This window comes from Oenococcus kitaharae (assembly GCF_025758695.1).
Lineage (GTDB): Bacteria > Bacillota > Bacilli > Lactobacillales > Lactobacillaceae > Oenococcus > Oenococcus kitaharae_A.
In genome coordinates this window covers 1-115,343 of sequence record NZ_JANJQP010000003.1, presented here as the reverse complement: position 1 = coordinate 115,343, position 115,343 = coordinate 1, and the positions used below count along the sequence as shown (strand labels likewise).

The following is a 115,343-nucleotide window of genomic DNA, read 5'->3' as shown; positions in this document are numbered from 1 at the left end:
GCGGGTCAAGATGCTGGTCAGTCTGACTGCCACCTTGTTGCCAATCAAGCCACCAAAAATCAACGCCTTGTTCCTCTAAGGGATGATGCACGTCGTCAAAGTAACTTTTCCTAAACTTAGCATTTTCTAAATCAAAGTCCGCTATTTCTTCTTTTTTCGCATCGAGGCCTAAGTTTTTGGCTACTTTTGGATAGCAGTCTTCAAAAGCACGAATTCCTGCGGCTGGATGAACATTTAAAGAGACCTTTTTGCCATCTTCGTGAAGCCAGGTCAACAGCTTCTCGGGTTGAGGAAACAAGCTTTTATTCCAGGTATAACCAGTCCAACCAGACCCATATTTGCGCGGTACATCAACTTGATGCCAATCCATGTCCAGTACAGAAACACTGATCGGAATTTTTTTCTCGTCAAAACATGCCATTAAACGCTGGTAACCGGTCTGAGTATAGGGATAATAGCGGCTCCACCAGTTACCTAAAGCAAATCTTGGAATCAAAGGCACTGGCCCGGTCAGCCGATAGAAATCGGTTAAGGCCGCCTGGTAATCTCGGCCATAAGCGAAAAAGTAGCCATCAATAATTCCCTTAGGCCTAGTCTGATAAGAATCAGTTTCCGATAAATAACTGGCAGACTCAGAATCGTCTAGATAGCTAAAACCGTCTTTGGACATAATGCCGTCGGCTAAAGGAATCGGACCATCGGCAGAATCCAGTGTGCGTGCCGTTCCTTTTAAATTATTGTTGTTATTCACGCCGAAAAACCAGCGATTTTGAAACAAAGAATGTGCTTTAGCAACATCAATGAACAACGTGTCTGGCGCAAAACGGCCGCCATTGTAGTAAAGATGGCAGCCAGGAGTGACAATTTCTAAGACGTGCCCATTTTGGTTGTGGATCACGTCTATTTTCGGATGACCGAAATTACGGTCCACAACTGTTTGTGTGGGCCGATCCTCAAAGTGACCGAGCGGATCTTCTTCAATTCTAATCAGAAAATCAGTGATCACAGTAAAGCGATAGGTCTCTCCGACTATTTTTTTATCCATTACTCATCATCCTCATCTACATTTTGTTTCAAATCATTTATATACTTCAATTCATTTTTTTCTATCCAACTACTTATGTATTCAGACTGATACATGTATGCGTTTACATATTTATTCTATCAAAATGAGATCAACAAAAACACTCAGTTAGATAATGAGTGTTCATGAGACTTGAGGCGAGATTATGAGCCGTTTGACCTCAAAGCTTCAGACTGAAATCACCTTGTTTCAATCGTTTCCAAGTCTTCGTCCTTAGTTCCTCCGGCATCAACAAGAACACAGCTAAAGTCGCCGATAAGCGACTGCATCGGTGGCAAAAAGCAGATCAAAATCGCTAGAACTTGTTTCTTTATTAGAGTTTTCCATTATATTTTTCAATAGTCTAACAGCTTTGTGGACACAAGCTAAATTGTGACTAAGCCAATACGCGTCACAGTAAAAATACCCCAAATATAAAACAAATAGACGCGATTATTTGAATAGTACAATCACACCTTCAGTTTTCCGAGCTAGACGATTTTCTGGCAAAAGCTTGAAGGAAGAATCTAATTTTGAAACTTTGAATTTTAACAATTTTTTAGAAAAAAGTCGTTTGAAATAAATCAAATTGTCACCTGAAACATCACTGATATAGTAATGCATAGCATCAAAATCCCGATAAAAAAAACCGCGGTGCTGCTCGCGATAAGTTAAATTGACAAAGTCATCGTCAAAATGTGCTTTTGCGATAGTTGAATATTTCGAAGATCGGCAGTACCAAAAAGTACTTCTTTGCAGATCGGAAACTAGACCAGATTGAAAAAAAGAAATGGATAAGCATCCTGCTGCGATACAGGCAATTAAAATTAGGATCATGAGATCAAATGCGTGTTTTTTTAGCATAAGCAAAAAGCCAAATGGACAAATTCTAATCTCTTGGATAATTCTTTTAAAATAGCAGTTCTGGTTTGCGACAATTGACTGCTGTCAATGAATACTTTCCCAGCATCTAAAAAAACATAAATTTTAATAGACATACCCACTTTATATACGAGATATTTTTTAATCCTAACGCCTTCTAAAGGGTGCTTTTTCAAACAGATGTCAATCCAGCGATGTATCTCTGGATTCAATAATAATTTGCCAGATATCTCGCCAAAAGCACTCCTAATTACCTGCAAAGGCATTTTAATGGTTAAAATTACGAGTAATAACGTAATGAAAAAGTCACCAGTATAGCGTAAAAAACCCAATGAAGAATTTGGTCGGATAAAAAATAAAGTCAAAGCAGCAGCACCGATTCCTAAAGACATCGTGCCATCCACAAAAGTCCCTTGTGTTTCTGAGAAAAGCATTGTGCTCAAATTGTGAATTTTATGATTCTCCTTTTTATAATAATAGGAAAGACTCCAAGATAGCAGAATCATAATCATTTCATAGGGCACCACCGGAGCAACATCCAGTACACTTCCTTCTCCATGAACGAAATAGGCATAAGCTTTTAAGCCGACCGCCATCAGAGACATTGACAATAAGACCACGGTCAACACAGATTGAAATAACGAATATAGTGGTTCCAAGACAAAGAAACCACCAGGAAACATCTTACTGCGATGACTGCTGAGTCTTGACACCACTAAAGAAACAATCGCTGAGAAAAAAGTGATCACTGAAAAATAAGCATCAACAAACAAGGCTTCAATATGAGTGGTGCGATAGACAAGGATGCCGGCACAAGACATAAGCAAATTCACAAATATGCCGGCTAACAGCGATTTTTGTTCAATCTTTTTGGCGGTCATATTTTCTCATTGACCTTGTTCATTAAATATTCAAGCTGAGCCCGTTCTGCTGGCGACAAGACGGAAATAGCCTGGAGAAATACCCGGTCGAACAAACGATAACTATTTTGGCAGTAAGCAAGCAGCCGTTGGCTTAAATGCAGATAAGAAACTCTTTTGTCTTTAGGCGACGGTTGTTTGGTTAAATATCCTTTTTTTAAAAATCGTTGAATGATTCTTGTAGCGGCCGGTTTGGATATCTGGGACTTTTCCGCAAAACTTGTCAAAGTCGGTTGATCAAGTTCGTACAAAAAATTAATGTATTGTTCATCGCTAGCTGAAAGGTCAGGTATTTGCCGACTACGTTCACTATTGTTTTGATAACGAATTAAGATTTTGTCATACAGTTCGGAAAAAGTTTGACTAATTGTTTCCATGAGATATTCCTTTATATAGTTAACAAAACTAATTACTTTTGTTAACTATATAAGAGAAACTATTTTTCGTCAAGAAATAAAGAGTACTTTTTAGGAAAAGTTCATTCATAGTGACAAATGTCATGAAATCGCAGACAAAAAACACACCTTCGTGTATCATGCGTGTTTTTGTTATTTTAAATTATGCCTATTCTGCTTCTATTGCTTCTAAGTCTTCACCCTTAGTTTCGGGAATTAAAAGGAGCATCGCTAACGCAGCTAAGATATAAATACCGGAAATCATACCTAAAGCAGCCGATAGAGAACCGTGCAAAGCTAGCAGGCCAATGAAGAGCGGGCTAAAGCCGCCGATAAAACGGCCCAGGTTAAAGATCAAGTTTTCCGCAGTCGAGCGTACGGCTGTCGGATAATGTTCGGACAGCAAGGCACCATAGCCGCCCATCATGCCATTCACGAAAAATCCTAAAACCGATCCTAATGCTACAAGCAATAGCGGGCTGCTGATTTGGAAATAAATCCAAACAATAATCGCCGCAGAAATCTGGAAAGTGATAAAAGCCGGTTTGCGTCCGAATTTATCAGCTGCCCAAGCAAAGACGATAATACCGATAACCATGCCGCTCAAAGTCGACAAGGTCCAAAAAATCGTCCCACTAATCGTTGCATGGCGTTGAGTTGCCAACATGGTTGGCATCCAGTTCATGATGCCAAAATAGCCCAAGTTCTGCACCGAAGTTAAAATGATTAAGCCAATCGTTGTCAAAGTAACCCTTCTGTTGGCAAACAGAGCTTTCATTGGAAAGCCCTTGTGAGTCATACGCCTGTTTTCTACCCACATAGCAGGTTCTTCCAGATTCCGGCGGGTCCACCAAGCCAGCAATGCCGGCAGAATACCAATCGCAAAAACACCGCGCCAGCCAAAATGGCCAGACACATAACTTGCTAGCAAGGTAGCTAACAATGTGCCGCCTTGGTAACCCAGGGCGACCCAAGAAGTAGCTTTCGTGCGTAATTTCGTTGGCCAGCTTTCTGAAACCAATGTCATACCGATACCAAATTCACCTCCCAGACCCAGTCCGGCCAGAAAACGCATACCGACAAAAATCTGATCAGAAGGTGCCAGCGCTGATAGGCCGGTGAAAAGCGAAAAAATTAAAATGGTCCAGGTAAAAACTTTCACGCGGCCGCAACGATCTGCCAATATGCCAAATGTAATGCCGCCAATCACGACACCGAACATCGTAATGGTTGAAATGCCGCCAGCTGCAGCGGTCGTTAAATGAAAATCGCCAATAATTAATGGCAGGACAAATGCTAACAGCATCATATCCAGGCCGTCCATGGCATAGCCAATCACGGATGACCATAAAGTCTGTCTTTGATAAGCACCGACTTTCTCAGGTTGAATCACGTTTCCACTTGCACTAGAAGTAACTGTCTTTTCCATCACTCTGCTATCCCCTTTTATTATTCTGCTTCGTCCAAACGCTTCAATTTGCCGCGGACTTGGTCTAAACTCTCGATATGCTTTTCAGCAAAAATAGCTTCTAATTCGTCTTCCAAACGCTGAAAAATACTTGGCCCTTCGATGGCCAATTGTGATCCGACCGAGACCAGATCAGCACCGCACAAAAGATGGTCATAAACATCGCGCCCGGTCGTCACACCGCCAGTCCCGATGATCTTAATTTCCGGCTTCAAACGCAGACGAAGTGCGCGGACATTTGCTAGGGCCGTCGCCTTAATCTGAGCACCACCCAGTCCGCCGAATCCGCCTTTTGCCATGAGAACAACACGATCAGTCTCAGGGTCAATCACGAGACCATTTCCGACTGAGTTAACAGCATTGACATATGCTAATGGATATTGATTCAGGATTTTTGCGATCCGATCAAAATGCGCCATGTCAAAATATGGCGGCAGTTTCACACCTAAATGCCCCGTAAAAAAGCTGTAAATACGATCCAGCAGATGATCAGTCGTGTCAAAATCATAGGCAATCTGCGGCTTACCTGGCACGTTCGGGCAGGAAAGATTTAATTCAATCAGACCGTCGTAGCCGCTAGCTTGAATCTTTTTTAAATTAGCCAGAATTTCCTCTTCAGAAAGGCCGACGACTGAAAGAATCGTCGGCAGTGTCAGCTGGTGATGCAGCACGTAGTCCAAATAATAATCAATTCCTAAATTGGGAAGGCCCATAGCATTAATCGTGTTGTGATGATCAGGATATGTAAAGTAGCGTGGGTTGGGGTTCCCGGCCCGTTTTTCAGCCGTAGCTGACTTGGTCATAACAGCACCCGCACCTGGAGCATGCTGAATTTTTTCCAGCTGGTCGACTGTCTCACAAAAAATGCCACCGGCGTTTAACAGTAAATGATCAAAATGTTCGTTTGCAATTGTTGTTGAATAATTCATGTGTTTTCTCTCCTATTTCCGCCAGTGTTTTGGATCTTGATGCCAATCTTTTAAAGTCTCAATTTGCGATGCGTCAAGATCACCACGCGCCACAGCTGCCTGGGCTAATTGCGTGTAATTGGTCAGAGCAGCATAATCCAGCCCGGCCGCCGCAAAATTCTCCGAAAGTGCTTTTAATTCATAGGAGAAAATCGCCAGCAGGCCGACAACGCGGCCCCCAGCAGCTTGAACAGCCGTTCCCGCTCCCAGCACTGATCCGCCAGTCGAGAATAAATCATCGATTAATAAGACACTTTTGTTGGCGACATCGGCGCCTTCAATCTGTTTGCCGCGGCCGTGATCTTTAGGCTTGGCGCGGACGTAAATCATCGGTTTGGCTAAACGGTCAGCAACCAAAGCCGCATGCGGGATACCAGCCGTTGCCACGCCGCCGATAATATCAGCTTTGGGAAAGCGCTCAGCGGCCAATTCAGCTAGACCAGCTGCGATTAAGTCGCGTACTTTTGGAAACGCGATCGTCAGCCGATTATCCGTATAAATCGGGCTGACAATGCCGGAAGCCCAAGTGAAAGGATCTTCGGGCACAAATTTAACAGCCTGGATAGTCAATAAATCTTCAGCGACCTCTTTTGAATAGTTGTGCGTCATGTAAAATCCTCCATTATTTTTTTATAAACAGATACAGGGCCTGCAGCCTGGATAATTGGACGCCCGACTACCAAGGCATCGGCACCAAGCTGTTTTGCTTTGGCCGGGGTGGCAATCCGGCTTTGATCGTCTGTTCCGCTATCAGGCAAACGAATTCCTGGCGTGACTTTCAAAAATCCCGGCTTAGTGGCTTGTCGGATCAGATCTGCTTCCAATGGCGATGAAATCGTGCCGGACATCCCTGCCCTTTCAGCAATCCTAGCCAGATGCTGGACTGATTGTTCGACAGAGGCTGCCGTCATTTGCGTCTGCTGCATCTGTGTTTCCGAGAAGGAAGTCAACTGCGTCACCGCCAGCAGTTTTAAGCCATCAGCTTTTTCTTGGACCGCAGCTGCCAGCATTTTTTCACCGCCCAAAGCATGCAAGGTCAGATATTGGACATTCATCTTGTTAATTGAGGCCATGCTGGCTGCGACCGTATTCGGGATATCGAAAAGTTTTAAATCCAGGAAAACAGGATAGCCAGCTTGTCTCAGTTCGTGAATAAAATCGGCACCAGTCGCGTAAAACAAGGCCATACCCACTTTGACAGCCGGCCGGATATCCTGATCTTCGAAAGGTTTCAAAAAAGCCAAAGCCTGGCTGCCATCCGTGAAATCCAAAGCGATAAATAATTTATCAGTCGTGCCTGTCATAGCTGCAGCTGCCTTTCTTCGATCGCGTCCACTTCAAAGGAGCGGCTTTCCAAAACCTGCAAGAAGGCTGCGACCGTATCCAGCGACGTGAACAAAGGGACGGCGTTTTCAATCGCGGCCGAGCGAATTTGACGGCCATCCGGTTCCAGCAATTCATCTGTCTCCAAAGTATTGACGACTAACTGCAATTGGCCGCTGCGCATAGCTGCCACCGGATTATCGGCTTGATCGGAAATTTTACCCAATTCTTTGACACGCAGCTGATGGCTTCTCAGATAAGCAGCCGTGCCAGCTGTTGCCCACAGCATATAGCCAAGACGACTAAAGCGTTCCGCCAAGGACAAAGCCTCTTTTTTGTCGCGGTCGGCAATCGTGAAGAGCACATTACCATGACTAGGCAGATGAAATCCCGAAGCAACGAAGGCTTTATAGAGGGCTTTTGACAACGTACGGTCAGTTCCCATCACTTCACCAGTCGACTTCATTTCCGGTCCCAGTGACGAGTCGACTTTTGGCAGTTTGGAAAATGAGAAAATCGGTGCTTTGACATGGACAAGATGACTTTTTTCTGCCAGGCCTTCATGGAAACCTAATTTTTTCAACGAAGCACCCAAAATCACACTCGTGGCTAACTGTGCCAGCGGGATCTGAGTCACTTTGGAGATAAAAGGCACCGTACGTGACGCGCGCGGATTGGCTTCGATAATATAGGCTTTTTCATCATGAATCACAAATTGGACGTTCATCAATCCGACTGTTTTTAGAGACTTAGCTATTTCAATCGAGGCTTTGACGATTTGGTCTTGGACATTTTGGCTGAGATATTGCGGCGGATAAACAGACATGGAATCACCAGAATGAACACCAGCCCGCTCAATGTGTTCCATAATCCCCGGAATTACAACGGTCTGGCCGTCACTAATCACATCGACTTCAGCTTCTTTACCAGTCAGATAGGAATCAATCAACACCGGATGGTCGTGGGAAACTTTCACGGCACGATGCATATATTTAGCCAGTTCATCGGCGTTAGCAACGATTTCCATCGCACGTCCGCCTAGAACATAAGAAGGCCTGATCAAAATCGGATAACCAACTTGTTTAGCAGCAGTCAAGGCTTCCGCAACTGAACTGGCCGTTTTCCCAACCGGCTGAGGCAACTGTAATTGTTGAATAACCTCGCCAAAATCCTCACGGTCTTCAGCACGATTAATATCGGAAACAGCTGTCCCTAAAATCCTAACGCCAGCTGCCTGCAAAGGTGCTGCTAAATTAATCGCGGTCTGGCCGCCGAATTGGACAATCACACCGAGCGGTTTTTCCAGATCCACAATATTCAAGACATCTTCTAATGTGATCGGTTCAAAATACAACTTGTCGGAGATGGAAAAATCAGTCGACACGGTCTCAGGATTTGAGTTGATGACAATTGCTTTGTAGCCGGCTTTTTGAATCGCTTTGACAGAATGAACCGTCGCGTAATCAAATTCCACGCCTTGTCCGATACGAATCGGCCCGGAACCCAAGACAAGTACGCTTTTAGGCCCGATAGATTTGGATTCGTTTTCGCGTTCATAGGTCGAATAATAGTAAGGCGTTTTAGAAACGAACTCGCCGGCTGCGGTATCGACCATTTTATAAGTAGGCAATAAATGCTGCTGTTCTCGCAAAGTACGGATTTTTTGTTCGTCGCTGTGCCAGTAACGCGCGATGGCGGCGTCCGGAAAACCGTTTTCCTTAGCCATTTTCAAATAATCCTGGTCGAAAGGATGCTGTTTTAAAGCTTCTTCGATCTCGACTAGATGCGCAATTTTGTCCAAGAAGAAATAATCAATACCGCTTTTTTCATGAATTGCTTCGGCACTCACACCGCGGCGCAATAAGTCGGCAATCATGAATAGGCGATCATCGCGTGCCGGCCAGAGAGCATCCAATAGTTTTTCCGTCGGCCATTCTGGAAAACGCACGTCATCTAAAGCTAAAGCACCGATCTCCAAAGAACGAACAGCCTTCATCAAAGCCATTTCAATATTGCGGCCGATAGCCATGACTTCACCAGTGGCTTTCATCTGTGTACCCAAACGGCGATCAGCGGTCGTGAATTTGTCAAAAGGCCAGCGCGGAATTTTCACCACGACATAATCCAAGGCCGGCTCAAAAGCCGCTTTGCTGCTACCGGTGACAGGATTGATAATTTCATCTAAGGTCAGGCCAACTGCAATCTTGGCAGCCATTTTTGCGATCGGATCACCCGTGGCTTTAGAGGCCAGAGCTGATGACCTAGAAACACGCGGGTTCACTTCGATCACATCGTATGCAAAACTATTCGGGTTCAAAGCCAGCTGGACGTTGGCACCACCCTGAATCTTCAAGGCTCTAATAATTTTCAATGACGCATCACGCAGCATTTGATATTCTTTGTCCGACAAAGTCTGCACTGGCGCTAGGACAATCGAGTCACCTGTATGAATGCCGACGGGATCCAGGTTTTCCATGGAAGCCACGGCCAAGGCATTATCATTAGCATCGCGCATCACTTCGAATTCGATTTCTTTATAGCCTGCGATCGATTCTTCAACGAGGATCTGTGTCACTGGCGATAATTCCAGCCCATTTTCAGCAATCTGGCGAAGTTCCATTTCATTGTTAGCGATGCCGCCGCCAGTACCACCCAAGGTATAAGCCGGGCGGACAATGACCGGATAACCCTGGCGTTCAGCAAAATTCAAAGCTTCAGTCAATGTCGTCGCTGTCTGTGATTTTGGAATCGGCTCATGCAGTTCTTCCATGAGTTCCTTGAACTTTTCTCGGTCTTCAGCCTGCTCAATCGCTGACAATTTCGTGCCCAGCAATTCGATATGCAATTCGTCTAAGATACCATCTTCGGATAAATCTTTAGCCAGATTCAAGCCAGTCTGACCGCCAAGTGTCGCTAAAATGGCATCCGGTCGTTCCTTTCTCAAGACGTTTTCGACAAATTCCAGTGTCAGGGGCTCAATATAAACCTTGTCCGCCGTTTCAGCATCAGTCATAATCGTGGCCGGATTTGAATTGACCAGTACCACGGAATAACCTTCTTCACGCAAAGACAGACTGGCTTGCGTGCCCGAATAATCAAATTCAGCCGCTTGGCCAATCACAATCGGTCCGGAACCGATGACCAGTATTTTATGAATATCAGACCGTTTGGGCATTTTTCCTCCTTTTGTCAGCTGCGATCAGCCGCAAGAAATCATCAAAAATCGTATCCGCATCATGCGGGCCAGGCGCAGCGTCTGGATGGAATTGGACTGAGAAAGCCGGATAAACAGTCGACTTCAGCCCTTCCACAGTCCCATCATTGACTTCACGGTAAGTCACGATCAAGTCAGTTCCAGCCAGCGAGGCCTCATCAACTGCATAACCATGATTCTGTGAAGTGAAGGCCAGTCTCGGGCTGTCGATTGATCGCACAGCATGGTTAAAACCGCGATGGCCGAATTTCATTTTGAAAGTTTTTGCGCCGTTAGCCATGGCAAACAATTGGTGTCCTAGGCAAATACCGAAAAGTGGTTTCACTTTTTGCAAGGCCTGAATGGTTGGAATGGCGTAACTGACCGATTGCGGATCACCAGGGCCGTTTGACAGCATAATACCGTCAGGATCCACTTCTAGTACTGTCATAGCATCAACATCGGCCGGGAAAACAACCACATTGCACTGCCGCGCTGCTAGAGAACGCAGAATGGAATTTTTCAAACCGAAATCAATCAGTGCAATCGTGACCCCAACATTCGGATTTTGGTAACCGCTGCGAACAGTCACCTGTTGAACCTGATCTGTCGGCAGTGCTTGCCCACGCAGCCATGTCACCGTGTCAGGCGTTACTTGATCGACTAAAGCCGCTTTCATCACCCCCTGGTCACGTAATTCTCTTGTGAGCGCTCGCGTATCGACACCCGTAATTCCCGGCAGACGCATCTTTTCAGCCCATTCGGTCAGCGAAATCTGCATGCGCCAATTACTGGGACGGCGGGCAATTTCATGCACAACAATCGCTGCAGCAGCCGGGCGCAGGCTTTCTGAATCGTCACGGTTAACGCCATAATTACCGATCAAAGGATAAGTAAAGACAATCATCTGATTGGCATAAGACAAATCCGTGATCGTTTCCTGATAGCCGGTCATGCCCGTATTGAAAACCAATTCGCCGACTGAAGTGCCACTCGCACCAAAGGCTTCGCCCTCATAAATTGATCCGTTTTCCAAAACTAAATAGCGTTTTGTCATGCTTGACTCCTTTCTGCCGCATACACCTGCTGGCCGTTAACCCAAGTTGCCTGTGTCTGCCCATAAATTTCCCAGCCAATAAAGGGGCTGTTACTGGCTTTTGAAGCAAATTCGTCTTTAGAAATGACATGGGGATGATCAATATCAAACAAAGCCAGATCTGCTTTTTGCCCCGCTGCCACTTTCACAGCCGCATCAGACAAAGAAAAAGCTGCTGCGGGTGCCTGATTCATCACTTGTAATAAACGCCGTAGAGACATGACACCGCTTTTGACAAAATGCGTGTATAAAAGCTGAAAACTCGTCTCAATTCCAGTCACGCCATTCGGTGCCTTTAACATCCCCTGTGCTTTTTCGGCAGCCGTATGCGGTGCGTGATCTGTTGCGACCATGTCGATTGTGCCGTCTAACAAGCCAGCAATCAAAGCAGCCCTATCATGTGGCGAACGCAGCGGTGGATTCATTTTCATCATGGCATCGTCTTTTGTGATCATGCCGTCGTCTAAAAGCAGATGATGTGGGGAAACTTCGGCCGTCACATGAACACCTTCTTTTTTTGCAATCCGAATCAATGCGACACTCTCAGCTGTCGAGACATGCGCCACGTGATAACGCACGCCAGTCGCCTGAGCAATCACAAGATCACGCGCCAACTGAGAACTCTCGCTTAACTTATTAGCACCCGTCAATCCTAAAGCATCGGCTGCTGGACCAGCGTTCATGACACCGCCGTGAATCAGAGAATCGTCTTCGACATGCGCCACAAGCACTTTACCCAACCGAGCCGCAGCTTTCATCGCTTCATACATTGTATCGGCCGTCTGCACTCCCTTACCGTCATTTGTAAAGGCGACGGCGCCAGCTTGGGCTAAAGCATCTAAATCATCCACATGATCTGAATCCAGTCCAGCGGAGATGGCCGCATACTGATGGATTTTCGCAATCCCGTCACGCTGGTTTAAAGCCAGCATTTGGCGCAAAACATCAGGATTATCAACGACTGGATTAACATTCGGCATGGCTAAAACCGTTGTAAAACCGCCTCTCGCGGCTGCTTTCGAGCCGCTGGCGACTGTTTCTTTTTCAGAAAAACCAGGTTCTCTAAAATGCACATGCACATCAATCAGTCCCGGCAGCAACAAAGCATTTTCAGCATCTATCACTTGATCAGCGGAAACGGTAATCATATCTGCGACCTGTTTGATATAAGTATTTTCGATCAGCACATCCTGTTTGATCAGCTGATTTTCGCCAGCCAGCACACGCGCGTTTTTGATTAAAATCGTCGGCATATTAGACCAGCTCCCTTGTCGTTAATGGGCTATTCAAGTAATTGAGGATGGCCATGCGGGCGAAAACACCGTTTGCCATCTGCTGGAAAATGCGTGACTTAGGTGCCTCGACCAAATCGCTATCGATTTCCACGCCGCGATTGACTGGTGCCGGATGCATAATAATCGCATCGTTTTTCAAACAGTCATAACGTGCCTGTGTGAGGCCGAACTGCACATGATAAGCTGCCGGCGTAAAAGTCGAATTCTCATCAGCGGACAGACGCTCGTGCTGGACACGCAACAGCATCACAACATCCTGTTGTCCAAGCCCATCGTCCAAATCGACGTACTGTCCGTATTGTGTTAATGACACATCACACCAATCACGCGGGCCGGAAAAAGTGACCTCAGCACCGAGCCGCTTTAAAATTTCGGCATTGGAGCGAGCGACACGAGAGTGATAAATATCACCGATAATTCGAATCTTCAAGCCGGCGAAACGTCCGAAATGTTCGCTGATCGTCATTAAATCAAGCAGACTCTGCGATGGGTGCTGACCGTTGCCATCACCAGCATTCACAAGCTTGGGCAGTGTTTTACCAGCCGATTCGTAAAAAGGTTCATACCAGCCGCGCAGACTATGCCTGATCACGACAATGCCGACGCCAATCGCTTTTAAAGTCTTTAAAGTATCTGAAAGGCTTTCGCCTTTTGCTGCCGAAGAACGGCTAGGGTCAATCACAATTCGTGGAAAACCTAATTTGATTTCTGCCATTTGAAAGCTGCTGGCTGTGCGGGTCGAGTTTTCAAAAAAAATATTAGCCACGACTCGTTTTTCGGCCGCGGGAATTAAGTCGCCGTGCTTGAATAACAAAGCCTGATGGATCATCGCTAAGAGATCCTGATTGGATAAATCATTGATGTTTACAAAAAGATTAGCCATGTTCTCCTCCGAATTTTGGCAAAAAAAATACCTCAATTAGAAATAATTGAGGTATTAATCACTGAATAATGATTAAAAATTAAATTATCAACAGAAACATGAAAAGCAAAAGTGAGCCTGCAAACACTGATCTTTGCATAGAATTGTGCGTGAACACTGTTCATCTGCTCCTGCTCCTTCGCCTGTGACTTTTAAAAATTCACATTGCCAAATATGATAGCAGGATAAAAATACTTTGTCTAGCTTTTTCCGGTAGAAAAAATATTACATTATATCCAAAAGGACGATCACAACACCGATCAAAGTGATCGCAGCCATTAGGACGGCCATCGTAATCGTCAAATAATCAAAACGGCTCTTTTTACCATTTTTCGCGTTTTCGTCATCAATCCGCTGACGCGCAATTCGTGAACGGGCCTCGATGACTTCCTCTGGACTGGGCTTGCGCTGCTCTTTACGGATTTGTTTTCTAATTTCTTGCTGTCGGGATCTTTTCATCAAGTCTATTTTAGAGGAAAAACTCGCCCCTGCAGCATCTTTAAACGCTCATTAATCGAAAAACACAATTAAAACAGTCCAACAGCGATTAAACTTCCCGCTCTTGCCCATTGACACTCAAAGCAATGGGCTCGCCGAGCATTCTGTCAATTTGGGCGCCATGTGCATCGACCGAAATTTTTAACAGTCGACCTCTAAAGTTGATCCTAAAACTATATGAATGCCATAATTTAGGCAAAAATGGTTTGAATGATAATCGGCCTTGGTCGCTCACACGCATACCAGCAAAACCTTGTACAATGGCAAGCCAAGAACCTGACATAGAGGTAATGTGCAGGCCGTCAACGGTGTCGTTATTGTAATTATCCAAGTCCAATCTAGAAGTCCGTTGATACATCTCGACAGCCTTGTCTTCAAGGCCGATATCTGCCGCGATGATGGCATGAATGGATGGGCTCAAGGAAGATTCGTGAACAGTTAAGGGTTCATAAAAATTAAAATTGTCACGCTTTTCTTTATCTGAAAACTTATCAAGAAAATAGTAAATGCCTTGTAAGACATCGGCTTGTTTAATATACGGAGAGCGCAATATTTTGTCCCAGCTCCAGTGCTGATTAAGCGGCAGCCCATCCTTTGGCAGTTTAGCAACAGGTATTAAATTCTTGTCTAAATAGGTATCGTTTTGAACAAAAATATGTTTATCCCCAACATCAGCCTCAGGGAGATAAAAATGATCGACAATATCCTGCCAGTGTTCTTTTTCCTGAGGACTAACGTGATTTTTTTCTTGATATTTGCTGGAAATTTGAGGCAGCATCTGTAGCGCATATTTTAAAGTCCATCTAGCAATGAAGTTGGTGTACCAATTGTTGTTAACATTGTTTTCGTATTCATTGGGACCGGTAACGCCATGAATCATATAGACTTTCTTTCTCGGAGAATAAAAAACACGGTCTGCCCAAAAACGTGCAATCGCTATGAGCACCTCGGACCCTTCGTTCTCAACCCATGACGTATCACCGGTATAACGTGTGTAGTTGTACAAAGCAAAGGCAATCGTGCCGTTCCTGTGTATTTCTTCAAAAGTAATTTCCCATTCGTTGTGAGATTCAATCCCGTCAAAAGTAACCATCGGGAACAACGCGCCTTTCAGTCCCTGTTCTTTAGCATTATGATAGGCACCGGCTAATTGGTCATAACGATAACGCAGCAAATTTCTCACAACTTTCGGGTCAGCAATCGCAAGATACATTGGCACTATAAAGGCTTCCGTGTCCCAATAAGTCGCTCCGCCATATTTTTCACCGGTAAAACCCTTGGGCCCGACATTCAGGCGTGAATCATTACCGTAGTAAGTCGAAAATAATTGGAAGATGTTAAAACGAATGGCCTGCTGCGCCTCATCATCCCCTGATATTTCCACATCAGCCTTTTCCCAGCGATCTGTCCACACCTTGGCATGTGCTGCTAGCAGCTCTTCAAAAGATTGTCCGGCAAGTTGTGTAGCAAAGATGGCCTGATTAGCCTGCAGCATGGTATCTTCATTCTCATAATCCCGCGAGGTTGTCACGACAATCCGTTTTTCAAATGTTTTGGTTTGGCCTGATACAATCGCTTCAGAATCATTTTCAACTTGCTTAGCATCAGCATGATGACCAGTGGCCGCAAAGTCCCCAGAGACCAACTGGGCAGCCAGCACTGTAAATTGAGGCACGCCAAAATTATTAGGGACTGTTTGAGCGGAAACAAAGGAGTAATTATTTTGTGATGCAGTTTTTAAAGGCTGCCAAAATTTTTCATCGTAATTTGAATCTTCATTGGACACATCAGCGTCAATATAAGATCTGATCACGACTTTATGGTCCTGATGATCAATCGCGGTAAAGTGCCAGCGCAGGGCGGCTAATTCTTTTATAGAAACCGAGACAAAACGCTCAACGTCAAATTTAATACCTAATGCACAAAACGAGCGAGTCAATATGCCTTGTTTCATATCCAGTGAAATTTCAAAATTTTCAAAAGGTATTTTAGCTAAATCCAATTCGCGATCATCAACAAAAATACGCAGTTTTATGAAATTCAAGGCATTAATTGCTTTGCCAAAGTAAAGCGGATAGCCATTCTTCCACCAGCCGACACGTGTTTTGTCGGGAAACCAGACACCGCCGATATAAATGCCTTGCAGGTGATCAGCTGAGTAGTTTTCTTCAAACATCCCCCGCATACCCATGTATTCGTTACCCAAGCTGGTGATAGACTCCTGCAGACGCTTGTCGGTCTTGTCTAAGATATGGCTGGTAATTTTCCAGGGATCTATTTCAAAAATTCTCTTCATGATTAACAGTCCTTAAACTTTTGGTTTCTTTGCTTGAATCACAACATGCCCAGCTGCCACATTCGTGCCCTTACCATTATGGTTAAAAAGCAGGCCGACAGCCTGAATACCTAATTGCTCGGGAAGCACATCAAACGAATAAAAATGATCCCCGGCGATAGCTGCATACTCAGAGTTATTAAAACTGACGACTGGCACTGGTAATGAGAACTTGGCATCATATTGCTGTTTAGCAATGAAAGCTAAGCGGTCATCAGTTGCAAAAATACTGTCAATTGCCGGATTACGTTCCAAAATATCTACGAGCTGTTGTTTTGATACTTGTGGGTCATAACTGGTTTCCAAATAACAGAATTTTTTACCTGACTTGGCCATCTTTGCTTTAAAGCCAGCCAATCGGTTGATCTCGAATTTCCAATGATCATGGCTAGTCACTGCCAAAGGATAGCGAGCATGCAAATCATCAAGCAATATTTCGCCAGCTTGGTAGCCAGCTAAACGATTATCATTGTCCACATAGAGGGCATCGGTCCATTCTTCCGGCTCGCCAGTGATCACATAACGAATTTTTTTCTTTCTTAAATACGCAGAAACTGGATCGTTTTTCATCGTGTACAGCAGCACAAATAATTTTGTCTTGGTTCCTTCAACTAGAAGTTTGACGTTGTCCAGAACTTGATTCCAATTATCCCCACTAGCTAGCGATGACGTATAGTTGAATTTTGCAATAGCCTGCTGGATGCCAAACAGCATGTGCAGACCAAAATCATTACCGGCAATGACGCCAGTGTTGGGGCCAAACACCACCCCTACCGTATTGCTTGATCCATTGCTTAAAGTACGCGCTGAAAGATTAGGAGAATAACCAAGTTTGGCGGCCATTTTTAATACATGGGCGCGTGTATTTTTATTAATATACGTACCAGAAACTGGGTTTGGATTCAGTGCCCTTGATGCAGTTGCGGTGCTCACTCCGGCAGCCAATGCAATATCTTTTAATGTCACCATAGCTTTATCATCCTTTAACTGATCCAGCCGTTACCCCTTCAACAAAGAAACGCTGCAACCAAATGAACAACAACGTGATTGGGATAGCGATTAATACTGATCCAGCCGCAAAGCTCATGAAGAGCGAGTTAGCATTTTCTCGGGCACCGACCATATTAAACAAGCCAACAGCAACAGTCCATTTGCTCTGATTATTGCCCAGGACAACTTGCGCAAATATAAAGTCCATCCAAGGCCCTGTGAAAGCAATCAGAGCGGTATAAACAATAATCGGTTTCGCTAAGGGAAGTGTAATTCTCCTAAAAATGTCCCAACGCGAAGCACCATCGATTTGTGCACGCTCATCAAGGCTCTGCGGAATTGTATCGAAGAACCCCTTCTGCACATAAAAACCGAGTGCGGCGCCATAAGAATACATGATAATCAGAGACCAAAGGCTGTTTGTTAGGTCCAAAGCTTTCAAAATATAGTAGATCGAAATCATACTTAGAAAACCGGGAAACATACCAATGATCAAGGCAAACCGCAGATAAAAACCCTTTAAACGGAATTTCAATCGACTCAAGGCATAGGCAACACCGATTGTGATAAAGGTGGAGATAGCACCAGAGACGACTGAAACAAAAAGCGTATTCGTAAACCACTGGCCATAGTTCCAGCCTTGATTGTTCGTAAACAAATAAATGTAATTATTCAAAGTCCATTTATGCGGGATGAAATAAGAGACAAACTGCCCGCCTTCAGAACGAAAACTTTGTAAAATCACGTACAGGATCGGTATGATCCAAATGAATGCTAAAATTGTCAAAACAATTTGGCTGATTAAAGCCGTTCTCTTTTTTTCTCTTTGCATTATCCATTCACCCCCTGCAATTTATTCACTTTTTTATACATAAAGAGACTGAAGGCCGCCGAGAAGACAAAGATAATAATGCCGACCACAGAAGCGATGTTATAGTCTTGAGTACCTAAAGTCAGATTGTATAGCCAAGTTACTAACAGATCAGTATCGCCAGCATTATAGAAATTGGAATCAGCTGGTCCACCACCGGTTAAGAGGAAAATGACATTGAAATTATTAATGTTGCCGATGAATTGCTGAATCAAAGCTGGCGCCATAACGAATAAAATCTGGGGGAAAGTGATATTCGTAAACACTTGAAATTTCGATGCGCCATCCATTTTAGCTGCCTCTACCTGCTCTTGAGACAGATTTTGTAAAATGCCTGTTGTAACTAACATCGTAACTGGCATCCCAACCCACAGATTCACAATCAGTACAGTTGCCTTAGCTGTTAACCCATCTGTCAAAAACGGAATCGGCTTTGTAATCAGGCCGATATTCTCTAAAATAGAATTAATCAAACCCGCATTATTCAGCATGTTTGCCCAGATGAGAAAAGAAATGAATTGAGGGATTGCCATAGTCAAGATGAAAATGGTGCGGTAGATTTTTTGTCCCTTAACACCTTTCGTATTAATGAGCATGGCAAGAAAAATACCTAAAATAAAGCTTGAAACCGTTGCCAGCACTGCCCAGATTATTGTCCAAAGAAAAACTGGAAAAAATGTGCCGGCCATAGCACCGGTAAAAATGTTTCCAAAATTGGCCAAACCAATCCAGTGAAACAGGTGCCCCGGTGGTAAGTGAGCATGATCATAACTGGTAAAGGCAACTGAAACCATATAGAGGATCGGCAGCACTGTAAAGAATAAAATACCGATCATAGGTATAGTCATGAAAAGCAGATGCAGCCTGTCATCCAGCAACTCAGCAACATCTTCTTTAAAGGTCATAATTTTCCGAGAAGATTTTTTGAATTCCCAAATTTTCCGATCCGATTTTAAATTAACTCGGTAGACGTAAAGGAATAAAGCAATAATCAAAAGCGAAGCCAAACCATATAACAGGATTAGCATGGAGTTATCCCCATTAACAGAAACATAGACACCTAATTTAGCGTCATACCTTTCTCCAGCTTGTTTGGTTCCCAGACTTCCTAATTGACTCAACGCATTGATGCCATCGACGAACAGCCAGGTAAAGAAACCGATTTCAGAAAATAGAAAGAAGAGTCCTTTAATAATCTGTTTGTTCGCGAGATTATTGAATCCCATAAGAAAATATGATATTTTTGTCGAACTATCACCAGATTTAAAAAGCGCCGAAAGAGAAATATGGGAGGTTTTTGGATCGGCAATCATCATTTTTTTCTGATTCTTAGCCAAAATATTTTGCTCACTTTCTAAAAAGCAGCCGTAGGCGCGGCTACTTAATTGCAATTAAATTACTTACTGTTAGACTTGGCAATCTGCTTATCAAACGCTTGGAGTTTGGGAAGCATTTGACTTTGAGAGATCTTGCCTTTCCAAGTGTCGTTAAAAATAGCATCCATCGGTGTCCAGAAATTATTAATTTCAGGAATCTTAGGCATTGGTGTTGCCCCTTTGGACATCTGCGTTACAGCTTTGGACAGTGCATCCTTTTTGACAGCTGCCGAATTCTGAACCGCTTTAGCGGATGGCACGTAACCGATACTATTGAAGATCTTTTTTTGAACAGCATTAGATGTCAAATATGATGCCAGCTTAGCGGCTTGTGCCGGATGCTTGGTTGACTTATTGACAATAAACAATTTGACTCCCAGAAAGGCCTGCAGCTGTTTATTCTTCCCACCAATAGAAATAGTTGGATACTTAGCAACGGCATAATTATTTTTCAAAGCTTTTTGAGCATCTATTTTTGACCAAGGGCCGGACAAGAAAGCATCCACTTTGCCAGAAGACAAGTCCTGCAAAGCGCCAGCATTGTCTTGAACGACACCTGGGTTATTTTTTTGCGCCTGAATCCATTTCAGAACCTGCGTGCCCTTGGTATTACCAAAGTTTGTGCCTTTTGCATTTTCACCGTTTTTACCGAACAACACATCACCATTAGTGAAGAACAAAGGTGTCCAAACGTAATTAGCGCCCGCTTCACCAAAGTTAACTGCTAATTTTCCTTTCTTGGTAATGCCAGACCAAGTTTTGACATCGGAAGCAGATAACTTGCTCTTGTTATAATAAAGAACTTGTGTCTCGACGCCATAAGGATATCCGAACATCTTACCCTTATAGGTTGCACCTTTAACAGCACCAGGGACATCTATTTTTTTAACTTGTTTTGAATATGTTGGAGATACCCGCAATACTAAGCCTTGTGAAACCAGAGTCCCTAATTGATCATGCGGCAGCATAGCAACATCACCAGCTGTCGTAGAATCTTTTTGCATATATTTAGTTGTATCGACCGATCCGACTTTTTGAAACTTGACCGAGATATTTGGATTGTTTTTTTCAAATTGCTTGACGACCGATTTATATGCATTGTTATCGGCCCAAAGTTTAATAGTTACTTTTTTGCTGGCAGCGTTTGCTGGAATTGAAGCAAATCCCGCGAAAATACCAGAAGCAAGAACCACGGCTGATGAAGCTGCAGCAATTTGGTGTACTCTCTTATTCATAATTTTTCTCCAAAAAAACTAATAGGCATTTCAAATGCCTAAATAAATCATAACTGTAAGCGCTTTCAGTTGCAAGCGCTTTGCAAGTTTTGTAAAGCAAAAAGACTTGAAATCATCAAATGCTGACTTTTTTAGCACAGTTGCAGATCGAAATACTTGTATAAGTAAGCGCTTTCATATAAACTATCAAATGAGGAGTATTGGAAGATGCCGGAAATTAAACTCGAACACATAGCAAAAATCTATCCAGGCCAAAGTACTGCGACGATCAGTGATTACAACCTAGAAATCCATGATAAGGAATTTATTGTTTTCGTCGGCCCATCAGGATCCGGAAAATCCACAGTACTGCGAATGATTGCCGGGCTTAATTCAATCTCGCGCGGAAATCTTTATTTTGATGGCCAAAGGATGAATGATATTCCGCCAAAAGATCGAGGAATCGCGATGGTTTTTCAGGACTATGCGCTTTATCCGCATTTAACTGTTTACGAAAACATTGCTTTCCCTTTGCGAATCGCCAAAATTCATTCAGCGGAATTAGATCAGCGCGTGAAACAAACGGCGAATATCTTAGGATTGGATGATTTCCTGGATCGAAAACCAGCTGATCTATCAGGCGGCCAAAGACAACGTGTCGCGATTGCTGGCGCGATTGTACGCGGATCCAAAATTCTATTGATGGACGAACCGCTCTCAAATCTAGACGCTAAATTGCGAGTGCAGGCCCGCTCAAACATTTCCGACTTGCACAAAAAGATCGGTTCAACAACGATCTATGTGACTCACGATCAGACAGAGGCAATGACTTTAGCAGATCGGATCGTCTTAATTGATCACGGCAATATCCAACAGGTGGCTAGTCCCGAAGACATGTACAACTATCCTGCCAATTTATTCGTGGCGACATTTATCGGCAGCCCAGAAATGAATGTCTTTAAAGTAATTTATGATAACGGAACCATCGATAATGGGCAAGGGATTAAATTCAAATTACCAAAGGGTATTTCTAAGCAGCTAGATGCAGCTGGTTATGACAAAAAGGATATTTTTTTCGGAATCCGGCCAGAAGATATACACGCTGAAGATATTGCCTTACAGGCATATAAGGAAGCTGTTTTTACAGCTCAAATCGAACTTTCGGAATTATTAGGCGAAACAGCTTTGCTGCATGTCAATAGCCAGAAAAGTAAAAATATTGTTGTAAAAGTGAACCAACGCGATAACGCCAAAGTTGGAGAGACTATCACTTTAGCTATGAATCTTAATAAGGCACATTTTTTTGATGGGCAGGGAAATCACAAGAGGATTATTTAATGAACACAGCAGCTGTTTACCACAGGGCAGATTCAGAATACGCTTTTTTATATGGTGATCGAGACCATCTGAGATTACGATTACGCACCGCAGCTGGTGATGTTAAAAAAGTGTCGCTCCTATATGGCAATTTTGTTGAAGGCTCATACACACACTGGTACGATGGCGATGGCAGTGCCATGCAGAAGTACCTGTCGTCTGATTATTTTGATTATTGGACAGCCACCATTGAAGAGCCAATCGGACATTTACCGGCATACGGTTTTCTAGTGGAAGATTTTTCAGACAATCAATATTTATATGGTGATCGCGGATTGGTTATTGACAGTCCTAGTGCCCGCTCAGATGTTGCCACGAATTATTTTCGCCTGCCTTATATGCATGAAATCGACCGAGTCATAAGTCCCGAATGGGTCAAAAAAACGATTTGGTACCAAATATTTCCGGATCGTTTTTCTGATGGCAATCCTAATAATAACCCCAGGAAAACAAAGAACTGGAACGACAATCGCCCCGGAAGCCAGGATTTCTATGGTGGCGATTTGCAAGGAATCATCGATCACTTGGACGATTTAGCTGATCTGGGTATCAATGGTATCTATTTGACACCCATCTTTAAATCCCCTAGCAACCACAAATATAATACCAGCGATTATCTGGAAATAGACCCAACTTTTGGTGACAAGAATGTTTTCAAAAAATTAATAGATGCCGTTCACGCCCATGGCATGAAAATTATGCTGGATGCCGTTTTTAATCATGGTGGGGAAGAAAGTGCACAGTGGCAAGATGTTTTGCGAAACGGTCAAAAGTCGATTTTTGCTGATTGGTTTGTGCTCCACGATTTTCCTATCCATTTCCATGAGACTGAACTTGCTTACCGGCCTGATAAAAATTATGAAAGTTTTGCATTTACCAAGGATATGCCTAAATGGAATACCGCTAATCCCGAAGTTCAGGATTACCTGATCGGTGCAGCCGCATATTGGACCAAAGAATTTCAAATTGATGCCTGGCGTTTAGACGTGGCAAACGAAGTTGACCATCATTTTTGGCGTCAATTCCGTAGCAAAATCAAATCCATTAATCCTGAAGTGTTCATCGTAGGTGAAATTTGGCATAGCGCTGGTCCCTGGCTGAACGGTGATCAAATGGATTCAGTCATGAATTATGGTCTAACGTCTGATGTTAACCATTATTTTGTAGATCAAGATATTACCGCCAGCCAATTAGTTTCTCAATATAATGACCGCTTGATGAAATATCGCGACCAAACGAACGAGGCGATGTTGAACCTGTTGGATTCGCATGACACGATGCGTATCAAGACACGTGCTAAGGGCAACATGAATCTGGTCAAATCTGCCTTTGCCTTTCTTTTCCTGCAACCCGGTACACCGGATATTTATTACGGCAGCGAGTACGGCATGGCCGGCAAAGAAGATCCCGATTGTCGTCGGCCAATGGTCTGGGACAAACAGCAGCAAGATCTGAATATGTACGATTTTATGAAACGGCTGATTGCGCTGCGCCATGATAACTGGCAAATTTTGTCTGAGGGAAAAATCTTTTGGGACAAAGTTCCTGCTGAAAATCGTTTCCTTGCTTTTGGGCGTTTATTAGGAAAGGAAAAAATCAACAGTTTCTTCAATGGCAGCCAAAAAACTTGGTCCATAGAAACTCATGATCTCACAATCTCCGAATCAAACGTTTTGATCGGCAATCGTTACCAGATCAGGTCGGACAAGCAGCTTGAAATTCTCTCAGAGGGATTTGTAATCATGAAAGCAGATCATACTAAATGACAAGCGAACAATCACGCACTTGGTGGAAAAACGCTATTGGGTATCAAATTTATCCAATGAGTTTTCAAGATTCTAATAATGACGGTGTCGGTGACCTACACGGTATTATCGACCGGATTGATTACATCAAAAAACTTGGTGTTGATTTAGTATGGTTAAATCCAATATACAAGTCTCCCAAAGTTGATAATGGATACGATATTTCCGACTTCACATCAATTGATCCTGTATTTGGCAGCCTATCAGACTTCAAAGAATTGTTAGCCAAACTCCATAAGAACAATATTCATTTAATCATGGATCTGGTTATCAACCACACCTCCGACCAGCATCAATGGTTTCAAGAGGCTCTCAAATCCAAAGACAACCCTTATCATGACTATTATCTTTGGCAGGATGGTTCAGCCGATCAAGTACCTAATGATTGGCATAATTGGGACGGCCAGTCGGAATGGACTTTTGTACCAGCGCTAAAACAATGGTATTTCCACATTTTTAATCCCAAAATGCCGGATTTGAATTGGCAGAATCCAAAACTGAGAAATGAGATTATATCTGCTATTAAATGGTGGCTTGATCTAGGCATTGATGGTTTTCGTTTGGATGCCATTTCGCACCTCAAAAAAATGCCCTTCAGCAAATCCATGTCCAGCATGAGCAAAGAAAACGGCGGCGATCCCTGGCGTGTACATACGAATGTAGCCGGCCTGGAAGAATACCTGCAATTATTAAAAAATCTCTTTCAACAATATCCAATTTTTACAGTTGGCGAAGCTAATGGCGTGAGTTCTTCTCAAGCGCAATTGTGGACTGGCAGTAACGGCTATTTTAATTCCATCTTTCAACTAGAACAAAATTCGCACGATGGCATTGATTCAAAAGGCCGCAGCAAAGGAAATTTTCAAGTTTTTAAGAAAACAGTCTTTCATTGGCAAAACGCATTGCGCCTATACGGTTGGGGAAGCCCCTATCTTTCCAATCACGATACACCGCGTGCTTTACAGAATTGGGGAGATGATAAAAGTGCGAAATCCGGCAAGGCCTTAGCGACAATTTTATTGTCACTGCAGGGCACACCTTTTATCTATTTCGGAGACGAAATCGGAATTCCGAGTTTTCCATTTAAAAATATGCAGGAAATCAACGATCCCGAAGCTCAAATGCGTTTTAAATCCGAACTCGCAGAAGGAAAGGATGAACAGGCAATCTTCGCCGATTTGCGATTATGGAACCGTGATCAAAGCCGTACGCCTTTCCAATGGGATAACGCCAAAAATGCCGGTTTCACGACTGCCAGGCCTTGGATAAAGACCAATCCCAGTTATACAAAAATCAACGCAACTCTCCAAGACCAAGAGGAGGATTCACTCTTAAATTATTATCGCCGCATGGTTCGCTTGCGACATGATCAGAGTGCTTTGCACACAGGGGAGTTTACAGCAGTCGAAGCTGAAGACCCGCAAGTCATGGCGTTCGTACGAAAATCAGAAAAACAAATGGCTTTCATTTTCGCTAATTTAACTGATACGCCAGCACTTTTTGAGCTTCCTGAATCTCTACTCTGCGGTTCTTGGCGATTACTAATCAGCAATTTTCCAAATGCTCGCCTCAGCCAGCAGATCAGTCTCCAGCCTTATGATGCTGCAATTTTTATAAAGGATCTCAAATGACAACAGAAGTATCCCTATTCTCAGAAATTCAATCAGAAGCATTCGATAACAAATTTAAATACAAAGGCAGTGATTTGGGTGCACATTACACAGCTGCCGGCACTAGCTTTAAATTATGGGCTCCAACTGCCCTTAAAGTAGATTTAATCGTCTACGGGAATGCTAAACAGCCAATGCTCGATGGCACTGTTTATCATATGCAACGCGGATCAGACAAACAACGAGGCATTTTTATACTTTATCTGGCAGGCGACCACGACAAGATGATCTATAATTTTCGCTTATTTTTCAAAAATGGCCGCATAGCAGAGAGCCGGGACCCTTACGCTTTTGCAGTGACAGCTAATGGCGACCGTTCTGTCGTTATCAATCAATCCAAAAGTTATCCGGCTGATTTTCATGTCAGCCATTTTAAACGAGTCAACCGAGCTGTTGATGCCATGATTTATGAACTTCATATTCGTGACTTTACGATCAGCCCCAGCTCTGGAATCGACCAGCAGTTTCGAGGAAAATATTTAGGGGCTGTTCAGACTGGCAGTACAAATCCAACTTCTTCTAAAGCAACTGGACTCGACTATCTTAAGCAGATTGGTATTAACTATGTACAGATACAACCTTTTTTTGATTTTGCAACTGTCGACGAAAATAATCCATCAACAACATATAACTGGGGCTATGATCCTAAAAACTATAACGTTCCAGAAGGCTCTTACGCCAGCGATCCCAATGATCCTTACTGCAGACTGATCGAAACAAAGGAAATGATTCAAGGTTTCCACGACCAAGGTATTGGTGTGATTATGGATGTTGTCTACAATCACGTTTTCCTAGTTGATCAATCAAGCCTTGACGCGACAGTACCGGGTTATTATTTCCGGCATAATCCTGATGGCAGCCTCTCAAACGGCAGCGGCATCAACAACGATACCGCTTCAGAACGTGCCATGTTCCAAAAATTTATGATTGACAGCGTGCGTTATTGGGTTAAAAATTTTGGCGTTGATGGTTTTCGTTTTGATTTAATGGGTATCCACGATGTTGATACCATGACCAAAATCCGTCATGCTATGGATGAAATTGATCCAAAAATATTATTGTACGGCGAAGGATGGAACATGAACACAGCTCTTCCCGAAAAGCTTAGAGCCACTCAACAAAATGCCGATGTCCTGCCCGGAATTGCTTTCTTCTCTGATCAAATGCGTGATGCTGTAAAGGGTGATGGCGATTCCCAAGAGGGCGGCTTTGTTAACGGTCCTTACCAGCCCTTAGTCGAACAACAACTCAAAAAATCCATTCTTGGGCATGCAAGCAATGGCAGTTATCAAAACGCCGCGCAGCTGATTCAATATGTCGAAGTTCATGATAATTTGACTTTAAACGACAAATTATCTTTAACGAATCCGCAGGATGATCCCTACCATCATTATCTGAGAGATACACTCGCTACCGCCATTATTTATTTATCAGAGGGCATTCCGTTAATCGCTGCCGGACAGGAATTCTTACGATCCAAACATGGCAACGCTAATTCTTACAATGCACCAGATATTGTTAATGCCATTAATTGGGATCTGTTGTCAAAACAGCACAAATCAATTGAACTTCTGACACAGCTGATCAATTTTAGAAAGTCCACGACTCAGCTGCGCTTAAGCCGCTACGATGAAATTGATCGACATGTGAAGTTTCGGGATAGCGGCACAAAATCTTTGATTGTTTATACCTTGGATCATGATTTTCTGATTGCTCTAAATGCATCGGGTCAAAAAATAGATTTAAAAACAAAAATCAGTTATGTAAATTTCAATCAAGCCAAACTTCTCTTGACTAACGATTATCAAGAGAACGGCTCAAAAGCCGAAATCAATGATTTGACAATACAAGTTTGGAAATTATAAGCTGCGATCGTAGGAACTCAGCCTGCCTCAGACAACGCCACTTTGTTTCTGAATCCAGTCCCAGATTTCCTGGCTGCCGAATTTTTCAACCGCTGAAAACAAGGCTAGTGAACTGGATTGGGGCTGAAAATTCAGGCTTTTTTTAATGCGGGATTCGACTGCGTTGTGTTTGCCGCGAGCCACTTTATCGGCTTTTGTCGCAACCACTAAAATCGGCACTTGATAGTAGGCCAGCCAATTGTACATGAGTTTATCGTCTTCAGTTGGTTCCATCCGAGCATCCATCAAGCTGACCACCCCACGCAATTGTTTACGGCTGCTGAGATAAGCCTCGACCATCTGGCCGAATTGTTCGCGCTGCGTCTTGCTGACTTTGGCATAACCGTAGCCGGGAACATCGACAAAATACAGTTTTTCGTCCAAATTATAAAAATTCAAAGTCTGTGTCTTACCGGGCTGGCTGCTGGTATGCGCCAAGCCATTACGCTGCAGCAAAGTGTTGATTAAAGTTGATTTGCCAACATTGGACCGGCCGACAAAAGCGACCTCTGGTAACTGACCGTCTGGGTACTGTTTTGGGGCAACGGCCGAAATGATTAATTTAGGATTAATAATCTTCATAGAATTAGTTTCACACATTTTTTAATGAAAAACCGCAAAGTCACCTTCGGAAATGTGTTTCCGATTAAAAAATCTGAAATACCAAGTAAACATTCAATATAATCAGAACGATCGTCGCAATCGTGGCTGCCCATTTGACCCAAGCGCTATTTTTGAAAGAACCCATCAATTTTTCATCGTTCGTGTAGATAACTAATGGGACGACCGCAAAAGGCAGGGCGATGCTCAAAAAAACTTGTGAAAAGGTCAGCAGTTCTTCTAAACGTGCTTCGCTGCCGCGATAAATAATCGCAAAAATCAAGACCGGTGTTACCGAGAATAAACGTGTCAGCAAGCGTTGAGCCCACAATGGCATCCGTAAATGGATAAAACCTTCCATAATGATCTGTCCGGCCAAGGTACCTGTTATTGTCGAACTTTGTCCGGAAGCCAATAAGGCAATCGCAAAAAGCATGCTCAATACCGGGCTGGCAATCGCACCAACAATCTGACTATTATTCAAGGCATTAAACAAATCGACAAAGCGGCCGACATCACTATTTGTACCGTAAAAAAGTGCCGCACCCAAGACTAGCAGCAAGCTGTTCACAATAAAAGCAATTGTCAGCTGCAGATTGGAATCGATGGTTGTAAAACGAATGGCTTTAGCAACAGATTTTTTGTCTTCGCGGTCAATGGCACGCGTCTGAGAAATAGAAGAACCAAGATACAAATCATGCGGCATAATCGTCGCACCGACAATACCTAATGCCAAATAAAGCATGGGCGTGTTTGTCACGATCTGTTCTGTTGGTAAATAACCTTGAATTACTTTGGCGATATTCGGCTGGGATAAGAAAACCTCATAAGCAAAGACCAGCAGTACCACGGTGATCAGCGTGACAATAATGGCTTCAATTTTTCGAAAACCTAATTTGGTCAGAACCAGCAGCAGCAAAACATCAGCAGCGGTAATCAGAATTCCGATGATGATCGGGATATTAAATAACAAGCGTAAAGCAATACCGGACCCAATAATTTCGGCAATATCGGTCGCCATGATAGCCAATTCTGTAATCACCCACAGAATAAAGCCGACTTTTTTTGATGTCCGATCCCGTGTCAGCTGAGCGAGGTCTTTGCCGGTCACGATGCCGAGTTTGGCGGCCATTGATTGTAAAAGCATTGCAATCAAGCTGGACAAAAGAATCACAGATAACAATACATACTCGAATTGTGCACCGCCCGCAATAGACGTGATCCAGTTTCCAGGATCCATATATCCCACTGCAATCAGGGCACCGGGGCCTGTATAAGCCAGCAAGGTACGGAAAAAACTAGCGTTCTGAGGTACTTTGATACTGCCGTTTATTTCATCCAAACTCTTTTGCCCGGATGTATTTTTATTAGCATTTTTCATGTTGTACCTACTTTCAAGAACGTCAATTAGTCTCTAAACTAATTATGACAAACTACGGCCCATTACAGGCACAAAAAAAGACAAGCCTTGTCTAGGGCGTTGTCTTTAATCAAAAACTTATAGCAGCTAAATACTTGTTTTTAATCCAATCCTGGGAGCGGAATACCCTTACGATAGGAAACGCTGCGTGTCGAACCATCGGTATCAGCATAATTGTCAACGAAACCATCAGGCAGTTTAACATCCTTTAAGTGCTGAATGGTAGTCGTTCGAACGATCTCATCTTCACGATTTTCTTTGATCTTAAGAACAAATTCCGGGTCAATCAGCATTTCACGGCCAACATAGACACCGGATTGGCCTTTCTCGTCATCAACGGCATCCATGGCCTGGTCAGCAGTGAAAATATTTGTGCCGACATAGACTGGTACGTTACCGGCTAGTTCGCGGAAAATAGTAGCGAATCTTTTCGTATGTCCAACTGGAACAGCGTTGTAATCTAGGCGTTTGGCATTATTGTAGCCAGCAGCCAAATTCAACGACAGATTCAAATAATCAATCCCGATCTTAAAGACTTCTTTCATTTGGGCAATCATATCGTCCACATCATATCCAACTGAATCGCCATGACGCTCTTCAGGACTGATACGCCAGCCGATGATAAAATCAGGTTTACCAGCTTCAGCAACAGCCTCTTTCAGACTTTTCAATACGGCTAATGGAAAAGCCATTCGTTTTTCCAATGAGCCGCCCCACTTATCAGTCCTGCGATTTGAATAGGTAGAGAAGAACTGCTGCAGCAAATCGTGGTTGCAGTTATGGATTTCAATCCCATCAAATCCAGCTTCGATCGCGCGCCTTGTCGCATTCTTATAATCATCCAGCACCTGCTCAATGTCGGCTTGACTCATTTCATCAAAGTCATAATGAACCCAAGGAAAATCGACCTTGCTTGGCGCATAGACACGATTCCCATATTTTTGCGAGCCCATCGCATCTCGGCCTGCATGAGAAAACTGCAAAATAGCTTTGGCTCCGCCAGCCTTCATCGCAGCTGCCAGTTTAGTCAAACCGGGAATGTCATCATCGTGAGCTGCACTTAATTGACCCTGAATCTGGATCCCAGAATCATTCACATAAGCATAGCCCGTATCGGCCACGCCGACGTTTGCTGCGCGAATCCGCAGATATTCAACCTGCTGATCAGTTACCTTGCCGCCATTAGAAGAATCGTCACACATGGGTGCCAGCATAAATCGGTTTTGAACTGCCGTGCCATTGCCTAATGTGATTTTTTCGAAAAGTTTATCGTATTTACTCAATTATAAAAATCTCCATGATAGACCAGCATAGCGACGTCAGGAATTTTTGTCAATCAATATTAGGGCATAAATTTTTCAAAAAAACATTCAAAATTTCATGTTTTTTTACAAATATTTTATATTATTTATTTGATAGTGAAAAATATATTTTAATTGTATTGTCAAACAGAATTTAATTTTTTTCACAAGTGAAAAAATGTTCAATTAGTTTTTGATAGTTAATAAACCGGACGGGTCTGTCCTTGCGTGGCCGGATCAGCAATGCCAACACTATCGTTTTTCAAAAAGTCCGGATCAGCAATTATTCGCAAAACAACGTCTGCAATGCTTTTCCGTGATCCAGAAACACCCAGATACTGTTCGTCTTTATGCGTAATTTCGTATTTGACTTCACGATCGTTTAGCCAAGGCAGACGCAATGTCGTATAGGCGAGACCTGACTGCTCCATGATCTGATCGGATCTAAGTGCTGATGCCAGCCCGCTGCCAATAGCGCTCTTATTCCATCTACCGTATGCGCCAGGCACTTCATCATAAATACCGAGCACATTCGCATAAATTAAGCGTTGAACACCAGCCGCTTTCATGGCATCAACGACATTCTGTGTTTGATGATTATCAGGTGTATGGTCAACAACACCGACGAAAACAATATCTTGGCCAGCAATCGCCTGTTTGACATCAGCCGGATTGTCCAAACTGCCCGTGATCGAAGTGACTCGCGAATTACTGGCTAAACGACTTTTTTGGCGTGCAAATAATGTTAAATGAACATCAGAGAACTGACTGCCATTTAAAAGACCTTCTTCGACTAATTGTGAAATTTGGCCATTGGCGGCCATGATGAGAACATTTTTTGTCATTTTTAATACCTCCGTTATATTTATTCAAATTTGTATGAGACAGACACACAGCTGATTGTTGCTAGCAGCAGCACTGGCACATTTTTTTCGTCGCCAGCTTAATATAGCCGCCTTTCTCTCAGCGATACATAGTGTAATACTTGGAGTGTACTTCAAGTCAAATCCATTATTCAGCTATGTGTGGCTACTTTTTATTTCCTATAACAGAACACGACATCGCCCATCATATAAAAAGAAACAAAATATGTTAGCTAAGCTTACATAATAATGAATGAACGTGTCATTTGATCATACAACCTAGCTTAAATAAAAGTTATCTAAGTTGGTGGACTTACTTATCTTTTATTTTAGGAGGACCATGATGAAATCGAAAATTGTTAAGAACCCAGATGGCACACGGCGTGCATTGAGCAATCGCCATGTGCAGATGATCGCTATAGGCGGCACGATTGGAACAGGATTGTTTTTGGGATCCGGCAGCACGATTAGTAAAACGGGGCCATCGGTACTATTGGTGTACGTGATTCTCGGTCTGTTTTTCTTCCTAATGATGCGAGCCATTGGAGAAATGTTTTATTCCGACCCATCTCAACATACTTTTGTGTCTTTTATATCACGCTATTTAGGCCCAACAGCCGGCCACTTCACAGGCTGGACTTACTGGATTGGCTTAGTCTTTGTTTGTATGGCAGAATTAACAGCGACTGCCAGTTATGTCAAATACTGGTTCCCTAATATACCTTCCTGGATCGTGGAACTGGTTTTTCTAGGCGTCTTGGCATCTGTCAATTTAATCGCTGCACGTCTCTTCGGTGAAGCGGAATTTTGGTTTGCCATGATCAAAATCATCGCCATTCTGGCAATGATCGTCACAGGTATCTTCATGATGACCAGTCATGCAGCGACACCGCTCGGCCACGCATCACTATCAAATATTTTTCAAAATTATACTTTGTTTCCCCGCGGCGGATTTAATTTTATTTCTGCTTTTCCCATGGTGTTCTTCGCCTTTCAAGGTATTGAATTTGTTAGTATCACGATTGGCGAGGCTAAAACACCCCACGCAGTTATCAAAAAAGCGGTCAACGAGACACTACTCCGAATCCTGCTCTTTTATATAGGCGCTTTGATCGTCATTATGGGTATTATTCCATGGACATCTCTCTCCCCTACCAGCAGTCCATTTGTCCAAGTGTTCAGACTAGCAGGATTCCCGGCAGCAGCAGCGACAATTAATTTTGTTGTTTTAACATCGGCTGCTTCATCCTTAAATAGCTGCATCTTCTCGGCTGGCCGTCACTTCTATCAATTAGCAACTGAAGTGCCGGAAAATTCTTGGATGTATCAGACATTCGCGAAGATTTCTAAGAACGGCGTCCCCGCTGCGGCTATTATCCTATCTGCAGCTTTGGTCTTGATCACACCCTTGATGAGTTTAACGACCACAATTGACTCAGTCTTCACAATTGTCACTGGTATCTCTAGCGACATGTACATCATTGTCTACACACTGACGATGCTGGCACACAGAAAATACCGCGAATCTCAAGACTTCCTGCCAAACGGCTTCTTGATGCCTGCCTATCATCTGACCAGTCCATTGACAATCGCATTTTTCGGGATTATTTTCATTAGTTTGTTCTTCGTCCCGCAGGATATGATTGGAGCTGTAGGTGCAGTTATTTGGACACTCGTGTTTGGCGGCTTGGAATACCTGAGGCAAAAGAGATTGGAGCCATTAAATGTCTAATTGAATCTTTCTCAGATACTCGATAAACTTCTATAATAGTAAATCCACTGTTGATTAGCAGTGGATTTTTTGTGGCACCGATCTATTGAAAGAGCTGATTTCCCCAAAAGAAAAGACCCGCTACTTGCGGGCCTCCTAATTAATTTGTCTTCAGATAAACATGATGATCTTGAAGAGTATAAACATGGTCAAACCGCTTAGATGTTTCCGCTCTCAAGTGATGTGTCACCATTAATAGCGTGATTCTAGGGTTACTAATCAAGCTGCCTTCGATTTTGTCAGCCGTTTCCCGATCCAAGGCCGAAGTCCCTTCATCGACAAGAAAAATGGATCGGCCAGAAACCAGGCCGCGAGCTAAAACAATCCGTTGTTTCTGCCCACCTGAGAGGTCAGCGCCATCATGAGATAATTGTGTGTCTAAACCATCGGGCAGCTGGTCAATCAAAGGCTGCAGGCCGGCCTCTTCAACGGTATGCTTTAAAAGATCATCCCCGATTGCTTGACCCATCGTGATATTATTGGCCAAGCTGTCATTAAAAATATAAGGATCCTGATCCAGATAATAAATTTGTTCACGAATCGACGCTGAGTTTAGATTCTGATAATTATCGTGATCAAATAATAGGCCGCCTTGATAATTCGTCAGCTTTGTGTTCAGCAAATTCAGCAGCGTTGATTTACCAGCACCGCTGGGTCCGATGAGCACATTTTTATGACCTTTTTCTAAAACAAGATTAGCCTGCTTGAGAATGGGCTGATTTTTATAAGAAAAACTAACATCTTTTAATTGGATGCTTTGCTGCAGGGCGGCCGGCCTACTAGACTGCTGTTGCTGGATAGGCAGCTGTCTGAATTTGTCAAAGATCGGCCTGGTTGCTTTCATGGCAATCAATGTTTGGCTATTGCCAGTAATGCCGGAAAACACGCTGCCAGCAAAATTTTCCGTGGCGACAATTGAACCAATTGGGATTAATTTCAAAAAGACCAAAATGCCCGTTTGAATCACAACAATCAGCTGACTGGCCACACTAATGCCGTTCACCGAAGCCGACATCGTGCCGTAGATTTTTGCATAGTGATTATTTTTTTCGGCTAAATGATCAGAAGCTGTCAAGACCTTGGCAACAATTCTGCGCGTGAGGTTCATCATATATAAAGGATTAAAGCCTTCTAATGTGTCGGTTAGCTGGTCAGTTAATTTTTCTGATCCTTGTGTCATTTCTAAAGAAGTCCGGTCCAGTCTCTTTTTGAAAACATTGGGGGCCAGCAAAGTCGCCACCGACAGCATTGCCACAGTCACAATAAAAGAGTAGTGATAAAAGAGCAGGGCTGCCGCACCAAAAACAATATTAGCCGTGTTATCAACAAGATCGTAAAAATTATTAAAACCATTTTGATTAATCGTATTGATATCATTGGTCATCCAAGAGGTGTAAACAGCGTCGTTTCTAGCATGATAATCTTGATAACTGCTTTGCGAAATGCGTTTGGCAATATCACGACGGATGGCCGTATCCATGCGCTGGATAATTTTAGAAGAATAGTAATCCTGAATGTAGAGGCTGAAACAGTAAAAAGTATAAGCGGCTATTTCCAACAGCATCCAGATCAGAAAAGATTGCAAATGCAGATGGGCCAAGGCTGTTAAAGCGTTAGCCGAAGCCAGACCTGCCAACATGAGAACAAAATCTCGGAGAATCAGAAACACAGACAAAAAACCGTTCTGTTTGGAGAACTCACGTAAATACTGAGTTAAATTCATGAGTGTTACCCACCTTATTGTTATTTAATTTAGAAAATAGTTTTCTTAAAGAAATAACAAACTTGCTGGTGTGTGAACCAAAAACTTAAACATGTTCCGTCCTTTGCCAAATACTATTGGGGCTATTTTCTCATAAGCAACAGCGACTTTCAATCCGATCAATTGAAGTAGTACTGTAATTTGAAATTACTCGCTTCAATCATCTACGCTTGTGTTAATATTATGAACAATTATCCTGGTATATATATATATATATATATCATAATGCTAAATAATTAAAAGAAATGTGAGGAATGACATCATGAGAAAATATTTAAAAGAACAATGGGCTGGTACACTATTTTGTGTTTTCCTAATTGCCTTGATGTCCAGCAGCAAAGTAGCAGCTGCCTTAATCAATACCTATCTATTAAACAGCTTGATCAGTTTCCAACGAAACCGATTTCTGCTGTTGGCAGGCCTGGCGATCTTGACCTGGGTGATTTTCGCTTTTTTGATCTATGTCGTGTATAGTCTGCGGGCAAGACTGGTACAAAAGATGAGCCTGTCTTTGCGGCATGATATCAGCCAGCAAATTTCTGGTCTGCCATACAGCCGTTTTCATGCCAAAAATTCAGACGATTACTCATCTTGGCTGATGAACGACGTGACAATGATCGAAAACGGCGGTTTTAGTGTTTTCTTCGATATTATTTCTGTTTCTCTGGATGCCATCTTCTCAATCATCGCCCTGCTGTCTTTCCATTGGTCACTGGTGGTCTTAACATTGCTGCTGTCGGTCGTCACTATTTTTGCCCCACAATTGATGCAGAAAAAATTGAAGAAAGCCAGTGTCGAGACCTCACAGGCCAATGAAAACTTTGCCGCTTCTGTCAATGATATGCTGCATGGTTTTGACACATTGTTTGCTTATAATCTGACACAACGAATTATCAATCACGTCGATAAAAGCGGCCGGCTGCTGCAGGCTAAAAAAGTTCAACTGGGACGTACACAAGCAGCTGCCACGTCAATTGGTGTCTTGGCAAACGCCGGTAGTCAACTGATTACAATTGCCTGGACTGGTGCCTTAGCACTAGCACGTCTGACGCCGATCGGATCAATTCTATCAACCGGCGCCTTAGCCTCAAACGTCTTTAACGGCTTAGCTAACTTAGGTCCGACGCTGACTTCTGTCAAATCCCTGAATCCCTTGTTTGCTAAATATCATCTGGGTGTCGATACCAGCCTCAATACCAGCAATCAAAGCACTAAGCCCCTAGCAGACGCCACTCAATCTGACAAATCTGAGCTATCGCTATCAGGATAAAATAGCTTTGAAGCCGGTTTCGATCAAGCTTCCTTTGAATAAGCAAAGTCATTATTACAGGTGAATCTGGCGCTGGCAAATCGACTCTGCTGAATATTCTCGCTGGTAAACTGCTGAATTATAGTGGTAGCGTCAAAATTGCCGGCCAGGAATTAAAGAATCTCTCCTCAGAACAGCTGCGAAAAACCATTACTTATGTTGATCAGATTCCCTATGTTTTCAACGGCACCATCCGTGATAACTTGACCCTCGGCGAAAAATTCTCTGACGATGCCATTTTCCAGGCACTGAAACGCAACGACCTATTTGACTTCGTTATGGCTCAAAAACAAGGCTTGGATAGTTCAGTCGGCGAAAAAGGTCAGCTCTTCTCTGGTGGTCAGCGATAGCGTTTAGCGCTGGCCCGTGGTTTATTACGGAATCCACAAATTCTGCTAATCGATGAAGGCACCAACAGTTTGAAAAGCGAAAGTGCTATTCAAGTAGAAAAGCAATTCTTAAGCTTGCAAGATATGACTGTGATTTTTGTTACTCATCAATTACATGAAGAAATTCGGCCAGAAATTGATCAATTAATTACTTTGGCTTAGTTTTTTTCAGCAATGCCCTGCACGACTTTTGTTATACCAATCGCTGATAGTCATTTATTGATCCGAGTATAATTGGCATGGGGACAGATTCGATTGGAGAAACACATATGAAAATCGCATTCATCGGTAGTGGACATGTCGGACAGGCTCTAGCTGAATTAGCCATTAAAGCCGGCCATGAAGTGACTTTAACTAATCGCCACGGCGCTGACAGCTTAAAAGAAATTGTCGCCGGACTTGGTCCTCAAGCCAAAGCAGCTGATTTAGCTGATATTGCAGACGGTCAGGACTTAATTGTGCTGGCTGTGCCCTTTAACCAAATCAAAAATATTGATAGCAATCTGCTAAAAGGCAAAAAAGTCATCGATGCCAGCAATTATTTTCCGCAACGGGATGGGCAAAACACAGACTTACTCACACATAAAATTGCCAGCTCGCAATTGGTTGCCAATCACTTTCGTGGTAGCGAGGTTGCAAAAGCGTTCAATACTTTCGGCGTCGCAAATTTAGGCAGCCTAGCTAAAGCGGTCGGTGCACCCGATAGAATTGTTATGACTGTCGCAGGCGATGGCGAAGTTAAAAAAATCGCTACTGATTTGATTTCAGAAATTGGTTTTCAGCCTTACGATGCAGGATCCTTATCTGAAAGCTTTAAAGTCCAAGCCGATGGACCAATCTTTGGTTTTCAGGGAACTTTGGATGAAATTACAAAAAAACTTGCCTGATCGGCATAATAAAAAGGTTGTCAGTAGGCAGCCTTTTTATTATTTAAAAATCAGTTTCTTTGCTTTTGTCTTCCCAAGCTTTCAAGCCATCAATGTCAGCCTGTAACTCATGGTTGACCACCTTAATCGCATCACTGCCTAACAACAGCATGTCAGGTGTGTGATCAGATTGCACGGCTTCAACAAGTAAGTCACCGGCTTTCTTTGGATCACCCGGCTGTGTGCCGTTGCTATGGTCAATGCCTTTGCGGCGCAGACCAGCAGTCTGGGCATAATCATCAATCACAGCGGCCGATTCTTTGATGGAACGACCAGCAAAATCAGTCCGAAAAGCCCCAGGTTCTACAACCGTAACCTTAATACCCAAAGGTGATACCTCTCGGCGCAAACTCTTAGACATAGCTTCCAAAGCATTTTTAGTCGCCGCATAATAGCCGGATCCCGCTAAGGAGTTCTTGGCCGCAATCGAAGAAATATTGACAATAGCACCTCGTTTTTTGGAACGCATATCAGGCAAAACAGCCTTGATCAGCCGTACGGGACCAAAGAAATTCGTTTCAAACAACTCATCCACGTCGGCTGTGCCGCCCTCTTCGACAGCAGCTCGATAACCGTGTCCGGCATTATTAACCAAAACATCAATCGCACCGAAACGATCTTTGGAAGCAGCAACGGCCGACTTAATTTGTTCAGGATCGGTCACATCTAATGCTAATGCAATCGCGTGGTCAGGGTATTGATTGACAATTTCTTGAATTTTTTCCGTGTGGCGGGCAGTGACCGTCACATTATTGCCAGCTTTCAAAGCACTTAAAGCCAGATTATAGCCCAGGCCGCTTGAACAGCCTGTAATCAACCAGTTTGACATATTTGTTTACCTCTATATTTGGAATCTTCATGAGTCTTCACTGCTCAACATCAAAGATATGATTAGTTTAAACCCGCTGGCAGACAAAATCAAAAAGCGCTTTCTTTTCTTAGCGGCCAAGTCGATTTACATCAAGCTTATAATAAGGCTATACACTTATCAATAAATGGAGGCAAATCAATGGTACAAACTATAAAAATCGGTCACAGCGATGTGACATCAACTAAATTAGGCCTTGGCACCAATAAAGTCGGTGGCCATAATTTATTTCCAGGCCTCAATGACGACGATGGTTACGCCTTGGTCCAAGAAGCTTTATCGGATGGTATCTCATTGCTGGATACAGCCTATGTCTATGGCTTAGGTAAATCTGAAGAAATTATCGGCGATGTTTTGCAGAAAAACGACCGTCAAAAAGTCATTATTGCTAGTAAAGCAGCTCAAGACCCAAAAGATAATCTGAAACTAAATAACAAACCAGCCTTTTTAAAACAGTCTGTTGACGATGCGTTAAAACGTTTGAAGACGGATTATATCGATATTTTTTACATCCATTTCCCAGATGCGCAGACAGATAAAGCCGAAGCTGTGGCAGCTTTAGCAGACGAGAAAAAAGCTGGCAAGATCCGTGCGGTTGGCGTTTCCAATTTTTCTCTTAACCAGGTCAAAGAAGCTAATGCCGATGGCCAAGTAGATATCGTTGAAGATAACTACAACCTGCTGCATCGTGGTGCCGAAAAAGAACTACTGCCATATCTCAAGGCGAATGGCATTTCCTTTGTTCCATATTTTCCTTTGGCTTCAGGCTTGCTGACAGACAAATATACAGCTGCCGATGCCAGCAAATTTGATCAGTTTTCTGCCGAACAATTTGACCGAATCATCAAGGCTTTAGATCAAGTTCGTCAAATTGCCGATAAAAAACAGGCAACTGTCGCACAAGTCATGATCGCTTGGTACATGGCCGATCCCGATGTCAGCGTCGTGATCCCTGGTGCCCGTAAAGCTGAACAAGTCAAAAGCAATGCCGATGCTTTATCAATTGATATCAGCGATAATGAATTCAAGACAATCGATCAGCTGTTTGCCGGATTCTAAAAAGATAGCATATGAAAAAACCGTCCATAATTAGTGGACGGTTTTATTTTTTGGACTTCTCTAAGACAAATGTGCTCGCTATGCACAATAAGTAGTGAACACATTCATCTTTTTAAATATCTTTAACGCTTTAATTTATCAGTTTTCAGATAAAAGAATCCTAGCATAATAAAGATGGCAGGCCACACGAAGGCAACTTGGCCTTGTGGCAAAAAGCTAAAGTACCTATGCAGGACGAGAGCTAAAGATAGTAATACGCCAATGGCAAGAAGCGAGTAGCTGCGGTAAGACCGCAATTTTTGCATTAACGGGGAATCTTGTGTCCTATTACTGATATAGATAGCCAAGGCAAGTATTAAAATAAAAACGATGTTAAAAGAATCATCCATCATGATTGGTCTCCTTCAATAATAAAGACATGATTTTTTTATCATACACTTTCTTGGTTCAATACATCCATAAAATAAAAACCGTCCATAACTAGTGGACGGTTTTCTATATATTAATGCAACAAAATTATTGGGCCGTGTAGCCGCCATCAACTGTAAATTCAGAACCGGTTGCAAACTTAGCTTCTTTAGAGCCAAGATAGACAGCCAACCAGCCAATATCGCTAGGCTCGCCAATATGTCCCATTGGTGTCTTGGTACGTTCGCTCATGGCTTCCACAGCACCAGGCATATCTTCTACCAATGGTGTCTTGATATATCCTGGGTGAATGGTATTCACGCGCAGATTGTAATCGTGCTGGGCACAATACAAGGCGGCTGATTTACTCATAATCCGTAAAGCACCCTTCGTTGCGTTGTAGGCAAACAGGTCAGGGTCACCAATCAAACCTTCAATACTGGAAAGGTTAATAATTGAAGCATCCCCGCTCTTAGGATTCTTCATGTTAATCACACCATAGTGAGTGCCGAAGTAAACGCCGTCCAAATTAACAGCCATTGTTTGACGCCACTGCGCGTAATCGGTACTCTCAACGTTTCCGGGAACGCCAATGCCGGCATTGTTGACTAAGATATCAACCTCACCAAATTCAGCAATTGTGTCCGCAAATAATTTCTTCCAGCCTTCTTCATCAGAAGCATCATGAACAACAAACTTAGCGTTAGCTGGATTGCCAAGTGTTTCCAAAGCTGCCTGACCAACTTTTTCACGCCGGCCGGTGAAAACAACTTTAGCACCTTCCTTTAAATACAAATCAACAATCGACAAGCCGATGCCCAGCGTGCCGCCGGTAACAATCGCAACTTTGCCCTTTAAACGATCTGTCATATCGAATACCTCCATATCCACCAAACATTTTACTCGGACTTTGTTACAAAGTAAACAATATAACAGACAAAATTGTGAATTTTTTAATTTTAATTCGTATGGTGCTTAATGAGTACGAACACTTTATGGCTTTAACAAATTGAGCCGCATCAAAGATGCTTGAATCGTCGGTTCCTGTAGTTGTCCGCTGACAGCGATTTTGCCATCAGCCATGACCAAAATCTGATCAGCAAAGGCAAATAAGGCCTCATTATAGTGATGCGTAATGACAGTCCAGCCCGAATCCAGCTGCATGAGCATCTCTTCAATCGCTTGTGCCGTATGCGGGTCCAAGCCGCTAGCGGGTTCGTCAAAAAGTAAATAATCAAAATGATCCAACAGCGTTCGCGCAATGAACAAGCGCTTAGCTTCACCACCAGACAATTCATGTCCAGAACTAGATAGTTGTTTGGCGAAGGCTTCATCATTGGCATAATTGCTTAATTGAGCTTGCGTTAGGGCTGATTGAAGCTGACTCTTTGAAAATTTTTGTCTGAACAGACTGAGATTATCTTGAAAACTGGCCGAGAAAATTGCACCGCTTTGTTCAGCGACATCCAAACGAGCACGCAGACTTGCCAGATCAATATTTTTTTGATCATGGCCATTAATCAGAATTTTACCTGTATAGCCGTTTTTATCCAGCAAAGGCAGATTCATAAGGCTTGTCTTACCAGAACCCGTCTTGCCAAAAATCAAGTAATGCTTGTCAGTCTCAAATTTGAAATTAATGTGACGAAGAATTGTCTGATCCTTCTTTGTGTAAACAATATCTTGATAGGCGATCGACTTTAATTTATTGATTGCGTGACCCGCCGGAATTTTTTCCTCAGAGGCGAAATTAGCTTGAATCTTTTTGGCTGGTTCTTGACCTCCCACATAGTCAGCCATGAGTCCCGATGCCGACTGCAGCGGTTCAGCGATAAAAATCATCAATTGCGAAAAAGCAACTAACTGACCCAATGAGATTGATTTGTTCATGACGAAATAAATCCCGCCAACCCAGGTACCGAGATAGAGAAAATTATCAAGTAACTGCGATAAACTGCCAATTAGCTTGCGATTTTTCTGATCTTTATTTTGTTTGACCAGCCAATCCTGATTTTGCCGGTCAAAAAGATGACGCATAATTTGATTGACATTAAAAAGCTGAATCGTTCTTAAACCGTCTAAGATATTCCGCAAAATCTGCGTATATTTTTCTGAGGAAGCCAAGACATCTTTTTTTGAAGCTTTCAACAATTTTTGATTTAAAAGCGGAATCAATAGGCCGGGCAAGCATAACACCAGGACGACCAAACAGAGCATTGGCTGGATAAAAAGTGAAATGGCCATAGCAATGATAAATTGACATAGTTCCGCATAGATAGACACAGCTGCACGTAAATAATCGTCTTGCAGCACAGCCATATTATTAGTTAACTGATTGAAAGAGCTGGATTCATTATCATCGTGGCTCAAAGCCAGTGCTTGCTGCTCAGATAAATATTTGCGCATAAGACTGGCTCTGACAGCAGCAGCGGTCAAATTCAGCCATTTCTCCCTGAAATAAGAACTGAAAAAATAAAAGAGTGCATCGACAACGATATAAGCCAATACCAGCAGAACCAATAAACCATAAGTGATATGTGCCCTGCCGTTAGCAGCATCTGTCAATAATTGCAGAATCGAGGCAACAGATATTTCTACAAAAGAGGCAATTGGAATTAAAAATAGTAATAATAGTGAATATTTCTTTGAAAAAGATAAAAACTTCCCTAGCATTCGAGTCTCCTGACACAATCACATCAGATCAGTCAAAGATCCAAGGCTTTTTGTGTATTTTAACACATTATGTTAAAACCATATTTTCTCAATGAATCTAATTAAATATAATATCCAAATTTTAATATTTTTTGTTGCTAAAAAGATATTGTTTTGTATTGTAAACATCCCAGTTTTTCATCAGCATGAGTCACGAATAACAAGGTATTGCCTTCCTCCACAAAAGCATTCAAGTAGCCGCAAATTACTTGCATACCAGCTGAATCAATACCGGAGAAGAATTCATCTAAAATCAAAATTCTTGGTTTTTGAGCCAAGGCCAAAATAAATGATAGTTTCTTTTGCGTTCCCAGAGATAGATCCGCAGTCACAGTATCTCGGTATGTCGGCATATGCAATTGTTCAACCAATTGAGCCAAAAAAGCCTCAGGACATTTCAGCTGTTTGACGGATTTCAAAAAAGTCAGGTGGTCATTAAAAGATAGATGGGGATCAAGCCTGTTCTTGTCACTCAAAAAAACATTATCCTCAGCGTGGCTTTGTACCCTCACCGACCCACTATCAGGACGTAAATCTGCATGAATCAATTTTAATAAAGTGGTTTTCCCGATGCCGTTGGGACCGGCGATACGATAAGCTTGACCATAGCCAAAATTCAAGTCCAAGTTTTCAATGACCGCCCTGTCCTCATAGGCAAAAGATATGTTTTCAATACAGATATTAGGCATATAGAATACTTTTCCTTTCTCGGCTTTGCCGGATGCTGATGGCGATCATAAAACTGATAGTTGCTGCATTGATAACAATAAATAGGACCGATAGACCAGAATAAATCGGAAAAGAGACATCATAGTAAACAAAAGTAAGGATCGGCAGTGATGACACAGGCAGCCAGACAATCCACATAATGGCTTCAATCATGTTGCGGACAGCTAAGACCGTTTTCTGTCGTTGAATATCAAAAGCGCTGTGGATGCCCACAGAGCGGCCAAGTTAGTCCAGCTAATTGGAGAGCCATCGTCAATAAAAGCAGCAGCGAAGAGGTCAATAATATTAGTGGGATAGTGATAGACACCCAACCGTTCCAAGCGGCCAGACATAATGCAAGCAGATAAAGTGGCGCTAAACGAAGGACTAAATAGAGCGAGATCGCAACCAGCATATTTCGAATCAGTAAGGCATAATTTTTTCGCCAAATGAAGAAATCCAAATGGCATTTAATTTCAAAAAATTCCGGGAAACGCTGCAGGATACTAGGCATTAAGAAAACAGCCGGATATACCAGCAGCATAAAAGCAATTCCTAGAGCAACTTTTACTTCAGTCATCTGGCCAAGTATGGACAACCCAAATCCTGACAATAAATAGAAAATAGGTGTTGCAACTATGAACGCATCTGACAGAGACTTTTTCGCGATGCTGCTTTTAAAATCTTTCATATAAGAGAAATGATGAACAGGTTTAAGCAAACAAGCTGGTAGAAACAAGACCAGACAAGACGATCCCAGCAACAACCCACTATGCCAATCTAAAGCAAAGGCATCCAAATGAAAGTGTATAGTTCCAATAGATTTTTTTATGAGCAATTCAGACAACGCTTCCTGAATGAAATCTTTTATCGGAATGGCTATGAGAAAAGCTGTGGCAAAAGATAGTGGATTCAGCCATAGTAGTGGACGACGTTTTGATTCAATACGTTGCAGAAAAATAGATAAGGCTGCAGTTACAGTGATAATCGACATGGCAATCGCAGTTAGGCGAATCATGAATCCGCTAGTCAAGAACAAAACTAAACTTGTTGTGACAATTGGTATTCGAATAATCTTAAAAAAGGTCTGGGCGAAAAAACCAGCAGCCACTCGCCAACGATAAAAACTATCACGGGCAAGCATAGCAAGTAATGGCTGCTTTTTAGTGGCAGCCGCTACTGATCGAATATCCGGCACAAAGACAACAAAATTGACCAGCATAACGAAGAAAACAGCAATCATCGGTTCAGTTAAAACAGATTTTAGCAAAGGATATTGTTGGACGATCCATCGAAGTAATGACGGAAATAGCCTCAGCGAAGCCCATGCAGAAAAAAAGAGGCCAACGACGGAAACCGTATATGCAAACAAGCAGCACAATAAAAGTTTTCTCGCAGTCATCTTTTTAACGAAGGGAAGATTCGCATAAGCTGCTCGTAAAGAACTCACAAAAGCGATGGTCATCAGTTATCTCCAAAATAGCGGGGTCACGCAAGTTTCTAGAATAGCTGCTAAAGCCAGCAAAACAACTATCAGCAGCATTGTATTCACTAGTTGTTTTCTCTGCTGCTTTTTTGCAAGATTAATTTGCTGAAAACCCACATTAGCCGCAATAAACAAAGCCGCCAGTTCAGCCACCCCATGGATGCTCACTAACAGAATAAAGTAAAGCCAGGCACCAGTCGTATAAATATTGGCTGCCAAAATGAAAGCCAACACCGCAGCGTTCACTATCAGAGCCAGAATCGTTGGAATTTTAATCAGGAAGAATCCCGATACCAAGATTAAGGCCACGATTAAATTCTTAAATAGGATTTGAACAAAAGTAAAATCTTTAATCTGGCTTTTTAAATCAATTGGTAAATTCGTGGCAGCATGCTGGTAGTTTAAAAATAGTGTTAATAGGATCGCAGTTACCAAAAAGCTAGCAGCAAAAACTGTACACACAGTCAGTAAAGGTTTCTTTTTAATTAAAAAAACTTGCGAAAACCTATTCCGGAAAACAGCCATATTGAATATTACGAAGAACGCGATGGTTTTCTAAAAAAGCAACAAAAAAAACGCCGACATTATTGGGGCGTTTCTTGGATATCCAATCAATCTTTAATCTCATAAATACTGTACATGGCAGTCTGCCGACTGTTCAGATAGTATTTATTCGCAAAGTCCGAAGCTTGTTCGATACTATCGAACAATTTGATTGACGCCTCCGGATTCTGTTTCTTTTCGTTGATAAACCAGTTGTGTTTGATATCGTATATGCCAAATGTAATAAGCTTGTCCTTCTTTCTTCTATTTCCAGCTTATATCCTATCGGCCGTAATATCAAATGAATGCAAAGATTTGTTTAACCAATAAAACACACTAACAAGTTGATCACTCATTGATCGAACATTTTCATGTCATCAATCAACTTAGCTATGCTAAAATACTTGACGAAAGCGCATACATTTTAAACTCAAAGAGCAGGGAATCTTTCTATGGTTAAAAATGAAATTAAAAAAATGTTGACAAGCAAATTATATTTTGCTGGCAGTCCTGAAGCTGTGGCACTGCGTATGCGGGCCAAAAAAATGACTCATCGTTTTAATCAAACGATTGATTTAGATGTGAACCAAAAAAACGACCTGCTAAGGGAATTATTGGGTCGCATCGGAACCAATAGCTATATTGAGCCGCCCTTTAGAATTGATTATGGCCGTTATACAACGATTGGCAATCATTTTTATGCCAACTATGATTGCATTTTTATTGACGTTGCCCCTATCACAATTGGCAACGATGTCTTTTTAGGGCCGAGAGTCAGTTTGTATACGGCTGGGCATCCTATTGATGCCGCAATTCGAAACGAAGAACTCGAATATGGTAAGCCGATCACGATAGGCAACAGTGTCTGGATTGGCGGAAACACAGTTATCAATCCAGGTGTCACCATTGGCAGCAATGTCGTCATTGGATCTGGTTCTGTGGTAACCAAAAATGTGCCGGATAATGTCGTAGCGGTCGGAAATCCATGCCACGTCTTAAGAGAAATCACTCCAGAGGATCATGCTTACTGGCAGCAGCAAAAAGATATATATTTGCATGATAATGATTAATCAATATTAACCTGCTTTTTTAAATCCACCCTTATGAAACAGTGGATTTTTCGTAATCCTGTTTTACAGTAAGTCGAAATCGCGGCATTGCCTGCTTTATTTTTTCAGTCCCACTGTCACTGGAATGAGGGCGAGCAGTAGAAAGATGCCAACTGTCCCGACAACAATGCCGAGAACCTGTTGATGGTAAACCATCGTCAAATTCATACCAATACCCAAAACCATCACACCAAGAAAGGTCAAGCAGCTAATACCGATTGTTCGTTTATCAAGATTGAGTCTCGGCTTATTGGTCATCTTGCGATAGATCAACCAGGTAATGAATAAAATAATCAGTCCGATGATGCCCAGAACAATGCCGGTTTGAAATAAATGCCAAGCGGGGAGCAAAGACATCGACATGCCCAATCCTAGGAAAAGAAAGCCGAAAGTACTCAAAACAAGTGTGATATAACTACTTTTTTTCATCTTTCAACTTGGCCTGCCTCTCTGCGTTTTCTGCTTTTAACCTTGCTTTAGCATCTTCGATGCTTTCGCCATCGTGAGTTAAATACTGATCAACAAATTTATCTTCGATCTTGGTGTAAGCGCCAACGACTTTATCCGTTATTTTTTCATGAGCTTCGACAACGGATTTTGCAATTTTTTGATTTGCTTTAATGAGTTTTGATTTTGCCATAATTTTAGTGTCCTTTTCTTCTTTGATACATTGAGTGTGACCTATGCTAAAATGAAAAAAAATCATCAATATCACGACATTTGTTGGTTTAATCAAAATAGTCAGGACGATAGTATGGTCAACGTTCAAAATAATAAAAAAAGACGGGCATCCGTCTTAAAAATTGAAAAAGCGCTCGTTGCTCTGCTGCAAGAACACGATTTGAATCAAATTTCTATTATCGATATCTGCCATGAATCCCACCTGAATCGGTCCACTTTTTACGCCAATTTCCTTGATATCTACGATTTGGTCGACAAACTACAGAGCCATATGCTGGCTGACTTTAAGGGACTATATCAGGAAGAGAGCCAGGACCAGCATAATTCTAACGACTTTACCAAATTATTTCGCCATATCCAACAGAACCAGCTTTTTTACACAACTTACTTCAAATTAAAATTAGATACGATCGTGAATATTAGCGACTACGATACTCACTTGGCTCAAAAATTGTTTAATAATCAGGATTTGGACTACCATAAAGAGTTTTTTAGAGCAGGCATCACGGCCATCATCAAAAAATGGCTAGACCATAATTGCGACTTGAGCCCTGAAGAAATGTCTGACATTCTTGCGACAGAATATCAAAACAAAATTTAGATGCAGCTTGTATACTGTATCTAAATTTTGATTACCAAATATAGGATCATTTCAATCGTCTATCAGCAGTATCGGCGACTGACTTATTTTTCATCGTGTTTATCGTAAAGAGGCATGGTTTGAATCGGGTGTTAGCCAAGATGATTAAAAAATAAAAATTATAGTTTGAATTTCCGACCGATAAAACAGCTGCTGCCTTGATAAGACATCCTCTGAAAAGCGCCTTTGGGATAAATGACAAAACTGGCCGCGACTTGCTGATTAATAAAAATTTCTAACGACGAGTTGTCAATCAATATATCAAGTTTTTGAATACGTACAGGATCTGCAATCGTCAGCTCTTGCTGATGGGTGAAGGTAGCCAGATGCAGATTAAGCTCATACCGCGTTAATGATTGTCGCTTGAGCTGAATCGAATCACCAGAGTCATTATCAAATATCAATTCATCACCCGTTAGCAAACCAGAATTCGAGCTGATAATGATTTCCCCAGCAAAGGCAACAGGCTTTTTAGTATCAATCACAAAGGATTGATTATCATAAGAAGCTGGTAGATCCAGGAAAGGTTCTTGATACAAGACGTCATTAACGATTGATAACTGCCGCGGGATGCCCATCTGGCCATTCCATGTGTGGCCTTGTTTCCCCAAAAAATCCAGCAAGCGATCATTTCTCAACCACGGAATCAGAATCCTTTTGCCATGATAAGCAAATGACTGAGGGGCATAGAAATCCGGTCCTTGATCCAATACGGATATCTTGGCTAGATCAAACGTGGCTGTTTCCCAATTAATATCACCGCTGGCAAGATGAACGACATTTGGCTGCCCATCGCCGATAATGGCACTAAATACGAGCCCCCAATGCCCATCCGAGGTCTGAAATAAGTCCGGGCATTCGGCCATGATACCGAGCTCAGGGCGGGAATCTAACAAAGTACTGGTAAAGCGCCATTGGAGTAAATCTTCGGATTGAAAAAGTAAAATCTGCCCGTGTCCATCTTTAGCCGAAGCCACAACGGCATAATAGCGATCGTTATAAGCAAATAATTTTGGATCACGAAAATCAGAAGTAAGCGATCCAGTCGGCAGTTGTCGAGCATCGATAACAGGATTACCCGCATATTTTTGAAAATGGATACCATCATCAGAATAAGCAATATTTTGAGTCTCGGTCACGGTTCCTTGGTCTACGACGTGGCCTGTATACATCAGATATAAACGACCATCTTTTTCAATGGCTGAACCCGAAAACACGCCGGATTTGTCATAATCATGATCCGGGGCTAAAGCTACCGGCAGATTTTCCCAATGTAGCAAATCATCGCTGACAGCATGTCCCCAGTACATGTCGTCCCATTGAGTCGAATAAGGATTGTACTGATAAAATAAATGGCATTTGTTTTGAAAAAAAATGAGGCCATTAGGGTCGTTTATCCAGCCAATAGGAGCTGAAAAATGGTAGACGGGTTTACGCCAGTCAGCGCGATCCAAAAGCTGTTTGCTAATAAAATTGTTTGCCTGCAATAATTTTGTTTCTGTCATTTGTCACCATTTCCTGCAACGCCCAATCCTTGAACCAAATACCTCTACCAGACTAATTTTGTCTATGGTTATCACTCTCAGTCAAAAAGTTGTTCACCTGTTCGAAAAAGAATTCTGGATTGTCGCGAATTGAGACATGGGTAGCATCCGGAATAATAGCTAGTTTGCCATGCGGCAGCTGTTTGACCATCGCTTGCGCGCGTTTGACCGGAATCATATCCTGATCACCAATCAGAATTAAAGTCGGTGTGTGAATTTCAGAAACACGTTTTTCGACAGTCCAACCGGCCATCACACCACTTGTTTGAAAAGGATTTCTCCCCATCATCAAATCAGCCAACTGATAATTAGTCGTGTCAACAGCGTGCTTGGTCTGGCTTTGGGAAAAACGCGTGTAATAATCACGGTAGAATTTCCCCATAAATTGATTGAAAAGCGCATCATCAAATTCGCCTTTTTTTGCTTCCAAAAAGACATACTCGGCTTCATCTTTTGTCAAAACCTTACCGACTTCTTCTTTCATGCGATCTGTGAAATCTGCGTCACGGTCAGCCATGCCGACAATAATTAATTTAGTCAAATGTTCAGGGTACTTCAAAGCATATTCCAAAGCAATCATGCCACCCCAAGAATAACCCAGTAGTGTAAATTGTTCGTAGCCCAACTGTCGGCGAACCTGTTCTAACTCATCAACAAAATAATCAATTTTCAAAGTTTTTTCAGCGACTTGCGGATCAGAAAAATCCGGTTGATCCGAATACCAAGATCCCAGCTGATCATAACAAGTGATCTCGGCACCAGGAATTTCCGCAGGAAAGCTTTCAAAAGACTCGTGCGTGTCACCCGGGCCGCCATGAACAGCGATCATTTTGTCGGACTGACCGGCATTTTCCGTGTGAGACCATAGATGGTAGCCGTTTGGTAGAGTTAAAATATGCGTACCGTTTTTCATAACCTAAGCATAATAAAAAACACTTGTGATAGCGCTTTAGAAAAGGAAAGATTGACGAAATTGCAATTTTTTTTCATAACGAATCACTGATTATGAGATTATTAACCAATGTCATACATAACAAAAGAAGAAAAATCGAGAAGATGTCCATGCCATGGCGTTCCATACTGATTTTCCCTAAAATTTCCACCGCTATTGCAATACAACATGTCAGAGAACATTTTGATCCCTTAGTGTCTCATATCCGCCCTCATATCTCATTAGTTTTCCCATTCCAATCGGAAATGCCTGATACGATACTTATCGCGAAAGTCACGCAGATAATATCTGGAACCTCAGCTTTTCCGGCGGCCTTTACCAGATTAGGTCACGATGATAATGGCTATATCTGGCTAGAAGCAGATCAAGGCAGGGATACATTTACGAAACTACACGATCAGCTGTATAGCGATCCGGTTTTTGCACCTTTCTTGCGTAGGGATATTCCTTCTCAGCCGCATATCACAATTGCCAAAGTTAATCAGGGCAATACAGATAAGATAATAGCTGGCATCAAAATCCAGGATTTGTGCTTCTCGACATTGATAAATGCAATCTCAATTGAACGAGTAGCCACCAACAACGATTCCGATGAATTTGCAAAAATGAATTTGATCTCAGGCAAACAACACTAATCAAATAAGGAAAATCAGGAGACATATGAAAAGAATTTATTTTGTTCGCCACAGTATTCGAGATAACCGAATTAAAAATGATCGGAAAGCGCCACTCACTCAGCAAGGCAAAAAATTAGCAGATGCCTTAAGCAGTTATTTTCAAGACAAGCAGATCCAGTCTATCTATTCATCGCCATATCTTCGTGCCTTGGAGACGATTCAACCCACGGCAAAAAGCTTGCAGCTGCCAATTACACAATCCGAGATGCTCAGGGAACGCCAAAGCAGTTGGCAAACGAACTGGCAGCAACATTTGCAATCTTTATGGGCAGATTTTCAATGTCAATTTCCTAATGAAGAGAATATGGCCCAAGTCCAAAAAAGAATGGTCGCTTTTTTTACAGAAGCGATTCGCTCAGCTGACAATAATATGATCATCTGCAGTCATGGCACGGCTCTCAGCATGTTGTTCAACCATTTAACCGCTGGGCAGTTTTCTTTTAAAGATTGGCAATCTATGAACATGCCAGAAGTCTATCTTCTTACTTTAAGCAGCAACGATAGATTCGTCACTTTGGAGAAAATCGACACAGGTTCTGGAAAAATATTAAAAACATTTTCGAAATGAAGTTATGTCAATTAAATTGGAACTATTTTTCTCTGTGATTTGATTAGATTGCAGAGTTAATCGCTATAGTATCTGCTGTACCGGATCCAGACTATAATAATTATTTTATAAATATTATTAACTAAAATCGGAATGTTAACAATTCTGAAATTTTCGAATCATGAAATTCCATACAAAATCCATTTAACGAGCAGATTTTTCTGTGTGAAAAACCTCAAATCAGCGTGATATTGCGATTATTGCCAAAGGATTGACAATTCAAAATGACTGGATTCTGATCAAACGGCATTTAATAAAATGACTGTTTATTATAACCGGTCCTTGATTTTTTATTAATCACATTGTTTGATTGCCTATCTATCTTTTTTTATTTCATGAATAATGATATGATTTAAGAATAGGGATTATTGTTAATTCAATTTTCACAATAAACGAATAAACGTTTCTAGGAGAACATGATGTTTTTAAATAAAATCATAGTCGCGCGTAGAAAAGAAATGAAAATATCTCAGATAAAGCTGGCTGCAGGCATTTGCACACAGGCCACCATTAGCAAATTAGAGAGCCAAGGTTTGGCACCATCGCCAGATATTCTTGTAAGAATCTGCAAGCGTTTGAACTTGACTTTAAATGATGTATTTTCAGATTTTAACGACGAAGTTAAAGAAGCACTTCAAAATAAAATAGATCAGGTTTTTCAGCTGACTTCAAGCTACCATTTTGAGAAAGCTGCCAAATTGCTGGACTCGATTAAAGAAAATCAAGCTCGGGACAAGGGCCTGCTCAATGTATTGTATTATCTCAAAGGCAATCTTGCATTAAATTGGAAAAAGGATTTTGACGAAGCACAATTTTTCTTTAATTGGATATTGGAGCATACGGCAAATGACCAAATCAGTTATGAACAACTCTTTGCACTCAAAGGCTTGGGCATTATTTACTTTGAAAAGAACAAGTCCGATTTAGCTGCTTACTATTTTGACCAGATTAATCAAGTGATTGTCGAAGATAAGAAATTCCCGGATAATCAAAGATCAGTTCATTTGCTGGCTAATTTAGCTAATTTTTACGCATCGAACAAGCAGTTCAAGAAGAGCCTCAAGGCTAGTCAAGCAGGCTTGGACATTATTAAAGAGACAAAAGTCTTTTCATATCTAGAACAGCTCCTTTATGCTAGAGCGTATGCATTGGCTCAGACCGAAGCCGATTCTGAGCAGGTTAAGAGCTTACTGCAGCAAGCTCAGACCTTTGCTCGTTTTAGCGGCAACCAATCGGTGGTCGATTATGTTGATCATTATTTCCAGACAGGAGAATTTAAAGCAGTCGATCGTCAAGAAGACGCTGTCGCAGATACAGAAAGTTTCCCACTGCCATCCGGTAATTAATGAATGCCCAGATCCATCTTGGCCTCGCGCGACATCTTATCAATTGACCAGGCTGGTTCCCAGACCAAATTAATGGCCACCGTCTTGACTTCCGGTAATTCCTCTAACTGTTCTTGAATAGACCGATTCAGATAATCCGATAAAGGGCAGCCCATAATCGTCAAAGTCATTGTGACTGTGCAGCAGGCATCGGCCGATAGAGAAATACCGTAAATCAATCCGAGATTAACGATGTCGACGCCTAATTCCGGATCGATAATTTTAGATAACGATTCTAACGCTTTTGTTTCAAAAGCGTTTTTTTGTCCATCAGTCTGAGTCATGAACAATGTTTAGCCAATCGACCCTGCCATCTCAAAGCTGATCAAACGATTCAACTCGACCGCATATTCCATTGGCAATTCCTTGGTAAAGGGCTCGACAAAACCCATAATGATCATTTCTGTGGCTTTCTGTTCGGAAATACCGCGGCTCATCAAGTAGTAAAGCTGTTCTTCAGAAATCTTGGACACTTTGGCTTCATGTTCCATTGAGACATTGCCGTTATAAATCTCATTGTAAGGAATCGTGTCGCTAGAAGATTTGTCGTCCATGATAATCGTGTCGCACTCGACATGCGAAAAAGAGCCGTCCGAATGTTCGCCAAAACGCACCTTGCCACGGTAATCAACGCGGCCGCCATCTTTTGAAATGGATTTGGAAATAATCGACGAAGATGTATTTTTTGCATTGTGAATCATTTGTGCACCTGTGTCTGAATCCATGCCGCTGCCGGCAACAGCAATCGACAGCATCGTACCGCGCGCACCTTCGCCATTCAAATACACCGACGGGTATTTCATCGTGGCCTTGGCGCCCAGATTACCGTCGACCCATTCCATGATGGCACCTTCTTGAGCTTGAGCACGCTTAGTTTCTAGACTGTAGACGTTTTTTGACCAATTTTGGATCGTTGTGTAACGACAATAAGCATGCGGCAGCACATTAACTTCGACGACTGCGGCGTGCAGACTATCCGATTGATAGTTCGGTGCCGTACATCCTTCGACATAATTGATGCTGGCACCTTCATCAACAATGATTAAAGTACGTTCGAACTGGCCGGAATTTTCAGCGTTCAAACGAAAATAAGACTGGATCGGTACAGTCGTCTTAACACCCTTAGGCACATAAATAAAACTGCCGCCTGACCAAACAGCTGAATTTAAAGCAGCAAATTTATTGTTGTCTGATTTGACCAGTTTGCCAAACCACTTTTTAAACAATTCCGGATATTCTTTTAAAGCCGAATCCGTATCCGTGAAGATAATACCTAGTTTTGCAAATGAGTCGCGCATATTGCCGTAGACAGCCTCGGATTCATATTGGGCCGAAGAACCAGCCAGATACTTTCTTTCTGCTTCAGGAACACCCAAGCGGTCAAACGTCTGCTTGATTTTATCCGGTACCTGATCCCAATCCCGATATTTTCTATCAGTCGGTTTTTGATAGTAAAGCATCTGCGACAAATCCATTTTGGACAAATCCGGGCCAAAATTCGGCATCGGCAAAGATTGATAGATTTGATAGGCATGCAGTCGATAATCAAGCATCCATTTCGGCTCTTCTTTTTCTTTGGATATTTGTCGAATAATATCTTCATTCAGACCGCGGCCGGTCGAAAAAACAGGTGCCACATTATCGTGAAACCCAAATTCATAACTGCTATCTTGGACAACATCCGACACTTTACTCATGCTTTTTCTCCAAATACTGGTCTAACAAATTATCCGCTGCATGCCAAGCCAGCGTTGCGCATCTAATACGCGTTGGAAATTCTGCGACAGAAGCTAAAACTGCAGCATCCCCGAGAGCCTGATTTTCTTGATCAGAAATAGGCTCGCCCATGATCAAGCGGCTAAAAGAAGCGATTAATTTTTTAGCATCGACCAAATTTTGACCCAGCAAAACGCTTGTCATCATGCTAGCCGAGGCTTGAGAAATTGTACAGCCTTGACCTGTAAACGCGATCTCGGCCACCTTCTCTGCCTGGAAAACCATTTCAACATTAATCGTATCGCCGCAAGTCGGATTGGGCAGCATCAAATGATAGCTGGAATTTGCCAAATGGCCATAATGCTGGGGATGGGCTGCGTTTTCTAAAATCAGCTGACGGTATAAAAGATTTAATTTATCTAGCTGCATTAGAAAAGAACTCCTTTGTCCGCTGCAACCCGCTGATCAGACGGTCGACATCATCACGCGTATTGTAAAAATAAAAACTCGCACGAACAGCTGCACTGATACCTAAATAATGCATCAAAGGTTGGGCACAGTGGTCGCCGGCACGGACTTCAATGCCTTGCAGATCCAAAGCCGTGGCCACATCGTGCGCATGCAGTTTGCCAAGATTAAAAGCAAGGACTGACGCATGTTTTGCAGCATCCAAAGGTCCATAAATTGTCAGACCATCAATCTGCGACAGACCTTTCAAAACAATCGCCATTAAATCCTGCTCGTAAGCCTCGATCTTATCCATACCCAAGGCCTGCAGATAATCGATCGCTGCAGCCAAACCGATCGCACCGCCAATATTGGGCGTACCCGCTTCAAACTTCAAAGGGGCGGCCGCCCAAGTCGCCGATTGTTCATCCACATGGTCAATCATTTCACCACCGAATTGGACCGGCGACATCTGATCTAATAATGCCTTCTTACCATATAAAACGCCAATCCCTGCTGGTGCCAGCATTTTATGTCCGGAAAAGGCATAGAAATCAGCATCCAAATCCTGCACATCGACAGCAAAATGCGGTGCCGCTTGTGCGCCGTCAACGACCATATAAGCACCTTGCTCATGTGCCAAACGCGCGATTTCCTTAATCGGGTTAATCGTGCCTAATACATTGGAGACTTGTGCAATGGCGACAATTTTAGTCCGTGAAGTCAGTTTGCGTTTTAAATCAGTCATATTTAGTTCGCCATCTGCTTGTAAGCCTATGTAAACAAGTTTGGCCTGTTTGCGCTGAGCTAATTGCTGCCAAGGAATCAAGTTGCTGTGATGCTCCATCTCGGAAACCAAAATCTCATCGCCGGCTGTCACAACCAAATCACCAAAACTACGGGCAACTAAATTCAGGCTTTCAGTCGTCGAGCGTGTGAAAACAATCGACTGGCTGTCAACTGCGTGAATAAATCCCGCCACCTTGTCTCGCGCCGCTTCATAGCTATCTGTGGCGCGGCTGCTTAAAGTATTGATACTACGATGGACATTGGCATTATCATGCCGATAAAAGTCACTGACGGCTTTTAAGACAGATACTGGCCTTTGAGCAGTTGCGGCACTATCCAAATAATCCAGTTTTTCGCCATTAATCAGCTGTTGGAAAATCTCGAAATCATTTCTGGAATTGTTCAATCCATTATCCATTAAAAAGGCTCCTTTCAATCAAGAAAATCGCGTAGTCGGCAATCGCTTTATCGGAAATTTCACTCAAAGATTCAGCCAAAAAACCCTTGACTAATAAAGACTGGGCTTTGGATTTTGTCAGGCCGCGGCTGAGCAGATAATACAACTGCTGGCGATCAACCTGTCCAATACTGGCTGCGTGCCCGGCTATAACATCATTTTCATCAATTAATAAAATCGGATTGGCATCGCCCTGTACAAATTCAGACAACATCAGCAGACGATTTTCCTGCTGGGAATAAGCAGCGTGAGCCCCTTTGATAATCCGGCCAATGCCGTTAAAGACAAGTTTGGATTCATCCAGCAAGACGCCGTGCTGGACAATGTTGCCCACGCTATGACGTGCATAATTCGTAATTTTGGTATTAATACCCTGTGTCTGTTTGCCAGCAGTGATCGCCACGACTTTTGTCTCGGCGTTGGATCCGCTGCCGAGAAGATCAGAATAAAATTCGCTGACGACATTACCCTGATTCATTTCAACAAAAGTCGACTGAACCCTGGCATCTTGGTCCAGTTGCGATTTTCGGTAAATGTGCGCGCTCGTCTTAGCAGATAGTGTGTCTAAAACCGTATAAGTCAAAGTACTGTCGGCGTCGGCAAAAATAACAGTGCGCAAATCTGCTGCATTAGCACAATCACCCAAGGTAGAGACTTCCTGAGAAATTTCTGCTTGGGCACCAGTCTCCAAAACAATGATCATCAAATTGATGAAATTCTCTTCTTGACGGCTATCCTGCAGCTGCAAAATCTTCAGTGCTGAAGACAGATGAACATTTTTCGGAATATAAATGAATAAACCGCTATTGACTAAAGCAGCCTGCCACAAAGCTAAACCGTCCTGAGCCTTATTGGAAAAACATTTTCGAAAATATTTTTCAAATAAGGCAGCCCGTGTCGTCATGGCCTCTTCTAAATCGCAAACAACCACACCCTGCGCAATCAAATCTGCTGGCAAATCAATTTTGATCGTTTTCCGACCAAGAGTCACAACCGCCTGTGCCTTTCGGACCAAATTACCAGGCACATCAATGTGCGGCGGTATCGCTTTTAAATCAAATAAAGGCCAATCACGATAATCAATTTTTGGAAAACGCGGCGGCTGCTGATTCAGTGCCTGCTGCCAGCTATCCGCACGAAATTCAGCCAGCCATTTTGGTGCCTGAGGTAAAAGCCGTGCAGGCCAATCAGTGTGCATTTCAATTGACTGAGCAAGCGTCGTCACGATGCTTGGCCTCCCTGATTGGCTATTTGATCATCGTCAACTAAATCCACTTGAATACCCAGCTCGTCGCGCAAACCAGCATAACCTTCGGCCTCTAATTTTTCCGCCAAAGAAGCATCACCTGTTTTGACAATCCGGCCGTCCATCATCACGTGAACCTGATCAGGGTGGATATAGTTCAGCAAACGCTGATAGTGCGTAATCATCAAAGTACCGAAATCTGGACTTGCCATCGTATTAACACCCTTAGCGACAACTTTTAGAGCATCAATATCCAGGCCAGAATCGATTTCGTCTAAAATCGCAAATTTAGGACGGATCATCATCAGCTGAAGAATTTCATTGCGTTTTTTTTCACCGCCGGAAAATCCTTCATTTAAATAACGGTCGGCCATGCTTTCCGGCATATTCAACAAAGCCAAATTCTGATCTAAATCTGACAAAAATTCACGGATTGACATCGGCGATTTTTCCGGTCGCCGGGCATTAATCGCCGCACGCATAAATTCTGCATTCGTAATACCCTTTATTTCGACTGGATACTGCATGGCTAAAAAGAGTCCCAGGCGTGCTCGCTGATCGACCGAATCTTGTAAAATATTATGGCCGTTCAGTAAAATCTCCCCTTCAGTGACCTGATATTTAGGATTCCCCATAATCGTCTCGGATAAGGTGGATTTGCCAGTGCCGTTTGGCCCCATGATGGCATGCGTTTCACCAGTCCTCAAAAGCAGATTGACACCTTTGAGAATCTCGTCTCGCTGTTTTGTCTCTTCATTTTCAATGCAAACATGCAGGTTTTTTATTTCCAATTTATCCATGCGATTCGGCTCCTTAGGACTATGATAATTAACTCACACTAACACGATTATTTTTTGTTGGGCAATGTTAAAAATTGATTAATTTTTTTGATTGGTATTTTGGCCGGCAGTCATTGCAAACTGTTAGTCGCACATACTTGTGAAGTCACTTTACGTGGTTTTTACAGCTGTTTTCGTAACAATTTTTCTGTTGCTTTTTGCCCTGATATCTCTTACGATAGTCCTTACCAAATCGATCAAAGGAGTTATGATGGCAGAAACAAAAACTGACTTAGAGACAGATAAATACTTGCTGGATAAGCTAGCTGTCATTAAAAATGACGGCGAGAAGACGAAGTTCCACTTATATAAAATAGGACTTGTATTGGACCAGATTTTGTCCGATGAACAGTCAGATACTGCAGACGAAATTATCGCCAAACTGCTGGCTTTTTGCGAGGGCAGAAATGAAATCTCAACGGACGATATCCGCACATTTATGATCGCAAGTTTGCGTGATCTTGGTTTAGACCAGGCCGCAGAAAAGTACATAGCCTATCGGCAGCAGGATATTAAAAAATTTGAGGAAGCTGTTGACCCAAGAATCAAACTTGAACAGCTTTGGAGTAAAAAAGATAACATTGTCCACGAAAACGCCAATAAAGACAGCAATGTTTTTAGTACCCAACGCGACCTGACAGCCGGTATGGTCGGCAAATCTTTGGGCTTGAAAATGATGCCGGAAACAGTTGCTAAAGCTCATTTGCGCGGCGACATTCATTACCATGATTTGGATTATTCGCCAATGACTGAAATGACCAACTGCTGTTTGGTCGACTTTAAAGAGATGCTAGCACATGGTTTTGAAATCGGCAATACCGATGTGACGCCGCCGCACTCTATCGAGACGGCCACAGCTTTAATGGTACAGATTTTTGCTAACGTTGCTTCCAGCCAATATGGTGGATGCTCGTCGGATCGCACTGACGAACTGCTGGCACCTTATGCCGAGATGAATTATAAGAAGCATTTGGCTGAAGCGGCAAAATGGGTTGAACCCGATCAGCGTGAAGCGTTTGCCAAATCGCGGACGAAAAAAGACATTTATGATGCCATGCAGGCTTTGGAATACGGTATCAACACACTACTTTCTTCTCAAGGCCAGACGCCCTTCACGACGGTCGGATTCGGCTTAGGCACTTCTTGGATTGAGCGTGAAATTCAAAAAGCAATCCTGCAAATCCGTATCGAAGGCATGGGCAAACAGCATCGAACAGCCATTTTTCCTAAATTAATTTTCACTTTGAAACGCGGCTTGAACTTAAAGCCCAGTGACCCTAATTATGATGTCAAGGAACTCGCCATTGAATGTTCGACAAAAAGAATGTACCCGGACATCTTGATGTATGACAAGATCATCGAACTGACAGGCAGTTTCAAATCACCGATGGGCTGCCGCAGTTTTCTGCAAGGCTGGAAAGACGAAAATGGCAAAGAAGTCAATGCTGGGCGTATGAACTTGGGCGTTGTTACGATTAATCTGCCAAGAATCGCGATTGAATCCAAGGGCAACATGGCCATTTTTTGGGAAATCTTCAATGAGCGCGCCGCAATTGCCAAAAAAGCCCTCCTAAATAAAATTGAACATGCCAAAATGGCCAAGCCGCAAAACGCCCCGATTTTATACCAGTCTGGTGCCTTTGGAAAACGGTTGAAGGACGACGAGTCAGTCGATCAGCTCTTTACCCATCGCCGCGCGACTATTTCGCTCGGTTACATCGGCCTATATGAAGTCGGGACAGTTTTCTTCGGGCCAAAATGGGAACACAATCAGACAGCCCACGATTTCACAGTCGAAATCGTTAAACGGATGCATGATTATTGCGTTGCTTGGGAAAAAGAATACGATTATCATTTCAGCCTTTATTCAACACCAGCTGAGTCGCTGACTGATACTTTCTGCCAGCTTGACGAAGATCGTTTTGGCAAAATCCCAGATATCACAGAGAAGGAATATTATACAAACAGTTTCCACTATGATGTCCGCAAGAACCCAACACCATTTGAAAAGTTAACTTTCGAAAAGGATTATCCAGTCTACGCTTCTGGCGGCTTTATCCATTACTGCGAATATCCGAATTTAAAACAAAATCCTAAAGCACTGGAAGCTGTGTGGGATTGGGCCTATGACCAAGTGGGTTATTTAGGTACCAATACTTCCATCGATCATTGCTACAAATGCGGTTTTGACGGTGAATTCAAGCCAACCGCTAAGGGCTTTGAATGCCCAGTCTGCGGGAACCGCGACCCAGACACTTGTGATGTTGTTAAAAGAACCTGCGGCTATCTGGGCAATCCGCAAAAACGGCCAATGGTTCACGGCCGCCATAAGGAAATCGCATCCCGTGTTAAGAATATGACTTTAGGGAGCCTTGATTAAATGACAGTCGGTCCGAAGAATCCAAAACCTAAAGAATGGCTCTCAAAGGATCATAGCCTAGGCTACATCGCTTCTTACAAACCCTTTAATATGGTTGACGGGGAAGGTGTTCGCTGCAGCTTGTATGTCTCAGGCTGTCTGTTCAACTGCCCTGGTTGTTACAATGCCGTCGCACAAAACTTCCATTACGGCCATCCCTACACACAAGAATTAGAAGATCAGATCGTTAAAGATATGTCCCAGCCTTATGTCCAAGGTCTGACGTTACTGGGTGGCGAACCTTTCTTAAATACAGGCGTCACGATTAAAATTTGCAAACGAATTCGGAAAGAATTCGGCCATGACAGAGATATCTGGTCTTGGACCGGTTACAAATGGGACGAACTGATGCAGGAATCAGACGATAAATTAGAGCTCTTAAGTTACTTGGATATGTTGATCGATGGCCGTTTTCTCGAATCTCAAAAGGACCTGACCCTGCAATTCCGCGGCAGTGCTAATCAGCGCATCATCGATGTACCAAAATCATTGCAGCAGCACAAGGTGGTTATTTGGAGCAAACTGCTTCGTTAACATTAGTATCCCGAAACAAAACAATAACTGTTTCAATTGTTTTGTTTTTTATTTTTCTTTTTTTGGAGTTTCCGTTGAAAAAAACAATCAATCACTCAATGATCCATGACTTTATTCGTTATGGCTTATATGTTTTACTCATTTTTTCCTTGGGCATCGGCTTGCTGTTAACGCACGCATTCAAGTATCCATCTATTTTAGCCTTGGCAATTTTGGCTTTCACTTTTGGTTTGCGGCATGCTTTTGACATTGATCATATTGCCGCCATCGATAATATGACGCGGAAATTATTAAATGACAAAAAGAATGCACATGGTGTCGGCTTCAGCTTTTCTTTTGGTCACTCACTAGTTGTGATAATGATGACCATTATCACAGTACTGCTAGTCCAATGGGCCAAAAAAAGGATGCCGGATCTTAATCAATTCGGTGCGGCTATCGGCACTTTTCTGGCTGGAATGATGCTGATCATTTTGGCTGTTGTCAATATGTTTATTATCAGATCCATTTGGCTGAATTTTAAACACAGCTCGGAAGAAAACAAAAAACGCGGCACTGAAGGCCCCATCTATCATCTTTTTACAAAGTCACTCAGTCTTATTAATCATAATTGGCAGGTAATGATTGTGGGTTTTATTTTCGGATTGGGCTTTGATTCGGCTACGCAAGTTGCTGTGCTGGCCACTTCAGTTGCCGCCGCTGATAAAGGCCTTCCTTGGATGGCAATTATGTCGATTCCAGTCATGTTCACAGCTGGTATGTGTTTAATGGATACCTGCGACGGTCTCTTTATGAGCACAGCCTATAGCTGGGTTTTTTCATCACCTTTTAGAAAACTGTATTACAACCTCGTCATCACAACTATCTCAGTAATTTCAGCCCTGACAATCGGGCTGATTGACCTTTATCAATCTATCAGTGTGGTCTTCCACTGGCACAATGCAACGGCCAGTTGGATCAGCCAACTAGATTTCAATAAAATGGGTATCGCCTTAGTACTGCTGTTTGCCTGCACTTGGGCTGCTACCATTATTTTTTGGCGATTGTTTTCATTAGATAAATATGATAAATAAAAAGAGCACCTTTAACTGATGCTCTTTTTATCATATTTTTTTAAATTATTTAACTTTTGCCCAAGTCCGCAAATCATCAAATGTTTTCTTAGGATCCTGTGATTCATCTCTGGCCAGCTCATCAATCCGGCTAGCAACCTTTTTCATGTCAACTTTAGGATATTCGTCAATCTTTTCAGACTTATGAACACCCGTATTATCATAAATTGACTTAAGCAAGTACCTTTCCACATTTTTGTCTTCATCCGCATTGAATGCGTCAATATTCTTGGCTAACATAACGGACAAACCTTCAATGTTCAGTTTTTCTGCTTCGGCTTCTTCTAATGCCATTTTGTTCACCTCTTACAACTCATATGATAAACAATAGTCAGGAAAGGTCAAACGTTTTTGGCAACTTTCTGCAACTTTAAGCAGACTGTATCAACTGACAAATTTGACTTGTGTTGGTTTCCATAATATACTGCATAAGAATCTAGTAACCGCAATAAAATAGAGGCGCGGTTATCACGAAAATTGCTGAGCAGACAAAAGCGTTGATGCAATTGTAAGGATCGCCGCCGAAACAAGATTGAACCTGTCATTTGATCTTTGTTGGGCCATGTGGAAAGACTGCATGGACTGTCCTAGGATCACCTAGGGGGTGCTATTAATTGGGAATCTTATCTTCTTAATTTAAAATACCTTTTACCTCTATTAATCTCTGTTATTAATAGAGGTTTTTTGTCGTTGCAGGTTTGATGAAGGAGAGAAAATGTATTTGAAACAGAAAAGAAGCTGGCTGTCTATAATCGGTCTGCTCTTTGCCGTATTCGTGATAGCTGCAGGAACTTTTCATAGCAGCCAAGCACAAGCCGCAAAGAAATCAAAGAAAGTCTTTTTAGTTGGTATGGAGGCCAACTATCCGCCTTTCAACTGGACGCAGCAGGATGCCAGCAATGGTGCCGTGCCAATTCAAGGATCCAATCTTTATGCTAACGGCTATGATGTGCAAGTTTCTAAGCGCATTGCCAAACGTCTGGGACGACCTGTTGAAGTTGCCAAGACTGAATGGGATGGCCTGCTGCCAGCTTTGACTTCTGGAAAAATCGATGCGATTATCGCTGGTATGACGCCGACACCGGAAAGAGAAAAAACGATTGATTTTACTCGGGCATACTACAACTCCAAACAGATTATTGTTGTCAATAAAAACAGCAAATATGCCAAAGCAAAAACTTTAAAGGATTTCAAAGGTGCCAAGCTGACTGGACAACTAAGCACTGTTCAATATGACCTGATCAAACAGATTAAAGGTGCTATCAGAGAACCAGCCATGCGTGATTTTTCATCGATGCGTGTTGCCCTGCAATCCAACACGATTGATGGCTACGTAGCCGAACTACCGGAAGGATATAGTATGGCCGTGGCTGACCCTAATGCCACTTACATTAATTTATCAGGCAAAGGCGGATTTGTGCTGGACAAGACCGAATCACAGGAAGCAATCGGCCTGCGTAAAAATGATCCGAATAAAGCAACGATCAATTCTGTCTTATCCAAATTGCCCAATAGCGAGCAATCACGTCTGATGCAGCAGGCCGTTAAAGAGCAGCCGCAGACGAGTTCTCAGGGTAACTGGTTTATTGATATTTGGCAGCAATACGGTGGCATGCTGCTACGCGGTATTGGTATGACGCTGCTGCTGGCAATTGTCGGAACGGCTGTCGGCTTTATTATCGGGCTGCTGATAGGTATTGTGAGAACCATCCCAGCACCCAAAAAGCGCTTGCAGCGTTATCTGATTAATTTCGTTAACTGGCTGCTGTCTGTTTATATTGAAGTCTTTAGAGGCACGCCCATGATTGTTCAAGCGGCGGTCTTCTATTATGGTGCTGCTCAAGCATTTGGTATTAACTTGGATCGAACCACCTCGGCATTGATTATTGTTTCTATTAATACCGGTGCTTATCTGGCTGAAATTATCCGTGGCGGTATCATCTCAATTGACCAAGGACAATTCGAAGCTGCGACTGCTTTGGGGATGACACATTTCCAGCAAATGAATAAAATTGTCCTGCCGCAAGCTGTCCGTAACAGTATCCCGGCCGTGACCAATGAATTTATTGTGAACATCAAAGACACATCGGTGCTAAGTATCATTTCTGTATCAGAACTGTTCTTCACCGGTTCAACAATTGCCGGACAGAACTTCCAGTTCTTCCACACTTATTTGACCATTTCTCTCATCTATCTAATCATGACCTTCACGATTACACGAATCTTCAGATTGATTGAAAAGAAATTAAATGGCCCGAAAAACTATGATTTAATGACCAATGATTTTCAAATTGCAACACCAAAGATTGCCGGAAAGTGAGCGAAAATGGAAAAAGATAACATTCTAACGATTCAACATTTGAAAAAATCTTTCGGACAACACGAAGTTTTAAAGGACATTGATTTGCAGGTGCAACGCGGTGAGGTCATGACCATCATCGGATCTTCCGGATCCGGTAAATCAACATTACTGAGATGCTTGAATTTGCTGGATGATGCCACGGCTGGTGAAATTCTCTATAACGGCCAAAATATTCTTGACCCGAATTTCAACCGTATTCAGTATCGTGCTAAAGTCGGTATGGTCTTCCAACAGTTCAACCTCTTCAATAACTTAAATGCTTTGGAAAATTGTGTTGTAGCTCAAACGACTGTTTTGAAAAAAAATCCTGCCGAAGCTGAAAAGAATGCACTGGCTCAATTAGAAAAAGTTGGTATGGGCCCGTATGTCAAAGCTAAACCAGCACAACTATCTGGTGGGCAAAAACAACGTGTCGCAATCGCACGAACACTGGCAATGTCGCCTGATATGATTTTGTTTGATGAGCCGACTAGTGCCCTAGATCCAGAAATGGTTGACGGGATTCTTGATATCATGAAAGATCTAGCACATACCGGACTAACAATGATTCTCGTTACGCATGAAATGGGCTTTGCCCGTGATATTTCTGACCATGTCGTCTTCATGGACCAAGGCGTGATCGCTGAACAAGGCAGCGCCGAACAGATTTTTTCTTCTCCGAAGAATCCACGTACGCAAGAATTTTTGCAGCGTTATTTGAAACGACTGTGATTTCAAAAACTGGATTTGCCAAAAATGGCAAGTCCAGTTTTTTTATATCCATTTTTAAAAATCTTCGGGCGTTACAATATAGTCTGAGTGAGATAGGAGCAGCAATAGTACATGATTGAGTGGCCAGAAAGCAAGATTCATGCTTTTCAAAAAACATTATTAGATTGGTATGATCATAACAAACGCGATCTGCCTTGGCGGCGGGACCATGACCCCTATCATGTCTGGATTTCAGAAATCATGCTCCAGCAGACGCAAGTCCATACGGTCATTCCTTATTACGAGCGTTTTATGGCTGAATTTCCTAGTGTGGCTGATTTGGCCAACGCCGATGAAGGCAGATTAATGAAAGCCTGGGAGGGGCTAGGCTATTATTCACGTGCCCGAAACTTGCAGAAAGCGGCTAGGCAAATTGTCCAGGATTATGGCACTGTCTGGCCGCATGATATTGCTGAGTTGCAAAAGTTGGCCGGCATCGGGCCTTATACGGCTGGTGCCATCGCGAGTATCGCTTTTAATCAGCCAGTCCCAGCAGTCGATGGCAATGCTTTTCGCGTTTTCTCACGCTTGTTAGAAATTGATGATGAAATCAGCAAGCCGCAAACACGCAAAATTTTCGAACAAGTTATCAGCAAAATTATCTCTCAAGAACGCCCTGGTGATTTCAACCAAGCCATTATGGATTTAGGTTCCAGCTATATGACTGCAGCCAATCCAGATTCGGCCCACTCGCCTGTTAAGGCCTTTAATCAAGCCTACATTGACGGCATTGAGCTGAACTACCCTGTTAAAAATAAGAAGCCGCGTCCCGTCGAAGTCGACTATTTTGCTTTGGTTATTCGTTCATCGGCTGGCATTTTGATGGAAAAACGACCAGATAGCGGCATCCTAGCTGATTTTTGGACTTTTCCTCTCGTGGCCAAAGAGGATTTGCTGGCCTTTAGCGGCCAAGATGAATTTGCAGAAGACAGCGATGTGCTGACAGCCATGGCGGATTATTTTGCCCAGCAATACGGATTAACTCTGGCTTTTCAATTCTTACCCGTCAAGAAAGTCACGCATGTTTTCACTCATCGCAAATGGCTTATGACACTTTTATCTGCTGATCTGGCGGCTGAAAGCGACTTAAGCCGTTTTCCAGGCCGTTTCTTTAGCAAAGAGGATTTTATTCAGCACGCTTTTCCCAAAGTACAGCAAAAATTAATTGATCGGGTGAATTCTTTGGATGAATAATCTCATTAACGAGTACTGCCGCTATTTTGGTCTTGTCAATTTGAACCAATTACTTTCAAATCGACGCGCAATACATCGAGTGAGGAACAGCACTGAACCTAATCCCAATAATTGGCCTGCCAAAACATAAATGGCGGTCAGATTGGTAAACTCAATCAACAGACTTAGCACCATCATACTCATCGTGACTAACATAATTGTCAGACCGGTTAGTAAAAGCCCAACTATAGCCATCGTGTTCCTGTTACCACTATCCGAAACACACAAATTCATGAACATCTGGGCAATAGAGATATCTGTCGTTGCCAGCCAACTCTTTCACAAAAAACCAAAAAGAAATGCGAGAACCGGCCAACAGACATAAGACCACTAGCGAAAGGCACAATAACCGCACGATGTCTAAATGAGTAGTGTGCTTTGAGAAAGCATGAACGGACCATTTGTCCAATAAGCGATGGTTAGAAATTTGATTAAATAAATCAGATTGCTTTTGATATTGCCCAAATATGGCAAGACGCATGAGGATAGTTCCTAGAAAACCAACGATTGCAAACTCAGAAAATACAATAGGCTGGTTCAAATAAAACAACACAATCATCACCAGAAAAACAGCACTCAACGTGCAGACCGAAGTCTTCTTTGTCATCGCCGACGAAAACGGCTTAAGACTTGTGCTATCAAAGCGACCTGTTCGATCCAATGTGTACATTTTTTTTGCTTGAAATCTGGAACAAAGATGCTGCTGATTTACTGGTTTCCGAAAAAAATAAAGTATCAAGTAAAATAAACTAATCAAAAAGAAAAATATCAGTAAAATGGCCAGGTATCGCTCAAAATATATTTGCAAGGAAAGGCTCGCCAATAACGACTCTAACGGCTTATCAAGAGATTCAATCCATAAGATAATCCCGTTTGATATGGTGGTGTTTGACAACAATGCCAAACTTAAAAGTGTCACAAATAGAGAAACGGTCAGTGTAACATGACTAAAGCAACTACTTTTCTGAATGCGGTGAGTGATTTCTCTGAGATCGTATATCAAGTTATAAGACATAAAAGCAAGTTACTCCTTTATCAATTCTCTCAGCTGCCTTTCTAAGCGTGAAAGTTGATCTTTAGTCATAGTCGCAAGTGGTGCATTGTGGTCTTTGACTGTGCCAATATGCGTTTTGACTTTACCGTCCTTTTCAATCACGACGATAAAGGGTACGGACAAGCGTTTTTCAAAAGTATGCTTGATGAAAAACTTTTCTAAAACAATGTTATCGACACTTCGATAGTTATCTGCACGCGTATTCACCACTTGTGCCTGCTTATGCTGACGTTTTAGTTCGCGATCGAATACCGGCAGCAGTTCGACACACCAAGGACAATTTGGATAACCAAAGTAATAGATGCCTGGTTTAGCCTCTCTGGTCATGGCCGCCAGTGTTTGTGCAGGTGCATCGTGAATAAAGCGTGGGCTTTTATCTTGATAAACTGGTGTTTTTGTCTGAGTTTGCCTGACCGCTAGAACATAAGTTGCATAAAAACCAGCTCCTAACAAACATAGTGACAATATAATAAGACTCATTCGTTTCATTATGTTTTATTCTCCTTGATCAAGTTATAAACAGATAGAAAAATCACTTCGCCATCTGTTGTAATGGGCAATAAATTAACAACATTAGTCAGACACAGGATTTTGGCAAGCCCAAAATACGGTATTTCTGAATTAATCAACATCCCCAAAATAATCAAACCAACCGGTGCTGATAGAGCGACCACCAAATTTTGTGCATCCCGCCCTGGATTCTTGTAGCTGATCACTGGCAATAAAAATAGATTTATTTTGAAGACTGGCCGCAAATGAAATACTTTGGCTGCTATGAAGTGCAGGCTTTCATGCAAGGACACCAGAATAAAACAAACCAAACCATAGATGGCTAACAAGGTTAGTACTGACCGGATCATGCTGCTTTCTTAATTTGAAACATGTGGTAAACCGCAAACCAAATTACAAGGAACAATGCATATAAGCCCACAGCCTGCCATGTTAACGAGAACAACGAGTTCAGTTCATCCGGTGTGATATGTGTTTCAATCCTGAGACCGGTCAAGGTGGTGACAACCCCGCTTTCATTGATTTGAAAAAGCTCAATTATATAATCCAAGACAAAGATCAACATCCAGCAGCTTGAGGCAATACTAAATTGTTTCATATATTTTTTCATGGTTTTACTTTCCTTTCTTTATTTAAGATGTATCCAACCAACAGCAATAACAGACCGTCTACGATGTATAAAGCCGAAGGAATACTTATCAGAGAAGCCAACAGCATCATCATGATGATGCTCAAGAAGGCCGATAAACTTTCGTTCATATTGCCTTGTGATTTCGGAAATAAGAAACCAGCAGTCAGAGAAGCAAGCGAGACCCCTAATCCGAGAAGAAAAGGGTCAATAAAAGCATGAGCCACAAACCCAACTATTAGTGATGGTAGCAAAATGAATACCATCGCTAATAAAATCGCGCATAATTCAGCATAAATACTTATTCGATATAGATTGAATAGCGGTCGGAAATTTAACAAAGCATCTGCGTAAAAGGTCCATATCAATCCAATAAGTGGCAAGACAAAAAGCATATTTTGTAGCATTTCGTTCCATCCAGAAAAATGAATCGAAATGACAGCAAGCCCAATAACAATCACAGCATAATAACTCGTAATTTTGAAACGCAAAACAGCCATCCAAGGTAATTTGATTAATTTCATAGAGGATGATTTAGGCACCACATGAATAAAGGATGATTTAATTCTGCCCGCAATATCAACTGTTAAGTGCCAACGTGCAAATAATGTCACGACCAAAATACACAGAAGCGGCACCAATGCATAAATCATCATCGTAAGTAATGCCGTTTTTTGCGTAGCCCAGAAATAGTCCACTATAAAGCGTGTTTTAGTAAAATGGATACCGCTCAACAGCAAACATATACCATCTAATACCAACGGTAAATATTTGGCAAATCGATTTTTAAATCTGGTAGTTGCAGAATAAATTAGTTCCAATAATTGAAAAACAGTAAAAAATAACAGATGAAATGTTAACAAAGCTAAAAGTGATTCAAGCACCGAAAGGGACAATAGCCTCAAAATTGGCATCATCATAGCTAGAATCAGTTCAAAAACAAATATGCCTACGCTGAGACGGAAAACACTCAAACTCAACAAAATTTCTTTATATTTGAAAGGCAGAGTCTTTATAAAAAACAAAGAATTACGGCTGAGGCTGAAATTTGCATTAACCATAGTAAAAATAAAAACACTAAAAATTAAAATTGTATTGTAACAACTACTGAGAGTCGTCCTAGCAGCCAAGGCAAAGACATCTGGTTGAGCGTTTGCTGCTCCTTCAGATAACCGAACAAAAGCAACCATATTGACATAAAAATATGCCAGATACAACAAAATGAATGCAGCTAACAGCAAGTAACGGTTACGTTTTTTCTGGAAAAAAGGCCTTTTAAACAGACCATGAAAAGCATCTTGGTATAAAAATTTAGTTAACGTTGAAATGTTCTTCAATTTGGGCGAGTTTGTCATGGACTTCTTTTTCCTGTTTGATAGTCTGGGTTAATTCCGTGATTGTACCCGTGAACTGTGTCAGCCTCCCCCGCTGCATGATCCAAATATTGTCTGGAAAACGCAACAAGCAATTACTTTCATGCGAGACTAATACAATTTGCTGTTTTTTAGATAAATGATCGAACACCTCCTGCAGCAGTAAAACGCTCTGAAAATCCAGACCACTGAAAATTTCATCGGCCAAAATATACTGTGTACCCGATGCTGCAGCAGCCGCAATTTGTAATTTCTTCTTCATACCAAAGGAAAAACCACCAATGAGGCGATCCTTCTGTCCAGACAAATCAAAAATTTGCAGCAAGGCCTTAAACTGTGTCATGTTCCCTTTTGGATAACGGCTTAGAACAAAATGGCCATACTCTAACGCAGTCATAAATTCTGGCAAATAAAAATCTGACGGCAAATAAAAGAGTTGCTGTTTGAAAATTTCAGACCCCGACGGCATATCATCAATTGTGATTTCGCCGCTATCAATATCAATCAAACTGCAAATCGCATTAAAAAAAGTCGTCTTGCCACTACCATTAGCGCCGACAATCACAGTCATACCTTTTTTGTCGAAAGCCATCGTTAAATCGTAAATAACAGATCTTCCTTGATAACTCTTGTCTAAATGTTCAACTCTTAACATGTTAATCCACCTTAATTGCACCCAACTTTATCGTCTGCAGGCAATACCCATTTCCCAAAAATGTGGCCAATGTAATTTAATATGCCCTGAAAAATTCAGCCCTTTATGTGTGCAATAGAATGCGTATGAAGCAACTATTAGTAGCACAACAACCGCGAAAACTTCCCAAAACCAGCGGTTCTCGATTAACCGCTGATATTTCAAAGCCAGCTCGTTCCTATAAGTTTCCATCATTGTGATCATTTCATTTCCTCCTTCGAATTCCTATGCTTCTTTATACGCAGTTTTCAGAAGAAATAAAAAAACACCTGCCATTTAGCAGATGTTTTTTAAGTTAACGATGGAAGACTTCATCGCTGGCCAGTTGATCAAAGAAACGCTGTGGCGTTTTACGATCTTTAAAGTAGAACTCACGATCTTTATCATTGATTTGCCGTGCGACTTTAGCTGGATTACCATAAGCAACGACGTTTTCCGGAACGTCTTTAGTAACAACACTACCGGCACCGATAACACTGTTCTTACCAATCTTAGTGCCTGGCGTAATCGTGACGTTAGCCCCAATCCAGACGTTATCACCAATCGTAACTGGAAAGGCATATTCAGCACCAGCCTTTGTACGCAACTCTGGATCAATGCTGTGCCCGCCTGTATAAATGCCTGTATAGGGGCCGATCAGGACATTATCACCAATGCTGATTTGAGTTGCATCAGCTAGTGTCAAATTATTATTACCAAAAAAATTATCCCCAATGTGAATGTTGAAACCGTAATCAACCTGTAGCGGAAGCTCCACGAATGCATTTTCGCCGACATCGCCAAACAGTCTGTCTAGAATTTCTTTTCTCTTATCTAAATCTCGATACTTCAAATGATTATATTCATAGAGCTTATCCCTCGCTTGCATATTTAGCTCGAACAGCTCTTCGTCCTGGTGATAAAGCTCGCCATGGATCATGTGATTGAATTCTGAATCATTTTTCTTGTACTCGATAAGTATTTCTCCTTAGTAATTATTTTGGTGTAATCAAATTCAATTATAAACAAAATTAGTATTAATTGCAAATCAAAAGTTCGATTCACCTATCAGTCAGCAAATAACATTAAAACAATCTTCCAGTTACATTTTCGAAATAATGGCGCAGTACACTGACGGTGTTTCACAAAAAAATAAAATGGGCGGACGGAAAATGAGCTATTCGACGATTGATGAAGCAGTTAAGCAGTTAAAAGCAGGCGGTTTGATTATTATTTCAGATGATGAAGGACGTGAAAACGAAGGTGATCTTTTGGGCATCGGTTCTCAAATGACACCGCAAAACGTCAACTTCATGATTACGCAAGCACGCGGATTACTTTGCACACCAATTTCGGCTGAAATTGCCGACAAATTAGCACTTAAGCCAATGGTCGAACACAACACAGAAATCAATGCAACGGCTTTTACGATCTCTTTGGACGGCAGCCATGAAGCGACTGGCGTTACAACCGGTATCTCGGCCTTCGATCGTTCGGCTACGATCATGCAGCTGGCTAAAAGCGATGCCAAAGCCAGTGATTTTGTTCATCCCGGCCATTCTTTCCCCTTGGTCGCAGCAGCGGGCGGTACACTGGAACGCCAGGGGCATACTGAAGCAGCAGTTGACTTGGCTAAGCTGGCTGGCGAACCTGCAGTAGGTGCTATTTGCGAAATTGTACTGCCTGACGGCCACATGGCACGTCAAGATTATCTAGCAGAAATGGCTGAAAAGTTTAATCTGCCATTTATCACGATCCAGGAATTGGTTGCTTATCTAAAAGACAAAGCCAGCTCAAAGTCATTGGCTTAAAGATCAGTAATCAGTCATTTTTAAAAACGGAGAATTTATTTCTTCGTTTTTTATTTAGGCGAATAAGCGATCAGGATAGCTTTCTTTCAGAAAACGATTGATCTCGCTAGTCATGCGTTTGGTTGAAGGTGCCTGTGCTTGTGTCTTATTCATAACCAAACAAATTGTCCGGGCAAATTCTCTATCAAAAGGATAAATATGGACATCCCCAGTCAGTTTTTTCAAAGCTAATTTTGGCAGAATGCCAAGGCCCAAACCACTTTCGACCATCGATAAAATCGACTGGTCGTCAATGGAATAAGTTAATGAATTCGGTGTCACGTTGTAGCGATCCAAAGCGTTTTTCGTATCACGGTCATAATCAATCTGCTGCAGAATAAAGCGCCGTTTGCCAATGTCTTTTTTCGTCACGGCCTTGCCGTCCTGTGGCACAAAATCTGTCGGCGCCACACAATAAATCGGATCCTTGATCAAGGGCTGAACCAAAAGATTGTCTTCGATCGGCAGCGAACTAAAGCCGATATCAATCGTCCCTTCACGGACACCGGCGACAATCTGATTGAAATCGCCTTGAAAAATCGTCACTTCAATCTGGGGATATTCGCTTTTAAAACGCCGCAAAATGGTCGGCAGCCAATTAATACAAACACTGCTAAAAGCACCGATGCGAATTCTGCCACTGTTTAAACCCTTAATATTATCAGCAACCTGGCGCAGTTCTTCTTCTGTATTTAAAATCGACTGAATGACGGGCAGCACTGTTTTACCGTCATTAGTCAATTCAACGCCGCTGCGATTCCGCAAAAACAAGGCAAATCCTAGATCTGTCTCTAACTGATTGATCGAGTGGCTGACGGCGCTTGGTGTCACATTCAAAGACTGGGCGGCATGGAAGAAGCTGCCCTTTTCGACTACTGCTGCAAAGACTTCGTAAGAAAAATTAGCCATGAAAACTCCTTATAGTGAATTTATTTCATCTATTTATGAAAAACTTGAATTTTACTTATCCATAACCTGAGGATAACATTAGAGAGGAAAAGTACAAGACCCAAATAGCCGGTTACTTTTAAAAATTTTGAGGTGAATCACATGGATCAATTAGCAAGCAGAATCGAAAGAACATCACATAGCGGCTTGGACAAACTCTTTGCGCCGGCGCAGCCTAATCAAATCATCTTCTCAGCCGGTTATCCTGATCCCGCCCTTTTTCCAAAAGACGCTTTGGACCGCGCAACGCAGCATGTCTTTTCACAAGGCCAAGATAAATTATTGCAATACAATACAGCCGCGGGCCTGCCAGCTTTAAGGCAGAAATTAGCTGACAAAATGGCTCAAAAAGACGGTATTCACACAGATGCTGATCATATTATGCTGACACAAGGCGCTCAGCAGGCAATTGATTTAACAGCCCGTCTTATGTTGAACAAGGATGACGGCCTAGTTGTCGAAGGCCCAACTTACATTGGTGCTTTAGCTGCTTTTCAAGCTTACGAACCGACCTTCTATGAGATACCAATGGCCGAAGACGGCATGGACATGGATAATCTCGAAGCAGTACTAAAAGAACATGCTGTGAAAATGATTTATACAGTTCCTGATTTCCAGAATCCGACTGGCGTGGTTATGTCTCTGGAGAAACGGCAGCGTTTGATCGATTTAGCCAACCGTTACGATGTGATTATTCTAGAAGACGGCACCTATCGTGATTTGCGTTACGATGGTGAAAATCTGCCAACGGTGAAATCGCTGGACACACAAAGTCGTGTGATTTACGTCAGCAGTTTCTCTAAAATTATTGCACCGGGCTTGCGTATGGGCTGGCTGACAGCTGACGACAATCTGTATCGCGATATTCTGGCTTTGAAAAGTGGCGCCGATATCGAATCCAGCAATTTGATGATGTCGATTCTGAATGCTTATTTGGATGAAAACGACTTGCAAAAACATATTCAGATCGTTTGCGATAACTACCGTGAGAAGAAAAATGCCATGCTGGATGCGATGGCTAAGTATCTGCCTAGTCAAGCGCGCTACACCAAACCTGAAGGCGGCTTCTTCGTCTGGCTGACAATGCCCGAAGACTTTAATATGGCAGACTTTTTAGACAAACAACTGGTTCCGCAGACAGGCGTGCGTTTCACACCTTCTACGAATCTATTCCCTTCCGGCACAATTCAAAACGGCGCTCGCATCAACTTCACAGGTGAATCAATTGCCAATATCAAACGCGGCATCCAAGAACTAGGCCAGACACTAACAGCCGCCTGGAAAGAACAAGCAGCCTATGTCGAAGCAGATTAATTATTAAAAAATTGGGTCCAGTTTATAGATCACAAATTAAAAAATGACAGAAATCTGTCATTTTTTAAATCTGGGAGCAACTATTTTTATGGCAGTCGTATACTTTATTAAAGGAAAAATCTGAACAATGGCTCGTGATCAAACAATTACTAAAAATGGCATGATTGTTTTTCTGAAAAGATTTGTGAATAAAAAGGATTACTTTCTTTCGATAATTTTTGCACTGCTGATCAGTGTTGATGCTTTCGTGATGCCGTAGATGACGCGCATGCTGACAGATGGTTTGTTCAAACGATCGTTGCACTTGTTAATACTCGCTGTTTTGTGAGGGCTTTTAGGCCAGTATTTTGTCGAGCTAGTTGGTTTCTTCTGGCAAAAATATATGTACCGCACAATCTGGCAGATCAACACGAAAACCAAGCTGGCTCTGCTGACTCATTTTTACCAAAGCCCCGTGGGTCAGATGAAAGAAAGTGCAGCCTCTGAAATTTCCTTTCTGTTAAATGATGTTAAACAAATTGAAAATGGCGCTGTCTCAGCTTCAATTAATCTGGTCAACTGCATTTTTCTGTTTTTAGCTGCCAGTAGCTATGTTTTCTATTTGAATTGGCAGGTTGGTGCTGTGTTTGTGCTGACATCACTTCTGCCCTTGTTTGTGCCAAAACTGTTTGCCAAAAAATTACAAAGCAACACCAAAAGATGGTCTCAATCCAATCAGCAGACGACTGAACAGGTCACCGATGCCGTTCATGGTGCTGAAACCATTGTCAGCTATCAAGCCGAGAAAGCTTGTTTGAGATTTATCAAGACTTTGGTGGACCGCACAGAAAAATATTATTATCACTATAATTTTGATCGCGTTTCAGTTAATATCTGCGCGGACTTATTCATGATTTTTGCCAATCTGCTGCCGGTATTCCTAGGCGGCCTGCTTGTGTTAAACGGCCAGCTGTCAGTCGGTAGTTTACTAGCCGCTTTTATGGCTGCCGGCAGTATCACCTCTCCTTTAATGAATGCGATTAGTTATTATAACCAGATTAAATCGACTGAGCCAATCATCGAGCATTTAATCCAGCAAACGACTAATGAATCTGATCCAACACTATCAGCACAGCCATCACTGCCAAAGATGCTTAAACTCAGCCTGCAAGATGTGACTATCAAACAGAATCAGCGGTCGATTTTTGCCCATCTCAATTTAACTGTGGCAGCTGGCCAGAAAATTTTACTGATCGGTGAATCCGGCGCCGGCAAGACAACTCTTTTAAAGACACTGATGGGTGAACTAACACCGAGCCAAGGCCAAGTCTTGGTTAACGATCAGGCCGGGTTAACTGTTGATACCAGCCAATTTGCCTATGTGCAGCAGGATGCTAACTTATTTGATCTCAGTTTGCGAAATAATTTGACCCTTTTTCAGGATTTTACGGATACTGAAATCGAAAAATCCTTATTTGAGAGCCAATTAGCTTCTATATTAGAACAGCGCGGCCTGGATTTTGTGATCGGGCCCAAAGGAGACAAATTATCCGGCGGACAACGACGGCGAGTTGAAATGGCCAGGGCTCTGCTTCACAAACGCAACTGGCTGATTGTTGACGAGGGTCTGGGGTCTCTCGATGCGGCAACTGCGAAATTACTGCATGAAAGTATGATGCAATTGCCGATGACCTTGATTGATGTTGAACATCAGGTACCACAAGCTTGGTACGAGGATTATGACCAGGTTTTGGAGTTGGCTAACGGCCAGTTGCAGATTAGAAATTAGATGGTGAAAGACCGACTTATGATTTATGGCAACCGAGATATATCTACTATCCCCACGAAAGATTAAAGATGAATAATAGCGAAACAATTGTTAAAAACTACATGAATGACGACTTGATTTTTATGCTGCCGAAGAAAAGAAGCCGTTTGATCGAGGTGCTGACTTATATCGCAAACAAAATTCCTGCTGGCGAACTCAGTGAGACAGACATCAATGCTCAGATCCAAAGGGTTATTAGTTTCCCAGATTATGTTTCTGTACGGCGGGACTTGGTCGATTTTGCTTTCTTCAAGCGTACCGATGATGGTCGTGTTTACGAAAAAATCCAGCAGCCGAAATAAATATTTTGGATAGGCATGCAGCGTCGTCGCGTGATAAAACGGATCAAAAAATATCCTATGATAAAATGCTTTCGTAACCAATAAGGGAGCGTACATGAAAAGAAAGCTTATCATCGCAACAACAAGCGTCATTGCCCTATTAATCCTAGTCTTGTTGTTTTTTCAGTTCACCAACCGCAAAAACAACCAGTCACCCGCTGATCTTGTTTCTCAAAGGTCTAAATCTAGCCGCAGCCAATCAAAAGCCGAGGCCAGTGCCGGTTCTTCAGAGTCCTCTTCATCAAGCAGTACCTCATCTAGTCAAGCCAGCGCCAAGACGGTTAGCAATTCTGACCAAGCACTGCAGGCTTTAAGAACTGCTATTAATAATCCTGCTCTGACCTACAGCTATTTGGCTTATACAGATGGGATTTATGAATGCTCTGTATCAGCTCCGAATACAGCTGATAACTTGAATCAGACTGGGAATTATCTGGTTTATGCCAACGGCCAAGTCCGGCCAGAAAATCAGGTACCTGCAGATGCCGCTAAATTCGATCGATATAAAAAAGTGGCACCCAATGCCCCAACAGATAAGCCAGACCGGACGATTCGTGTGCATAATGCCCAAGAAGCTGCGGACCTGCAAAGACAGCTTTTGCAAGCACAAGGTATAGATAAAGGTGACTTTGTCTATGAAGGCAGTGCGGCTGCGAATGGTGATTATCAAGTCGTCGTGGCTTCTAAATCACTGGCAGCTAACGGTGGCAGTGGGACAGTCGGCATTTATCTTGTGAGCCCAAACGGCCAATCCAGGCTGCGCAATTAATTAAGAAAAAAGCGCTACTAGAGCAGTGCTTTTTCTTTAACCTTTGAAACAGTATCACAATTAAACTTAGTTAAAAAAATCCAACAGTGGGATTAAAGATTAAATGCTGGATATTAAAGAAACAGCCACACAGGCATAAGTTTGGCCATTGTCAGCACAGCAAAAAAGACCTGTCTTTCAACAGGTCTTCCATCCTTCGTTTTTGAAAAGGGTGCAGCTATTAACGGCTGCCCCTTTAGTCTAACAAAAACCCACTGCTGATAGCAGTGGGTCCGATAGCTCTTCAATACTTGAAGTTAATTAATCGTCTTTCTGCGTCCCATCGATTAGCCAGTAATCAGCCCAACGACGAGTTCTAGGATTCTTAAGCAGATGATTGTAATAAGTCGTAGGCAGTTTTTCATAGAGACCTGGCTGGTCGGCTTTTCTAATGATCCAGCAAGAAGCGATGGTATGAGCTTCTTTAGCTGCCAGCCAGACAATCAAGTAGCTAGGTAATTTGATCATTTGTCGGATCTTTAAATCATCTAATGCGCTGTTAGCCGCAGGCATTGAATCAAAGTGGCTAGTTTTGGTGGGGAAACGAGCCAACAAAAACTGATCGAAATGCTTTAAGCGTTTCAATAGAGCCATGATGGCCACAATCAAGACCACTATCAGGGGCGAACACATGCCATAAATAAAAGTAGCTAACCCGATACGCCGGATAGACACGGATAAAGGAGACAGATCCATCCCTTTGATTAGGAGCTTTAAAACTGACCACATGACCTGCAGGGCTATCCAGGAGTCAGGCAGATCGAGCAGAATGGCAATAACCCCCACAATTAATGCTCCTGAAAAGAAGCGGTCTCGCTTTTTAAACTGTCGATTATGCATATGCTTGTCGGCTAACAATTGACTATAGTCCGCTTTTGTCTCAGTCAGTTCTGCAGCAGAAAAGGTATAAAAATTGTCTGGATTTTCAGTCATATCAAGTCGCTATTTTTAGCCTAGTAAAGAGTCCAATAATGCTAGAATGAGCGGATAACCAGTGCCATCGGTCACCACTACAGCAGCTGCTGCTAAACCAAAAACAAGCAACGTTGCCAGACCTCGTTGTTCTTGAGGTGACATCTGTCCAAAACGTGCTATATTTTGATTTCCTTCTTGATATTCGTTGGATGCTTCTTGCTGGCTAAGGGGTACCAAATGAATACTTGCCTTTAGTATAATGGCTGAACTGGTTTCCACACCATTAATTTCACTTTTGTTGTTAATCAAAGTAATAGAAAGGCCAACTCCAGTTCCTGAACCAGGCCATGATATTTTTAAAAGCCCTGTGTCAATGCCGGCCGCAATATCTTCGAGTTTATCTGCTAGGCTTCCTTTGAGCTTAGCGGAAACTTGTGGTCCTAAGAAAGTCGATAGTGATGCCTCAAACCCATTTTCTAACTGGCCAGCTGAAATATTGAATTGAATATCGCTATCACCTGAACTTACACTGGTGGTTAATTGGGCCGTGAGCTTTAACAGTTTATTGTCATACAAGGTAATTTCTGGTCCGTCCCAAGTCAAAGAACCACCCAGGTAAGCTGATCTTAAAGGCGCAAACTCGGTATCAAAGATCCAGCTTAATTGGACGGATGCGTTTAAAGCTAGGACCCCCTCATCTTCGTGAGAGACATTGACATAATCGATGGCCGGCACGCCGCTGGCACCAGAATCATCTTCGGCAAATTGGTCAAAGGCCCAATTTAAAGGCTGAGAAAAACCAAGGTTGCCAGAATAGCCTGTCGACATATTAGAGACATAACTAGAAACAGATCCAGATTCGAGTGCTAAACGCGTGCTAACATTACGCGTCCCATAAACTCCCGGCACATAATAGTTAGCACCTTCACCATTATTAAAAATAGACGTGATCCCGTTAAAGTAAGGGACAGCATAAGCCGTGATCTCATCATCAGTCATATCCATATCAATGGCAAAATAAATCGTGGTGTTCGTTGGCAACCCCAGTTCTGTCGCAGCAGCCATAGCTGCCCGGGCATCTTTTTGTCCTTGCCGTCTGGTGAAATAAGCCGCCGTGGGATTATTGTCTTGATAAATCGGGATTAAATGCAAATTAGCCTTCAAAATGGCCTGAGCTTCAGAACGCGTGAGATTCTTCGGCCTTTGTGAAGCGCCACTGCCCACCGACCCAGTCAAATAACGAGCCACGTAAGTGACCTCCCAATTCACCAAGGCTTGAATCATGGCCGGTGTTAATTGAATCGAAGTATCAATCCCCCAGAAGTTGCGGCTTGGACTGCCGCTAGAGACCATCAGCGAATACATCGTCACAGGATCAGGCTGCTCGTCAGTGACGGGTGTGAGATGCATAAACTGCTGAAAGGCAAAGAGCAAGGACTGAGTAGTTGTATCCAACTGGCCATTAAAAGGAACTGTCGACAACTGATTAGCCGTGATGTATTGGGCCATATTGACATACAAAGCAAACTGAACAAGGCGAATCAGGCTCGCACTGAGTCCATTAGCATAAGCCGTGGCATAAGCCGACCGTGTGGCCGGTCCCCAAACACCGTTAGCAATCGAAGCCAGGCCTAACTCGACTTGAACACCATAGATTAAGGCGGTATTTGTATCACGCTGATAGACCCCATCAGCTGGTAAAATGCCTGTTTGCTCGCTATAGTGCAGATTCAAGTATTGTTGCATGCTGCGAATTTTGGCATCGCCATTAGCCAGTAGCACAAAAGCTGACATGTCAAACAAAGCTTTGGCCCAGAGTGCCGTCAATACGCCATCCGGATTAGTAAAGCCAGCCTCTGTTTGAAGCGTGGTAATGGCCGCTTGCGTCTCAGATGAATAGACGCCGTTAAACTCGCCAGGATTAATTCCTTTAGCCCAAAAGGCACCTTGAATCAAATAAACAAAGGAACTTTGATAGCCATTTTCTAACCGAGGGACCACTTGCGCATCAAAAGCAGCGGCCGTGGCCTCGCCAAAAGCTGGCAAACCAGCTTGTAGGCTAATGCCTAGTTCGTGTTGCAGGCCTTGGATCAGGCCGTAAATTGTCTGCCAACCTGTCTGGCCGTTTTCGATCACGGGTGTATAGTTGGTGACCGATCCATAAGTTTGGTTGAGCCACTGTTGCGTGGCTAAAACCATTTGATCTACCATAATAAAAAATCCTCTTTTCAAAAACGAATGATGAACATACGCCGCTAGTCATGAAACAAAAAGGCGAACGTATGTTCGCCTTTTAAGATAGACCCTCTGAGAAATAATGACAAGTGGCTAACTGAATGTTTTAACTGTTTCTAAAGATTCGACTAGTCCAACTATAAATTATTCAGTTGATCATCACCATACAAAATTCGATTAAATCTATCTATTGATTTTATAAGACCGCGTTTGGTAGCTTCATAAACAACAATATCTTGTTAATTATTTTTAATCATCAGAAAAGGTTTTATAAATAAAACAAGGCATTGCTTTCCTAACCAGTGTCTAAAGAAAGGATCGATTATGTTGAAAAGAAACAGTTCTAGATTTTTACTTTTATTAGTCACAACGTCTGCTCTATTTTTGTCTTCCAGCTTTTTAACAAATATAAATTTGTTAAATAATAATATTGCATACGCGGCCACAGATCTTGATCCACCTAGATTAACCCAAGTGACATTAACATTCAAAAATTTCCCTCCCAGCTCAGTCACTGGTCGGACTGTCTGGGTAACACGCTACAAGGCGTACTATAATTGCAATTATTCAACAAGGACGTCATATCAATATGACGCAACAGCTAAAAGATATATTGCCTTCTATACCGGTCAATTTCTAATTGCTTAATAAAAAGTTTCAAATGTTCAATACTTCATAATTGTTTAGACTTATGAGGTATTTTTTATTGATGTGTCATACGCTAACAGCCTTTTTAAATTAACCCTTCACGAATAACCTTGATATTTTTATGCCCGATTCCGCAATCGACCAGCCAGCCATAGCAGGCAAACAGTAAAAAGCACCAAGAATAAGAGGCTAAGCGGGTGCTCTGTGACCGGACTGCCTTGCACAATCTGCACAGGCCAAGCCAAGGCGTTCAGAGGATTAAAAGAACTGTGACCGAAAAAGGCTGTTAGTTCACCCGCGACTAGTAAAGCAATAAAACTGATCAGAGCCGTGAGCTCTTTTTTATTGACTAAAACAACGATTTGAAAGAGAGCCAAGGCAAAGAAAACAGCTAAGGAACCGTTTAATGATTGTAAGAAAAAGCGCGAGCTGATCCGAGGCAGCTGCATGCCTAAAAAGACAGGCCGTGTCCAAGAATAATGCCCACTGCGCAGATAGGGCGTTGAAGAAAATAATGAGAGGCTAATAGCAATAACTAATGAAACAACCAGTCCTATCAGATACTGCCCGACAAAATAGCCTTGAAAAGCACGAACCCAACGACCGCTATCAGGTGAATTAGTATAGAACAAGCGATAAGTCGGAGATTTAGCGTCAATTAAAAAACCAATAGCAATGACCAGAACCGTGGCGAAAATTCCAAGAGGCGAAAAAAGATAACTCGCCAAGATTATGAGAAAATTAGGAAAAACTGCCGAAACAGTCGGCTGTTCTAGAGCCAGATGATGACGAGATAGATAGGCATACCGCGCTAGTTCCTGATCACTAATGAAAAAGCCGAGATCAGCTTCAGGATGCTGAGTCGTATACTGGGTCATTTGCCGGTGCAAGGTCAAAGTATCCCTTAAAAATGGCTGGCCTTGCTGGCTATCAAAATCATTGGAAACTTTCGTAGCTAAACGGCCTAAATAGGACAACTGAGTCATCTGTCTGGATAGTGTTATGTAGGTTGGTGAACCCTTGCTTGTCTTTTTTAGCTGCGCACTGGCGGCTAAATAGCTATTGCTAATAGCGGCATGCGTCGTTTGGATCTGTCCAGACATGGAACGGTGATAAAGAGTCACCTGCTGTGTTTGATAAAAGAAGATCGCGATTGGCAGAAGCAAAAAGAAGCCTAAAGGAATTAAACGGCTGAGGCTTTTGCGTGTCTTTAAGTATTCAAAAGCAATTAAGTTTCTCATGGCTGACTCATGTAGAGTTTCTCATGGCTGACTCATGTAGAGCTTCTCATAGACGGCTTCAGAGGATTCGTTACTCGAGAGCTCTTTATAAAAGATTTGTTGATTCTTGATAAAAAAGATTTTGCGAGTGACTTTATCCAGCTCATCTAAGTTATGAGAAGAGACCAATAGTGTTTTGCCATGTTCTTTCATGGCTAATAAGGTCTTTCTAATAATTTGCAGACTAGTTGGATCAAGCCCATTTAGTGGCTCGTCTAACAAGACCAGCGGCGTATCGGCAATCAAGGCCATGGCTAAGAGCAAACGTTGTTTCATGCCTAAAGAAAAAGCCGAAACTTTTTTCTGAGTCAAGTAGTCAGTCATGTCTAACAGCTCGGCAATTTTAGTGATCTGAGATAAAGGAATCTGACGCAGCTGGCAAATCAGTTTTAAATGATCATAGGCCGTCAGATAATCATAGAGAACGGTATTATCTTGTAAAAAGCTCGCCGATTGAAAGAAACGCTGCTGGTTATCCGGCTTGTCAAACAAACTAATCGAACCTGCATCAGGGACTAATAGATTAGCAATCAGATTTAAAAGTGTCGTCTTTCCAGAACCGTTGGGTGCTACCAGACCATAGATACCCGGCTGGGAAATGCTTAATGCCGTTTGCTTGAAAATGCTTTTTTGTTTAAAGGACAGTGAAAGTTGTTGGATGTCTAAAATCATCTTAGAGACCTCTTTTCCATTTTAATAAGGACCAGCCGGCTAGGGCTATCAGCAAGGTATAACTCAGCAGGACAGCGACAGGCAGCCAGAGACTGTTTGAGAAGTGATTTAAAAAAAGATAGCCGTCGACTGTCTGACCGATATTCAAATAGCCGACAGGCAAAAACCACAATTGCTTGACGAAGGCCCCACTAACAATCACAAAGATCGTAGCGATGCTTGCACCCCAAAATTCTTTAATCAGGATTGAGAAGAAAAAACTGACAGCCAAAACAAAAGCCGCAGCCAAGATGAAGACCAAGCCGCCAGCGGCAAACATGCTTGATAAAGGACGAAAATCATAACTACCGTCTGTTTGCCAATGAAAAACCGGATAGGCCAGGCTGCCTAAATGCCCAGTTAAGAGAGTCACCAGCAACAAGACACCGACAGCTAACAAACAACTCAGTAAAAAGTAAGCTAACAACAGGACGTATTTACTCCGATAAAAATTGCCCGGCTTAATTCCTTGAGTCCAAAGCAAGTGATAAGTAGGATGTGTTTTAGTCAATTCCCTGCTGACAAAAGCGCAAGCCAACAAGGCTAACACAATAAATAAGAGAAAAGATACATAATTGTTAGTCACTAGCGACCAGAGAAAATACCAGCCATAAGTATAAAAGTGAGCCCCATAGAGGGCAGCATCAGCCGACCAGTTGGTCAGGTCGCCCTGATAGCTGGCACGACTATTTTCGTTGAGTAATAAGCGCGTGGGAAACATAGTTGGCAGATGCCGTTGTTTGATCAGTGTGAGCTGGTCGTAAGTGGCTTGAATCGTCATAGGATCGAAACCGGAACTGCCAGAACTGTCAAAGCCCACCATGAGCGGGCTGAACAAGTCACCTTTGCTTGAGTCGGCAGTGGTTCTGGCTCGTTGCATAAAACGATAGTAATCGCGGAAATAACGCGTCGCCTGTTTTAAGGCCTGCTTTTCTGTTTGAAAAGGATTCATGAAGCGACGGCTAGTGATACCCACTTTTTCTTGCCGCCGGCCGCGCTTAATATGTTGTTGCAATCGAGCTGTATACTGCGTGACAAATTGTCTTTGCAAGTAGAACTGGCCACCAAAGCCAATAAGCAGACAAAGAATTAAAGTCAATGAAAACAGCCAAGTCGTTTTTCGCTGCCAGAGTTTGTTCATTTCAAATTTGAAGTAGATCTGATTCATATTAACGCTCCATAATTTGTCATTAGTATACCTGTTGTTGTGGGCCGTGAAACAAAGTAACAAGATATGGTGACTTTTAGCTGGATTGCTGCAAAAAACTGGTCATGTAATCTTCGTAGCTTTGAGCTAAAGTGGGCGATCCAGACAATCTGAGCAGTTCTAAGAGATGCTGATTTTTATCGATACCTTGTTGTCTGTTGTTTTCTAATAGGTTGGCCAAGAAGGTCATCTTGATCCTAGCTTGTGACATTGTTTTCGGAATGGCTAATTGCTGCATGTGATGCAAGACGCTTTTGGCCTGGTCAATCAAGCGACGATTCATGAGAGTTTCAATCGTATTTGCCAACAGAGACAGGTAGCGTTCATAATTATCGGCGACCTTTTCAAAAGTGTGAACCTTTTCATCTAATTCACGAAGGATCAGCATGATCATCTTGGAATTGATAATAGGTAGGCAATTGCCTAAAGTCGCAATCTGAAAGCTGTCCCAATCATTCGTGGCTAGAAGATAGTTGTTTAAGTGATCGGCCAGTGCATGATCAATCACAAAAGATGGCTCTAAGTCTTGAATCAAGACAGCGGCCGTGGCTTGAGTCACTAGATAAAATGGATCTTGAGTCAGTTGATAATTTTGAGCTTGGCAGTGGTACATCGTTTCCAGTTTTTTGAGATCATTTTTGTAATAGTGATCAGACAGTTCGGTTAAAAAAGCCGTGTATTCATCTTCTTGTTGTCCTTGTAATAGAAACGCGAACTCGTTATAGCTGATATGTAAACGCCGTAACAAGGCTAACAATTTTGTTGAGACAATATCACAACTACCCTCTTCAAATTTGCGTAACAGAGAAACTGACATAATATTGGCCATAACTGTTTTTGCTGAATAACCATGATCTTTACGTAGTCGACGGAAAACTTGACCGGCTTTTTGGTTATTGTTTTGCAACACGGATTATCTCCTTTTCTTAGAATTAAATTTATTATCCTCTTAATGATGGTACATATAAAAAAGCCTCTGCCACAAGAACATCATGGAGAGGCTTTTAATTTCAATCCTTCTTTTAACCCCGGAAGTTACCTGTATATTGGTCGACAGTAACATAAGGATAATCCTGCGTATTGATTTCATTGATCTAAGATTTCATGGGAACCAGTTGCAACTAATAATAGAACTAATTCTTCGTCGTTTAGCTGATAGATCACAATCCAGCTATCGTAAATTTGACCATAGCTGCCATACCTAGCAGGGTGAAATTCACGATAGCCCCGCCATTTTCCTTTTAAAGCGTGATCCTTAATCCGTTTTAAGATAGCCTGATCTTGTTCGGCCAGAGCCTTTAAACAAGCCTTTAAGACTGAAACAGGAAAATGTTTCTTGGCTAATTTTTTTAGTTGGCGTTCAAATGACGGTGTTTGTTTAATTTGCATCTAACTGATCAACCCAGTGATCGAAATCATCTAAGGAACCAATCGTTTTGACTTGTCCTGTTTCAGCTTCTCTTTTTGCTTCTAAGGCTTCAGGAGAATCTAAAAAGCTGACTAAACGAACTTCATTGTTGGCCGCTTTAACTAAAGATAAACGAATATACTCAGAAATAGTGAGGCCCTGCTTGGCCAAATTGCTCTTGGCTCTTTGATCAATATCCAAAGTCACACGTGTTGAAACTGTTTTATTTTTAATCACGCTTGTACTCATTGTATTTCGCCTCCAAATGTTTACCATCGTACTACATCATTGTATTTCATTTTTTGGTTTTCTGCAACTAAGGAGTTCACAACCTATGCAGCCAGTCGTTCTGCCAACTGAATCTATCAATACAGTTGAAATTAAAGATAATACCCTTTATATACAACTACCCTATAATCTCACAAAAACCCATTGCTGATAGCAGTGGGTCTCATAGCTCTTCAATATTTCGAGTTAATTAATTGTCTTTCTTTGTCCCATCGATTAGCCAGTAATCAACCCAACGACTAGCTTTCGGATTCTTTAACAGATTATTGTAGTAAGTCGTAGATAGCTTGTTATAGATAGCTGGTTGGTCGGCTTTTCTAATGATCCAGCAAGAAACCTGGTCAGGTGTGGGTATGATCTGCCTTTCTTTAGCTACTGGCCAGATAATCAAGTAGTCAGGTAATTTGATCATTTGTTGGATATGAAAAGTTTTCAGGTAAGGAGTGTGGTTATAGCGGACAGCAGAAGTTGGGAATTGGTTGAACAGGTATCGGTCCAAATCCTTCTTGTGTTTGATCCAAACAAATTCAATGATCACCAGCAACATCACCAGCGGACCGCTCATGATGATTAAAATTGTGGTGGGATACCTAGCAAGTGTTGAGGAGATCGATCTTAAATCCATGCCTTGAGCCAGCATGCCGAAAACAAAGCCCAACAAACGAATGGTCAGCCAACAAAGACTGAGGCTGAGAACAAAGGAAACTAATAGAATGACCAGATTCCATTGGAAATGTCTCTCTCGTTTTTTAAACTGTCGATTATGCGCATGCTTATCAGCTAACAGTAATTGATAAGTCTCTTTAATCTCAGCGAGTTCTGCAACGGAAAAGGTATAACAATTGTCTGGTAATTCAGGCATATTAACTATTATCCTTGCTTGGATGCCAAATAGCTACTGAGAAGACAGTTGCGACACCGAGTTTTGTTATAAAATTTGGCAACATCATCATTGAATAACCTGGCGGCAAAGTCTACACTACGAACAAAAAGGAGGCATCCCATTATGATGAACAAGTTTTGTAAGTTTAGTAAATTACAGGCCACCAAGGGAAACGGTGATCAACTGCTAAAACTTTTATTAAAAGCATCGAAAGAATTAGAACCAGTTGGGAATTGTTTTTGTTATATTGTCGGAATGGATCCACATGAGCCTGATGCTGTATATGTTTATGAAGTTTGGGAGAATGAAGCCGCCCATAATGATTCATTGAAATTGCCCGCTGTTAGAAATTTAATCAAAGCAGCTGGGCCGATTTTGGACCGGCGTCAATTAGAAAATTCCCCCAATTTGACCATTTATGGTGGAAAAGCGTCATTGTGACGATTCAGCCCTCAAATAAGAAGATTTTGTCCATATCAATGACAAATTAAACCATAAAAATATTAAGCCGTTTTCCGCTGGTAAGCACGCACTGCAAAAATGTAGGCCACCAGCATAATCCCGATACACCGTGCCAGTGCAATCCAAATATTATTACCAACGGTCTGCTGCATTAGCTAGGAAACATCTTTCTAATGCCGTTTCAACTTTTTTCTATTAAAACACGCAATCAAAAAGACCAATTAGATATGCCCTAGTGACCCGTTTGCGATTTTGAATTAGTAAGGCTGACTTTGAAAATTAATTTAAGTCATAATGAACATTGTCATTAAAATCATAAGCAGTCCAGCACTTAGAGCTGCTTTTGAAGTTTCGCTAGTTCATAGATGTTTCTGAAAACAACGAGAAAACTCACATCCAGGAGGCAGCTTTTTGTATCGAGTGAAAAATATAAGATTATTGGCTGCGATTATTTCGATCGGCTTTTTGAGTTTTTTGGGAATAGTTGTCGAAACAGCCTTAAACATTGCCTTTCCACAACTGACAGAGATTTTTGTCATTCCTATCAGTCAAGTTCAATGGTTGACTACCGGATACATGCTAGTCTCGACGAGCCTAATTCCATTTGGTTCATTCTTTTTAAAACGCTTTCGCGTGATTACCTTATTTAGAGTTTCCTGCTTAAGCTTTTTAGCAGGTACCTTGATTGCAGGCTATGCCAACAGCTTTCAATGGGTTTTACTTGGTCGTTTATGTCAGGGAATCGCTGATGGCATCGCTTTGCCTTTAATGTTCGTCACCATATTAAATCAAGTGGCACAGAAAAAAGTGGGCACATTTATGGGAATAGGTAGTCTTGTGATTGCTTTTGCACCAGCAGTAGGGCCTATCTATGGCGGCATCATACAGGACACATTGAATTGGCATTTTCTATTTATTATTTTGGTACCTTTTATTATTGCTGCTTGGGTGGTTGGCGAGCTTAGCATTAAACAGACTACACCAGTCCGTCATGTTGCTTTTGATGCGCGCGGCGGCTTTTTCTTAGCAATTTTTCTGACAACTGCTTTGATGTTTGTGGTCAACTTAACTGCCAATAGCAGTTCTGTGAAATGGAATCTGCCTTTGCTGGGCGTAGCCTGCCTAAGCGGCATGATTTTCCTTCATAGCGAGAAAAATAAAAGCAATCAATTGTTGGCATTAAGTCTTTTTAAAAATAAACAGTTTGTAAGACTGCTCAGTGCCTTTTTTCTTTTGCAATTCAGTTCTCTTAGCATGTCCTACTTAATTCCCAATGTTCTGCAAATACTTTTCCATCAGTCTCCCAGCTTGGCCGGCATTCTAGTGGCTCCCGCGGCTGTGATTGATGCCCTGCTATCGGTCGCTGCCGGTATGATTTACGATAAGGCCACACCTCGTTTACCCATTATTAGTGGCTGTGTAGTCATTGGACTGACCTTCTTGTATGCCGTGCTGATTACGCCAGACATTAGCCGATTGATTGTCATCTATATGTTCTTTATGGTCGGGCTCAGTCTGAGCTACAGCAACATCATGACCTTTAGCCTATCTCAGCTAGCAGTTCATCTAAGAAACGATGGCAACGCAATTTACATGACGGCACAATCCTATTCAGCCGCAGTGGGAATCGCAATTTCATCATCGATCATTTCTTTTATGCAGGCACAACGAGGCAATGTACTCTTAGGAACACGACAGGGGCTAGAAATTAACTTTTTGATTTTATTTTTAGTTGCCGTATTCACATTGTGGCTGTGTCTGGTAAGTTTAAAAAACAATGTGCATCCATGAATACGGGAGATCAAACCAATGAATAACTTCAACCCTGTTTGAGCAGCTGTTCTTGAACATATTTACGGTAAAGCGGGTGGGTTTTATACAGCTCATCATGTGTACCTTCGCCGGTAATTTGACCGTGATCCAAAAAGAGAATCTGGTCGGCATTTTTAACAGTTGCCAACCGATGAGCGATCATAATAATCGTGGCCTTGGCTTTGATCTTATCAATGGCTTGCTGGATGAAGAATTCAGATTGGCTGTCCAAGCTGGCTGTTGCTTCATCAAAAATATAAATATCAGCTTGTTTTAAAAAGGCCCGGGCAATCATAATCCGCTGCAGCTGGCCGCCAGAAAGATTGGCACCGCGCTCAGATAAATCAGTGTCTAATTTTTTAGGAAGTTTTTCAACGAAATCAAAAGCCGAAGCATCTTTCAAAGCTTGATTAATTTGTTCGTCAGAAACTTCTTTTTTTAATCCAATCGTCAGATTATCACGCAGCGTCCCGACCAGCACGGAACCCTGTTGAGGCACATAGGCGACATGATCACGCCAATAATGCAGGCCGAAATTTTGGATATTTTTTCCGGCCATGGATAATTCCCCTTTGCTGGGCAGATAAAACTTTTCGATTAGCGAAATGATTGTCGATTTGCCGCCGCCTGAAGGCCCGACGAAAGCCGTCACGCTGCCAGCTGGAATTTTGAAATTTAGGTTTGACAAAACATCAGCTTTCGGATTATAGGCGAAAGAGACTTGGTCAAAGACTAAGGGCGAAGCAAAAGTACCTGCCGGAACCAGTTGCTGATTGTCGGTCTCTTCACCTGTTTGCAGCAGAGCGACCAGCCATTTAGAAGCACCATTGGCTGATTGAAACTGATTAATCGTCTGAGCGATGCTGCTAATTGGAGTCATGATTTGCAAGAAATAGATAAAGAAGGAAACTAAAGCACCGATCGTCATGCCGCTTGAAGAGACCATCAGGCCGCCGATAATCAGGACAAAGAAAATGCTGGAAAAGAGGATCGTGTACTCGATTGGGTCCAGTAATGAATTGATTTTTAGAACCTTCATATTAAAACGGTACAGACGGTCGACACTGTCATCCAGCTTTTCTTTTTGCGATTCTTGGCCATTGAAACTTTTAATCATGCGAATTTCAGATGCAACTTGATTCAAGCGGCTAGAGAAATGGCCCAGTTCGTTTTGCAAACTGGCCGAAGTCTTATTTTGAATGTTGCTAATTGGTGAAAGAATTAAAAACACGGCAATCAGAGCCAGCAGGACAATCAGCGTCAAAGACCAATTAATCAGAAACAAGATTACAATCGAGCCAATTACCAAAATCACACCGCTAATAAAGGAAGAGACATTCTGACGGATCAAGAGATCAATTGATTGGGTGTCGTTGGCAATATGGTTAGAAATTTCACCGGATTGTTTATCCGTAAAGAATTTGATCGGTATATTCATCAAGCGAGCTGATGCTTTTTTCCGAATCGAGGCAATAAAAGTCTGACTGGCTTTGCCCATCGTGTAACTGTTCAACACACTGAACAAGGTGGAAAACAGCAGCGTCACAATTACGGCCAACACAAGCGGAAGCGAAAAATGTTTTCTAAAACTATCGATCAAATTCGCAATGAACAAGGGAAATACCAAGGACAAAGCAGCACTGAGGATGGAAAAAATCAGGCCAGTCGTTAATAAAGATTTTTTGATTTCCGCATATTTGAATAGTGCGGTTAACCCAGATTTTTGTTGTTTACTCTTTTTTGCCATGAAACCTCCTAAGATTTAATCCCGATTAGTCCAAAAATAATTGAAACTGGTATATCTGACAACTTGGTCATGCTAGCTAAATCATCAAAATATAAATCTGTTAACAGCCCTTTGACATTTTGTTTATCGTTACTAATAACATATAAAAGAATCAACGCTCTAACAGCAATATCGTACTGTTTTTCTTTCACAAATTGAAGATATGAGACCACCAAAATATCTGGATAATCTCGTAACATAGCCAAATTAATATCAGCTACTGCATTCGTTTTTACGATCGTATGATCAAACAATTCTTTAATAAAATGAGCCCTTAAAAATAAGGGGGCAATATTATAAATAGCTAAACTATTGCTGTGAACTACCAAAACAGACACTTTTTTCCTCAATTGCTGAATTTTATATATTAATGATTGGTTAGCTTGATCTGTATTATTCATAATGAAATAGCTCTCAATCTTAAAGTACATTTAACAATATTTTCAAAATCAGTGAGGAATGATATATATCTTTGAAATCTAATTGAGCATTTATAGACATGTTTGGGGTACTTTGCAATCCGCTCGTACCTAGTATCGGATTTATATATCCAGCTTGGACATACGATTTTTCTAAATACAAAATAATTAACTGTTGAAGGTGAAAATCTAGATCATTCATGCAATCCAGCAAAACGCTTGATACCAATAATTCTAAAAGTACATCAATATCTCTCTTAATTAGTGAAATGTACATTCCCAAGACTAGAATTTGCTTCACTCTAATTTTCGGTATTTCGTTGAAAACCATTCTACGAAAATGACTCGTTTGTTCATTAAAATACGAAAAATAGAAACAGAAATGGGTGATACTGTAAAGAAAATTTCTGTCTAATAGTACCGACCTAGGGTAGTCATGCACAATTAACTTTTTAAAACAACTATTTGACAAAATCCTACCTTCATCAATTAGATTATGGCCTTTACCTTTATACAAAACATAAATGGCATTCTTTTCCAAAAATCGATAATCTATGTTGAATTTAGAATTATTTAACGAAGAATATTGAATATTCTGTAAGTCATGCAGATCAAAGCTACGCATTAGATATGTCAAAGCTTTTTCTCGCAAACATTCAGTTCTTCGTGTTCTGAAAAGAACTTCTTCATAATATTCAGCACATGATTTGTCCGTCAAAAAAAAGAGGTGCTGATTCTTGTCGACCCAAGAAAAAACACTCTCTTTTTGGTCTAAAAGCCATTCTTGAAGATTATGATTCTCCATTCTTTAATTCCAAGAAGATAAAACCACATGTTCCAAATAACCAGAGTCTTTATTGACCACAGTGACTTTATTGGGATTCCACACAAATGTATTCATTTGATCTTTATAAATTCCATGGTTTGACAAAGCAATCGAAACTTTGTTTAATTCCTTTTTAACATTTAATTCTTTCATCTTTTTGTTCCTTCTCCTTCTCTTAAATAAGATTAACTCCAGCATAAAACTGATTAAAGAAAAAAAAGAAACTCGCAATTTTTGCAAATTTAAGTGATTTACTAGGAAAAAAAGGCATAAACTACGTAAAAATCACGAATACTTATCCATATATGTTTTATTTTGCAGCAGTCCGGCCAATATTAAATACACTGTTCTCATCTTTACTTTTAGTGTTAAATAACTAGCACTGATAACTATGAACAAATCATTGAGACCGTGTGTTTTTTGAAAATTTGATTGTCCCATAGTCATGATCACTTGTAGAGTTTGCAAATCATTCATTTAATAAAAATTGATGAGCTAGAAAAAATATAAACTGTTTTAAAACTATTCAGAATAAAAGAAACCTTTTCTGAAGTTTGTCGGTTATGATCTAAAAGCAAAGATTTCAGCGTTTGAGTCTTTAAATTTGCCGAAAAGATTGCAGCATTCTTGTTATTTACGATTTGAGCTAAACAACTAATGGACACAAAGAAAAGACTGAGCAAAAGAATAATCGCGAAAAAGGCAGAACGCGATTGAAGGATCGGTGCCCAAGAATCACGAAGGTATATGTGTACCACATCGTGTTCATAGGATAAAGACACAAAATTATATTTTTCTCATATTGCGATAATTAGAATTATTTTCTCAAAATTTAAGGAAAAGGGTATTTTTTCATGTATTCGCTATAAGAGGAAGCTATATTGTTGGACCCAATATATCTCAGAGCATCAATGAGAATTTGATTTCTTTGTGCTGCTTCTCGACTATGATAAAGTAAATTTTTGAAGAACGTAAGCTTAAATCTGGCTAACAAAAGATTCTGATTGTTTGAAATTAATTTTTCTAACTGGCCAAGTATTTTTTTGGCGTCTTGGTAGTCTTTTCTTCGATACGATATATCTACTAGATTAATCATTACAGCTAGCACATTTTCATCGTCAGGCCTTTGATAGAGACAATCTTCATATATCGAAATTAAAGCGGGAGTAGTTAATAATGCGGCCGTGTTATTAAAAACAGATAAGTAAAAGCTGTTCAAATTATCAGTTTTCATCAAATAATCTTCGATATCGTCTTGTAAAGCATTATTGTAAACGTAATCACTATTGAAATTTTTGATTAAAGAAATAACCGTGGCTGCTTTCGCTAAATTGAGTAAGCTTTTTTCGTGGAAATATGCTTGTTCTTCTTCAACTGCGATTTTTTCCAAAGTTGCAAAATCATCGGTCTGATAGACCGAACTTATTTCGGTTAAGAAGTGAGAATATCGAGAATTTACATTATAGCGAGATGGATTTTGGTCAGATACTTCTTGATAAAAATCGTCTAAACTAATATCCATTTTCACTAATAAATCTGATAAATTAAAAAAACTTAATCCTATTTTGCCAACTTCAAATTTATTAACCGAAGAACTGGCTACAATCCCCTCAGAAATCTCTTTTGTAGACAAACCCTTACTTTTCCGTTTTTTCCTGAATAGTCTTCCAGCGTCTATCACTCGATTTGTTGCCATGCCTATAGATTATCATACAAAAAAGAAATACAATCATTTTAAAAAAAGAAACAAGGTATACACATGATAGACAAAATAAAAAAAATCCTGCTAATAGCACTCGTTATTTTAGATATTATTATTATTATCAAACCTAATGGCGGCCAGCCTTTACATGAAGAACTCTTCTTCAATTTTTTTGATTAAAGCTCTTTTGTAATGAGAAAATCCGTTGCTGAAGCATTTAGCTACTTCAGTTATCAAGAACACAACTCTATATATGCCCAGCCGGCCTCGCTCATTCTTGACGTTTGTTTTGGCTTGGTTACCGACTTTTTGGGTTTTGTCGAACGAAATCTCCTAACTTTTTCTGGGTATGTCTAATGATTGCTGGCTTAAAAAGTTTGCATTTAATCGTTCGGTTGTTTTCTATCCGCGTGATTTTTTTGAATGAATCTATGCGATTTTTCTTTAGTAACTAAATCTGTTTGAGCACTGGTTTTAAAAAGGTCTTCGTTGGCAAGTTGCTGATCACTACAGTCCAAAAAACAAGTTACTCAAACTTTGATATTGATGATGTAGTTGAGAAATCACCATTTGCCCTATCGCTTTTCTGTAGAGCACTAAATCAAAATTGGTTTTCTTTGTATCTTGTTTTTGCTTATTTTGTTACAAGTTAAGTTCTCCTCTGTGTTAAATGCTTAAGGGCTCGAAAGTCATTCGTTTGATAAATATTGCCAATAATGATAGCAATATCAGCATTTTTTGGGTGCAAGTTTTTACGCAAGGGTTGCCTTAAACAAAGTATGTCTGGCAGATCCACTTGTCTAGATATGTCGGCATGCCTACAAGACCTGTGTCACACTTCATCTGGTCATTACAAATTGGATCAGCTATTACACAATACAACTAGAATATAAACAAAATTAGACAACCAATCACCGCTCGACTTTGAACAACAACTAGTTGCCTAGAAAAAACAAACGATTCAGTTTTAACTTTTTAAGTACAGGTCGAGACTCGTTTTCAATCAGCGACCGTCACAGTCGAAACGTTGTTATCAGCTACTTCACCATGTTCGCCTTGATCAAGCCCGGCTTTTTCTTCAGCACTATCAACGCGCATCTTCATGAAGAGTTTCAGAACTCTGATGATGACAAAGCTCAAGACACTCACAAAGACAATCGTAAAGAAGGTGCCAAACAACTGCAGGCCAAAGAGTTTAAAGCCGCCGCCGTAGAACAAGCCGTTCGACGCAATCGATGGATTAACAGCTTTGCTAGCAAATAAACCAGTCATAATACTGCCAATGATCCCGCAGACCCCATGACAGCCAAAAGCGTCTAAAGCGTCATCCAAACCAATACGCTGCTTGATTTTGTTGACAAAGAAGTAACTGGCCGCCGCAGCGACGAGTCCGATCCAAAATGAACCAGCCACTGTGACATAACCTGTCGCCGGCGTGATACCGACCAGACCGCACAGAGTCCCATTACAAATACCTGACAGCGATACTTTGCCCTTCAAAGACATTTCTATCAGCGTCCAAGCCATCATTGAACTAGCCGTCGCAACCGTTGTTGTCAGAAAAGCCTGCACTGCAATTTGATCGACTCCTAAAGCAGAGCCGGCATTAAAACCGTACCAGCCGATCCATAGGACGGTCGTACCCAGCAAAGCCCAGGACAGGTTATAGTGTTTTTCCTGTAAATTCTTGCGGAAACTGTCGCGCTGGCCCAAAGCATAGGCCAAAACTAGCGCTGTAATGCCCGCGTTGATATGAACAACCGTCCCACCAGCAAAATCAATCACGCCGAGTTTGGCCAGAAAGCCGTTTGCCCAAACCATGTGAACCAAGGGGTAATAAATGAAAAGTGACCATAATGTCGTAAAAGCTAACAAGAACTTAAAACGCAGGCGGCCGACTACCGCACCCACAAACAAGGCTGGCGTAATGACCGCAAACATCATCTGAAAGACCAGATAGATACTAGTCGGAATTTTCGTCGCGGTCAGAGCTGTCAGTTTTACGCCATGTAAGAGAAAGCCCTGCAAGCCGCCGACAATACCGGAGAAATCGCCGATAAAGGACATTGAGTAACCAAAGACGACCCATAATAGCACGGCCAAACTGCACATAATGAAGACGGACGTCAGTGTATTGACGACATTCTTTTTTGATCCGAGGCCCGCGTAGAAGAAGGCCAAACCCGGTGTCATAAACAATACCAAAACACTCGAGATAATTAGAAATACAGTATTTGCTCTATCCATAAGTTAATAATATAGGGGATTTTGTGTCTGCTTATGCCGAGATTGTCAGCTAAGATGACAGCGGTCTAGACAAGCTGGCCATTAATCACTAATCAAGCTGCCATAACCGCGATCAGAAAAAAGTTCCAGCAAGAGCGCATGCGGCACACGGCCATCCAAAATCACTGCTTTGTGCAAACCAGCCTGCATGGCTTGGATAATTGCTTCCAGCTTGGGAATCATACCACCTTGGATTGTTTCCGAAGCGATTAATTCCTGTAATTGTGTCACTGTGAGATCGCGATACAAAGAATCTGGATCCGCTGGATCTTGTAAAATGCCGCGGACGTTGGTCATTAAAACAAAGGATTCAGCTCCTAGTGCAGCGGCGATTTCAGCAGCTGCCGTATCAGCATTGATATTGTATAGCTGACCCTCGCTGTCGACACCAATACTAGCAATCACAGGCATGTAGCCCTGTTCCAAAGCCAGAGTCAGCAGATCAGGATTGATGTTCATGACATCCCCGACATAACCTAATTTAGCCGAACGCTGTTTGGCTTGAATCAAACTGCCGTCGACGCCAGAAAAGCCAACAGCCTTGGCACCAGATTTAATCAGGCCGGCCACCAGGCTTTTGTTCACTTCACCAGATAGAACCGCATTAATCAGCTGCAAATCCGTTTCATCTGTGTATCTCAAGCCGTCAATAAAATGCGTTTCCCTGTTGGCTTGTTCCATAGCGCGATTAATCGCTGGGCCGCCGCCGTGGACAAGTACAATTTTGATGCCGACAGTCTGCAGTAGACACAGGTCGCGCATGACCGACAATTTCAGCTGGTCGTCCGTCATTGCATTCCCGCCGTATTTCACGACAATCGTCCGGCCAGCATATTTCTGCATATAAGGCAGCGCTTCTAATAATAACGCAGCCTGTTTTTGCGAGGCTTGATCGACTAAATCACTCATGTGCGACCGCCTCTCTATCAGCTGCTTGTTCGTAAACAACCATCTCATTAGGCTGTGGCTGCTGAGTTTTTAAAACAGAGACATAGGCTTGCGCCGTTTTAAATGAGGTCATAACAATCGCGGCTTGTTCAACTGCTTGGCGGCGCAGATCTTTCATGGCGGTGGATTGAGATTTCGAGCTTAACAGCAGTTTAATCCCACAAGCTGACAGACTGTTTTTCGTGTTATCCCAGTGTTCGACTGACAAATGATGTGCCTGCAAAAACTCACAGCTTTTGGCATCGGCCCAGACTGCCAAGCCTAATTGTGCCAAGTCTTCAGCTAGAGACAAAAAGTCCTGATTTAATGTCTGACCGACTAATAAGACTGAGCCATGAGTTAGCAATGGATATCCCGCAGCCACAAAAGCTTTGTCTAATGCGCCGTTCACAGTATCGGCCACGCCCATGACTTCACCCGTGGACTTCATCTCTGGTCCCAATAAGGCATCGACACCCGGCAGTTTACTAAAAGAAAAGACAGGTGCTTTGGCGTAGACTAAGGGCCCGACTGGCAGTAATCCCGTGTGAAAACCAAGGTCTTTCAATTTCCGGCCCAAAATGACTTGAGTCGCCAAATCAGCCAGAGGAGTTGCGGTCGCTTTTGAGATAAAAGGCACGGTCCGAGACGCTCTCGGATTAGCTTCGATGATATAGACTTTTTCCTTTTTTACAACGAATTGGACATTCATGAGGCCAACCGTCTCCAGCCCGTGAGCCAATTTGATAGCTGCTTGCAGCATTTGTGCTTGCACAGCCGGACTGAAACTCTGGCAAGGATAGAGTGATATCGAATCGCCAGAATGGACGCCAGCACCTTCGACTTGTTCCATAATGCCGGGCACGACAGCCGTTTCGCCGTCGCTTAAGACGTCAACTTCTGCCTCACGGCCGACTAGATAAGCGTCAATCAGCAACGGGTGCTGCAGGGATAGAACAGCCGTTGACAAATAATCGACCAGTTCCTGATCATCGTGGGCAATAATCATGGCACTGCCGCCCAAGACATAAGAAGGACGCAGCAGCACCGGATAACCAATTTGCTCAGCGGCCGCTTGCGCTTGTTGGGCACTATAGACAGTCTGCCCAGTCGGTTCAGCCAGTTTTAAATCCATGACCAGTTTGGAAAAGGCCTTTCGATCTTCAGCCTGCTGAATAGTTTGCAGACTGCTGCCCAACAATTTCACGCCAGCATTTTGTAAAGGTGCGGCTAAATTAATCGCAGTCTGACCACCGAATTGGACGATCACGCCAAGCGGTTTTTCTAGGTCGACGACATTTAAGACGTCCTCTAAAGTCACAGGCTCGAAATAAAGTTTGTCAGACATCGAAAAATCAGTCGAAACGGTCTCTGGATTAGAATTGATCACAATCGCTTTATAGCCAGCCGCTTGAATGGCCTGCACAGCTTGAACGGTCGCATAATCAAATTCGACACCTTGGCCAATACGGATCGGGCCGGAACCTAAGACGACAACGCTATTGCCGAGGGGGTTAGATTCGTTTTCCTGTTCGTAAACTGCATAATAATAAGGCGTCTGTGCCTGGAACTCGCCGGCTGCTGTATCGACCATCTTATAAGTAGGCAGCAGATCTAGGCCAATCCGGAATTGACGAATTTTTTCAGCCGATGACTGCCAATAACGGGCAATCGCAGCGTCAGGGAAACCCGTTTCTTTAGCTTTTTTTAACAGATCTGCATCAAAAGGATGAGACTTTAATGTTTGCTCCAGCTGCACCAAATGGGCAATTTTTTCGATGAAAAAGCTGTCGATACCGGTCTTGTCATGCAGTGTTTTTTCATCAACACCACGGCGCAATAATTCGGCCAATTGGAATAAACGCTGGTCACTTGCCGGTAAGAGTTGTGCTAATAACTGGTTACTTGTCTGATGGGGAAAAAGCACATCATCCAAAGCTAAAGCACCAATTTCCAGCGACCGTATCGCTTTCATTAAAGCCGTTTCGATATTGCGGCCAATGGCCATCACTTCACCGGTGGCCTTCATTTGTGTGCCTAATTGCCGATCGGCCGTCGTGAATTTATCAAAGGGCCAGCGTGGAATTTTAGCTACGACATAATCAAGCGCTGGTTCAAAAGCCGCCTTGGTCTGACCGGTAACCGGATTAAGCAGTTGGTCCAAAGTGCAGCCGACTGCCAGTTTGGCAGCCAATTTCGCGATCGGATAACCGGTCGCTTTAGAGGCCAAAGCTGACGACCGGGAAACACGCGGATTCACTTCAATGATGTCATAAGACTGGCTATGCGGATCCAAAGCCAGCTGAACGTTGGCACCACCCTGAATTTTCAGCGCCCGGATAATTTTAAAAGCTGCATCACGCAGAGACTGATAATCGTGATCCGACAGCGTCTGCACTGGAGAAAAGACAATCGAATCACCTGTGTGGATGCCGACCGGATCAAAATTTTCCATGGACGCAACAACCAAACACTGATCATCAGCATCACGCAAGACTTCAAATTCGATCTCCTTATAACCGCTAATGGAGGCTTCAACGAGAATCTCTGTGACAGGCGATTTGGCCAAACCATGAGCGGCAATCTGCCGCAATTCAGTTTCGTTATTGGCAATCCCACCACCGCTGCCGCCTAGCGTATAGGCTGGCCGGATGATTAAGGGATAACCTTGTTTATCAGCAAAAGCCAATGCCTGAGACAAATTTCTCGCGATCTGTGAAGGCGGTGTCGGTTCGCCCAACTGTGCCATTAAGTTTTTGAACTTCTCTCGATCCTCAGCCTGCTCAATCGCGTCTAATTTTGTCCCAAGCAGCTCAATACCCAGCTCATTTAAAATACCGTCTTCAGCTAGCTCCTTGGCCAGATTCAAAGCTGTCTGGCCACCCAAAGTCGCTAAAATGGCCTGCGGCATTTCTTTATGAATAACAGCCTTCACAGCCGGCAAAGTCAGTGGTTCGATGTAAACATGATCGGCCGTCTTAGGATCTGTCATGATCGTGGCCGGATTAGAATTAATCAACACGACTTCATAACCAGACTCTTTTAAGGCCAGACTCGCTTGTGTGCCGGAATAATCGAATTCAGCTGCCTGGCCAATGATAATCGGGCCAGAACCAATCACGAGAATTTTCTTAAACGTTTGGATTTGTGACATGTGTCCTCCTTTTTATGTGAGTTGTTGTTTGGTTTGACCGATCAGCTGCAGGAACTGATCGAAAATTGCCTGGCCATCATGCGGGCCAGGTGCAGCGTCTGGATGAAACTGGACTGAAAAGGCCGCGTCCTGAGTGGACTGAAGCCCTTCAATCGTCCCGTCATTAATTTCTCGGTATGTGACTTGCAGTTTTGTGCCTGGAATCGAAGCTATGTCAACTGCAAAACCATGATTCTGTGCCGTGAAAAAAGCCTTGCCATCGTCACTTTTGACAGCATGGTTAAAACCACGATGACCAAATTTCATTTTGAAAGTTGTCGCGCCGTTAGCCATAGCAAACAGCTGATGTCCCAGGCAAATACCTAATAATGGTTTAGCCTGCTGCAACTGGCGAATTTCAGGCAGGACATCAAGCCAATGTTCGGGGTCGCCAGGTCCGTTAGAAAGTAGAATGCCGTCCGGATGAATGGCGAGAACTGTTTGAGCGGTTGTTCTTCCCGGAAACACAATCACAGAACAGTTACGTGCTGCCAAAGCCTGAATAATGGATTCTTTAATCCCGAAATCCATCACAGCAATCAGCGGGCCATCCCCTTTTGCGGCTATATGTTTATGCACTGCGAGTGCTAACAAAGACGGCAAAACATGCATGCCTGACTGCAAGCTTGCAATCGTTTTGTCGCTTACTTCATCCACCAAGCTGGCCGCCATGACACCTTGGTCGCGCAATTCTTTGACTAGTTTCCGTGTGTCGATGCCTGATAAGCCAGGCAGTTGTTCGGATTTTGCCCAAGCATCCAAAGACATTTGACTGCGCCAATGACTGGGCGTGACTGCCGCTTCATGCACAATCACAGCGGCAGCCTGCGCTTTGCCGCTTTGATTGTCAGCAACGTTAATACCGTAATTGCCGATCAAAGGATAACTGAAAACAATCAGCTGCCCTTGGTAAGATGGATCGGTCAACGTCTCTTGATAACCGGTCATGCCAGTGTTGAAGACTAGTTCACCACTGGCGGAGACATCAGCACCAAAAGCCTCACCGCTGTAAATAGAGCCGTTTGCTAAAACAAGATACCGTTTCATAACTCTAAAGCCCTTGGAATAAATAAGTCGCCTAAGGTCGCGGCCATGACAGCTTTAATCGTGTGCATCCGATTGGCTGCCTGCTGGAACTGATGGGCATATGGTGCGTTGAAAACCTCATCCGTAATTTCCATCTCTTTGAGGCCGAATTTTTTAAAAATTTCCTGCCCCATTGTTGTATTCAGGTCGTGAAAAGCTGGCAGATCGTGCAGTACGACTGTGTTGGGGTTATGCGTTTTAGCAACTGTCTTCGCATTAAGCTGATAAGGCTGCAGCAGCTTAATCCGAGATTCCCACAAATCCTCTTCGCCCATCGAGGCCCAGACATCCGTGTAGAGCACATCGACACCGTCGACTGCTTTATCCAGATCATCACTGATAAGAAAGTTGTCCGAATATTGACTGGCTAGATTAATCACCTCTGCATCCGGCTGCAGGCTCTTCGGGCCGACCAGATGAATTTCAGCACCCAGCATCGATCCTGCTAACAGGAGTGAACGAGCGACATTATTGCGTGCATCTCCTAAATAAGCTAATTTAATCCCTTTGATGTGGGCGAATAATTCATCAATTGTCATAAAATCAGCCAGCATCTGAGTTGGATGCCAGTCGTTTGTCAGGCCATTCCAGACCGGTACTTTAGAATAAAGGGCTAGATCCTCGACATTTTTTTGTTCAAAGCCACGGTATTCAATCCCATCGAACATACTTCCCAGCACCTTCGCCGTATCGGCCAAAGATTCTTTTTTGCCAAACTGAATATCATGTGCCCCGAGGAATTCGGCATTCGCACCTAAATCCTGCGCGCCGACCGTAAAAGAAGAACGCGTCCGAGTACTAGTCTTTTCAAACAGCAAAGCGATATTTTTGTCAGCCAGATAATCATGCTGAATATGTTTTTCTTTTAATTCCTTGAAATACTCGGCCAATTTAATCAGCGTATAAAATTCATCAGGTGTAAAGTCGGCTTCTTTGAGAAAGGAACGTCCCTTAAAAATATTCATTGTCATGCTGTTACCTCGCTTTGTTTTTTAATCACAGATGCAATTGTATCCACGGCAGCAGCCAGATGTGCTTCATCAATAATCAAAGGCGGCAGCAGACGCAATGTATTGTGTTTGGAAGAGAGTGTCAAATAACCCGCCGCCTGCAAATCACTGATCACAGATGTGACTAGCAATGAATCGGCTAGTTGAATGCCGATCATCAGGCCCTGTCCGCGAATATCCTGGACTTGCGGAAGATCCTGCAGCTTCTCTTTTAATAGTGAGAAAACAAAGCTGCCTTTTTGCGAAACATCTTTTAAAAAGCTATCAGTTAATTGAGACAAAACAGCATTGGCACTAGCCATTGCCAGTAAGTTACCACCAAAAGTGGTCCCATGAGATCCCGGCGTGAAAGCCGAACCCAAGACTTTTTTGCCCATCATGGCGCCGATCGGAATACCGGCTCCCAAAGCTTTAGCACTGGTAATAATGTCAGGCTCCAGACCATAATGCTGAAACGCAAAGGCAGATCCGGTACGGCCAATACCGGTCTGGACTTCATCGACAATCAGTAAAGCACCACAGGCCTTAGCTTGGGCGGCCAGCTGTTTTAGCCAATCAGGATCAATCATGTTGACGCCGCCTTCACCTTGAATCATCTCGACAATCACAGCCGCAAAAGAATCATCCAGTAGGTGCAGCGCGAAGGGATCGTTATAAGGTGCCACCACAACACTAGTCTGATCAACGAAAAAGCCGCTCTTAATGCCGGGGTAGTCGGTTACCGCCAACGAACCGTAAGTCCGGCCATGAAAAGAATCCGTAAAGGTCATGACCTTTTTCCGTCCTGTGAATTTATGCGCCAGTTTCAAAGCAGCTTCATTGGCCTCAGTCCCGGAATTAGCAAAAAAGGCTAAATAATCAGAGCCGGCAAGCTGTGTCAGTTTACCAGCCACTTCTTCTTGAAGGCTGCTTTCATAGAGATTTGAAACATGCCACATTTTATGCAGCTGCTTGTCAACGGCATCCACAATCGCCGGATTATGATAGCCGAAACTCATCACGCCAATACCACTGGCCAAATCTACATATTCTTTGCCTTGTTTATCAGTCAGATGAAAATCGTGGCCATCGACCAATTCAATTGGAAATCTACTGTATGTATGAAATAAATGTGTCATTTTTTCTCCTTATGTCCTGTACATGGCGTTAATTTTCACGTAATCGTAAGTCAGATCTGATCCCCAAGCCTGGCCTTTTCCTAGCCCTCGGCCTGCCGATACATCGAAAACAATTTTCTTGCTTTTCACGGCTGCTTCTAAGGCCGGTAGATTCTCTGCAACAATCTCACCTTGATCAATAACTAGCACTTGATTAATGGCCAAGGCAATCTGACCAGCTTGCAAATCCACACCCGCGTTACCAATCGCATCAATCACACGGCCCCAATTAGGATCTTCACCAAACGCCGCCGCTTTAACCAAATTCGAACCGACAATTTTTTTAGCAATCATACGGGCCTGCAAATTATCACCACTACCGCTGACATTAGCTGTCACGAGTTTTGAAGCGCCTTCACCATCTTCGGCAATTTTGATTGCCAGATCCTTCATCAACAGATACAGGGCTTCTTTAAATTCATCGTATTCAGGGCTGCCGGCCAAAATTTCAGCTTCCTGGCTTTGACCATTCGCCAGCACGAGCAGCATATCGTTTGTCGAAGTATCGCCATCAATCGTGATCTGATTGAAAGTGATTTCTGTCAGTTCCCGCAACAGTCTTTGCAGCAGCTGGCCATCAATACTGGCATCCGTACAGATAAAGGAAAGCATCGTTCCCATATTGGGATGAATCATGCCGGAGCCTTTCGCCATACCAGTCATCGTGGCCTTGCCAAACTGTAATGCCGCCACTTTTTCCTTTGTATCAGTCGTCATAATGGCTTGGGCAATCTGGGTACTCTGACTTTTTTGAAGTTGGGCAATCCCGGTCATCATTTTTGCCATCGGCAGTTGTTCACCAATAATGCCTGTCGAAGAGACAGCGACCAGATCCGGTTCAATTCCTAGTTTCTTGGCGACAATTTCCTGCTCGCTTAGGGCGTTTTCATATCCTTGCTGTCCTGTAAATGAATTGGCATTAGCTGAATTGACGATCACAGCCTGCAGCTTCTGGGATTTTTTAACTGTCGCTTGCGTCAGGACGACTGGTGCTGCTGGGAACTGATTTAATGTGAAAACGCCAGCAGCATCGGCGGCAACATCCGAGACGATCCAGCCTAAATCTGGTTTATCAGGATTATGCCGTAAATTCGCATGCAGCCCATCGCTTGAAAAACCTTTGGGCCAAATTAATTTATCCAAAATTTCCATTTTCTCTCCTACTCTCCTATACAAGTGCTGGCATCAGCGGCAAGCCGGCCAACGGATCAAATCCAAACAGCTGATTCAAATTCTGTACAGCTTGTCCGGCTGCACCTTTTAACAAATTATCGATAACACTCACGACGAATAAGGTTTTTGTCACTGGATTGTACTGCCAGCCGATTGCAGTCAGGTTGCTTCCGACAACATCTTTGATAGAAGGAAATGCCGGGCCGCACAATTTAATGAAAGGATCATCCTGATAACTGTTTTCAAAAGCCTGACTAATTTTCTCTGTGATCTGTGCCTTATCATCTCCAACCCCATCAGGAATCTTGACGTAGATGCTGGCCATAATACCACGCGTGATCGGCAGCAGCGTCGTCGTCATCTGAATGGCGTTTAAATGCGGGTCAAACAGCTGCAATTCCTGCATAATTTCTGGAATGTGCTGATGCTGATTAACTTTATAGAGGCTGAGATTATCGTTGACTGATACAAAATGATTAGACGCACTGGGACTTTTACCAGCACCAGAAACACCAGACTTGGCATCGACAATGATCGATGACAGATCAATCAAATGCTCTTTGACTAGCGGTATCAGCCCTAAAAGCACAGCCGTTGCATAACAACCAGGATTGGCGATGTAATGAGCTGGATGCTGATGCGTTTCCACAAGGCCGTAACTGGCTTTAGCCAGATAATCATGATCGGCAGCGGGCTTGTGATACCACTTTTCGTAAGCAGCAGCAGCGTGAAGACGAAAATCACCAGACAAATCAATCACTGGAAAGCCAGCTTGGATGAAAGGCAGCGCGATGTCTTTTGTGACACCGGCTGGCGTAGCAAAAAAGACGAGATCTGTTTTTGCCATAATCACATCAGCATCAAAAACTGAGATCACAGGGTCAGCTTGGTGGAATTGGACAAGCCCAGCAATTAAGTCAGAAAGGTGTTTTCCAGCGTTAGTCTTGCCAAAGAGTAAAATTTTATCGACATTGGGGTGATTTTGCAGTAATTGATACAGTACGCTGCCTGCATAACCCGTTACGCCGACCAAAGCAACAGTCATATTCATGAGATTCTCCTAAATTTGAGTACAAAAAAACAGTTAACTTACACAAGAAAAAAAGTGTCAGAAAACTGTTTTATCGTCGAACGATATTAAAAGAATGGAATGAACTTGTCGCCTGTAAGTGCGTCATAATTAACTTGATATTTACTATACACGCTTTTGACAAAAATGCAAGAACATGAAATTAATTTTTATTAAATAGCTGATATATGCAGGTTTGGCCCAATTTGTGTACGCGCCTGTTCCAAAATACGCATGACCTGATAACTGTGATCAAGCATTTTCAGCATCAAATCCCAATCATCATCAGCAATCGCCTGGTTAAAGGTCTTAAATTCGTCATACATACGATGCTGACCGACTGGCACCGTTGTCAAATCTTCGTCATCCGTGTGCAGGGACAACGCTGCTAATTGGTTAGTCGGGCTTTGGACGCGAATGAAACCTTTTTCGCCCTCGATCACACTACTGTCGCCTTGCAACAATGAATAAACATCCTTACCTGCAATCGCAGCAACAGTGAGATCCGGATAGGACAGGGACAGTACACCCGAGGTATCAACACCATTCACAATGTTCGGCGCATAATGAATGGCCCGAGGCTGCCCAAATAATCCGACAGCCAGATGAATATTGTAAACATTCAAATCCTGCAAGGCACCACCACCGCGGTTAACATCGAAAGCTGGCAGAATCGTACCAGCTTTGAATTGATCGTAACGGGAAGAGTATTGTGAATAATTCAAAACGGCTAAATGAATCGGGCCTAATTTAGGCAGCCAATCCTGCAGTGTCTGGAAGTTGGCCAGATACTGGTTGCTGATCGCCTCATATAAATGCAGATGACGCTTCACAGCTAACTGTTTTAATTCGTGAAATTCAGCTGTTGTCTGAACAAAAGGCTTTTCTAGTATGACGTGTTTGCCAGCGATCAAAGCTTTTTTCGCGTAAACAAAGTGCAAGTTATTCGGCAGGCCGATATAGATCGTGTCAACATCCGGATCTGCTAACAAGGCGTCCACATCTGTATAAATTTTCTGAATCCGGAAACTCGTTTGGAAGGCCTGCATATTTTCCAGATCAGCTTCGCGGCCGAAAATCGCCTGCAGATTAATTTCCGGCAATTGGCCGACCATGCTGAGAAAATCTTTCACAATTTTTCCAGCACCTAAGATTGCTAATTTCATAAAAGTTCTCCTTTTCGTTTAATAGATGAAATAACTTAATTGACGGCTGATTTTAATTCGCCCTCAACTTCCTGCTTGGCTGCCTCTTCAGCAGCTTTCTTGTTCTCGGCATCGACGGCTAATTTATCAGCCGTCTTGAAGAACGGCAGATAAACAGCTACAGAAATTAGAATCTGGACAATATTCAGAACTGCACCACGCCAGCCGCTGACCAAGAATCCAGCGATGATCGGCGGTGTCGTCCAAGGAATATTAACTCCGTTAGTTAAAGGAACCAATCCGATACGCATGGAGATATAAGCGACCAAAGCCATAATGATAGGGTTCAAGATAAAAGGAATCACCATCAAGGGGTTTAGCACAATTGGCAGGCCAAAGATAATCGGTTCATTAATCGTGAAGATTTCCGGCCCAATTGCCAGTCTGCCAATCGCTTTGAATTGCTTAGAATGAGCAAAGAATAACAGCAGTAAGCACAAGCCGAAAGTTGCACCAGAGCCGCCAATCTTAATAAAGTTATTGTAAAATTGATAATTCACAATATTTGGAATCGCTTTACCCGCTGCAAAGGCGGCCGCGTTTTGAGCTGTTAAGGCCAGCCAAATTGGCGTCATGACACTGCCGACGACGTTGGCACCATGAATACCAAAAGACCACAAGAGGCCTTCAATTAAAAGAACCAAGATAGTCGCTGGTAAAGAACTTCCCAAGATTGTCAAAGGCGTTTGCAAATTGGTAAAGATAAAACTTTGAATCGATCCAAAGGATGTCTGCTCAAAAATAATTCTAACCAGATTGAAAATGATCACGACAAGCGCCAATGGGATCAGGGACGAAAATGACTCCGAAACATTTGTCGGCACAGCATCGGGCATCTTGATTTTCCAGCCGTGTTTATCGACAAAATGCAGTATTTCAACGGCCAAAATCGATACGATCATGGCAACAAACAGACCTGAAGCACTCAGATTGTTCATGGGAATACCGATACCTAAAGTCCCATTTTTAAAAGTGTACATAGGTGTGACGACAAAGAATGCGGCCATGGCTGAAAAAATGGCACTAATTTTATTTAAATGATATGACCCCGCCATTTCATTAGCGACTTCCACAACAATATAAATGGACATCAAATTCATTGAAATGTTATAAGGGATATTAAAAATGCGCTGCCAGCCAGTACCAAAAATGCCACGCATAAAACCGGCATAAGCGGGAATTGGCAAATTAGCCAGAAGAATGAAGAAAGAACCAACAATCAAGATGGGCATAGCTGCAATAAAGGCATTTTTAATCGCACTGAGATAACGATTTCCATCTAATTTAATGGCAATTTTGGACATTCTCGTTTGAAAAGATTGCATGAATTTTTCCATTTTTAAAACCTCTAAAATTCCGTGAAACTATTCTTGAATCTGCTTGATCGCCGTCTCCAACATTTCAAGCTGTAACACTGTCTCTTCATCTTTGACCGGTTTTTCTTTGCCATTGACAATCGCATCATAGACAGCAGCGTACATTCGGCTGTAGTCGCCTATTTCAGATTCGACTTTCTCTTCGTGGTACTTGCCGGCATCATCGAGATAGGTTAAAGTGCCGTAATCTTCGGGCCGGTCAATCCCGAAGTCAGCATGGTCAGGCATGTAAAAATGTTTCAAATCCACTTCTTGACGATCTTTTTCCTGTTTGACAAAGACACCTTTTTTACCATAAACAACAAAACTAGGGCGTGCTTTCAACCTGAAATAACTGGACTTGACCGACACTTTTAAAGGCCCGTCGTAGAACAAATCCAGATCAAAATAATCATTCATACGCCCCTTGCCCAGCAGCTGGCGAACCTCAAAATGTGTGCCCCTCGGTTTGCCGAAAAAGGAAATCACCTGATCCAGAGTATGGCAGGCATGTCCATATAAGTAACTGTTGTAGACAGAAAATTCCTTAACACTTTCTGGTACTTCGGGCCGGAAATAGTCATAACTCATTTCGACTTCCAGCAAATCTCCGAGCAAGCCGCTTTTAATCACTTTTTGTGTGGTCAAAAAATCCGAATCATAACGCCGGTTCTGGTAGCATTGAACAAACAAGCCTTTCTCTTTAGCTAAGCTGAACAGTTCTCTGGCCTGAGCCGAAGTTTCTGTGAAAGGTTTTTCGACCAGCGCGCCCTTGCCATGCTCCAAAACATCTTTAGCCAAGGAAAAATGCGTATTGCTGGGTGTGGAAATCACGACCAGCTGGATCTCCGGATCGTCATAAATATCATGAATGTCATTCGTATAGTTAATGCCATCAATTTTTGGCCAACTGCTGTCGGGCTTTCTTGAATAAATCGTCTTAACTTTGATCTTGTCTTTCAGCTTCAAAGAAAAAGGCAAGTGGTAACGATTTGCGCTTTTCCCGTTTCCAATGTAAGCAATGGTCAGCATTTCATAAAACCTCCTGAAATAACTTCTTGATTTGGTGTAAAGTTATCTTCCAAAATTATTGTACGGGCTGGATTTTGTGAATTGATAGCGTTTTGGCAAGCTGGTCAGGATTACCAATAAATGAAAGCGCTTTCTTTATCTTTGGCCCTTTTGTTCAGCTTCTCGGCCTATGAAGACAGGCGCGTTTTCGAGTGAACAAATATAATTAAGAATGAAGGTGAATCATGCTGCTAATCGATAGATTGAAAAATCAGGACAAGCTCACGGCGACAGAAAAAAAGATTGCCGATTTTGTTTTGGAAAATTTGACCGACATTTCATCAATGAGCATCGAGAAATTAGCCAAACAAAGCTACACGTCGCATTCGGCCATTGTGCGTTTTTCCAAAAAAATGGGCTTTGACGGCTACAAAGAATTCCGGATCGCCGTATTGAAAACGATCCAGGCGCGCCTCTATAATGTGGAAAACGTTGATACCAATTTTCCCTTTACGGCCACTGATTCACCGCTTATCATTGCCAAAAAACTAGCTGATTTGACTGTGAATACGATTAAAAGAAGTTATGCCCAATTATCAGAGGACCAATTAATTCAAGCTGTCGATATGTTAACCAAGGCCGAACGGATTTTTCTATTTGCGGAAGGCGATTCTCAAATTCGGGCACGCAGTTTCCAAAATAAGCTTGTCAAAGTCAACAAATTTCTGATTCTCGGCGAAGAATATGCCGACGAAGACTGGACTGCAGCCAACATGACACCCAAAGATTGCGCGCTTTTTATTTCTTACGGTGGTAAAGTCCGGCAATACGGGCGCATGCTGAACTATCTAACAGATCAAAAAGTGCCAACGATCGTCATTACTGGGAACCCTAAATCTAAAATAATTGAAACAGCCAGCTTGGCACTAGTTATTGTTCAAGATGAGTATGATTTTCTAAAAGTTTCCACCTTTTCGTCTCAGATCAGCTTTGAATATTTATTGGATACACTCTTCTCAATCCTATTTGCGCGTGAATACAATCAGAATATGATCAATTTAAAACGTAAACGCGGCATTTTGGAGATCGGCCCGTTGTCAGGCAAAAAATATTACTAATAAAGAGGTTGCTTATGATTAAATTTGGAATTATTGGTGCTGGCCATATCGCCAACCGTTTTGCACAAAGTCTGGCGAATTTTCCGGATGCTGAGCTTTATGCCATTTCCGCTCGCAGCATGGATAAGGCTCGCGCTTTTCAGCAACAGCATCCTAGTGAACTGATTTACGACCATTACCAGGCACTTTTAGACAATCCACAAGTACAAATCGTCTATGTTTCTTTGCCGCATGGCCTGCACCGGGAGTGGGTCTTAAAAGCACTGGATGCCGGCAAGGCTGTGCTGTGTGAAAAACCAGCCGGAATCAATGCACAACAGACCCAAGATATCATTGATAAAGCCCGGGAAAAACAGCTCTTTTTCATGGAAGCGATGAAAAACCGTTTTACACCAGCCTACCAAAAAATTAAAGAATTGGTTCAGGATGGTGCAATCGGTCAACTAATTAACATTCAAGCTGCCTTCTGCCGTATCCTTCCAGAATCACAAGCAACTTATCACTATCAGCCGATCCAGGGTGGTGCCTTACTGGACATGGGCATTTATGATATCAGCCTCGTCGAAGATTTTTTCAAAGGGCCGCTGACAATCGGCCAAGTGGATTATAAAATGCATGAAAACGGCATCGAAATTTATGCTCAGGCGCAACTATTGGGCGATAACTTTTCAGCCCAAGTCACAGCTGCTTTTGATCGCGATGCACCAACTAGTGCGGTCCTCACTGGCAGTAAGGGAATAATTACGATTGAGAATTTCCACCGTCCCCAGTCCTTCAAATTGCAAACAATCGAAGAAAACCAAGAGTTTAATCTACCTTATCAGCATGATGATTTTCACGGTGAAATCCAAGAAAGTATAGGTGCGATCAAATCCAATATTAATGAGAGCCCGGTGATGTCGCTCAGGGATAGCATTACCTGTGCCAAACTAATTGACGCTATTAAAAATAAAATGCCTGACTCACAAGCTAAGCAAAACAGCTAATAGTAGTTTTGTAGGTGGTTTCTTAGGTCAGCTCGATAAAAGAGTCAGGCAATAGATGGGCTAAATCAGTCTGCAAAACCTTTCCGTGTGTGTTCGTCAAAAAAATCGGCATATCTTTCTCAAACCACTCTGCCATCACTTGGCGACAAGCTCCACAAGGTGCGATAGCGCCATTTGTCTTGCCTGAAACAACCAAAGCTTCAAATTTCTGGTGCCCAGCCGCAACGGCTGAAAAAATGGCCGTGCGTTCAGCACACATTGTAGAACCGAAAGCCGCATTTTCAATGTTGCACCCTTGAAAAATCTGGCCATCGCTAGTTAATAGCGCCGCACCCACTGGAAAATGGCTATAAGGAATATAGGCTCTGTCCAGCTCTTCGTCAGCCATTTGTTTTAATTGATCGTATTCAGGCAAATAGTCTGTCATTGTAAGGCATTCCCCAATTCATTATGCACACGGTCTTTTTCAGCCTGACTCATAAGCTGCATGGATTGGCCATTGATCATAGCACCAGTCCCGCGCATCTGATCAGATTGAATATTGTTGAGCGCATGGCGGTAATTCAAAGCCAGGTTCTTAAAGCCGCCAAAGGACATGTCCGTCAGAACATTAGCTGAGACAGTATTGAAAAAACGCTGATTGAAAATGGTTGTCGGATTAGAAACGGCTTTAGCTAAGATGGCCTTGATCACCTGTTGCTGGCGCATCTGGCGGCCGTAGTCGCCGTTAGGCAGATCAAAATGGCGTTCACGCACATAAGCTAACAGCTGATCACCTTGCATATTGTAGGTGGTGCCATTAATAAAGGAATGGCCGAATTCGGTAAAGGTCAGATTCGAGGTTACAGACACACCGCCCAGAGAATTCACGATGGACTCTAGGCCGCCCATGTTGATCAAAGCATAACCATTTAATTTGATGCCGGTTAGCTTTTCAACCTGCTGAATCGAGGAATCAGCTGAGCCATACGCATAGGCCGCATTGAGTTTGACCATCTGGCCATTGACATAAATCGGCGTATCGCGCTGCAGGCTCATCAGTAAGGTCTGCTGCTTTTGCGGATTGATCACAGCCACCATCATGGAATCGGTGCGGCCCTTATAGTTCCGGTCCAAAGCGCCGGTATCGGTGCCCAATAACAGAATGGCAATCGGCTTGCTGTCTTTAGTCAGCGTCTCTACCCGGTCGGCTTTTTTAATCGTCTTAGTCGGCTGCTGCATCTTTTGAATGGCACCGTTAGTCCGCCATAAAGCGTAACCGCCGATACCAACGACGACTAACACAGCGGCCAGCAGCAGTGAACAAAATCCAATTATCCATTTTTTCATCAAATTGTCCTAACTGGCATTTGAAAATAAAATATCATGCCAAATCCTTGTCTATAATAGCAAAAAATGGCTAAACAGGGCTAATAAACATCAGAGGTTAATCATTTCCTTTGAAGTTCTGCCAATCTGGCTGGTGTTACGACGCGGGCGGAGAGGTTATTTGTATAGCTTATGGCATCGTTCTGCTGATAATAATTACGCATGGCCTGATCAATCGAGACAGAGAAAGGCGCCGTAATCGGCCTGGTCACCTGAATTTGATTATTGACGATACGGATTTTCGCTGATAAAATATCGGAAATGCCCGCAAAGCTGTCAGCATTCGGGACATAACGATGAATTTCGCCATTGTTGATCGACCCCGTCATATCCCAATAATTGCTTGCAAAATCAAATTGATTGTTAGGTTTAGCGTTTTGGTTGGGAAAGGCCGCTTGAATCAAAATAGCGATTTGGTGGACAAGATCCAATGACTGCCATTGTATCTGCTGAGTCTGAGATGATGAAGATGTACTTGATGAGGCAGATGAGCTGCTAGCAGCTGAGGATTCTCTTGATGATTGTGTTTGAGACTGACTGCTTTTTGAAGAAGACGTCCCGACCTGTTTTTTCTGATCCTGATTGGACGTGATGGTTAGAGATCTGGTCAGCAGGAATCCCGCTATGACCAGCACAATAACAGCCAGAATCGAAATAATAATTTTTCCGCTCGTTCTTTTAAACATGGCACACCTCTTTCTGTGAAAAATGATACCCGTCAATTAGGCGGTTGTGACTGTCTCTGTTAATTATCTCAAATAAGCGAACCAACATAAAGATATCAGCAAGGAGTTAATTAGCATCCAGAACATTTAAATTGTAATTTTCAATGACCGACACCAACAAATGTGAATAAGATGGATCAGTCGCGTAACCATCTTGCTGAATATTAATGGCCGCTTGTGCGTAACTTCCGGCAATACTCCGAGCCACATTACTATATCGATTGCTTGATTCGCCGGACAGGCCATGTACCATTTTGTCCACATAGTCGTTAAATGAATTTAAAATACTCGAGTAGGTATTGAAATCAGCATTTATTGTATATGGACGACCGTTTTCATCATACTCAGTTGTTGGTAGATTGACAGACCCGTTGGCAAATTGTGATTTGTTTGCTTTGATGCCAAATAAATTATTGTTCGGACTCAAAGCTAGATCGCTCGTTCCCCAACCAGACTCTAAAATTGCCTGAGCAAGCATGATCGAAGCATATAAATCATTGGTATTTGCTGCTGTAACTGCATCATTAACGATGCTATAAAGCCACTGCTGCTGTGTTGAACTAACTCCTACTGAACCCACAAGAAGCTGGCTAGTCT

The 115,343-nt window shown here is 42.4% G+C and carries 110 protein-coding genes, 1 pseudogene and 1 riboswitch (1 of these 112 running past the window's edge); of the genes and pseudogenes, 31 read left to right on the top strand and 80 right to left on the bottom strand.

Features of this window, described 5'->3' with window-relative positions:
• The 19 genes from NRF22_RS06785 to NRF22_RS06695 form a co-directional block, all read right to left on the bottom strand.
• Positions 1-1,045, bottom strand: partial view of a TIM-barrel domain-containing protein gene (locus NRF22_RS06785; RefSeq protein WP_263779830.1) — the 5' portion only. It extends 1,157 nt beyond the left edge of the window; 1,045 of the gene's 2,202 nt are visible here — the first part of the coding sequence; the start codon lies at positions 1,043-1,045; its stop codon lies off the left edge, out of view.
• A 471-nt stretch (positions 1,046-1,516) separates the two neighbouring features.
• Positions 1,517-1,900 (bottom strand): hypothetical protein, encoded by a 384-nt coding sequence (locus NRF22_RS06780; RefSeq protein WP_263779829.1) that lies wholly within the window; start codon positions 1,898-1,900, stop codon positions 1,517-1,519.
• A 20-nt stretch (positions 1,901-1,920) separates the two neighbouring features.
• Positions 1,921-2,826: a cation transporter gene (locus NRF22_RS06775; RefSeq protein WP_263779828.1), complete on the bottom strand. Its 906-nt coding sequence runs from the start codon at positions 2,824-2,826 to the stop codon at positions 1,921-1,923.
• Positions 2,823-3,242 carry a MarR family winged helix-turn-helix transcriptional regulator gene (locus NRF22_RS06770; protein ID WP_263779827.1) on the bottom strand — a complete coding sequence of 140 codons (420 nt, stop codon included), beginning with the start codon at positions 3,240-3,242 and terminating at the stop codon, positions 2,823-2,825. The genes NRF22_RS06775 and NRF22_RS06770 overlap by 4 nt, the downstream gene beginning before the upstream one ends.
• A gap of 187 nt (positions 3,243-3,429) precedes the next feature.
• Positions 3,430-4,689, bottom strand: coding sequence for an MFS transporter (locus NRF22_RS06765; RefSeq protein WP_263779826.1), 1,260 nt, complete (start codon positions 4,687-4,689; stop codon positions 3,430-3,432).
• A gap of 20 nt (positions 4,690-4,709) precedes the next feature.
• Positions 4,710-5,657, bottom strand: a complete 948-nt coding sequence (locus NRF22_RS06760) for a dihydroorotate oxidase (RefSeq protein ID WP_263779825.1) — start codon at positions 5,655-5,657, stop codon at positions 4,710-4,712.
• Between the two features lie 12 nt (positions 5,658-5,669).
• On the bottom strand, positions 5,670-6,305 hold the full coding sequence (gene pyrE, locus NRF22_RS06755; RefSeq protein WP_263779824.1) for an orotate phosphoribosyltransferase: 636 nt from the start codon (positions 6,303-6,305) through the stop codon (positions 5,670-5,672).
• On the bottom strand, positions 6,302-7,000 hold the full coding sequence (gene pyrF / locus NRF22_RS06750) for an orotidine-5'-phosphate decarboxylase (RefSeq protein ID WP_263779823.1): 699 nt from the start codon (positions 6,998-7,000) through the stop codon (positions 6,302-6,304). Before pyrF ends, pyrE begins: the two co-directional genes overlap by 4 nt.
• Entirely contained in the window at positions 6,997-10,194 is a 3,198-nt protein-coding gene (gene carB, locus NRF22_RS06745) for a carbamoyl-phosphate synthase large subunit (protein WP_263779822.1), read from the bottom strand. The genes pyrF and carB (NRF22_RS06745) overlap by 4 nt, the downstream gene beginning before the upstream one ends.
• Positions 10,178-11,269: a carbamoyl phosphate synthase small subunit gene (locus tag NRF22_RS06740; protein WP_263779821.1), complete on the bottom strand. Its 1,092-nt coding sequence runs from the start codon at positions 11,267-11,269 to the stop codon at positions 10,178-10,180. The genes carB (NRF22_RS06745) and NRF22_RS06740 overlap by 17 nt, the downstream gene beginning before the upstream one ends.
• Entirely contained in the window at positions 11,266-12,561 is a 1,296-nt protein-coding gene (locus NRF22_RS06735) for a dihydroorotase (protein ID WP_263779820.1), read from the bottom strand. Before NRF22_RS06735 ends, NRF22_RS06740 begins: the two co-directional genes overlap by 4 nt.
• Before the next feature lies 1 nt (position 12,562).
• Positions 12,563-13,486: an aspartate carbamoyltransferase catalytic subunit gene (locus tag NRF22_RS06730; protein ID WP_263779819.1), complete on the bottom strand. Its 924-nt coding sequence runs from the start codon at positions 13,484-13,486 to the stop codon at positions 12,563-12,565.
• Positions 13,487-13,518: 32 nt separating this feature from the next.
• Positions 13,519-13,650 carry a hypothetical protein gene (locus tag NRF22_RS06725; RefSeq protein WP_263779818.1) on the bottom strand — a complete coding sequence of 44 codons (132 nt, stop codon included), beginning with the start codon at positions 13,648-13,650 and terminating at the stop codon, positions 13,519-13,521.
• A 100-nt stretch (positions 13,651-13,750) separates the two neighbouring features.
• Positions 13,751-13,984 (bottom strand): DUF4044 domain-containing protein, encoded by a 234-nt coding sequence (locus NRF22_RS06720; RefSeq protein ID WP_007745384.1) that lies wholly within the window; start codon positions 13,982-13,984, stop codon positions 13,751-13,753.
• A gap of 88 nt (positions 13,985-14,072) precedes the next feature.
• On the bottom strand, positions 14,073-16,319 hold the full coding sequence (locus NRF22_RS06715) for a glycoside hydrolase family 65 protein (RefSeq protein WP_263779817.1): 2,247 nt from the start codon (positions 16,317-16,319) through the stop codon (positions 14,073-14,075).
• Positions 16,320-16,331: 12 nt separating this feature from the next.
• Entirely contained in the window at positions 16,332-17,327 is a 996-nt protein-coding gene (locus NRF22_RS06710; RefSeq protein ID WP_263779816.1) for a LacI family DNA-binding transcriptional regulator, read from the bottom strand.
• A 7-nt stretch (positions 17,328-17,334) separates the two neighbouring features.
• Entirely contained in the window at positions 17,335-18,180 is an 846-nt protein-coding gene (locus tag NRF22_RS06705) for a sugar ABC transporter permease (RefSeq protein WP_263779815.1), read from the bottom strand.
• Positions 18,180-19,532: a carbohydrate ABC transporter permease gene (locus tag NRF22_RS06700; protein WP_263780049.1), complete on the bottom strand. Its 1,353-nt coding sequence runs from the start codon at positions 19,530-19,532 to the stop codon at positions 18,180-18,182. Before NRF22_RS06700 ends, NRF22_RS06705 begins: the two co-directional genes overlap by 1 nt.
• An 83-nt stretch (positions 19,533-19,615) precedes the next feature.
• Positions 19,616-20,830, bottom strand: a complete 1,215-nt coding sequence (locus NRF22_RS06695) for an extracellular solute-binding protein (RefSeq protein ID WP_263779814.1) — start codon at positions 20,828-20,830, stop codon at positions 19,616-19,618.
• A 207-nt stretch (positions 20,831-21,037) separates the two neighbouring features.
• Here NRF22_RS06695 and NRF22_RS06690 point away from each other — a divergent pair, with 207 nt between their 5' ends.
• From NRF22_RS06690 to pulA, 4 genes are read left to right on the top strand one after another with little or no spacing between them, the layout of a single operon-like run.
• Positions 21,038-22,147: an ABC transporter ATP-binding protein gene (locus NRF22_RS06690; protein ID WP_263779813.1), complete on the top strand. Its 1,110-nt coding sequence runs from the start codon at positions 21,038-21,040 to the stop codon at positions 22,145-22,147.
• Positions 22,147-23,952, top strand: a complete 1,806-nt coding sequence (locus NRF22_RS06685; protein WP_263779812.1) for a glycoside hydrolase family 13 protein — start codon at positions 22,147-22,149, stop codon at positions 23,950-23,952. Before NRF22_RS06690 ends, NRF22_RS06685 begins: the two co-directional genes overlap by 1 nt.
• On the top strand, positions 23,949-25,622 hold the full coding sequence (locus NRF22_RS06680; RefSeq protein ID WP_263779811.1) for a glycoside hydrolase family 13 protein: 1,674 nt from the start codon (positions 23,949-23,951) through the stop codon (positions 25,620-25,622). The genes NRF22_RS06685 and NRF22_RS06680 overlap by 4 nt, the downstream gene beginning before the upstream one ends.
• Complete coding sequence (pulA, locus tag NRF22_RS06675; RefSeq protein WP_263779810.1) at positions 25,619-27,526, top strand: type I pullulanase; 1,908 nt, start codon at positions 25,619-25,621, stop codon at positions 27,524-27,526. The genes NRF22_RS06680 and pulA overlap by 4 nt, the downstream gene beginning before the upstream one ends.
• A 27-nt stretch (positions 27,527-27,553) precedes the next feature.
• Here pulA and yihA read toward each other — a convergent pair whose 3' ends face one another.
• From yihA to NRF22_RS06655, 4 genes are all read right to left on the bottom strand, one after another.
• The gene (gene yihA / locus NRF22_RS06670) at positions 27,554-28,147 is read right to left on the bottom strand and encodes a ribosome biogenesis GTP-binding protein YihA/YsxC (protein ID WP_263779809.1); all 594 of its coding nucleotides are present in this window, start codon (positions 28,145-28,147) and stop codon (positions 27,554-27,556) included.
• 64 nt (positions 28,148-28,211) lie between these two features.
• Positions 28,212-29,546 (bottom strand): Nramp family divalent metal transporter, encoded by a 1,335-nt coding sequence (locus NRF22_RS06665; protein ID WP_007745365.1) that lies wholly within the window; start codon positions 29,544-29,546, stop codon positions 28,212-28,214.
• Between the two features lie 140 nt (positions 29,547-29,686).
• Positions 29,687-30,868 (bottom strand): NADH-dependent oxidoreductase, encoded by a 1,182-nt coding sequence (locus NRF22_RS06660; protein ID WP_263779808.1) that lies wholly within the window; start codon positions 30,866-30,868, stop codon positions 29,687-29,689.
• Positions 30,869-31,086: 218 nt separating this feature from the next.
• The gene (locus tag NRF22_RS06655; protein WP_007745363.1) at positions 31,087-31,731 is read right to left on the bottom strand and encodes an NAD(P)H-binding protein; all 645 of its coding nucleotides are present in this window, start codon (positions 31,729-31,731) and stop codon (positions 31,087-31,089) included.
• A 361-nt stretch (positions 31,732-32,092) separates the two neighbouring features.
• Between NRF22_RS06655 and NRF22_RS06650 the strand changes: the two genes are divergently transcribed.
• Positions 32,093-33,481, top strand: coding sequence for an amino acid permease (locus tag NRF22_RS06650; RefSeq protein WP_263779807.1), 1,389 nt, complete (start codon positions 32,093-32,095; stop codon positions 33,479-33,481).
• 139 nt (positions 33,482-33,620) lie between these two features.
• Here NRF22_RS06650 and NRF22_RS06645 read toward each other — a convergent pair whose 3' ends face one another.
• Positions 33,621-35,243, bottom strand: a complete 1,623-nt coding sequence (locus NRF22_RS06645) for an ATP-binding cassette domain-containing protein (RefSeq protein WP_263779806.1) — start codon at positions 35,241-35,243, stop codon at positions 33,621-33,623.
• A gap of 301 nt (positions 35,244-35,544) precedes the next feature.
• Between NRF22_RS06645 and NRF22_RS06640 the strand changes: the two genes are divergently transcribed.
• The 4 genes from NRF22_RS06640 to NRF22_RS06625 all read left to right on the top strand — a co-directional run bounded on the left by NRF22_RS06640 (position 35,545) and on the right by NRF22_RS06625 (position 37,867).
• The gene (locus NRF22_RS06640; protein WP_263779805.1) at positions 35,545-36,552 is read left to right on the top strand and encodes an ABC transporter transmembrane domain-containing protein; all 1,008 of its coding nucleotides are present in this window, start codon (positions 35,545-35,547) and stop codon (positions 36,550-36,552) included.
• Between the two features lie 38 nt (positions 36,553-36,590).
• The gene (locus NRF22_RS06635) at positions 36,591-36,941 is read left to right on the top strand and encodes an ATP-binding cassette domain-containing protein (RefSeq protein ID WP_318528721.1); all 351 of its coding nucleotides are present in this window, start codon (positions 36,591-36,593) and stop codon (positions 36,939-36,941) included.
• Positions 36,942-37,010: 69 nt separating this feature from the next.
• Positions 37,011-37,142, top strand: coding sequence for a hypothetical protein (locus tag NRF22_RS06630; RefSeq protein WP_263779804.1), 132 nt, complete (start codon positions 37,011-37,013; stop codon positions 37,140-37,142).
• A 77-nt stretch (positions 37,143-37,219) separates the two neighbouring features.
• Positions 37,220-37,867, top strand: coding sequence for an NADPH-dependent F420 reductase (locus NRF22_RS06625; protein WP_412178723.1), 648 nt, complete (start codon positions 37,220-37,222; stop codon positions 37,865-37,867).
• A gap of 43 nt (positions 37,868-37,910) precedes the next feature.
• Here the strand turns inward: NRF22_RS06625 and NRF22_RS06620 are convergent, their stop codons facing one another.
• Positions 37,911-38,735 carry an oxidoreductase gene (locus tag NRF22_RS06620; protein ID WP_263779802.1) on the bottom strand — a complete coding sequence of 275 codons (825 nt, stop codon included), beginning with the start codon at positions 38,733-38,735 and terminating at the stop codon, positions 37,911-37,913.
• A gap of 180 nt (positions 38,736-38,915) precedes the next feature.
• Between NRF22_RS06620 and NRF22_RS06615 the strand changes: the two genes are divergently transcribed.
• Positions 38,916-39,833: an aldo/keto reductase gene (locus NRF22_RS06615; RefSeq protein WP_263779801.1), complete on the top strand. Its 918-nt coding sequence runs from the start codon at positions 38,916-38,918 to the stop codon at positions 39,831-39,833.
• A 122-nt stretch (positions 39,834-39,955) separates the two neighbouring features.
• Here NRF22_RS06615 and NRF22_RS06610 read toward each other — a convergent pair whose 3' ends face one another.
• The 7 genes from NRF22_RS06610 to NRF22_RS06580 form a co-directional block, all read right to left on the bottom strand.
• Complete coding sequence (locus NRF22_RS06610) at positions 39,956-40,225, bottom strand: hypothetical protein (protein WP_263779800.1); 270 nt, start codon at positions 40,223-40,225, stop codon at positions 39,956-39,958.
• Between the two features lie 124 nt (positions 40,226-40,349).
• Positions 40,350-41,111: an SDR family oxidoreductase gene (locus NRF22_RS06605; RefSeq protein ID WP_263779799.1), complete on the bottom strand. Its 762-nt coding sequence runs from the start codon at positions 41,109-41,111 to the stop codon at positions 40,350-40,352.
• Positions 41,112-41,234: 123 nt separating this feature from the next.
• Entirely contained in the window at positions 41,235-42,914 is a 1,680-nt protein-coding gene (locus NRF22_RS06600) for an ABC transporter transmembrane domain-containing protein (RefSeq protein ID WP_263779798.1), read from the bottom strand.
• A gap of 137 nt (positions 42,915-43,051) precedes the next feature.
• Positions 43,052-43,642 (bottom strand): ATP-binding cassette domain-containing protein, encoded by a 591-nt coding sequence (locus NRF22_RS06595; protein WP_263779797.1) that lies wholly within the window; start codon positions 43,640-43,642, stop codon positions 43,052-43,054.
• Positions 43,635-43,895 (bottom strand): hypothetical protein, encoded by a 261-nt coding sequence (locus NRF22_RS06590; protein ID WP_263779796.1) that lies wholly within the window; start codon positions 43,893-43,895, stop codon positions 43,635-43,637. The genes NRF22_RS06595 and NRF22_RS06590 overlap by 8 nt, the downstream gene beginning before the upstream one ends.
• Positions 43,873-45,126, bottom strand: a complete 1,254-nt coding sequence (locus NRF22_RS06585) for a hypothetical protein (protein ID WP_263779795.1) — start codon at positions 45,124-45,126, stop codon at positions 43,873-43,875. Before NRF22_RS06585 ends, NRF22_RS06590 begins: the two co-directional genes overlap by 23 nt.
• Positions 45,127-45,129: 3 nt before the next feature.
• Positions 45,130-45,609 (bottom strand): stage II sporulation protein M, encoded by a 480-nt coding sequence (locus NRF22_RS06580; RefSeq protein ID WP_263779794.1) that lies wholly within the window; start codon positions 45,607-45,609, stop codon positions 45,130-45,132.
• Positions 45,610-46,142: 533 nt separating this feature from the next.
• Here NRF22_RS06580 and NRF22_RS06575 point away from each other — a divergent pair.
• Positions 46,143-46,760, top strand: coding sequence for a sugar O-acetyltransferase (locus NRF22_RS06575; protein ID WP_263779793.1), 618 nt, complete (start codon positions 46,143-46,145; stop codon positions 46,758-46,760).
• 96 nt (positions 46,761-46,856) lie between these two features.
• Here the strand turns inward: NRF22_RS06575 and NRF22_RS06570 are convergent, their stop codons facing one another.
• A complete protein-coding gene (locus NRF22_RS06570) occupies positions 46,857-47,228 on the bottom strand; it encodes a hypothetical protein (protein WP_263779792.1) in 372 nt (123 codons plus the stop codon).
• The gene (locus NRF22_RS06565) at positions 47,215-47,439 is read right to left on the bottom strand and encodes a hypothetical protein (RefSeq protein ID WP_263779791.1); all 225 of its coding nucleotides are present in this window, start codon (positions 47,437-47,439) and stop codon (positions 47,215-47,217) included. The genes NRF22_RS06570 and NRF22_RS06565 overlap by 14 nt, the downstream gene beginning before the upstream one ends.
• Positions 47,440-47,553: 114 nt before the next feature.
• Here NRF22_RS06565 and NRF22_RS06560 point away from each other — a divergent pair, with 114 nt between their 5' ends.
• On the top strand, positions 47,554-48,081 hold the full coding sequence (locus tag NRF22_RS06560) for a TetR/AcrR family transcriptional regulator (RefSeq protein WP_263779790.1): 528 nt from the start codon (positions 47,554-47,556) through the stop codon (positions 48,079-48,081).
• A 158-nt stretch (positions 48,082-48,239) separates the two neighbouring features.
• Here the strand turns inward: NRF22_RS06560 and NRF22_RS06555 are convergent, their stop codons facing one another.
• Both NRF22_RS06555 and NRF22_RS06550 read right to left on the bottom strand, forming a co-directional pair.
• Positions 48,240-49,625: a glycoside hydrolase family 32 protein gene (locus NRF22_RS06555; RefSeq protein WP_263779789.1), complete on the bottom strand. Its 1,386-nt coding sequence runs from the start codon at positions 49,623-49,625 to the stop codon at positions 48,240-48,242.
• 52 nt (positions 49,626-49,677) lie between these two features.
• Positions 49,678-50,577 (bottom strand): proline iminopeptidase-family hydrolase, encoded by a 900-nt coding sequence (locus NRF22_RS06550; RefSeq protein WP_263779788.1) that lies wholly within the window; start codon positions 50,575-50,577, stop codon positions 49,678-49,680.
• Between the two features lie 92 nt (positions 50,578-50,669).
• Here NRF22_RS06550 and NRF22_RS06545 point away from each other — a divergent pair, with 92 nt between their 5' ends.
• From NRF22_RS06545 to NRF22_RS06535, 3 genes are all read left to right on the top strand, one after another.
• A complete protein-coding gene (locus NRF22_RS06545; protein ID WP_263779787.1) occupies positions 50,670-51,251 on the top strand; it encodes a 2'-5' RNA ligase family protein in 582 nt (193 codons plus the stop codon).
• A 25-nt stretch (positions 51,252-51,276) separates the two neighbouring features.
• The gene (locus tag NRF22_RS06540) at positions 51,277-51,861 is read left to right on the top strand and encodes a histidine phosphatase family protein (protein ID WP_263779786.1); all 585 of its coding nucleotides are present in this window, start codon (positions 51,277-51,279) and stop codon (positions 51,859-51,861) included.
• Between the two features lie 458 nt (positions 51,862-52,319).
• Positions 52,320-53,246, top strand: coding sequence for a helix-turn-helix domain-containing protein (locus NRF22_RS06535; RefSeq protein WP_263779785.1), 927 nt, complete (start codon positions 52,320-52,322; stop codon positions 53,244-53,246).
• Here the strand turns inward: NRF22_RS06535 and NRF22_RS06530 are convergent.
• Genes NRF22_RS06530 through sufC form a run of 6 tightly spaced genes read right to left on the bottom strand, consistent with a single transcriptional unit; the run spans position 53,243 to position 58,740 of the window.
• A complete protein-coding gene (locus NRF22_RS06530) occupies positions 53,243-53,569 on the bottom strand; it encodes a metal-sulfur cluster assembly factor (RefSeq protein ID WP_263779784.1) in 327 nt (108 codons plus the stop codon). The two genes, NRF22_RS06535 and NRF22_RS06530, sit on opposite strands and share 4 nt — an antisense overlap.
• A 9-nt stretch (positions 53,570-53,578) precedes the next feature.
• Complete coding sequence (sufB, locus tag NRF22_RS06525; protein WP_263779783.1) at positions 53,579-54,982, bottom strand: Fe-S cluster assembly protein SufB; 1,404 nt, start codon at positions 54,980-54,982, stop codon at positions 53,579-53,581.
• Positions 54,975-55,430 carry a Fe-S cluster assembly sulfur transfer protein SufU gene (gene sufU, locus NRF22_RS06520; protein WP_263779782.1) on the bottom strand — a complete coding sequence of 152 codons (456 nt, stop codon included), beginning with the start codon at positions 55,428-55,430 and terminating at the stop codon, positions 54,975-54,977. The genes sufB and sufU overlap by 8 nt, the downstream gene beginning before the upstream one ends.
• Positions 55,417-56,655: a cysteine desulfurase gene (locus NRF22_RS06515; protein ID WP_263779781.1), complete on the bottom strand. Its 1,239-nt coding sequence runs from the start codon at positions 56,653-56,655 to the stop codon at positions 55,417-55,419. Before NRF22_RS06515 ends, sufU begins: the two co-directional genes overlap by 14 nt.
• Positions 56,648-57,919, bottom strand: a complete 1,272-nt coding sequence (locus NRF22_RS06510; RefSeq protein ID WP_263779780.1) for a SufB/SufD family protein — start codon at positions 57,917-57,919, stop codon at positions 56,648-56,650. The genes NRF22_RS06515 and NRF22_RS06510 overlap by 8 nt, the downstream gene beginning before the upstream one ends.
• A complete protein-coding gene (sufC, locus tag NRF22_RS06505) occupies positions 57,916-58,740 on the bottom strand; it encodes a Fe-S cluster assembly ATPase SufC (RefSeq protein ID WP_263779778.1) in 825 nt (274 codons plus the stop codon). The genes NRF22_RS06510 and sufC overlap by 4 nt, the downstream gene beginning before the upstream one ends.
• Before the next feature lie 250 nt (positions 58,741-58,990).
• Here sufC and nrdD point away from each other — a divergent pair, with 250 nt between their 5' ends.
• The 3 genes from nrdD to NRF22_RS06490 all read left to right on the top strand — a co-directional run bounded on the left by nrdD (position 58,991) and on the right by NRF22_RS06490 (position 62,805).
• Entirely contained in the window at positions 58,991-61,159 is a 2,169-nt protein-coding gene (nrdD, locus tag NRF22_RS06500) for an anaerobic ribonucleoside-triphosphate reductase (protein ID WP_263779777.1), read from the top strand.
• Positions 61,160-61,732, top strand: coding sequence for an anaerobic ribonucleoside-triphosphate reductase activating protein (gene nrdG / locus NRF22_RS06495; protein WP_263779776.1), 573 nt, complete (start codon positions 61,160-61,162; stop codon positions 61,730-61,732).
• A gap of 98 nt (positions 61,733-61,830) precedes the next feature.
• Positions 61,831-62,805, top strand: coding sequence for a HoxN/HupN/NixA family nickel/cobalt transporter (locus NRF22_RS06490; RefSeq protein ID WP_412178726.1), 975 nt, complete (start codon positions 61,831-61,833; stop codon positions 62,803-62,805).
• A 45-nt stretch (positions 62,806-62,850) separates the two neighbouring features.
• On the opposite strand, the gene NRF22_RS06485 is transcribed toward NRF22_RS06490, so the two are convergent.
• Positions 62,851-63,138, bottom strand: a complete 288-nt coding sequence (locus tag NRF22_RS06485; RefSeq protein WP_007745296.1) for a hypothetical protein — start codon at positions 63,136-63,138, stop codon at positions 62,851-62,853.
• Positions 63,139-63,290: 152 nt separating this feature from the next.
• A riboswitch (Lysine riboswitch) is annotated at positions 63,291-63,462 on the top strand.
• Between the two features lie 97 nt (positions 63,463-63,559).
• Here NRF22_RS06485 and NRF22_RS06480 point away from each other — a divergent pair.
• From NRF22_RS06480 to mutY, 3 genes are all read left to right on the top strand, one after another.
• The gene (locus tag NRF22_RS06480) at positions 63,560-65,164 is read left to right on the top strand and encodes an ABC transporter substrate-binding protein/permease (RefSeq protein WP_263779773.1); all 1,605 of its coding nucleotides are present in this window, start codon (positions 63,560-63,562) and stop codon (positions 65,162-65,164) included.
• A gap of 6 nt (positions 65,165-65,170) precedes the next feature.
• Entirely contained in the window at positions 65,171-65,917 is a 747-nt protein-coding gene (locus NRF22_RS06475; protein WP_263779771.1) for an amino acid ABC transporter ATP-binding protein, read from the top strand.
• A gap of 111 nt (positions 65,918-66,028) precedes the next feature.
• Positions 66,029-67,150, top strand: coding sequence for an A/G-specific adenine glycosylase (gene mutY / locus NRF22_RS06470; RefSeq protein ID WP_263779769.1), 1,122 nt, complete (start codon positions 66,029-66,031; stop codon positions 67,148-67,150).
• Positions 67,151-67,400: 250 nt separating this feature from the next.
• Here the strand turns inward: mutY and NRF22_RS06465 are convergent, their stop codons facing one another.
• The 7 genes from NRF22_RS06465 to NRF22_RS06435 form a co-directional block, all read right to left on the bottom strand.
• Positions 67,401-68,204, bottom strand: coding sequence for a hypothetical protein (locus NRF22_RS06465; protein WP_263779768.1), 804 nt, complete (start codon positions 68,202-68,204; stop codon positions 67,401-67,403).
• A gap of 9 nt (positions 68,205-68,213) precedes the next feature.
• A complete protein-coding gene (locus NRF22_RS06460; protein WP_263779766.1) occupies positions 68,214-68,723 on the bottom strand; it encodes a thioredoxin family protein in 510 nt (169 codons plus the stop codon).
• An 8-nt stretch (positions 68,724-68,731) separates the two neighbouring features.
• Positions 68,732-69,103 (bottom strand): hypothetical protein, encoded by a 372-nt coding sequence (locus tag NRF22_RS06455; RefSeq protein ID WP_263779765.1) that lies wholly within the window; start codon positions 69,101-69,103, stop codon positions 68,732-68,734.
• Positions 69,100-69,363, bottom strand: coding sequence for a hypothetical protein (locus NRF22_RS06450; protein ID WP_263779764.1), 264 nt, complete (start codon positions 69,361-69,363; stop codon positions 69,100-69,102). The genes NRF22_RS06455 and NRF22_RS06450 overlap by 4 nt, the downstream gene beginning before the upstream one ends.
• Complete coding sequence (locus NRF22_RS06445) at positions 69,360-70,718, bottom strand: hypothetical protein (protein ID WP_263779763.1); 1,359 nt, start codon at positions 70,716-70,718, stop codon at positions 69,360-69,362. Before NRF22_RS06445 ends, NRF22_RS06450 begins: the two co-directional genes overlap by 4 nt.
• On the bottom strand, positions 70,693-71,409 hold the full coding sequence (locus tag NRF22_RS06440; RefSeq protein ID WP_263779762.1) for an ABC transporter ATP-binding protein: 717 nt from the start codon (positions 71,407-71,409) through the stop codon (positions 70,693-70,695). Before NRF22_RS06440 ends, NRF22_RS06445 begins: the two co-directional genes overlap by 26 nt.
• Before the next feature lie 334 nt (positions 71,410-71,743).
• Positions 71,744-72,367 carry a sugar O-acetyltransferase gene (locus NRF22_RS06435; RefSeq protein ID WP_263779761.1) on the bottom strand — a complete coding sequence of 208 codons (624 nt, stop codon included), beginning with the start codon at positions 72,365-72,367 and terminating at the stop codon, positions 71,744-71,746.
• Positions 72,368-72,545: 178 nt separating this feature from the next.
• Between NRF22_RS06435 and ribB the strand changes: the two genes are divergently transcribed.
• Positions 72,546-73,238, top strand: a complete 693-nt coding sequence (ribB, locus tag NRF22_RS06430; RefSeq protein ID WP_263779760.1) for a 3,4-dihydroxy-2-butanone-4-phosphate synthase — start codon at positions 72,546-72,548, stop codon at positions 73,236-73,238.
• Between the two features lie 54 nt (positions 73,239-73,292).
• On the opposite strand, the gene NRF22_RS06425 is transcribed toward ribB, so the two are convergent.
• Positions 73,293-74,186, bottom strand: coding sequence for a LysR family transcriptional regulator (locus tag NRF22_RS06425; RefSeq protein WP_007745279.1), 894 nt, complete (start codon positions 74,184-74,186; stop codon positions 73,293-73,295).
• A gap of 141 nt (positions 74,187-74,327) precedes the next feature.
• On the opposite strand from NRF22_RS06425, the gene NRF22_RS06420 reads away from it, so the two are divergent.
• The 5 genes and pseudogenes from NRF22_RS06420 (at position 74,328) to NRF22_RS06400 (ending at position 78,456) form a co-directional block, all read left to right on the top strand.
• Positions 74,328-75,539: a PLP-dependent aminotransferase family protein gene (locus NRF22_RS06420; protein WP_263779759.1), complete on the top strand. Its 1,212-nt coding sequence runs from the start codon at positions 74,328-74,330 to the stop codon at positions 75,537-75,539.
• A 355-nt stretch (positions 75,540-75,894) separates the two neighbouring features.
• Positions 75,895-76,527: pseudogene (locus tag NRF22_RS06415) on the top strand (ABC transporter transmembrane domain-containing protein); the annotation flags it as partial.
• Positions 76,519-77,307 (top strand): ABC transporter ATP-binding protein, encoded by a 789-nt coding sequence (locus tag NRF22_RS06410; protein WP_318528720.1) that lies wholly within the window; start codon positions 76,519-76,521, stop codon positions 77,305-77,307. The pseudogene NRF22_RS06415 and the gene NRF22_RS06410, both read left to right, overlap by 9 nt.
• Before the next feature lie 68 nt (positions 77,308-77,375).
• Entirely contained in the window at positions 77,376-77,648 is a 273-nt protein-coding gene (locus NRF22_RS06405; protein WP_263779758.1) for a DUF2087 domain-containing protein, read from the top strand.
• 94 nt (positions 77,649-77,742) lie between these two features.
• Complete coding sequence (locus NRF22_RS06400; RefSeq protein ID WP_263779757.1) at positions 77,743-78,456, top strand: hypothetical protein; 714 nt, start codon at positions 77,743-77,745, stop codon at positions 78,454-78,456.
• Between the two features lie 300 nt (positions 78,457-78,756).
• On the opposite strand, the gene NRF22_RS06395 is transcribed toward NRF22_RS06400, so the two are convergent.
• From NRF22_RS06395 to NRF22_RS06355, 9 genes are all read right to left on the bottom strand, one after another.
• The gene (locus tag NRF22_RS06395) at positions 78,757-79,428 is read right to left on the bottom strand and encodes a hypothetical protein (RefSeq protein ID WP_007745271.1); all 672 of its coding nucleotides are present in this window, start codon (positions 79,426-79,428) and stop codon (positions 78,757-78,759) included.
• A 15-nt stretch (positions 79,429-79,443) separates the two neighbouring features.
• A complete protein-coding gene (locus tag NRF22_RS06390; protein ID WP_263779756.1) occupies positions 79,444-81,621 on the bottom strand; it encodes a glycoside hydrolase domain-containing protein in 2,178 nt (725 codons plus the stop codon).
• Positions 81,622-82,412: 791 nt separating this feature from the next.
• Positions 82,413-83,534, bottom strand: a complete 1,122-nt coding sequence (locus tag NRF22_RS06385) for a hypothetical protein (RefSeq protein ID WP_263779755.1) — start codon at positions 83,532-83,534, stop codon at positions 82,413-82,415.
• 21 nt (positions 83,535-83,555) lie between these two features.
• Positions 83,556-84,245 carry an ABC transporter ATP-binding protein gene (locus NRF22_RS06380; RefSeq protein ID WP_263779754.1) on the bottom strand — a complete coding sequence of 230 codons (690 nt, stop codon included), beginning with the start codon at positions 84,243-84,245 and terminating at the stop codon, positions 83,556-83,558.
• A gap of 1 nt (position 84,246) precedes the next feature.
• A complete protein-coding gene (locus tag NRF22_RS06375) occupies positions 84,247-85,452 on the bottom strand; it encodes a hypothetical protein (RefSeq protein ID WP_263779753.1) in 1,206 nt (401 codons plus the stop codon).
• 76 nt (positions 85,453-85,528) lie between these two features.
• Complete coding sequence (locus tag NRF22_RS06370; protein ID WP_263779752.1) at positions 85,529-86,398, bottom strand: hypothetical protein; 870 nt, start codon at positions 86,396-86,398, stop codon at positions 85,529-85,531.
• 179 nt (positions 86,399-86,577) lie between these two features.
• Positions 86,578-86,880, bottom strand: coding sequence for a type II toxin-antitoxin system YafQ family toxin (locus tag NRF22_RS06365; RefSeq protein WP_007745252.1), 303 nt, complete (start codon positions 86,878-86,880; stop codon positions 86,578-86,580).
• The gene (locus NRF22_RS06360) at positions 86,870-87,148 is read right to left on the bottom strand and encodes a type II toxin-antitoxin system RelB/DinJ family antitoxin (protein WP_007745251.1); all 279 of its coding nucleotides are present in this window, start codon (positions 87,146-87,148) and stop codon (positions 86,870-86,872) included. Before NRF22_RS06360 ends, NRF22_RS06365 begins: the two co-directional genes overlap by 11 nt.
• Positions 87,149-87,377: 229 nt before the next feature.
• Entirely contained in the window at positions 87,378-88,049 is a 672-nt protein-coding gene (locus tag NRF22_RS06355; protein ID WP_263779751.1) for a hypothetical protein, read from the bottom strand.
• A 144-nt stretch (positions 88,050-88,193) separates the two neighbouring features.
• Here NRF22_RS06355 and NRF22_RS06350 point away from each other — a divergent pair, with 144 nt between their 5' ends.
• Both NRF22_RS06350 and NRF22_RS06345 read left to right on the top strand, forming a co-directional pair.
• Complete coding sequence (locus tag NRF22_RS06350; RefSeq protein ID WP_412178722.1) at positions 88,194-88,511, top strand: putative quinol monooxygenase; 318 nt, start codon at positions 88,194-88,196, stop codon at positions 88,509-88,511.
• Positions 88,512-88,961: 450 nt separating this feature from the next.
• Complete coding sequence (locus tag NRF22_RS06345; protein ID WP_412178725.1) at positions 88,962-90,323, top strand: MFS transporter; 1,362 nt, start codon at positions 88,962-88,964, stop codon at positions 90,321-90,323.
• A gap of 28 nt (positions 90,324-90,351) precedes the next feature.
• Here NRF22_RS06345 and NRF22_RS06340 read toward each other — a convergent pair whose 3' ends face one another.
• From NRF22_RS06340 to NRF22_RS06265, 16 genes are all read right to left on the bottom strand, one after another.
• Complete coding sequence (locus NRF22_RS06340) at positions 90,352-92,091, bottom strand: ABC transporter ATP-binding protein (RefSeq protein ID WP_263779749.1); 1,740 nt, start codon at positions 92,089-92,091, stop codon at positions 90,352-90,354.
• Positions 92,092-92,099: 8 nt separating this feature from the next.
• Positions 92,100-92,531: a hypothetical protein gene (locus NRF22_RS06335; RefSeq protein ID WP_263779748.1), complete on the bottom strand. Its 432-nt coding sequence runs from the start codon at positions 92,529-92,531 to the stop codon at positions 92,100-92,102.
• Between the two features lie 19 nt (positions 92,532-92,550).
• The gene (locus NRF22_RS06330; RefSeq protein ID WP_263779747.1) at positions 92,551-93,354 is read right to left on the bottom strand and encodes a hypothetical protein; all 804 of its coding nucleotides are present in this window, start codon (positions 93,352-93,354) and stop codon (positions 92,551-92,553) included.
• A gap of 3 nt (positions 93,355-93,357) precedes the next feature.
• The gene (locus tag NRF22_RS06325; RefSeq protein WP_263779746.1) at positions 93,358-93,528 is read right to left on the bottom strand and encodes a hypothetical protein; all 171 of its coding nucleotides are present in this window, start codon (positions 93,526-93,528) and stop codon (positions 93,358-93,360) included.
• Positions 93,529-94,207: 679 nt separating this feature from the next.
• Positions 94,208-95,071 carry an Rgg/GadR/MutR family transcriptional regulator gene (locus NRF22_RS06320; protein WP_263779745.1) on the bottom strand — a complete coding sequence of 288 codons (864 nt, stop codon included), beginning with the start codon at positions 95,069-95,071 and terminating at the stop codon, positions 94,208-94,210.
• 1,005 nt (positions 95,072-96,076) lie between these two features.
• On the bottom strand, positions 96,077-97,324 hold the full coding sequence (locus tag NRF22_RS06315; protein ID WP_263779744.1) for an ammonium transporter: 1,248 nt from the start codon (positions 97,322-97,324) through the stop codon (positions 96,077-96,079).
• Between the two features lie 81 nt (positions 97,325-97,405).
• On the bottom strand, positions 97,406-98,272 hold the full coding sequence (gene argB, locus NRF22_RS06310) for an acetylglutamate kinase (protein WP_263779742.1): 867 nt from the start codon (positions 98,270-98,272) through the stop codon (positions 97,406-97,408).
• The gene (carB, locus tag NRF22_RS06305; RefSeq protein ID WP_263779740.1) at positions 98,265-101,444 is read right to left on the bottom strand and encodes a carbamoyl-phosphate synthase large subunit; all 3,180 of its coding nucleotides are present in this window, start codon (positions 101,442-101,444) and stop codon (positions 98,265-98,267) included. The genes argB and carB (NRF22_RS06305) overlap by 8 nt, the downstream gene beginning before the upstream one ends.
• A gap of 12 nt (positions 101,445-101,456) precedes the next feature.
• Complete coding sequence (locus tag NRF22_RS06300; protein WP_263779738.1) at positions 101,457-102,530, bottom strand: carbamoyl phosphate synthase small subunit; 1,074 nt, start codon at positions 102,528-102,530, stop codon at positions 101,457-101,459.
• Positions 102,527-103,540, bottom strand: a complete 1,014-nt coding sequence (gene argF / locus NRF22_RS06295) for an ornithine carbamoyltransferase (protein ID WP_412178721.1) — start codon at positions 103,538-103,540, stop codon at positions 102,527-102,529. Before argF ends, NRF22_RS06300 begins: the two co-directional genes overlap by 4 nt.
• A complete protein-coding gene (locus NRF22_RS06290) occupies positions 103,537-104,697 on the bottom strand; it encodes an acetylornithine transaminase (protein ID WP_263779737.1) in 1,161 nt (386 codons plus the stop codon). The genes argF and NRF22_RS06290 overlap by 4 nt, the downstream gene beginning before the upstream one ends.
• 9 nt (positions 104,698-104,706) lie before the next feature.
• Positions 104,707-105,888 (bottom strand): bifunctional glutamate N-acetyltransferase/amino-acid acetyltransferase ArgJ, encoded by a 1,182-nt coding sequence (argJ, locus tag NRF22_RS06285; protein ID WP_263779736.1) that lies wholly within the window; start codon positions 105,886-105,888, stop codon positions 104,707-104,709.
• A 16-nt stretch (positions 105,889-105,904) separates the two neighbouring features.
• Positions 105,905-106,954 carry an N-acetyl-gamma-glutamyl-phosphate reductase gene (gene argC, locus NRF22_RS06280; protein WP_263780044.1) on the bottom strand — a complete coding sequence of 350 codons (1,050 nt, stop codon included), beginning with the start codon at positions 106,952-106,954 and terminating at the stop codon, positions 105,905-105,907.
• Between the two features lie 197 nt (positions 106,955-107,151).
• Entirely contained in the window at positions 107,152-108,144 is a 993-nt protein-coding gene (locus NRF22_RS06275; RefSeq protein WP_263779735.1) for a Gfo/Idh/MocA family protein, read from the bottom strand.
• A 35-nt stretch (positions 108,145-108,179) separates the two neighbouring features.
• A complete protein-coding gene (locus tag NRF22_RS06270; protein ID WP_263779734.1) occupies positions 108,180-109,520 on the bottom strand; it encodes a PTS sugar transporter subunit IIC in 1,341 nt (446 codons plus the stop codon).
• A 27-nt stretch (positions 109,521-109,547) separates the two neighbouring features.
• Complete coding sequence (locus NRF22_RS06265) at positions 109,548-110,570, bottom strand: Gfo/Idh/MocA family oxidoreductase (RefSeq protein WP_007745221.1); 1,023 nt, start codon at positions 110,568-110,570, stop codon at positions 109,548-109,550.
• A 224-nt stretch (positions 110,571-110,794) separates the two neighbouring features.
• On the opposite strand from NRF22_RS06265, the gene NRF22_RS06260 reads away from it, so the two are divergent.
• Positions 110,795-111,667 carry a MurR/RpiR family transcriptional regulator gene (locus NRF22_RS06260; protein ID WP_263779733.1) on the top strand — a complete coding sequence of 291 codons (873 nt, stop codon included), beginning with the start codon at positions 110,795-110,797 and terminating at the stop codon, positions 111,665-111,667.
• 14 nt (positions 111,668-111,681) lie between these two features.
• Entirely contained in the window at positions 111,682-112,653 is a 972-nt protein-coding gene (locus NRF22_RS06255; RefSeq protein ID WP_007745214.1) for a Gfo/Idh/MocA family protein, read from the top strand.
• A gap of 22 nt (positions 112,654-112,675) precedes the next feature.
• Here the strand turns inward: NRF22_RS06255 and cdd are convergent, their stop codons facing one another.
• From cdd to NRF22_RS06235, 4 genes are all read right to left on the bottom strand, one after another.
• Positions 112,676-113,080 (bottom strand): cytidine deaminase, encoded by a 405-nt coding sequence (cdd, locus tag NRF22_RS06250; RefSeq protein ID WP_007745213.1) that lies wholly within the window; start codon positions 113,078-113,080, stop codon positions 112,676-112,678.
• Positions 113,077-113,982 (bottom strand): LCP family protein, encoded by a 906-nt coding sequence (locus tag NRF22_RS06245; protein WP_263779732.1) that lies wholly within the window; start codon positions 113,980-113,982, stop codon positions 113,077-113,079. The genes cdd and NRF22_RS06245 overlap by 4 nt, the downstream gene beginning before the upstream one ends.
• A 101-nt stretch (positions 113,983-114,083) precedes the next feature.
• Positions 114,084-114,707 (bottom strand): RNA polymerase, encoded by a 624-nt coding sequence (locus NRF22_RS06240; RefSeq protein WP_263779731.1) that lies wholly within the window; start codon positions 114,705-114,707, stop codon positions 114,084-114,086.
• Positions 114,708-114,813: 106 nt separating this feature from the next.
• On the bottom strand, positions 114,814-115,343 hold a 530-nt coding region (locus NRF22_RS06235; RefSeq protein WP_263779730.1), incomplete at its 5' end, for a glycoside hydrolase family 73 protein.

What these genes read in the sequence shown, in the direction of transcription:
- NRF22_RS06550 (WP_263779788.1), bottom strand. Translation starts at nt 50,577, where the DNA reads ATGAAAAACGGTACGCATATTTTAACTCTACCAAACGGCTACCATCTA.
- NRF22_RS06435 (WP_263779761.1), bottom strand. Translation starts at nt 72,367, where the DNA reads ATGATCCATGGCGAGCTTTATCACCAGGACGAAGAGCTGTTCGAGCTA.
- NRF22_RS06440 (WP_263779762.1), bottom strand. Translation starts at nt 71,409, where the DNA reads ATGTTAAGAGTTGAACATTTAGACAAGAGTTATCAAGGAAGATCTGTT.
- NRF22_RS06765 (WP_263779826.1), bottom strand. Translation starts at nt 4,689, where the DNA reads ATGGAAAAGACAGTTACTTCTAGTGCAAGTGGAAACGTGATTCAACCT.
- NRF22_RS06715 (WP_263779817.1), bottom strand. Translation starts at nt 16,319, where the DNA reads ATGAAGAGAATTTTTGAAATAGATCCCTGGAAAATTACCAGCCATATC.
- NRF22_RS06535 (WP_263779785.1), top strand. Translation starts at nt 52,320, where the DNA reads ATGTTTTTAAATAAAATCATAGTCGCGCGTAGAAAAGAAATGAAAATA.
- NRF22_RS06645 (WP_263779806.1), bottom strand. Translation starts at nt 35,243, where the DNA reads ATGAATTTAACTCAGTATTTACGTGAGTTCTCCAAACAGAACGGTTTT.
- NRF22_RS06595 (WP_263779797.1), bottom strand. Translation starts at nt 43,642, where the DNA reads ATGCCTAATATCTGTATTGAAAACATATCTTTTGCCTATGAGGACAGG.
- NRF22_RS06485 (WP_007745296.1), bottom strand. Translation starts at nt 63,138, where the DNA reads ATGGCATTAGAAGAAGCCGAAGCAGAAAAACTGAACATTGAAGGTTTG.
- NRF22_RS06480 (WP_263779773.1), top strand. Translation starts at nt 63,560, where the DNA reads ATGTATTTGAAACAGAAAAGAAGCTGGCTGTCTATAATCGGTCTGCTC.
- yihA (WP_263779809.1), bottom strand. Translation starts at nt 28,147, where the DNA reads ATGAAGATTATTAATCCTAAATTAATCATTTCGGCCGTTGCCCCAAAA.
- nrdG (WP_263779776.1), top strand. Translation starts at nt 61,160, where the DNA reads ATGACAGTCGGTCCGAAGAATCCAAAACCTAAAGAATGGCTCTCAAAG.
- NRF22_RS06315 (WP_263779744.1), bottom strand. Translation starts at nt 97,324, where the DNA reads ATGGATAGAGCAAATACTGTATTTCTAATTATCTCGAGTGTTTTGGTA.
- NRF22_RS06330 (WP_263779747.1), bottom strand. Translation starts at nt 93,354, where the DNA reads ATGGAGAATCATAATCTTCAAGAATGGCTTTTAGACCAAAAAGAGAGT.
- NRF22_RS06565 (WP_263779791.1), bottom strand. Translation starts at nt 47,439, where the DNA reads ATGGCAAAATCAAAACTCATTAAAGCAAATCAAAAAATTGCAAAATCC.
- carB (WP_263779740.1), bottom strand. Translation starts at nt 101,444, where the DNA reads ATGTCACAAATCCAAACGTTTAAGAAAATTCTCGTGATTGGTTCTGGC.
- NRF22_RS06575 (WP_263779793.1), top strand. Translation starts at nt 46,143, where the DNA reads ATGGTTAAAAATGAAATTAAAAAAATGTTGACAAGCAAATTATATTTT.
- NRF22_RS06625 (WP_412178723.1), top strand. Translation starts at nt 37,220, where the DNA reads ATGGGGACAGATTCGATTGGAGAAACACATATGAAAATCGCATTCATC.
- NRF22_RS06270 (WP_263779734.1), bottom strand. Translation starts at nt 109,520, where the DNA reads ATGGAAAAATTCATGCAATCTTTTCAAACGAGAATGTCCAAAATTGCC.
- NRF22_RS06515 (WP_263779781.1), bottom strand. Translation starts at nt 56,655, where the DNA reads ATGGATAATGGATTGAACAATTCCAGAAATGATTTCGAGATTTTCCAA.
- NRF22_RS06340 (WP_263779749.1), bottom strand. Translation starts at nt 92,091, where the DNA reads ATGGCAAAAAAGAGTAAACAACAAAAATCTGGGTTAACCGCACTATTC.
- NRF22_RS06665 (WP_007745365.1), bottom strand. Translation starts at nt 29,546, where the DNA reads ATGAAAAATGCTAATAAAAATACATCCGGGCAAAAGAGTTTGGATGAA.
- NRF22_RS06775 (WP_263779828.1), bottom strand. Translation starts at nt 2,826, where the DNA reads ATGACCGCCAAAAAGATTGAACAAAAATCGCTGTTAGCCGGCATATTT.
- NRF22_RS06560 (WP_263779790.1), top strand. Translation starts at nt 47,554, where the DNA reads ATGGTCAACGTTCAAAATAATAAAAAAAGACGGGCATCCGTCTTAAAA.
- NRF22_RS06530 (WP_263779784.1), bottom strand. Translation starts at nt 53,569, where the DNA reads ATGACTCAGACTGATGGACAAAAAAACGCTTTTGAAACAAAAGCGTTA.
- NRF22_RS06405 (WP_263779758.1), top strand. Translation starts at nt 77,376, where the DNA reads ATGAATAATAGCGAAACAATTGTTAAAAACTACATGAATGACGACTTG.
- NRF22_RS06555 (WP_263779789.1), bottom strand. Translation starts at nt 49,625, where the DNA reads ATGACAGAAACAAAATTATTGCAGGCAAACAATTTTATTAGCAAACAG.
- NRF22_RS06260 (WP_263779733.1), top strand. Translation starts at nt 110,795, where the DNA reads ATGCTGCTAATCGATAGATTGAAAAATCAGGACAAGCTCACGGCGACA.
- NRF22_RS06720 (WP_007745384.1), bottom strand. Translation starts at nt 13,984, where the DNA reads ATGAAAAGATCCCGACAGCAAGAAATTAGAAAACAAATCCGTAAAGAG.
- argJ (WP_263779736.1), bottom strand. Translation starts at nt 105,888, where the DNA reads ATGGAAATTTTGGATAAATTAATTTGGCCCAAAGGTTTTTCAAGCGAT.
- NRF22_RS06710 (WP_263779816.1), bottom strand. Translation starts at nt 17,327, where the DNA reads ATGGTGACATTAAAAGATATTGCATTGGCTGCCGGAGTGAGCACCGCA.
- argC (WP_263780044.1), bottom strand. Translation starts at nt 106,954, where the DNA reads ATGACTGTTGCTTTGGTCGGCGTAACGGGTTATGCAGGCAGCGTACTG.
- NRF22_RS06380 (WP_263779754.1), bottom strand. Translation starts at nt 84,245, where the DNA reads ATGATTTTAGACATCCAACAACTTTCACTGTCCTTTAAACAAAAAAGC.
- NRF22_RS06680 (WP_263779811.1), top strand. Translation starts at nt 23,949, where the DNA reads ATGACAAGCGAACAATCACGCACTTGGTGGAAAAACGCTATTGGGTAT.
- NRF22_RS06780 (WP_263779829.1), bottom strand. Translation starts at nt 1,900, where the DNA reads ATGATCCTAATTTTAATTGCCTGTATCGCAGCAGGATGCTTATCCATT.
- NRF22_RS06545 (WP_263779787.1), top strand. Translation starts at nt 50,670, where the DNA reads ATGAGATTATTAACCAATGTCATACATAACAAAAGAAGAAAAATCGAG.
- NRF22_RS06240 (WP_263779731.1), bottom strand. Translation starts at nt 114,707, where the DNA reads ATGTTTAAAAGAACGAGCGGAAAAATTATTATTTCGATTCTGGCTGTT.
- nrdD (WP_263779777.1), top strand. Translation starts at nt 58,991, where the DNA reads ATGGCAGAAACAAAAACTGACTTAGAGACAGATAAATACTTGCTGGAT.
- NRF22_RS06690 (WP_263779813.1), top strand. Translation starts at nt 21,038, where the DNA reads ATGCCGGAAATTAAACTCGAACACATAGCAAAAATCTATCCAGGCCAA.
- pyrE (WP_263779824.1), bottom strand. Translation starts at nt 6,305, where the DNA reads ATGACGCACAACTATTCAAAAGAGGTCGCTGAAGATTTATTGACTATC.
- NRF22_RS06255 (WP_007745214.1), top strand. Translation starts at nt 111,682, where the DNA reads ATGATTAAATTTGGAATTATTGGTGCTGGCCATATCGCCAACCGTTTT.
- ribB (WP_263779760.1), top strand. Translation starts at nt 72,546, where the DNA reads ATGGCGCAGTACACTGACGGTGTTTCACAAAAAAATAAAATGGGCGGA.
- NRF22_RS06390 (WP_263779756.1), bottom strand. Translation starts at nt 81,621, where the DNA reads ATGGTAGATCAAATGGTTTTAGCCACGCAACAGTGGCTCAACCAAACT.
- NRF22_RS06615 (WP_263779801.1), top strand. Translation starts at nt 38,916, where the DNA reads ATGGTACAAACTATAAAAATCGGTCACAGCGATGTGACATCAACTAAA.
- NRF22_RS06365 (WP_007745252.1), bottom strand. Translation starts at nt 86,880, where the DNA reads ATGCAAATTAAACAAACACCGTCATTTGAACGCCAACTAAAAAAATTA.
- mutY (WP_263779769.1), top strand. Translation starts at nt 66,029, where the DNA reads ATGATTGAGTGGCCAGAAAGCAAGATTCATGCTTTTCAAAAAACATTA.
- NRF22_RS06740 (WP_263779821.1), bottom strand. Translation starts at nt 11,269, where the DNA reads ATGACAAAACGCTATTTAGTTTTGGAAAACGGATCAATTTATGAGGGC.
- NRF22_RS06460 (WP_263779766.1), bottom strand. Translation starts at nt 68,723, where the DNA reads ATGAGTCTTATTATATTGTCACTATGTTTGTTAGGAGCTGGTTTTTAT.
- pyrF (WP_263779823.1), bottom strand. Translation starts at nt 7,000, where the DNA reads ATGACAGGCACGACTGATAAATTATTTATCGCTTTGGATTTCACGGAT.
- NRF22_RS06685 (WP_263779812.1), top strand. Translation starts at nt 22,147, where the DNA reads ATGAACACAGCAGCTGTTTACCACAGGGCAGATTCAGAATACGCTTTT.
- cdd (WP_007745213.1), bottom strand. Translation starts at nt 113,080, where the DNA reads ATGACAGACTATTTGCCTGAATACGATCAATTAAAACAAATGGCTGAC.
- NRF22_RS06275 (WP_263779735.1), bottom strand. Translation starts at nt 108,144, where the DNA reads ATGAAATTAGCAATCTTAGGTGCTGGAAAAATTGTGAAAGATTTTCTC.
- NRF22_RS06320 (WP_263779745.1), bottom strand. Translation starts at nt 95,071, where the DNA reads ATGGCAACAAATCGAGTGATAGACGCTGGAAGACTATTCAGGAAAAAA.
- NRF22_RS06475 (WP_263779771.1), top strand. Translation starts at nt 65,171, where the DNA reads ATGGAAAAAGATAACATTCTAACGATTCAACATTTGAAAAAATCTTTC.
- NRF22_RS06360 (WP_007745251.1), bottom strand. Translation starts at nt 87,148, where the DNA reads ATGAGTACAAGCGTGATTAAAAATAAAACAGTTTCAACACGTGTGACT.
- NRF22_RS06245 (WP_263779732.1), bottom strand. Translation starts at nt 113,982, where the DNA reads ATGAAAAAATGGATAATTGGATTTTGTTCACTGCTGCTGGCCGCTGTG.
- NRF22_RS06700 (WP_263780049.1), bottom strand. Translation starts at nt 19,532, where the DNA reads ATGATTGCCGATCCAAAAACCTCCCATATTTCTCTTTCGGCGCTTTTT.
- NRF22_RS06335 (WP_263779748.1), bottom strand. Translation starts at nt 92,531, where the DNA reads ATGAATAATACAGATCAAGCTAACCAATCATTAATATATAAAATTCAG.
- NRF22_RS06355 (WP_263779751.1), bottom strand. Translation starts at nt 88,049, where the DNA reads ATGCCTGAATTACCAGACAATTGTTATACCTTTTCCGTTGCAGAACTC.
- NRF22_RS06265 (WP_007745221.1), bottom strand. Translation starts at nt 110,570, where the DNA reads ATGCTGACCATTGCTTACATTGGAAACGGGAAAAGCGCAAATCGTTAC.
- sufB (WP_263779783.1), bottom strand. Translation starts at nt 54,982, where the DNA reads ATGAGTAAAGTGTCGGATGTTGTCCAAGATAGCAGTTATGAATTTGGG.
- NRF22_RS06570 (WP_263779792.1), bottom strand. Translation starts at nt 47,228, where the DNA reads ATGAAAAAAAGTAGTTATATCACACTTGTTTTGAGTACTTTCGGCTTT.
- NRF22_RS06455 (WP_263779765.1), bottom strand. Translation starts at nt 69,103, where the DNA reads ATGATCCGGTCAGTACTAACCTTGTTAGCCATCTATGGTTTGGTTTGT.
- argF (WP_412178721.1), bottom strand. Translation starts at nt 103,540, where the DNA reads ATGACAATGAATATTTTTAAGGGACGTTCCTTTCTCAAAGAAGCCGAC.
- carB (WP_263779822.1), bottom strand. Translation starts at nt 10,194, where the DNA reads ATGCCCAAACGGTCTGATATTCATAAAATACTGGTCATCGGTTCCGGA.
- NRF22_RS06770 (WP_263779827.1), bottom strand. Translation starts at nt 3,242, where the DNA reads ATGGAAACAATTAGTCAAACTTTTTCCGAACTGTATGACAAAATCTTA.
- NRF22_RS06465 (WP_263779768.1), bottom strand. Translation starts at nt 68,204, where the DNA reads ATGTCTTATAACTTGATATACGATCTCAGAGAAATCACTCACCGCATT.
- sufC (WP_263779778.1), bottom strand. Translation starts at nt 58,740, where the DNA reads ATGGATAAATTGGAAATAAAAAACCTGCATGTTTGCATTGAAAATGAA.
- NRF22_RS06610 (WP_263779800.1), bottom strand. Translation starts at nt 40,225, where the DNA reads ATGATGGATGATTCTTTTAACATCGTTTTTATTTTAATACTTGCCTTG.
- NRF22_RS06605 (WP_263779799.1), bottom strand. Translation starts at nt 41,111, where the DNA reads ATGACAGATCGTTTAAAGGGCAAAGTTGCGATTGTTACCGGCGGCACG.
- NRF22_RS06655 (WP_007745363.1), bottom strand. Translation starts at nt 31,731, where the DNA reads ATGACAAAAAATGTTCTCATCATGGCCGCCAATGGCCAAATTTCACAA.
- NRF22_RS06730 (WP_263779819.1), bottom strand. Translation starts at nt 13,486, where the DNA reads ATGGCTAATCTTTTTGTAAACATCAATGATTTATCCAATCAGGATCTC.
- NRF22_RS06650 (WP_263779807.1), top strand. Translation starts at nt 32,093, where the DNA reads ATGAAATCGAAAATTGTTAAGAACCCAGATGGCACACGGCGTGCATTG.
- NRF22_RS06725 (WP_263779818.1), bottom strand. Translation starts at nt 13,650, where the DNA reads ATGAACAGTGTTCACGCACAATTCTATGCAAAGATCAGTGTTTGCAGG.
- NRF22_RS06325 (WP_263779746.1), bottom strand. Translation starts at nt 93,528, where the DNA reads ATGAAAGAATTAAATGTTAAAAAGGAATTAAACAAAGTTTCGATTGCT.
- NRF22_RS06450 (WP_263779764.1), bottom strand. Translation starts at nt 69,363, where the DNA reads ATGAAAAAATATATGAAACAATTTAGTATTGCCTCAAGCTGCTGGATG.
- NRF22_RS06540 (WP_263779786.1), top strand. Translation starts at nt 51,277, where the DNA reads ATGAAAAGAATTTATTTTGTTCGCCACAGTATTCGAGATAACCGAATT.
- sufU (WP_263779782.1), bottom strand. Translation starts at nt 55,430, where the DNA reads ATGCAGCTAGATAAATTAAATCTTTTATACCGTCAGCTGATTTTAGAA.
- argB (WP_263779742.1), bottom strand. Translation starts at nt 98,272, where the DNA reads ATGAGTGATTTAGTCGATCAAGCCTCGCAAAAACAGGCTGCGTTATTA.
- pulA (WP_263779810.1), top strand. Translation starts at nt 25,619, where the DNA reads ATGACAACAGAAGTATCCCTATTCTCAGAAATTCAATCAGAAGCATTC.
- NRF22_RS06695 (WP_263779814.1), bottom strand. Translation starts at nt 20,830, where the DNA reads ATGAATAAGAGAGTACACCAAATTGCTGCAGCTTCATCAGCCGTGGTT.
- NRF22_RS06395 (WP_007745271.1), bottom strand. Translation starts at nt 79,428, where the DNA reads ATGACTGAAAATCCAGACAATTTTTATACCTTTTCTGCTGCAGAACTG.
- NRF22_RS06760 (WP_263779825.1), bottom strand. Translation starts at nt 5,657, where the DNA reads ATGAATTATTCAACAACAATTGCAAACGAACATTTTGATCATTTACTG.
- NRF22_RS06585 (WP_263779795.1), bottom strand. Translation starts at nt 45,126, where the DNA reads ATGACCATCGCTTTTGTGAGTTCTTTACGAGCAGCTTATGCGAATCTT.
- NRF22_RS06375 (WP_263779753.1), bottom strand. Translation starts at nt 85,452, where the DNA reads ATGAATCAGATCTACTTCAAATTTGAAATGAACAAACTCTGGCAGCGA.
- NRF22_RS06600 (WP_263779798.1), bottom strand. Translation starts at nt 42,914, where the DNA reads ATGCTAGGGAAGTTTTTATCTTTTTCAAAGAAATATTCACTATTATTA.
- NRF22_RS06490 (WP_412178726.1), top strand. Translation starts at nt 61,831, where the DNA reads ATGATCCATGACTTTATTCGTTATGGCTTATATGTTTTACTCATTTTT.
- NRF22_RS06290 (WP_263779737.1), bottom strand. Translation starts at nt 104,697, where the DNA reads ATGACACATTTATTTCATACATACAGTAGATTTCCAATTGAATTGGTC.
- NRF22_RS06420 (WP_263779759.1), top strand. Translation starts at nt 74,328, where the DNA reads ATGGATCAATTAGCAAGCAGAATCGAAAGAACATCACATAGCGGCTTG.
- NRF22_RS06735 (WP_263779820.1), bottom strand. Translation starts at nt 12,561, where the DNA reads ATGCCGACGATTTTAATCAAAAACGCGCGTGTGCTGGCTGGCGAAAAT.
- NRF22_RS06300 (WP_263779738.1), bottom strand. Translation starts at nt 102,530, where the DNA reads ATGAAACGGTATCTTGTTTTAGCAAACGGCTCTATTTACAGCGGTGAG.
- NRF22_RS06400 (WP_263779757.1), top strand. Translation starts at nt 77,743, where the DNA reads ATGAAAAGAAAGCTTATCATCGCAACAACAAGCGTCATTGCCCTATTA.
- NRF22_RS06705 (WP_263779815.1), bottom strand. Translation starts at nt 18,180, where the DNA reads ATGCAAAGAGAAAAAAAGAGAACGGCTTTAATCAGCCAAATTGTTTTG.
- NRF22_RS06350 (WP_412178722.1), top strand. Translation starts at nt 88,194, where the DNA reads ATGATGAACAAGTTTTGTAAGTTTAGTAAATTACAGGCCACCAAGGGA.
- NRF22_RS06425 (WP_007745279.1), bottom strand. Translation starts at nt 74,186, where the DNA reads ATGGCTAATTTTTCTTACGAAGTCTTTGCAGCAGTAGTCGAAAAGGGC.
- NRF22_RS06620 (WP_263779802.1), bottom strand. Translation starts at nt 38,735, where the DNA reads ATGTCAAACTGGTTGATTACAGGCTGTTCAAGCGGCCTGGGCTATAAT.
- NRF22_RS06410 (WP_318528720.1), top strand. Translation starts at nt 76,519, where the DNA reads ATGGCTGCCGGCAGTATCACCTCTCCTTTAATGAATGCGATTAGTTAT.
- NRF22_RS06385 (WP_263779755.1), bottom strand. Translation starts at nt 83,534, where the DNA reads ATGAGAAACTTAATTGCTTTTGAATACTTAAAGACACGCAAAAGCCTC.
- NRF22_RS06640 (WP_263779805.1), top strand. Translation starts at nt 35,545, where the DNA reads ATGAGAAAATATTTAAAAGAACAATGGGCTGGTACACTATTTTGTGTT.